At 45.7% G+C, this 115,343-nt stretch carries 108 protein-coding genes, 1 other RNA gene, 2 pseudogenes and 1 riboswitch (1 of these 112 running past the window's edge); of the genes and pseudogenes, 9 read left to right on the top strand and 102 right to left on the bottom strand.

What is annotated here, in order from left to right; genetic code table 11:
• Window positions 1-177: 177 nt before the first annotated feature.
• The 3 genes from HMPREF9429_RS05625 to HMPREF9429_RS05620 all read right to left on the bottom strand — a co-directional run bounded on the left by HMPREF9429_RS05625 (window position 178) and on the right by HMPREF9429_RS05620 (window position 2,236).
• Window positions 178-1,218: a hypothetical protein gene (locus HMPREF9429_RS05625; RefSeq protein ID WP_006942305.1), complete on the bottom strand. Its 1,041-nt coding sequence runs from the start codon at window positions 1,216-1,218 to the stop codon at window positions 178-180.
• Window positions 1,178-1,306, bottom strand: coding sequence for a hypothetical protein (locus HMPREF9429_RS09385; protein ID WP_269479170.1), 129 nt, complete (start codon window positions 1,304-1,306; stop codon window positions 1,178-1,180). Before HMPREF9429_RS09385 ends, HMPREF9429_RS05625 begins: the two co-directional genes overlap by 41 nt.
• 150 nt (window positions 1,307-1,456) lie before the next feature.
• Window positions 1,457-2,236 carry a hypothetical protein gene (locus tag HMPREF9429_RS05620; protein WP_006942304.1) on the bottom strand — a complete coding sequence of 260 codons (780 nt, stop codon included), beginning with the start codon at window positions 2,234-2,236 and terminating at the stop codon, window positions 1,457-1,459.
• Window positions 2,237-2,420: 184 nt separating this feature from the next.
• Between HMPREF9429_RS05620 and HMPREF9429_RS05615 the strand changes: the two genes are divergently transcribed.
• A complete protein-coding gene (locus HMPREF9429_RS05615; RefSeq protein WP_040774299.1) occupies window positions 2,421-3,146 on the top strand; it encodes a BUD32 family EKC/KEOPS complex subunit in 726 nt (241 codons plus the stop codon).
• Window positions 3,147-3,193: 47 nt separating this feature from the next.
• Here the strand turns inward: HMPREF9429_RS05615 and HMPREF9429_RS05610 are convergent, their stop codons facing one another.
• The 20 genes from HMPREF9429_RS05610 to tig form a co-directional block, all read right to left on the bottom strand.
• Entirely contained in the window at window positions 3,194-4,198 is a 1,005-nt protein-coding gene (locus HMPREF9429_RS05610; RefSeq protein WP_006942302.1) for a nucleoid-associated protein, read from the bottom strand.
• A complete protein-coding gene (locus HMPREF9429_RS05605) occupies window positions 4,195-4,836 on the bottom strand; it encodes a precorrin-8X methylmutase (RefSeq protein ID WP_006942301.1) in 642 nt (213 codons plus the stop codon). The genes HMPREF9429_RS05610 and HMPREF9429_RS05605 overlap by 4 nt, the downstream gene beginning before the upstream one ends.
• On the bottom strand, window positions 4,836-6,212 hold the full coding sequence (locus tag HMPREF9429_RS05600) for a cobyrinate a,c-diamide synthase (protein WP_006942300.1): 1,377 nt from the start codon (window positions 6,210-6,212) through the stop codon (window positions 4,836-4,838). Before HMPREF9429_RS05600 ends, HMPREF9429_RS05605 begins: the two co-directional genes overlap by 1 nt.
• Window positions 6,193-7,425, bottom strand: coding sequence for a bifunctional cobalt-precorrin-7 (C(5))-methyltransferase/cobalt-precorrin-6B (C(15))-methyltransferase (locus tag HMPREF9429_RS05595; protein WP_006942299.1), 1,233 nt, complete (start codon window positions 7,423-7,425; stop codon window positions 6,193-6,195). The genes HMPREF9429_RS05600 and HMPREF9429_RS05595 overlap by 20 nt, the downstream gene beginning before the upstream one ends.
• A gap of 1 nt (window position 7,426) precedes the next feature.
• Window positions 7,427-8,182 carry a precorrin-6A reductase gene (cobK, locus tag HMPREF9429_RS05590; RefSeq protein ID WP_006942298.1) on the bottom strand — a complete coding sequence of 252 codons (756 nt, stop codon included), beginning with the start codon at window positions 8,180-8,182 and terminating at the stop codon, window positions 7,427-7,429.
• The gene (gene cobJ, locus HMPREF9429_RS05585; RefSeq protein ID WP_006942297.1) at window positions 8,179-8,910 is read right to left on the bottom strand and encodes a precorrin-3B C(17)-methyltransferase; all 732 of its coding nucleotides are present in this window, start codon (window positions 8,908-8,910) and stop codon (window positions 8,179-8,181) included. Before cobJ ends, cobK begins: the two co-directional genes overlap by 4 nt.
• 9 nt (window positions 8,911-8,919) lie before the next feature.
• Window positions 8,920-9,963 carry a cobalt-precorrin 5A hydrolase gene (locus HMPREF9429_RS05580; protein ID WP_006942296.1) on the bottom strand — a complete coding sequence of 348 codons (1,044 nt, stop codon included), beginning with the start codon at window positions 9,961-9,963 and terminating at the stop codon, window positions 8,920-8,922.
• Window positions 9,964-9,973: 10 nt separating this feature from the next.
• Window positions 9,974-10,732: a precorrin-4 C(11)-methyltransferase gene (gene cobM, locus HMPREF9429_RS05575; protein WP_006942295.1), complete on the bottom strand. Its 759-nt coding sequence runs from the start codon at window positions 10,730-10,732 to the stop codon at window positions 9,974-9,976.
• Complete coding sequence (gene cobI, locus HMPREF9429_RS05570; RefSeq protein WP_006942294.1) at window positions 10,729-11,442, bottom strand: precorrin-2 C(20)-methyltransferase; 714 nt, start codon at window positions 11,440-11,442, stop codon at window positions 10,729-10,731. The genes cobM and cobI overlap by 4 nt, the downstream gene beginning before the upstream one ends.
• Window positions 11,442-12,581 carry a cobalt-precorrin-5B (C(1))-methyltransferase CbiD gene (cbiD, locus tag HMPREF9429_RS05565; protein WP_006942293.1) on the bottom strand — a complete coding sequence of 380 codons (1,140 nt, stop codon included), beginning with the start codon at window positions 12,579-12,581 and terminating at the stop codon, window positions 11,442-11,444. The genes cobI and cbiD overlap by 1 nt, the downstream gene beginning before the upstream one ends.
• A gap of 57 nt (window positions 12,582-12,638) precedes the next feature.
• Window positions 12,639-13,640, bottom strand: a complete 1,002-nt coding sequence (locus HMPREF9429_RS05560; RefSeq protein ID WP_006942292.1) for a sirohydrochlorin cobaltochelatase — start codon at window positions 13,638-13,640, stop codon at window positions 12,639-12,641.
• Between the two features lie 19 nt (window positions 13,641-13,659).
• Window positions 13,660-14,445 (bottom strand): ABC transporter ATP-binding protein, encoded by a 786-nt coding sequence (locus tag HMPREF9429_RS05555; RefSeq protein ID WP_006942291.1) that lies wholly within the window; start codon window positions 14,443-14,445, stop codon window positions 13,660-13,662.
• A complete protein-coding gene (locus HMPREF9429_RS05550; protein ID WP_006942290.1) occupies window positions 14,445-15,431 on the bottom strand; it encodes a FecCD family ABC transporter permease in 987 nt (328 codons plus the stop codon). The genes HMPREF9429_RS05555 and HMPREF9429_RS05550 overlap by 1 nt, the downstream gene beginning before the upstream one ends.
• Entirely contained in the window at window positions 15,431-16,381 is a 951-nt protein-coding gene (locus HMPREF9429_RS05545; RefSeq protein WP_040773929.1) for an ABC transporter substrate-binding protein, read from the bottom strand. The genes HMPREF9429_RS05550 and HMPREF9429_RS05545 overlap by 1 nt, the downstream gene beginning before the upstream one ends.
• 9 nt (window positions 16,382-16,390) lie before the next feature.
• Window positions 16,391-18,280, bottom strand: a complete 1,890-nt coding sequence (locus HMPREF9429_RS05540) for a TonB-dependent receptor plug domain-containing protein (RefSeq protein ID WP_232216650.1) — start codon at window positions 18,278-18,280, stop codon at window positions 16,391-16,393.
• Between the two features lie 94 nt (window positions 18,281-18,374).
• A riboswitch (cobalamin riboswitch) is annotated at window positions 18,375-18,552 on the bottom strand.
• Between the two features lie 23 nt (window positions 18,553-18,575).
• Window positions 18,576-19,232, bottom strand: a complete 657-nt coding sequence (gene yihA, locus HMPREF9429_RS05535; RefSeq protein WP_006942287.1) for a ribosome biogenesis GTP-binding protein YihA/YsxC — start codon at window positions 19,230-19,232, stop codon at window positions 18,576-18,578.
• The gene (gene lon / locus HMPREF9429_RS05530; protein ID WP_006942286.1) at window positions 19,232-21,544 is read right to left on the bottom strand and encodes an endopeptidase La; all 2,313 of its coding nucleotides are present in this window, start codon (window positions 21,542-21,544) and stop codon (window positions 19,232-19,234) included. Before lon ends, yihA begins: the two co-directional genes overlap by 1 nt.
• Window positions 21,545-21,620: 76 nt before the next feature.
• Entirely contained in the window at window positions 21,621-22,874 is a 1,254-nt protein-coding gene (clpX, locus tag HMPREF9429_RS05525; RefSeq protein WP_006942285.1) for an ATP-dependent Clp protease ATP-binding subunit ClpX, read from the bottom strand.
• A gap of 23 nt (window positions 22,875-22,897) precedes the next feature.
• Window positions 22,898-23,506, bottom strand: coding sequence for an ATP-dependent Clp endopeptidase proteolytic subunit ClpP (clpP, locus tag HMPREF9429_RS05520; protein ID WP_006942283.1), 609 nt, complete (start codon window positions 23,504-23,506; stop codon window positions 22,898-22,900).
• 20 nt (window positions 23,507-23,526) lie between these two features.
• Complete coding sequence (gene tig, locus HMPREF9429_RS05515; RefSeq protein WP_083801177.1) at window positions 23,527-24,978, bottom strand: trigger factor; 1,452 nt, start codon at window positions 24,976-24,978, stop codon at window positions 23,527-23,529.
• 201 nt (window positions 24,979-25,179) lie between these two features.
• Between tig and HMPREF9429_RS05510 the strand changes: the two genes are divergently transcribed.
• Entirely contained in the window at window positions 25,180-26,697 is a 1,518-nt protein-coding gene (locus HMPREF9429_RS05510; RefSeq protein ID WP_006942280.1) for a dihydrolipoyl dehydrogenase family protein, read from the top strand.
• A 106-nt stretch (window positions 26,698-26,803) separates the two neighbouring features.
• On the opposite strand, the gene HMPREF9429_RS05505 is transcribed toward HMPREF9429_RS05510, so the two are convergent.
• The 52 genes from HMPREF9429_RS05505 to serC all read right to left on the bottom strand — a co-directional run bounded on the left by HMPREF9429_RS05505 (window position 26,804) and on the right by serC (window position 79,212).
• Window positions 26,804-27,007, bottom strand: a complete 204-nt coding sequence (locus HMPREF9429_RS05505) for a hypothetical protein (RefSeq protein ID WP_006942278.1) — start codon at window positions 27,005-27,007, stop codon at window positions 26,804-26,806.
• Window positions 27,008-27,224: 217 nt separating this feature from the next.
• The gene (locus HMPREF9429_RS05500) at window positions 27,225-27,857 is read right to left on the bottom strand and encodes a DUF2939 domain-containing protein (RefSeq protein WP_006942276.1); all 633 of its coding nucleotides are present in this window, start codon (window positions 27,855-27,857) and stop codon (window positions 27,225-27,227) included.
• A gap of 82 nt (window positions 27,858-27,939) precedes the next feature.
• Window positions 27,940-28,428, bottom strand: coding sequence for a cupin domain-containing protein (locus HMPREF9429_RS05495; protein WP_006942275.1), 489 nt, complete (start codon window positions 28,426-28,428; stop codon window positions 27,940-27,942).
• A 73-nt stretch (window positions 28,429-28,501) separates the two neighbouring features.
• Window positions 28,502-29,344: a TraX family protein gene (locus HMPREF9429_RS05490; RefSeq protein ID WP_040773926.1), complete on the bottom strand. Its 843-nt coding sequence runs from the start codon at window positions 29,342-29,344 to the stop codon at window positions 28,502-28,504.
• Between the two features lie 163 nt (window positions 29,345-29,507).
• Complete coding sequence (locus HMPREF9429_RS05485; RefSeq protein WP_006942273.1) at window positions 29,508-30,062, bottom strand: flavin reductase family protein; 555 nt, start codon at window positions 30,060-30,062, stop codon at window positions 29,508-29,510.
• A 10-nt stretch (window positions 30,063-30,072) separates the two neighbouring features.
• Window positions 30,073-30,600 carry a nitroreductase gene (locus HMPREF9429_RS05480; protein ID WP_040773923.1) on the bottom strand — a complete coding sequence of 176 codons (528 nt, stop codon included), beginning with the start codon at window positions 30,598-30,600 and terminating at the stop codon, window positions 30,073-30,075.
• A 109-nt stretch (window positions 30,601-30,709) separates the two neighbouring features.
• On the bottom strand, window positions 30,710-31,843 hold the full coding sequence (locus tag HMPREF9429_RS05475; protein WP_006942271.1) for a hypothetical protein: 1,134 nt from the start codon (window positions 31,841-31,843) through the stop codon (window positions 30,710-30,712).
• Between the two features lie 193 nt (window positions 31,844-32,036).
• Window positions 32,037-32,831, bottom strand: coding sequence for a protein-ADP-ribose hydrolase (locus tag HMPREF9429_RS05470; protein WP_006942270.1), 795 nt, complete (start codon window positions 32,829-32,831; stop codon window positions 32,037-32,039).
• A 30-nt stretch (window positions 32,832-32,861) separates the two neighbouring features.
• Window positions 32,862-33,782, bottom strand: coding sequence for a hypothetical protein (locus tag HMPREF9429_RS05465; protein WP_198005685.1), 921 nt, complete (start codon window positions 33,780-33,782; stop codon window positions 32,862-32,864).
• 694 nt (window positions 33,783-34,476) lie between these two features.
• Entirely contained in the window at window positions 34,477-35,124 is a 648-nt protein-coding gene (locus HMPREF9429_RS05460) for a DNA alkylation repair protein (RefSeq protein WP_006942268.1), read from the bottom strand.
• Between the two features lie 644 nt (window positions 35,125-35,768).
• On the bottom strand, window positions 35,769-35,873 hold the full coding sequence (locus HMPREF9429_RS09355) for a thioredoxin family protein (RefSeq protein ID WP_407080989.1): 105 nt from the start codon (window positions 35,871-35,873) through the stop codon (window positions 35,769-35,771).
• Between the two features lie 169 nt (window positions 35,874-36,042).
• Window positions 36,043-36,441: an arsenate reductase ArsC gene (locus HMPREF9429_RS05455; RefSeq protein ID WP_006942266.1), complete on the bottom strand. Its 399-nt coding sequence runs from the start codon at window positions 36,439-36,441 to the stop codon at window positions 36,043-36,045.
• Window positions 36,442-36,454: 13 nt separating this feature from the next.
• Window positions 36,455-36,661, bottom strand: coding sequence for a permease (locus HMPREF9429_RS09050; RefSeq protein WP_232216649.1), 207 nt, complete (start codon window positions 36,659-36,661; stop codon window positions 36,455-36,457).
• Window positions 36,604-37,755 carry a hypothetical protein gene (locus HMPREF9429_RS05450; RefSeq protein ID WP_006942264.1) on the bottom strand — a complete coding sequence of 384 codons (1,152 nt, stop codon included), beginning with the start codon at window positions 37,753-37,755 and terminating at the stop codon, window positions 36,604-36,606. Before HMPREF9429_RS05450 ends, HMPREF9429_RS09050 begins: the two co-directional genes overlap by 58 nt.
• The gene (locus HMPREF9429_RS05445) at window positions 37,752-38,135 is read right to left on the bottom strand and encodes a DUF7768 domain-containing protein (RefSeq protein ID WP_006942263.1); all 384 of its coding nucleotides are present in this window, start codon (window positions 38,133-38,135) and stop codon (window positions 37,752-37,754) included. Before HMPREF9429_RS05445 ends, HMPREF9429_RS05450 begins: the two co-directional genes overlap by 4 nt.
• A gap of 2 nt (window positions 38,136-38,137) precedes the next feature.
• Window positions 38,138-38,908, bottom strand: a complete 771-nt coding sequence (locus HMPREF9429_RS05440) for a phage antirepressor (RefSeq protein WP_006942262.1) — start codon at window positions 38,906-38,908, stop codon at window positions 38,138-38,140.
• Between the two features lie 68 nt (window positions 38,909-38,976).
• The gene (locus tag HMPREF9429_RS05435; protein ID WP_006942261.1) at window positions 38,977-39,510 is read right to left on the bottom strand and encodes a hypothetical protein; all 534 of its coding nucleotides are present in this window, start codon (window positions 39,508-39,510) and stop codon (window positions 38,977-38,979) included.
• Window positions 39,511-39,788: 278 nt separating this feature from the next.
• Window positions 39,789-39,929 carry a hypothetical protein gene (locus tag HMPREF9429_RS09290; protein WP_198005684.1) on the bottom strand — a complete coding sequence of 47 codons (141 nt, stop codon included), beginning with the start codon at window positions 39,927-39,929 and terminating at the stop codon, window positions 39,789-39,791.
• Window positions 39,930-40,197: 268 nt separating this feature from the next.
• Window positions 40,198-40,998 (bottom strand): hypothetical protein, encoded by an 801-nt coding sequence (locus HMPREF9429_RS08895; RefSeq protein WP_006942259.1) that lies wholly within the window; start codon window positions 40,996-40,998, stop codon window positions 40,198-40,200.
• Window positions 40,995-43,436 carry a S8 family peptidase gene (locus HMPREF9429_RS05420; RefSeq protein ID WP_006942258.1) on the bottom strand — a complete coding sequence of 814 codons (2,442 nt, stop codon included), beginning with the start codon at window positions 43,434-43,436 and terminating at the stop codon, window positions 40,995-40,997. Before HMPREF9429_RS05420 ends, HMPREF9429_RS08895 begins: the two co-directional genes overlap by 4 nt.
• Window positions 43,436-44,533 (bottom strand): AAA family ATPase, encoded by a 1,098-nt coding sequence (locus tag HMPREF9429_RS05415; RefSeq protein ID WP_006942257.1) that lies wholly within the window; start codon window positions 44,531-44,533, stop codon window positions 43,436-43,438. The genes HMPREF9429_RS05420 and HMPREF9429_RS05415 overlap by 1 nt, the downstream gene beginning before the upstream one ends.
• A gap of 178 nt (window positions 44,534-44,711) precedes the next feature.
• On the bottom strand, window positions 44,712-45,164 hold the full coding sequence (locus HMPREF9429_RS05410) for a very short patch repair endonuclease (RefSeq protein ID WP_006942256.1): 453 nt from the start codon (window positions 45,162-45,164) through the stop codon (window positions 44,712-44,714).
• Window positions 45,164-46,012: a type II restriction endonuclease gene (locus HMPREF9429_RS05405; RefSeq protein WP_006942255.1), complete on the bottom strand. Its 849-nt coding sequence runs from the start codon at window positions 46,010-46,012 to the stop codon at window positions 45,164-45,166. The genes HMPREF9429_RS05410 and HMPREF9429_RS05405 overlap by 1 nt, the downstream gene beginning before the upstream one ends.
• Window positions 46,013-46,099: 87 nt before the next feature.
• A complete protein-coding gene (locus tag HMPREF9429_RS09285) occupies window positions 46,100-46,342 on the bottom strand; it encodes an EcoRII N-terminal effector-binding domain-containing protein (protein WP_006942254.1) in 243 nt (80 codons plus the stop codon).
• Window positions 46,339-47,541: a DNA (cytosine-5-)-methyltransferase gene (gene dcm / locus HMPREF9429_RS05400; protein WP_006942253.1), complete on the bottom strand. Its 1,203-nt coding sequence runs from the start codon at window positions 47,539-47,541 to the stop codon at window positions 46,339-46,341. Before dcm ends, HMPREF9429_RS09285 begins: the two co-directional genes overlap by 4 nt.
• A 316-nt stretch (window positions 47,542-47,857) precedes the next feature.
• Window positions 47,858-49,240: a 23S rRNA (uracil(1939)-C(5))-methyltransferase RlmD gene (gene rlmD / locus HMPREF9429_RS05395; protein WP_006942252.1), complete on the bottom strand. Its 1,383-nt coding sequence runs from the start codon at window positions 49,238-49,240 to the stop codon at window positions 47,858-47,860.
• 12 nt (window positions 49,241-49,252) lie between these two features.
• Window positions 49,253-50,560, bottom strand: coding sequence for a thymidine phosphorylase (locus HMPREF9429_RS05390; RefSeq protein WP_006942250.1), 1,308 nt, complete (start codon window positions 50,558-50,560; stop codon window positions 49,253-49,255).
• Window positions 50,561-50,581: 21 nt separating this feature from the next.
• Complete coding sequence (locus tag HMPREF9429_RS05385) at window positions 50,582-51,763, bottom strand: phosphopentomutase (protein WP_006942248.1); 1,182 nt, start codon at window positions 51,761-51,763, stop codon at window positions 50,582-50,584.
• 17 nt (window positions 51,764-51,780) lie between these two features.
• The gene (locus HMPREF9429_RS05380) at window positions 51,781-52,326 is read right to left on the bottom strand and encodes an NUDIX hydrolase (protein WP_006942247.1); all 546 of its coding nucleotides are present in this window, start codon (window positions 52,324-52,326) and stop codon (window positions 51,781-51,783) included.
• 72 nt (window positions 52,327-52,398) lie between these two features.
• Window positions 52,399-52,845, bottom strand: a complete 447-nt coding sequence (gene dut, locus HMPREF9429_RS05375; protein ID WP_083801176.1) for a dUTP diphosphatase — start codon at window positions 52,843-52,845, stop codon at window positions 52,399-52,401.
• Window positions 52,846-52,847: 2 nt separating this feature from the next.
• On the bottom strand, window positions 52,848-55,001 hold the full coding sequence (locus HMPREF9429_RS05370) for a polyribonucleotide nucleotidyltransferase (protein ID WP_006942245.1): 2,154 nt from the start codon (window positions 54,999-55,001) through the stop codon (window positions 52,848-52,850).
• A gap of 72 nt (window positions 55,002-55,073) precedes the next feature.
• The gene (gene rpsO, locus HMPREF9429_RS05365; protein WP_006942244.1) at window positions 55,074-55,340 is read right to left on the bottom strand and encodes a 30S ribosomal protein S15; all 267 of its coding nucleotides are present in this window, start codon (window positions 55,338-55,340) and stop codon (window positions 55,074-55,076) included.
• A 149-nt stretch (window positions 55,341-55,489) separates the two neighbouring features.
• On the bottom strand, window positions 55,490-57,916 hold the full coding sequence (gene pheT / locus HMPREF9429_RS05360; protein ID WP_006942243.1) for a phenylalanine--tRNA ligase subunit beta: 2,427 nt from the start codon (window positions 57,914-57,916) through the stop codon (window positions 55,490-55,492).
• 12 nt (window positions 57,917-57,928) lie between these two features.
• Entirely contained in the window at window positions 57,929-58,954 is a 1,026-nt protein-coding gene (pheS, locus tag HMPREF9429_RS05355) for a phenylalanine--tRNA ligase subunit alpha (RefSeq protein ID WP_006942242.1), read from the bottom strand.
• A gap of 257 nt (window positions 58,955-59,211) precedes the next feature.
• On the bottom strand, window positions 59,212-60,351 hold the full coding sequence (locus HMPREF9429_RS05350) for an acyl-CoA dehydrogenase family protein (protein ID WP_006942241.1): 1,140 nt from the start codon (window positions 60,349-60,351) through the stop codon (window positions 59,212-59,214).
• A 26-nt stretch (window positions 60,352-60,377) separates the two neighbouring features.
• On the bottom strand, window positions 60,378-60,818 hold the full coding sequence (locus tag HMPREF9429_RS05345; protein WP_006942240.1) for a PaaI family thioesterase: 441 nt from the start codon (window positions 60,816-60,818) through the stop codon (window positions 60,378-60,380).
• A complete protein-coding gene (locus HMPREF9429_RS05340) occupies window positions 60,818-61,234 on the bottom strand; it encodes a PaaI family thioesterase (RefSeq protein ID WP_006942239.1) in 417 nt (138 codons plus the stop codon). The genes HMPREF9429_RS05345 and HMPREF9429_RS05340 overlap by 1 nt, the downstream gene beginning before the upstream one ends.
• Before the next feature lie 161 nt (window positions 61,235-61,395).
• Window positions 61,396-61,914: a cysteine hydrolase family protein gene (locus HMPREF9429_RS05335; RefSeq protein ID WP_040773911.1), complete on the bottom strand. Its 519-nt coding sequence runs from the start codon at window positions 61,912-61,914 to the stop codon at window positions 61,396-61,398.
• 401 nt (window positions 61,915-62,315) lie between these two features.
• On the bottom strand, window positions 62,316-63,851 hold the full coding sequence (rny, locus tag HMPREF9429_RS05330) for a ribonuclease Y (RefSeq protein WP_006942237.1): 1,536 nt from the start codon (window positions 63,849-63,851) through the stop codon (window positions 62,316-62,318).
• A gap of 152 nt (window positions 63,852-64,003) precedes the next feature.
• Window positions 64,004-64,438 carry a regulatory protein RecX gene (locus HMPREF9429_RS05325; protein WP_006942236.1) on the bottom strand — a complete coding sequence of 145 codons (435 nt, stop codon included), beginning with the start codon at window positions 64,436-64,438 and terminating at the stop codon, window positions 64,004-64,006.
• 5 nt (window positions 64,439-64,443) lie between these two features.
• Window positions 64,444-65,487, bottom strand: a complete 1,044-nt coding sequence (recA, locus tag HMPREF9429_RS05320) for a recombinase RecA (RefSeq protein ID WP_006942235.1) — start codon at window positions 65,485-65,487, stop codon at window positions 64,444-64,446.
• Between the two features lie 11 nt (window positions 65,488-65,498).
• Window positions 65,499-66,749 carry a competence/damage-inducible protein A gene (locus HMPREF9429_RS05315; protein WP_006942234.1) on the bottom strand — a complete coding sequence of 417 codons (1,251 nt, stop codon included), beginning with the start codon at window positions 66,747-66,749 and terminating at the stop codon, window positions 65,499-65,501.
• A 16-nt stretch (window positions 66,750-66,765) separates the two neighbouring features.
• Window positions 66,766-68,097 carry a 30S ribosomal protein S12 methylthiotransferase RimO gene (gene rimO / locus HMPREF9429_RS05310; RefSeq protein ID WP_006942233.1) on the bottom strand — a complete coding sequence of 444 codons (1,332 nt, stop codon included), beginning with the start codon at window positions 68,095-68,097 and terminating at the stop codon, window positions 66,766-66,768.
• The gene (locus HMPREF9429_RS05305; RefSeq protein WP_006942232.1) at window positions 68,097-69,149 is read right to left on the bottom strand and encodes an ABC transporter substrate-binding protein; all 1,053 of its coding nucleotides are present in this window, start codon (window positions 69,147-69,149) and stop codon (window positions 68,097-68,099) included. The genes rimO and HMPREF9429_RS05305 overlap by 1 nt, the downstream gene beginning before the upstream one ends.
• Before the next feature lie 4 nt (window positions 69,150-69,153).
• Entirely contained in the window at window positions 69,154-71,124 is a 1,971-nt protein-coding gene (locus tag HMPREF9429_RS05300; RefSeq protein WP_006942231.1) for a YgiQ family radical SAM protein, read from the bottom strand.
• Window positions 71,125-71,133: 9 nt separating this feature from the next.
• On the bottom strand, window positions 71,134-71,514 hold the full coding sequence (locus tag HMPREF9429_RS05295) for a helix-turn-helix domain-containing protein (protein WP_040773908.1): 381 nt from the start codon (window positions 71,512-71,514) through the stop codon (window positions 71,134-71,136).
• Window positions 71,515-71,544: 30 nt separating this feature from the next.
• The gene (locus tag HMPREF9429_RS05290; protein WP_006942229.1) at window positions 71,545-74,025 is read right to left on the bottom strand and encodes an FtsK/SpoIIIE family DNA translocase; all 2,481 of its coding nucleotides are present in this window, start codon (window positions 74,023-74,025) and stop codon (window positions 71,545-71,547) included.
• A gap of 257 nt (window positions 74,026-74,282) precedes the next feature.
• Window positions 74,283-74,459, bottom strand: a non-coding RNA gene (gene ssrS, locus HMPREF9429_RS09045) — 6S RNA.
• A gap of 97 nt (window positions 74,460-74,556) precedes the next feature.
• Complete coding sequence (serS, locus tag HMPREF9429_RS05285) at window positions 74,557-75,834, bottom strand: serine--tRNA ligase (RefSeq protein ID WP_006942227.1); 1,278 nt, start codon at window positions 75,832-75,834, stop codon at window positions 74,557-74,559.
• 22 nt (window positions 75,835-75,856) lie between these two features.
• Window positions 75,857-76,501 carry a histidine phosphatase family protein gene (locus HMPREF9429_RS05280; RefSeq protein ID WP_006942226.1) on the bottom strand — a complete coding sequence of 215 codons (645 nt, stop codon included), beginning with the start codon at window positions 76,499-76,501 and terminating at the stop codon, window positions 75,857-75,859.
• On the bottom strand, window positions 76,502-78,106 hold the full coding sequence (gene serA, locus HMPREF9429_RS05275) for a phosphoglycerate dehydrogenase (RefSeq protein ID WP_040774273.1): 1,605 nt from the start codon (window positions 78,104-78,106) through the stop codon (window positions 76,502-76,504).
• A gap of 26 nt (window positions 78,107-78,132) precedes the next feature.
• The gene (gene serC, locus HMPREF9429_RS05270) at window positions 78,133-79,212 is read right to left on the bottom strand and encodes a 3-phosphoserine/phosphohydroxythreonine transaminase (RefSeq protein ID WP_006942224.1); all 1,080 of its coding nucleotides are present in this window, start codon (window positions 79,210-79,212) and stop codon (window positions 78,133-78,135) included.
• Between the two features lie 466 nt (window positions 79,213-79,678).
• Between serC and HMPREF9429_RS05265 the strand changes: the two genes are divergently transcribed.
• Window positions 79,679-80,284, top strand: coding sequence for a superoxide dismutase (locus HMPREF9429_RS05265; RefSeq protein WP_006942223.1), 606 nt, complete (start codon window positions 79,679-79,681; stop codon window positions 80,282-80,284).
• A 60-nt stretch (window positions 80,285-80,344) separates the two neighbouring features.
• Here the strand turns inward: HMPREF9429_RS05265 and HMPREF9429_RS05260 are convergent, their stop codons facing one another.
• From HMPREF9429_RS05260 to HMPREF9429_RS05205, 12 genes are all read right to left on the bottom strand, one after another.
• Window positions 80,345-80,977, bottom strand: coding sequence for a site-2 protease family protein (locus tag HMPREF9429_RS05260; RefSeq protein WP_040773900.1), 633 nt, complete (start codon window positions 80,975-80,977; stop codon window positions 80,345-80,347).
• A gap of 99 nt (window positions 80,978-81,076) precedes the next feature.
• Entirely contained in the window at window positions 81,077-81,934 is an 858-nt protein-coding gene (locus HMPREF9429_RS05255) for a MurR/RpiR family transcriptional regulator (protein WP_006942221.1), read from the bottom strand.
• A 26-nt stretch (window positions 81,935-81,960) separates the two neighbouring features.
• Entirely contained in the window at window positions 81,961-83,280 is a 1,320-nt protein-coding gene (locus HMPREF9429_RS05250; protein WP_040773897.1) for a gluconate:H+ symporter, read from the bottom strand.
• Between the two features lie 56 nt (window positions 83,281-83,336).
• Complete coding sequence (gene gndA / locus HMPREF9429_RS05245; protein ID WP_006942219.1) at window positions 83,337-84,743, bottom strand: decarboxylating NADP(+)-dependent phosphogluconate dehydrogenase; 1,407 nt, start codon at window positions 84,741-84,743, stop codon at window positions 83,337-83,339.
• Window positions 84,744-84,762: 19 nt separating this feature from the next.
• Complete coding sequence (locus HMPREF9429_RS05240) at window positions 84,763-86,316, bottom strand: gluconokinase (RefSeq protein ID WP_006942218.1); 1,554 nt, start codon at window positions 86,314-86,316, stop codon at window positions 84,763-84,765.
• A 306-nt stretch (window positions 86,317-86,622) separates the two neighbouring features.
• Complete coding sequence (locus HMPREF9429_RS05235; RefSeq protein ID WP_006942217.1) at window positions 86,623-87,537, bottom strand: dihydroorotate dehydrogenase; 915 nt, start codon at window positions 87,535-87,537, stop codon at window positions 86,623-86,625.
• On the bottom strand, window positions 87,537-88,295 hold the full coding sequence (locus tag HMPREF9429_RS05230) for a dihydroorotate dehydrogenase electron transfer subunit (protein WP_006942215.1): 759 nt from the start codon (window positions 88,293-88,295) through the stop codon (window positions 87,537-87,539). Before HMPREF9429_RS05230 ends, HMPREF9429_RS05235 begins: the two co-directional genes overlap by 1 nt.
• A gap of 12 nt (window positions 88,296-88,307) precedes the next feature.
• Window positions 88,308-88,796: a low molecular weight protein-tyrosine-phosphatase gene (locus tag HMPREF9429_RS05225; RefSeq protein ID WP_050777770.1), complete on the bottom strand. Its 489-nt coding sequence runs from the start codon at window positions 88,794-88,796 to the stop codon at window positions 88,308-88,310.
• 172 nt (window positions 88,797-88,968) lie between these two features.
• Window positions 88,969-89,397: a hypothetical protein gene (locus HMPREF9429_RS05220; protein ID WP_006942211.1), complete on the bottom strand. Its 429-nt coding sequence runs from the start codon at window positions 89,395-89,397 to the stop codon at window positions 88,969-88,971.
• A complete protein-coding gene (locus HMPREF9429_RS05215; RefSeq protein WP_006942210.1) occupies window positions 89,394-89,840 on the bottom strand; it encodes a hypothetical protein in 447 nt (148 codons plus the stop codon). Before HMPREF9429_RS05215 ends, HMPREF9429_RS05220 begins: the two co-directional genes overlap by 4 nt.
• Window positions 89,841-89,847: 7 nt before the next feature.
• Entirely contained in the window at window positions 89,848-90,204 is a 357-nt protein-coding gene (locus tag HMPREF9429_RS05210) for a hypothetical protein (protein WP_006942209.1), read from the bottom strand.
• Window positions 90,205-91,011: 807 nt separating this feature from the next.
• A complete protein-coding gene (locus HMPREF9429_RS05205; RefSeq protein ID WP_006942208.1) occupies window positions 91,012-92,832 on the bottom strand; it encodes a PrpR N-terminal domain-containing protein in 1,821 nt (606 codons plus the stop codon).
• 300 nt (window positions 92,833-93,132) lie between these two features.
• Between HMPREF9429_RS05205 and HMPREF9429_RS05200 the strand changes: the two genes are divergently transcribed.
• The 3 genes from HMPREF9429_RS05200 to HMPREF9429_RS05190 are packed head-to-tail and all read left to right on the top strand — an operon-like array spanning window position 93,133 to window position 96,542.
• On the top strand, window positions 93,133-94,326 hold the full coding sequence (locus tag HMPREF9429_RS05200; RefSeq protein ID WP_006942207.1) for a CaiB/BaiF CoA transferase family protein: 1,194 nt from the start codon (window positions 93,133-93,135) through the stop codon (window positions 94,324-94,326).
• Between the two features lie 11 nt (window positions 94,327-94,337).
• Window positions 94,338-95,243, top strand: coding sequence for a hydroxymethylglutaryl-CoA lyase (locus HMPREF9429_RS05195; RefSeq protein ID WP_006942205.1), 906 nt, complete (start codon window positions 94,338-94,340; stop codon window positions 95,241-95,243).
• Window positions 95,244-95,267: 24 nt separating this feature from the next.
• Window positions 95,268-96,542: an SLC13 family permease gene (locus HMPREF9429_RS05190; RefSeq protein WP_006942203.1), complete on the top strand. Its 1,275-nt coding sequence runs from the start codon at window positions 95,268-95,270 to the stop codon at window positions 96,540-96,542.
• Window positions 96,543-97,235: 693 nt separating this feature from the next.
• On the opposite strand, the gene HMPREF9429_RS09350 is transcribed toward HMPREF9429_RS05190, so the two are convergent.
• A complete protein-coding gene (locus HMPREF9429_RS09350) occupies window positions 97,236-97,532 on the bottom strand; it encodes an integrase core domain-containing protein (protein WP_006942201.1) in 297 nt (98 codons plus the stop codon).
• A 613-nt stretch (window positions 97,533-98,145) separates the two neighbouring features.
• Here HMPREF9429_RS09350 and HMPREF9429_RS05180 point away from each other — a divergent pair.
• Window positions 98,146-99,122, top strand: a pseudogene (locus HMPREF9429_RS05180) (relaxase/mobilization nuclease domain-containing protein); the annotation flags it as partial.
• A gap of 29 nt (window positions 99,123-99,151) precedes the next feature.
• Here the strand turns inward: HMPREF9429_RS05180 and HMPREF9429_RS05175 are convergent.
• Window positions 99,152-101,485, bottom strand: a complete 2,334-nt coding sequence (locus HMPREF9429_RS05175; protein ID WP_006942195.1) for a S8 family peptidase — start codon at window positions 101,483-101,485, stop codon at window positions 99,152-99,154.
• Window positions 101,486-101,487: 2 nt separating this feature from the next.
• Entirely contained in the window at window positions 101,488-102,585 is a 1,098-nt protein-coding gene (locus HMPREF9429_RS05170) for an AAA family ATPase (protein ID WP_006942194.1), read from the bottom strand.
• 315 nt (window positions 102,586-102,900) lie between these two features.
• Here HMPREF9429_RS05170 and HMPREF9429_RS09430 point away from each other — a divergent pair.
• A pseudogene (locus tag HMPREF9429_RS09430) lies at window positions 102,901-104,122 on the top strand (ISL3 family transposase).
• Window positions 104,123-104,218: 96 nt separating this feature from the next.
• On the opposite strand, the gene queF reads toward HMPREF9429_RS09430, so the two are convergent.
• The 7 genes from queF to pgeF form a co-directional block, all read right to left on the bottom strand.
• A complete protein-coding gene (gene queF, locus HMPREF9429_RS05165; protein WP_006942189.1) occupies window positions 104,219-104,692 on the bottom strand; it encodes a preQ(1) synthase in 474 nt (157 codons plus the stop codon).
• 1 nt (window position 104,693) lies between these two features.
• Entirely contained in the window at window positions 104,694-105,383 is a 690-nt protein-coding gene (queC, locus tag HMPREF9429_RS05160; protein WP_006942188.1) for a 7-cyano-7-deazaguanine synthase QueC, read from the bottom strand.
• An 11-nt stretch (window positions 105,384-105,394) separates the two neighbouring features.
• Complete coding sequence (gene folE / locus HMPREF9429_RS05155) at window positions 105,395-105,961, bottom strand: GTP cyclohydrolase I (protein WP_198005692.1); 567 nt, start codon at window positions 105,959-105,961, stop codon at window positions 105,395-105,397.
• 3 nt (window positions 105,962-105,964) lie between these two features.
• Window positions 105,965-106,618, bottom strand: coding sequence for a putative 7-carboxy-7-deazaguanine synthase QueE (queE, locus tag HMPREF9429_RS05150; RefSeq protein ID WP_006942185.1), 654 nt, complete (start codon window positions 106,616-106,618; stop codon window positions 105,965-105,967).
• A 2-nt stretch (window positions 106,619-106,620) separates the two neighbouring features.
• Window positions 106,621-107,040, bottom strand: a complete 420-nt coding sequence (locus HMPREF9429_RS05145) for a 6-pyruvoyl trahydropterin synthase family protein (protein WP_006942183.1) — start codon at window positions 107,038-107,040, stop codon at window positions 106,621-106,623.
• A gap of 224 nt (window positions 107,041-107,264) precedes the next feature.
• On the bottom strand, window positions 107,265-109,193 hold the full coding sequence (locus HMPREF9429_RS05140) for a heavy metal translocating P-type ATPase (protein WP_006942179.1): 1,929 nt from the start codon (window positions 109,191-109,193) through the stop codon (window positions 107,265-107,267).
• Between the two features lie 387 nt (window positions 109,194-109,580).
• Window positions 109,581-110,447: a peptidoglycan editing factor PgeF gene (gene pgeF, locus HMPREF9429_RS05130; RefSeq protein WP_006942177.1), complete on the bottom strand. Its 867-nt coding sequence runs from the start codon at window positions 110,445-110,447 to the stop codon at window positions 109,581-109,583.
• A 91-nt stretch (window positions 110,448-110,538) separates the two neighbouring features.
• On the opposite strand from pgeF, the gene HMPREF9429_RS05125 reads away from it, so the two are divergent.
• Window positions 110,539-110,934, top strand: a complete 396-nt coding sequence (locus HMPREF9429_RS05125) for a thioesterase family protein (protein ID WP_040773888.1) — start codon at window positions 110,539-110,541, stop codon at window positions 110,932-110,934.
• A 39-nt stretch (window positions 110,935-110,973) separates the two neighbouring features.
• Here the strand turns inward: HMPREF9429_RS05125 and fumC are convergent, their stop codons facing one another.
• From fumC to purM, 5 genes are all read right to left on the bottom strand, one after another.
• A complete protein-coding gene (gene fumC, locus HMPREF9429_RS05120; protein ID WP_006942175.1) occupies window positions 110,974-112,359 on the bottom strand; it encodes a class II fumarate hydratase in 1,386 nt (461 codons plus the stop codon).
• A gap of 66 nt (window positions 112,360-112,425) precedes the next feature.
• Complete coding sequence (purD, locus tag HMPREF9429_RS05115) at window positions 112,426-113,703, bottom strand: phosphoribosylamine--glycine ligase (RefSeq protein ID WP_006942173.1); 1,278 nt, start codon at window positions 113,701-113,703, stop codon at window positions 112,426-112,428.
• Window positions 113,703-114,308 (bottom strand): hypothetical protein, encoded by a 606-nt coding sequence (locus tag HMPREF9429_RS05110; RefSeq protein WP_050777769.1) that lies wholly within the window; start codon window positions 114,306-114,308, stop codon window positions 113,703-113,705. The genes purD and HMPREF9429_RS05110 overlap by 1 nt, the downstream gene beginning before the upstream one ends.
• Before the next feature lie 14 nt (window positions 114,309-114,322).
• Window positions 114,323-114,934: a phosphoribosylglycinamide formyltransferase gene (gene purN, locus HMPREF9429_RS05105; RefSeq protein ID WP_006942170.1), complete on the bottom strand. Its 612-nt coding sequence runs from the start codon at window positions 114,932-114,934 to the stop codon at window positions 114,323-114,325.
• A protein-coding gene (gene purM / locus HMPREF9429_RS05100; RefSeq protein WP_040773885.1) for a phosphoribosylformylglycinamidine cyclo-ligase crosses the window boundary here: on the bottom strand, window positions 114,927-115,343 show its final stretch. The gene runs 657 nt beyond the window's last position; only the last 417 of its 1,074 coding nucleotides appear in the window; the start codon falls outside the window, past its right edge; it ends in the stop codon at window positions 114,927-114,929. The genes purN and purM overlap by 8 nt, the downstream gene beginning before the upstream one ends.

Genomic DNA, 115,343 nt, shown 5'->3' with positions numbered 1-115,343 from the left:
AATGTATTCGTCTGTTGATAGGTTCCATCTGAGGAAACAAGAACGCGTACGCTAAACTTAAAATCATTTTTTGAGAAATAAGAGTCTTACGTTAAAATCTGCCTAATTTCTTTTTCTTCATCGCAGATTCCTTATCCAGAACAGATACCCTCTTGCGGTATATACACTATTGTTCCCTCAATTATCCATGTATTGATGAAATTCTGCTTCAATTAACTTTAGATTCAGAGGAGCGCAATACCCCGTTAGTGAGGCATCATGGCTAGGAAATAATTGTTTGACTTCGTCAGGTATATCATAAAATTTATGTTGAACAGCATCATATAAATACGGAGAATAATACCAATAGTCGACATGGTCAATTATCGAATAAGCTGCCAACGCCGGATCGAATAGGGGAACTTCACCACTTGTGTGAGAAAATAGAATAATAGCAATATGGCCCATATTTCCAACAACGTTCAAGCTCCCATAGCTAGGAGTTCTAAGTTTGGTTTGCGTTTCATCTTTTAACGATACCATTTTCGCCATATCTTTCCTCTCGATAATAACCGATTCTCCTTCAATTCCCCATCCACGAACTCTTTCCTTAGAGGATAACGGTAACATCTTTTTATCACCATAATCTTCATCCAAAACAAGGAAATCACCCTGTCTAAAAAATAACCTTCCATCCCTCGTAATCAATGGAGTTTCATAACTTTCCAATTGTATTTTTTCTATTTTCAAATTCGCTTTACTTAGTTTATACAGAAAACGCCCAGACAAAACATAATAGGATCTCTCAGTAATATAAATTTTAGGATAAGCACCTTCTTCTATTCGTTGATTGCTTAATGTTTCCAATATAATCCGCCGCTGGCTATTACCTTCGGTAATCACTTTAAAAATTAATTCACTGGGAGATTGCGTATTGATATAAGCAACAAGAATTTTATCATCATCAATTTTACAATCACAAGCCTGATGATTGATTATTTCCGGAAATACAAGCTTGTTTCTATCCAACGTGACATGATAATACCTTTCCTGAGGATAAACAAAAGTACAAGAATCACCTGAATTAATCTCAAGAACAGTAAGTGGTCCCCACTCTACTCCTTCCTTGCCACGGCTGAATAAAAGCCACCCAGTAAAAAGGCCTGCCAGTATAAAGATAAAAACCATTACTTTAAATTTAATTTTCCTCTGGATCGTAAATTGCTGAAACCAAACCACTTGCAACCCCCCATTGCTGCAATTTCCAATTAACTATATAGGCATTCACTTTTTTAATAATCTCTTGTTGTATCTTCATTTGTCCCACAGCACCTTCTCCCCTACGAATCTATGATGCTCATACAGCCTTTATTCTAATATGGACCCCACCCCTTGTAAATGCTGCAGTTCATCCGGTTAAAAAGACACAAAAGGCAGCCCCTCTCGGAGCTGCCTTTTCATTGCATTATCTACACTCTTATAAAGCTTTTTGAGGAACATACTGCGGTTCCTGTACATGATGATTATAAATGGATAAGGTAAGGGAGTCGGGGTAATGCGTAAAGTCTAGGAATTCACCGTCTGCAATATAGTAAACGCCGCCCTTTTGCGGAACTGCGCCGGTAGGATAAAGGCGTGCAAATTCTTCAGGACTTGTCTTGCAATCAAAGCCCGTCCGATCTAAACGACGATCGCCAGTTGCCTTAAAGGTAATCGATACGACACGGCCTGCTTCAAAGTCCATTTGTAATCCCAAGCTGTCGTAGTACCACGTTTCAACCTCAGACGTCCAGTTGGAACGAATAGGCTTGCCGTAAACAGCTTCAACCTGTGCCTTCGTTTCGCCGAGGTAAATACCCCCTACCGATTCATAGTGTGCCGCATAGTTATACGGCGACAAGTTCCACACATTATCGATAACGAGCTGTTCATGCATCCCCATGCCGCTGTGCTTAATAACAATATCACGAACCCGTTCCGGTTCCTGAATCTTAAAGTTACCGACGGTTTCTCTATCCGTGCGAGCAACAGAGCCGCTCAAAATGGGGCATCCGTTAATATTACCGCCTTCAAGTGACATAATGAATTGGCCGTCGGCTGCATACCAATTCTTATTCCACTGGTTAACCATAGCCTGTGCCGTTGCTACGTCTACAGGTTGTGCCGCAACATCCCGGGCTTGAGCAAATTGCCCCGGAAGTGTAGCCAGGGAAACGGCAAGTGCAGCAAATAACAGACCTTTTTTCGTAGTTTTCATAAAGTGCCTCCAATTAATAACTAAATAACATGAGTTTCTATAATTCTATACTATGGCTATAAATTCGTCAAATACGGCTCTGCAACTTATGAAGTCCTGTAACGATATTCTCCTGTTCATTGACAGAAAAAACAGTCCTGTCTATACTGAATTTATACTGATTTACGTCAAAGAAAGGTACATTATGTTGGATAAAAAGCTGAAATCAGCCGCCTTACTGGCTATTGAAAAAAATGCTCAACGTCGCGTCATTCCCTTTATATATAACGATATAAATTACTATATTAAGCGCCGCATGAGCAACGGACGTAACACCTTTGCCAAGAGCAGTCCCGATACGGCTTTCTACAGAGAAGCTTATAAAATGCTTTCTGTAAATGAAGCGGTTCCCTTGGCCCCTCCCGTTGTCTTATTATGCGATGACTTTATCGTTACCGAGGACACGGGAACCCCTTTACAAGTAGTAGCTAAAAGACTCTCGGTTGAAGAAAGTAAGAATATTTTCTTTAACGCCGGACACGCCTTGGCGACCCTTCACTCTCACGGATTTTGGCACGGTCGCCCGGCAATCCGCGACATTACATGGCATGGACAAGAACAAAAAATCACCTTCCTGGACTGGGAAAATAAGGTGCCTTTTTTAAAAACCGACCCGCAAACCATCGACTTATTTCTCTTTCTTCAAAGTTGCTTCCGTGAAGAATGGCCGACAAACGAATTAATTGACAGTGCCGTTTCAGGCTATTTATCATTGCCTTCAGAAAAGGAACGCTTCGCCGACGTACGCGCTTTTATTCAAGACCACAGCCGCATCTTTGCAGTTTGCCGTGTTCTTTCCGTTTTTCACTGGATTGATGTTCTCTCTGTAGATATGACGGCATCATATGTGATGAACCTGTCCAATAAATAAGGCTAGCACTTAAAGGCCATGACCTTACAGGTCATGGCCTCTTTGTTTTACTTATTAATAATTTTACCGATTCCCTTTAATTCAATAGACAAGGTTCCGTCAGGCCTTGTGAAAAATTGTATAAAATCGGGATTTTCCATATAGGCGGACGGAAAGGTAATTTCAATACCCGTATCCGTCTTTATTTTATGTACCGTGCCCGTCCGTTCTGCGAAACGAGATTCCACTTTCACTTCTTTCGGTATGTCTTTGGCCTGTCTCAGTTTCTCCGTAAAGGTACCCTGCAAAGAGGGCTCGCCTGCAAAGGCGGCTTCACCGAAGGCTTGAGGAGCAAAGTTGCTGCCTGTTTCAGCCGTTTGTGCCAAATACTGTTTCCCTTTGGCCAGTGCCTCGACAGGGTTCTTACCGTATTCTTCGGCTACTTTGGTCAGTAACTTTTCGGTCTTTTTCACTGTTTCCTTCCCGGATAATACAGTCGTACATTGTAAAATCAACTCAGGCAAAGCATACACGTCTTCGCCGTTAATACTTCGTTTCTTATCGACAAAGCGAAGCGTAAAGTCGCTTAAGTCTATAAATACATAGGCCTCCGCCTTTTGCATCAGTCCCGGTAAAACGGCCTGATATTCAATAATCTGACTATACACCCCATCCTCATCCGTCATAATCCGGTGTGTATAAGCCGTGCGGTTTTCCAAAAAGAAAAGGGCAATGCCTTCTCTTTGCGCCTCATCCTTAAAAGAAACGACCAAAAGATCTGTCGTATCTGCCTCAGCCTGAAGTTTCAAACTCTCGAAAACCGCTTTAGCCAAACCGTCGGCCAACTCCTGAAAGGATAAGTCTTGAGATGCATAAGCTTCCAACTGTCGTTTAACTGCCGACGTTTCATAAAATATACCCGTTCGCCCGGCCGGATCGTGTAACGACTTTTCGACACGCTTAGACACATAATCATCGACAGTCTCAATAGATAAATCTAACTCTTTTTGAGAAAGAAGGCACATGCTTGTGCCGAAATCCAAAACATGAAGTATCGCCTTTTGAATCATCATTTCGTATCTTCGCCTCGTATAACCTTATATAAAAGAGCGTTGAAAATAGCAGCCGCCACATTACTGCCGCCCTTACGGCCTGCGGCAACTATATAAGGAACCTTGCAGGTCATGATTCGTTCCTTGGCTTGAATAACGTTGACAAACCCGACAGGCACACCGATAACCAAGTCCGGTGCTATCTTACCCTCATCAATTAAATCAGCCAAGCGAAACAGTGCAGTAGGTGCATTTCCTACGGCCACAATAAGCGGGCCTTTTATATCGCAAGCCTTATCCATACTGGCTGTAGCCCGCGTCGTTCCATTCGCCTTAGCTTTTTCAGCCACCTCTTCGTCTGCCATGTAACATATCTTTGCGCCGCCCGTCTTCTTCAAAGCCCCTGTATTAATACCGGTGCGGGCCATATTGGTATCCGTCAGGATGGTACACCCGTGACGAATGGCATTCAGTGCCGACTCGACGGCATTATCACTGAATCGAAGCTTATGAGCGTATTCAAAATCCGCACTGGTATGAATAACCCGTTTAATAATATCCTTCTTATCCGGATCCAGACGCACTTCTCCCAACTCTTCCTCAATAATTTGCATACTTCTCTTTTCAATATCTTGCGGTAATACATGTTCTATATCCATTATTTCTCCTTCTTGCGAAAATTGACGCAAGCTCTTACAAATCGTTCGGCGGCCTTTGTTTCTCCGCTAAAGTGAAAATGCGGATAGCCGGCAAAAATACTCCCTTTAGCAAAAACCGCCTCTCCCGCCGCACGTCTTCCCCTCTTCGTAATAGTAAAGGCTGACCCTGAGTCGGTACTTTGCGAGTAATGAAATTCATGAGCCCTCATCGTCTCTGCAGCGGAATATAACAGATTATCTTCATGAGCCGTCATTTCGGCATAACCGAATCCGACCAATCGATTCGTCATGGAAATTCTGCCCGGCACGACATGAACCATGGGTAATACTGTTCCTTCATGCCGGAAACTTTCGGCCAAGTACATATAGCCGCCACATTCTCCTACACAGGGGAGACCCGCCTGAACGGCTTTTTGAATACTGAAACGCATAGACTCATTATTACTTAATGTTTCGGCATAAAGCTCCGGATACCCGCCCCCTATATAGAGACCGTCACAAGGCGGCAACTGTTTATCATGCAGAGGACTGAATTCAACAATCTTTGCACCGTAACGAACCAATTCATTCAAACCGTCTTCATAATAAAAACAGAAGGCCTCATCCCTGGCAACGGCTATGGTTGCCTGACCGACCGCTTTTATATCTTTGGGTATATAAGATACCGGAGGAGCTTCCTCTGCCAGAGCCGCTAAGCCGTCTAAGTCTATATATTCCAGAGCCGCTTCTGCCAAAATCCCTGCTTTATGCTGTAAATCATCTATCTCATCCGCCGTTACAAGTCCTAAGTGGCGACTTTTCAAGGCCCCGTCCGGTAAATCCGGAAAACACCCGTACGCCTTGAGGCCCGATTCTTTTTCCCATAACTCCTTATAAAAGAGGTAGACTCCGGGCTTTATATGATTGACAATAAAGCCGACAACATGACTGTCCCTGCGAAACTCGGCAAGCCCTTTCAGTACGGCTGCTGTCGAAAGAGCCGATCCTCTTCCGTTAACGACAAGAACAACCGGTGTTTCCAATCGACATGCCGTGTCATAAGCACTGAAATCGCTTGAAAGTCCCAGTCCGTCATAAAATCCCATAGCCCCTTCAAGAACGCAAATATCCGCCTTTTCTCCATGTCGAGAAAGGATTTCCTTACATACATCTTCTCCCTTGCCGTGACCGCCGCACAAAAAAAGATCCAGATTATGAGCTTCTACTCCCGTTACGGCACGATGAAACATGGGGTCTATATAGTCGGGTCCGACTTTAAAAGCCTGTACACCGAGTCCTTTACGCTTAAAACCCCCTGTTACGGCCATGACGACTGTCGTCTTACCGCTACCGCTGGACGGAGCGGCCAATAAAATTCTACTTACTCTGACCTTCATACTCCGCCTCCTTGCGATAGGCCGTCATAACATAAACGGGATTATGCCCTTCCATTAAGGTATACGGACCGACCCGCCTACCCTCGGAAGCAAATAATTGTGTTGTTTCCAATTCATAATCCGTATGTTCTTTATAATAAGCCGTCACGGCTCCCGCCGTTTCCAAGGTAATGGCCGTAATAACAATCCGACAGTAAGCATTCTTTTTATATAATATATCTAAAATTTCTTTCAAATTTCCCTTTGTTCCGCCAATAAAAACTCGATCGGGGCATGGCATATTTACGATTTTTTCCAAGGCATTGCCGCGAATAATTTCCAGATTACATGCGTTAAACCGCTCCTTATTAGCTTCTGCCAACGTAGCGGCCTCTTCATTTATTTCAAAGCCGTACACCTTACCGTACGGCACTTGAAAGGCCAATTCTACGGAACAAGACCCTGTCCCGGCACCTATGTCGTAAACGATGTGATCGGCTTCGGGGCGAAGCTTCGATATAGCCAAGGCACGTACTTCCTGCTTCGTCATCGGCGCCTTGCCTCTCAAAAACAGTGAATCATCCCAACCGTGAACAGGAGTGACTATCGGCTGAGCCCCTTCGTTTTCAACGACCATGACGGCTAAAGGATCGAATACCTCTTTGGCGCCTTCAGATGCCGTTAAGGTACAAATCCGTTCCTCTTCATATGAAAGGCGTTCTCCTACCGTTACCTTAACCTGCCCCAAGCCGTTGCGACAAAGCTCTTCACATAAGTCCCGAACGGACCCGCCTTTTCCGCCGGTAAGGCAAAAGACCTTTTTATGTGTCATAACGGCACCGGTAAGGTTTCCGTCTCTGCCGTGACGGCTCATGAGATACATATCATCCCAACTCGTAGACGTGCGTGCCGCAAAATAGACGAGACTGCTGATACCGGGATGACGAACGATTCGGCAACCCGGTATATCTGTAAGTAACTTGGCCAAGCTATAAAAACCCACATCTCCCGACACGAGAACGGCAAGACAATCTTTCTTTTCATCTGCTTCCAGCACAATTTGCCGAATCTCATCAACCTTATATGTTTGTATGCACCGTTTCCCCTCAGTCATTTCAGACAACAGTCGTGTATCACCTACAACGATTGTCGCCTCATTCAAGGCTTTTTCGGCACTTTTGGTCAACAGCTCCGAAGACCCCGGACCTGTCCCGATAATATGGACTGTCAGCATCTCATGCCTCCGTCTGACTCTTTACAAAATCCCGTATTTCTTCATACGAACTTCCCGCATCTTCAGGTCGTTCAATAACGATCAGCTTAGCTCTTGCGGCTCGGGCGGCTTCCAGCTTCTGTGAAAATCCGCCGACGGAACCGGAATTCTTCGTTACGACCCAAGAGGATTGAAACTCTTTAAACATAGCCGTATTCAAGTCTACGGAAAAAGGCCCCTGCATAGCAATAATGCGAGACGGTATATACCCGTTGTCCAAGGCCTTATCAAGTGATTCTCGAACAGGCAAAATACGCGCTACAAGCCGCTGTTCATAATTACGTATAGTCGCAAACTTATGTAAATCCTTACTACCCGTCGTAAGAAAAATTACACCTTCTTTTTCATCAAGCCATGCCGCCGCCTCTTCAACAGATGAAAATCGCAGGCAATCTTCTTCATCCGTCGGCGGTCTTAACAGCCGCTTATAAACGACACCTTTTTTTTCGCAAACGCGACGCATCGTCTCTGTCACCATGGCCGCATAGGGATGCGTCGCATCGATGGCCAAGTCCGGTTTAAATTGATCTATAAATTCCGCCATACCCCTGTCATTAAGACGCTTGTCAAGGACGCTCACATTGGGCTTATCAATAATTAACGAGGCTCCGTATTCCGTAGCCACCGTAACGGCTAATTCTACATTTTCATCGGCCAGATCTTCTGCCAACAGGCGGCCTTCCGTCGTACCTGCGGCAATCCATATCCGCAAACTCATAAGCGGTAACCGCGCGGCGTTACCATCTTATCTTTAATAATCCTTGTACGACTGTTACCGATAATGACGGTCGTAAACATATCGACTTGAGCATCCGTTGCTTCGGCCAATGTCATAATACGCACCGACTCTTCACTTCTACCGATATTGCGCACAATGCCGACAGGCGTTTTATCCTCTCTGTAATTTCGGATAATCTGACAAGCCTGCTTCAAATAATCGGGCCGCCCCTTGCTGGCCGGATTATATAAACAAATGACAAAATCCGTCTCCGCCGCCGCCTCGACGCGTTTCATAATCTTTTCCAACGGTGTCAATAAATCACTCAAAGAAATAAGGCATGAATCGGCAACAAGAGGAGCCCCCAATAAGGCACCGCCCGATCCGGCTGCCGTAATGCCCGGGACAACCTCAATATCCACATCGTCATACGCTTCGGCCACTTCATACATAATGCCTGCCATACCGTAAATACCCGCATCGCCGCTCGAAACCATGGCTACGGTTTTTCCTTGCCGTGCCGTTTCCACAGCAGCCTTACAACGCTCCGTTTCCTTTCTCATACCGGTAACGATAAATTCTTTATCCGCAAAATCGGCTTTAATCAAATCGATATAAGTTGTATAGCCTGCAATAACATCACATTCATGCAAGGCGGCTACGGCCCTGTAAGTCATGTCCTGCTTACCGCCGGGACCGAGACCGATAACATAAATTTTTCCCTTCATCACTGTCTCCTATTTCCATGAAATCTCTTTCTTTTCTACAAACACGGCTACAGTCATTCCGTCACGATGTTGCTTACGAACAAGGGGTACGCTTTCTTTCGCTGCGGCCGCAGCTGCTCGTTCACACACATTATCCGTCCCGACTTGGGAACGAACGAAATCGGAAGTCGTAAAAATTCCCGGTACCTTCATTAATTCTCCGGGCGAATAGGTGCGCAAAGGCACGCCGAACCGTTCGGCACATTCAATCAATCCCTTTTCATCAGCCTTAACATCGACGGTATTAACATCCGCTACACTTAGTGGAGATAATTTCGACATTTCCAGCACCTCACGTATGTACCCTTCGAGATCTTCAACGCTTTTACCGCGTCGACAGCCGACGCCGACATGTAAAAACGGCGGATAAACACATACGGTCTTCGCAAACGGATGCGTATCCGTTCTTACAGTAACGGCCATGCCCGCTTCCTCATGTATTCCTTCTGTAAGTCCCGGCGGCAAACTGCCCGTTAAAGGAAAGTCACTGACAACACCGGCGCTTCCTCTTGCGAGCAAAGAAGCGGCAAAATCTTTAGCTGCCTTTAAAGACGATAAAAAGAACCCCTTGCGTGCCGCCCATTCGTCAACAGCGAATAAGCCGTTAACGTCTGTTGCCGTCGTTATAACCGGCACGGCCCCCAAGTGACGAGCCAACATACGGGCAATCTCGTTGGCACCGCCAATGTGTCCCGACAAAAGAGGAATGACAAAAGTTCCTTTTTCATCCGCCACGAGAACCGGTGAGTCCGAATCCTTTCGTTTGACTAACGGAGCCACGAGACGCACGGCAATACCGGCCGCACCGACTACAATCAACACGTTTTTCTGAGAAAAAGCCTCGGCTGCAAGAACCGAAAAGCCGTGAGGTGAAGTTTCAAAAAGCTTATTCTTTTCAACCTGACGAACCGTCGTAAAAACACGTGATTCCACGCCTTCTTGCAAAAGTGCCTCATTGATTTTCAGAGCCGTCTCACCGCCATGCTTTGTAAAGAAAAATATATATGCCTTCATGAGATGCCCTTTATTCCTTATTGCCCTTTCTGAATCCGTGAGTAAATTCGGGATCGTATAATTTACTCCGTTCATAGGCCGATGACAAGAAAGGTCCCACCAGAATAAGTGCCGTATTCTTTAAATGATGTGCATGAACCGTTTCCGCCAAGGTTCCTACAGTACAACGATATACTCTTTCTTCGGGCCACGAGGCCTTATATACGACAGCCGCCGGCGTTTGCGCCGTATAGCCGCCTTCAACCAATTGAATTGCCAATTTTTCAACAAGCCCCGTGCTGAGAAAGACAACCATCGTCGTTCCGTGCTGTGCATAATCGACAATGGTCTGTTTATCGGGTACGGGCGTCCGTCCGGCTGTTCTCGTAATGATTACCGATTGGCTAATACCCGGCAAGGTGTACTCAGCCCGTAACGCTGCAGCGGCTGCAGAAAAAGAGCTGACCCCCGGCGTGTAATCATAGTCAATCCCCTTTTTATCTAAGGCATCCATCTGTTCTCTTATGGCGCCGTACAAGCACGGATCTCCCGTATGCAGGCGAACCGTCACAAACCCTTTTGCCTCTGATTCCTCCATGGCTTTTAATACTTCTTCCAAGGTCATGGAAGCACTGTCTTTGACAATGCAGCTTTCTTTAGCATTCGTTAAAAGTTCTTTATTGACCAAGGACCCGGCATAAATAATAAGATCCGCTTCCTCTAAAAGTTTTTTACCCCTTACAGTAATTAAATCGGGGGCTCCCGGGCCGGCTCCGACAAAATGTATCATATCAATTCTTCTTTCTTAACGAGAATAACTGAAAAATAACTATGAGGAACGGTTCCTTCAAGTGAAGAGAAGATTTTCTCTTCCTTCGTACCGCATTGTTGTACCATAGATGCCATTGAAATTAGCCCCTTTTTTTCTAAAAGAGGTCTTATTTTGTCATTGGCTGATGACGGCTTCATGATAATCGTATTTCCCGGCACATCGAGAAGGTCTGCCAAATCATTGCGATTCGCAGGCACCACCAGAAGAGGTTCATCTTTCTCACATAAACTCGTCCCCAAGGCCGCTGCCGCCGCGCAAAAACTGGTGACACCCGGAACGATTTGTGTATCATACCCGGCGAGGGCGACTCGTCTTTCCACATAAGAACATGATGCATATACAGTAGGACAACCGAGTGTAAATAGAGCCGCATCTTCTCCCTTATCCAAATACGCCTCTATAATTTCCGCATTCTTTCTATGAGCCTCTTCTAAAATTTCTTCACTTCGAGTCATGGGAAAGGCCAATTTAACAATCGTCTTGGATGCCTGCAAGTCTTCATCCGCATAATCCGCGGCAGCTTGCAAAATCCGACCGGCTGTCTCCTTATCCGGCCCGCTTTGAGGAATAAACCATACGGAACATTCTTTCATGAGCCGCAAAGCTTTCACAGTAACCAGTTCGGGATCTCCCGGCCCCAAGCCGATGCAATACAATCTTCCTTTCATTATTTTCCTCCTCCGTGAAACCGGATTAGTTCAGTTGCGCCTTGCGTCATCCCCATAATTCCGCGCTTATTGGAAAATAAGACGGCTTCCGTTTTCAAAGCTCCGTGTACGCGTGCCTGCATATAATAAGCAACCTTCTCCGTCGCCTTTTGCAAGACCGGCTCCAAAACGCCCGCCTCTTCCAGTATGTCAAGAGCCATATCCGTCGTCAGACTTTCATAAACGGCCTTACCCGTCTCTACACAAGCACCGGCAAACATGGCTTCCATAGCCAGGAACGTAGTTCTGCCGTCACCGTATCGGGAATGGGTATTCATAATTCCCTGGGCCAGTTTTAGCATCTTACCGACATGACCGATTAAAAGTACGTCCTTAAACTGCAAGTACGCCGCATAATCGAGCATTTCACCGACATAATTACTGCATGTAACTCTGTCTTGCGTATTCATTTGCCATTCCGAAGCGGCAAAATCGACGCCGTAATTACCGAAAAAGGCCAGTAAGTGCTCATCTCCCGCGGCTCGACGAGAATTCATTTCTACGTGAATCGTATCGATTAAAGCCTGCTCGCTCATAGGATCGACGATACCCGATGTTCCCAGGACCGATAATCCCCCTACAATACCCAGTCTGGGATTAAAGGTCTTACGTGCCAGTTCTTCGCCTCCGGGAATGGATATAGTGACTTCCAGTCCGCCCTTATACTTAAAATCGTCCATCACCTTGCGCACCGCTTCCGTAATCATACGCCGCGGCGTCGGATTGATAGCGGCCTCGCCGACAGGTGACGACATTCCCTCTTTAGTCACCGTGCCGACACCCTTACCGCCCTTAAGAATAATATCGTCTCCGTACGCATAGGTCACGGTGGCAAAAATAAGGAGGCCGTCGGTTATATCCGGATCATCTCCCGCATCCTTTCGAACGGCGCAAGTCGCTGTGTTTTCAAAAAAAACGGCATCCTCTGTTTCCAAGTCCAACGTAACGCCCTTAGGCGTTTCAACACGTACCGTATCCACATTTCGGTGTGAAAACAGCATCATAGCCGCCGCACTCGCCGCTGCCGTCGCACACGTACCCGTAGTGTAACCGCAACGCAATTTTTTGCCGTCTTTTACAGCATAGTATTCCCGGTCCATAACCTCGGCCTCTCCTTCTAAATGAGATACATTACCGAATTATTGTACCACGTTCAATTATTCTTTTTCCAGTGCATCCCAAGCTTCATTAGCCCGTTCTACGAACATCTTTCGAACCGCCTGATTTTCTCCTAAGCCGTGAATATACGTCTGTACCTTAAAGCCTTCTTTTTCCAAAATACTCTTATGTGAATCAGGTTCAGCTCCTGCCATATCGTTGTTGGCATGGTCGCCGGCAACCATCATCATAGGCATAATGGTAACTTCTTTAATTCCCTTGGCCTTCAATTGCGGAATAACCGTATCCAAATGGGGCCAACCTTCTACAGAATAAATGTACACATTTTTAAGTCCTGCCGAATCGATACGATTTTGTACAACGGAATAGTATGCATTAGCCGGGTGGGGAGTACCGTGGGCCATGACGAGAACCGCCGTATGATTATCTGTCTTCGGCAACTGCGTTTTCAAAGCCTCGACGAATTCAGCCACGTCGTCACGCTGATCTTCCTGACCCATCCAGTACATAATAGGCGTGCCTACAGTCATCTTCTTGAAATCATTTTTATACAAGTCGTAAATAGCCGTATCATATGCATATTCCATACCGGGAATAACATCGAGAGACGTAATGGCTACACGCGTATAGCCTTCTTTTTTGAGTTGATCCAATGCTTTTTCGGGAGTGGGAATCATCTTTCCTTCTTTTTCGGCAATACGATCCACAATAATATGAGATGTAAACGCCAAGACCGTCTTTACATCGGGATGGGCAGCCTGAATATCGGAAACCGTCTTTTCAATCGTCTTGACACGACTGTCTTTGTACGTCGTGCCGAAGCTGAGCACGAGAATAGCATCCTTGTTTTTTTCTTTAGCCAATTCCGGTGTTTCATGCTTTCTCACACCGATTTCGGCAGCCTGCTTCAAAGCGGGCGTCGCATCCTTTACTTCCGGATTCAACGTATATCCGGCCTGTGCGGGAAGGCCCGTAAAAGTTCCTAAAGCAAGACTCGCCAAAGATACTGCACAGAGTCGTTTCAACATACTTTTTTTCATTGCTACCACCTCATAAAATTTATTTATTTCCTGACGGCATGAGCACCGTCTCGCCATTGGACGAAACGAACTCGTTCACGTTCAGGTCAAACACCTGTTCCACCAACTGACGCGTAATTACTTCGTCAGTCTTCCCGTACGCTTGTATGCGGCCGTCTTTCATCGCTACCGTATAGTCGGCATAAAGGGCTGCCTGATTGATATCATGCAAAACAATGACGATGGTCATTTGTCGCTCTTTCTTTAACTTCACCAGTAAATCCATAATTTCCAACTGGTGGCGTATATCCAAATAGGTCCCCGGTTCATCTAAGAGCAACAGTTGCGGCTCTTGCGCCAAGGCCATAGCCATACGTACTCGCTGTCTTTCGCCTCCCGATAAGGTATGTACCTGTCGCTGCGAGAATTCACTCGTCCGTGTAATCTCCATCGCATTCTTTACAGCAGCCTTACCGTTACGGTCATCACTGCGTAGAAAACTTTTATGAGCAAACCGTCCCGCTTCTACCAGTTCCTGAACCGTAATACGATGGGGAAACTCGTCCTGTTGTGTCAAAATAGCCATCTTACGAGCTAATTCCTTACGCTTGTACGTCCGAATACTTCGCCCGCTTAAGGTAATCTCCCCGGCTGACGGTTGTCGCAGACGACACATGCAACCCAAAAGGGTACTTTTACCGCATCCGTTCGGCCCGATAACGGCAGTAACGGCATGTCTTTCAATATGTAGATTCAACCCGTGCAGCACTGTCTTACCGCCGGCTTCACACGATAAATCGCTAACCGTAAGAATGGAATCGGCCATTATACATCCCTCCTTAACAGGAAGAGAAAAAACGGAGCTCCCCAAAATGCCATGATGACCCCTACAGGAAGCTCCATAGGTGCTAACAGCAACCGTGCCAAGGTATCGCTTAGGGTGACCAACATAGCTCCCAATAAAGCTGAAGCGGGCATAATATACCTATAATCCGTACCGATAATAAGACGTGCCACGTGAGGCACAATAAGACCTACAAACCCCAATAAGCCGGCTACACTCACGGCACTGGCAGCCAAAACAGCGGCTATGGCCGTAAAAACGACACGTGTCAACTCCGTATTAAGCCCTAACCCTTTAGCCGTATCGTCACCCAATTGAAGAATATTCAAATAATAGGCTCCTCCTACGGCCGTCAAAAAGCCGGCCAGCGAATAGGGCCAAATGAGGGATACATCAACCCAACTCTTCGCCGATAGCCCGCCGACCATCCACATCAAGGCCCCGTGTACCCGGTCACTGTAAAAAATCAAAAGGCCGGAAATGCAGGCCCCTAACAGAGCTGATACGGCTACGCCGGCGAGGATCAGTCGTACGGGACGAATCCCGTTTTTCCATGCCAAGACATACACCAGTCCGGCGGCCGCCATGGCACCGCAAAAAGCGGCCGGTACAATGAACGAGGTATAGGCCGGAAAAACCAGCATAACTGCAATTCCCGCCAGCCCGGCCCCGGACGAAACACCGATAATATGCGGATCCGCCAGGGGATTCTTCATAACAGCCTGCAAAACGGCTCCCGACAGGGCCAGATTAATGCCTACAAACATGCCCGTAACGGTACGAGGTAACCGAATATTGCGAATAATCTGATCCGTCGTCGATTGTCCGTCTCCGTAAAGAGCCTGAATGACGGCCTGCAAATCAATCTGCGCCGCTCCCTGAGACACGGATAAAACGGCAAAAAAGGCAAGAAAAGCGGCCATAAAGAGTAAAAGAGACAATCGTTTTATACCTTTTTCAGCACCCATCAATGTAATTCTCCGTATACGGCCCGACCCATATATTCCACGCTTTCCGGATAATTTAGACCCGGATTTAATAAGAAGAGATTTTCAGGAAGTACATAGACACGACCGTTTTTAACGGCTTCCAAAACGGACCATGCCGGACTGTTTTGAAATTCGGTCTTCATCTTCTTCTCCACTTTTTCTTTCTTTCCCATAGTCGTAATGAAGATGATATCCGGATTGTCCTGAGCCAGTTTTTCCATAGAGTACGGCACCTGGGCATCACTTGATGTAACTTGTCCGTCAGCCGCTACATTATCAAGCCCCAGAATGTCGGCACAGCTTCCGGCAATGGAGTTCTTCATTTCTACGGATACTTGACTGGGCGTAGCGTGAATAATAGCGATCTTCTTATGATTTCCCGGGAATTTATGACGAATATCCTCAATTTTTTTATCCATATCCGCAATATGTTGTTCAGCTATTTCCTTTTTATCAAAAATCTGCCCGAATATAGTCATATTCCGCTTTACATCATCATACGTTTTAGAGGTGAGAACCACAACCTTGATTCCGTTTTGTTCAAACAAGGGAACCAACGCCTCGTGTTGCGACTTGCTGGCAATAATCAGGTCCGGCTTTAAGGCAATAACCGCCTCGGCACTGACATTAAAAACAGGCCCTACTTCCGGGACGGACTGATAGCTATCGGGAACCTTTGCGTCGTCCGACTTAATCGTCGGTCTACCTGCCAGTTCACCGCCTACATCGGCGGCAAAATTCATAAGAGATGATGACAACACTACGACTCGCTGCGGCTTCTTATCAAGAGTTACCGTTTTTCCCGTATCATCCGTAATAACGGCATAAGCCTGACCGGCGTTTTGTGACGTATCACTTTTATCCGAACCGCACCCGCAAGCAACAAGTGCGAAGACGGCCATACACAAACACAAAAGTTTCTTTACCATAAAAACTCCTTAAAACGAATACTTCATACCGAATAAATAGCTGCGACCGCTGTCCGGATAACCGTGATATAAATCATAACCGTCATCGGTCAAATTATGAACGACGCCGTACAGGGTAAGTCGCTTATTGGCACTGTAGCTGGCATTGAGATCCCACGTTGCATACGTTTTCTTGACATAATACCGATCTTCTCGGCCCGTTCCGGCTGACAGTTGCAAATTTACCTTCCATTTACCCTCATGATATTGCAATGAAGCTCGATACCCGTTGGGTTGACTATTGGACGGATCTCTTCGCATACCGCGACCTTCATCGATTTTAATCTTCGTATACGTATATGCCAACTCCCAATCCCAAGCCGCACCTATTTTATGCTGTAACGACAAATCGATTCCTCGTTTATCTTCCTTATTGAGATTGCGAACTTCATAAGGAGTGATGCTACGATCCCAACGAATGGCATCATTCAAATAACTGTGAAAAAGACTGAAGCGCAACAACGTATTTTTAGTCATCGCCCAATCCAATCCCACAGTCTGAGAATATCCGCTTTCAGGCTTCAGATCCGGATTGCCGCGTGACCGAGCCCCGTTATAATACATATCATTCAAACGAGGGGCCGTATAAACCCGGCTCCACGAACCGTATATATTTAAATTGTCGCCGGCACGATATTCTACAGCCAGTCGCGGCGTCTTGTGAAAACCGAAATGACTGTTTTTGTCCAACCGCAAGCCCGGTGTAAACGACCATTTTTTATAAACGATCATATCTTCGCCGTATACGGCCCTGTTCGACTTCTTTTTATTCTTATAATTAGCTCCGTCATTGGAACCCGAATCCAAGGTCCATTCCGTCCCTAAGGTAAAGAAATGATACTTCGTCATCCACGAGCGTTCAGCCTGAATCCCCTGCGTTCTTGTATGGAAACGGTTGGTCCACCACGTTTTCGAATAGTCGTTAAAATACCGAATATGTCCGGGCGTACTCGTATTTTCTCTGAAGTTCCACGTAAAGCTCACATTATTGCTAAGCCTTTCCAGGGGTTTATACTGCTTGACCGAAAATTTTCGGTGAGCGATGCCGTACGGAGAATCAAAGCTGACCGCATGCCCTCGTGAATCTTTATGCGAAATATCCAAGGTCATAGATTGCGACTTGTTCAGCTTTCTATCCATACGGAAGGTCAAAGACTTGGCCCGATTATCACCTGCCGCTTTATCCGATCGAGCACTTTCGGGAAACTTATAATAATCCTTTTTATCAAGGCTTCCCGACATGAACCAACTCGTATCTCCCTTTGATCCTTCCTGTAGAAGACTGTAATATTCCTTTCCCCATGAGCCGAAAGCCGTATCGAAAACCGTCCGATTTTTCTTACCTTTTTTTGTAATAATATTAATCGTCCCGCCTACGGAGCCGGCACCGTAACGGACCGACCCGGCTCCTTTGACAACTTCAACGGCACTGATATTATCGACCCCCGGCAAGGTCGACAAGTCAACCATCCCCCGACCGTACGACGAACCTTGTGCATTGGCCAGACTCTGTCCATCTACGAGAATATTGACTCTGTCGTCACCGTTAATCCTCACGAAAGAAGTGGCCCCGGGAACCATACTGTTTAACGTGACCCCGTTCACTTGCCGTAACACATCTTCAACCGTCTTATAATTGTTGGCACTGATTTGTTTTTCCGTCACAACCGTTTTTTGTGCTTCCGGCAATTCCGCTCCGCCGTAAGCTCCCGTGTTTCGATAGGCCGTTACAATAATCGGTCGCGTAGTTACGCGAATCGTCGTATCCTTATCATCATCTCCGGCAGCACCGTATACGATACTTCCCAAAGACAGAACCGCACAGCAAAGACAGGCCGATACTCGTCGTTTTTCCGACAAATCGATTCCTCCAAATACAAAAAAGGCCGCAAGATATCACCTTGCAGCCTCTGCTGTTTTGCATAAATCTCCTACCCATCGCTCGCAGGTCATACCGGTGACTCTTCGTCAGGCAGTTCTTCTGGCTCGGCATCATCGGTCGATTGCGCCTTCCCGCATTTCCATGCAGTGACATCTTGCAATCTCCCTCTTCCTTACAGCGGCGGGACCGCGCCGGTATTGCACCGGACTTCTCTGTTAGGTCGTTAGACACCTGACTGTACCTTATTCTTTTTTAGATTACGTTATGAATATATCATACCGTATGCTCATAGTCAACGAAGCGCCCACGGACTACGTCATAGAATCTTTCTATGAGTCGATTCTTACCTTGCCCCTTTAAAGACGAGTAAGCAAGAGCTGCATATTCCGTAGGAAATAAACGATTAATCTCGTTTAAATTTTTTTGCTTTTCCGATTGATTCAGCTTATCCGACTTAGTGCAGACAATCTGTAAGGGAATGTCATTGTTACGAAGCCATGCATAGGCTTCTCCGTCCAAATACAGCCCGGGATGACGCAAATCCACTAAGAGGCATAACAGAACCAATCTTTTTGACGACTGAATATAGTCACCGATAAAACGACTCCACAAATCCCGATTCTTACCGCCCGTCTTGGCAAAGCCGTAACCGGGTAAGTCGACAAGGTATACGGGGTGTCGTGTCGACTCGCCATCAACGCGTTCACGAAGTTCTCCCGTAAAGAAGTTTATAGTCCGTGTCTTCCCCGGTGCTCCGCTGACCTTAGCCAAGCCGCGCTGATTGCATAAGGAATTGATGAGACTGGATTTCCCTACATTGGAACGGCCTAAAAAGGCAATTTCCGGCCGTTCCTCGCAAGGATATTGCTTGGCTTCAACGGCAGATGTTAAATACTTGGGATTAATCAAAGCTATATCTCTGCGTTCCATTATTTCACCAACGCCTGTTCCAGTACTTGATCCATGTGGTTTACGAAAACGAATTTCACATCGTCTTTGACAGTCTGCGGTACATCGGACATATCTCTTTTATTGGCTTCAGGTAGCAGAATTTTTTTGATTCCTGCCCGGTGTGCAGCAATGACCTTTTCCTTAATGCCGCCTACGGGAAGAACATTGCCGCGCAACGTAATTTCTCCCGTCATAGCTACATCATGGCGCACAGGTTGTCCCGTCAGTGCCGACGCAATGGCCGTAGCCATGGTAATGCCTGCCGAAGGTCCGTCTTTGGGAATAGCGCCTTCAGGCAAATGAATGTGTATGTCCGTCTTCTGATTGAAGTCGACGGGAAGATCCAACGATTCGGCACGACGGCGCACATAGGTAACAGCGGCCGTAGCCGATTCCTTCATGACATCACCCAACCGGCCTGTCAAAATAAGGGAGCCCTTTCCGGGAACGGTAGCCACTTCCGTTTCCAAGACCTCTCCTCCCACTTGCGTCCATGCCAAACCCGTGACCAAGCCGACAGCGTTCTTCTGCTTTCTTTCAGGAGTCAGGAACTTGACAGGTCCCAAGAAATCGGGTAAGCGCTTAACGGTAACAGATAAGTCGGCATGTTCTTCCAGCAAAACGGCTTTGGCCAATTTGCGGCAAACGGCTCCGATAGTCTTTTCCAAGGTTCTTACACCGGATTCTCTCGTATAATCGCGAATAATACGCCGTAATACGCTGTCAGAGAACTTAATCCCTTTTCCTTTTAACCCCGTTTCTTTCAATTGCTTGGGTACTAAATACTTCTTGGCAATTTGTACCTTTTCATCTTCCGTATAACTGGAAAAGTCGATAATTTCCATACGATCCAACAAGGGGCGGGGAATATTTCCCGCCACATTGGCCGTCATGATCCAGAAAACCTTCGACAAGTCATAAGGCAAATCGATGAAATGATCCGTAAACGTATCATTTTGTTCCGGGTCCAATACTTCCAGTAAAGCTGCCGACGGATCACCGCGCAAATCCGATGCCAGCTTATCCACTTCATCAAGAAGAAAAACCGGATTTTTCGTACCCGCCTGCTTCATACCCGTTATAATTCGGCCGGGCAAAGCCCCGATATAAGTTCGACGATGACCGCGAATTTCCGCTTCATCCTTTACGCCGCCCAAGGAAACACGCACATACTTACGACCCATAGCCGAGGCGATAGAGCGGGCAATACTTGTTTTACCCGTGCCGGGCGGACCTACAAGGCATAAGATAGGACCCTTAGCCGAGTCGGTTAACTGCCGTACGGCCAAATATTCAATAATCCGTTCCTTCACCTTTTCCAACCCGTAGTGATCATGTTCCAATACGGTCTGCGCATTTTTCAGATCCCGATTATCTTCCGATTCTTTCGTCCACGGCAAGGCCAGGACCCAATCTATATACGTACGGACAATAGCCGACTCAGCCATCATGGGCGGCATCTGATCAAGGCGATCCGTTTCCTTTAGCAACGCCTTTTCCACATACTCGGGCAAGGCCGCCTTCTTAATCGTCTCGCGTAACTCATTAACTTCCGCGTCTTTATCTACCTTATCACCCAATTCACCGTGAATGACGCGAATTTTTTCGCGCAAATAATATTCCCGCTGTTGTTTATCGATTTGGGTACGAACTTCCTTGGAGATTTCCGCTTCCAAGCGGGCAATATCCGTTTCAATATCGAGAAGTCCCGTTACACGTCTAAGTCTTTCACTTACATTGGACGTTTCCAAGAGTTGCTGTTGAACTTGAAGTTGCACAGGCAGTTTGGAAACTATAAAGTCGGCCAAGACACCCGGACCGTCAACGGACTGCAGGCGTTCCGTAATTTCTTCACCGTCTTTAACGCGTTTCAGCCATTCTTCAAAGCGCTTGTACATGACGCGCCGCAACGCTTCCTCCTCCATAGGATCGCCCATGAATTCGGGAATTTCTTCAACAGCTACTTCCAGGTATGCGGCCCGTTCCGAAAAGCCGTTAATGACGGCACGATACAATCCGTCTACAAGAATACGAATACCGCCGCCGGGCATGCGAAGCATCTGCTGAATTTTGACCAAAGTACCGATGTGATAAATGCCGTCTATGCCGGGATTTTCTTCACTTTCGTCTATTTGTGTGGCCACCATCAGAAGACGATTGGTATCCATGGCCTTTTCAACGGCTTCCATAGAACGTTCCCGACCGATATCAATATGACTCACCAATTTAGGAAATACGACAATCCCTCGAAGCGTGACGAGGGGTACGGATATTATATTGCTTTCTTCCATTTGTTTCACCTTCTTTTCCGCAAGAGCTCGTTAGAAAAAGAGAACTCATTTCCTTGGCAGAAAATGAGTTCTGTAACTACGAATCCGATGATCTCAATTTTAGCTGAGGAGCCTTGCCGTCAACAACACTTTCTTTAGTGACAATACACTCTTCCACATCCTTACGCGAAGGTGCATCAAACATGACATCCAGCATAATCCGTTCAATAATGGAGCGAAGACCACGAGCACCCGTCTTACGACGCAGCGCTTCTTCGGCAATGGCTTTTAGAGCATCATCCGTAAACGTAAGTTTTACGTCATCCATGCCGAGCATCTTCTGATACTGCTTAACAAGAGCATTTTTAGGCTCCGTCAAAATATGTATCATCGCTTCTTCATCTAAGGGATTTAACGTAACCAGCACGGGAAGTCGACCGATCAATTCGGGAATGAGACCGAACTTCTGCAAGTCCGTAGGAATGATTTCTTTCAACAGTTCTTCTACCGATTCTTCATTTTTCTTATGAATATCGGCGCCGAAGCCCATGTTTTTCTCCGTACGGCGACTGCGAATAGTCTTATCGATGCCGTCAAAGGCACCGCCGCAAATAAAGAGAATATTCGTTGTATCGATTTGCAACATTTCCTGATGAGGATGCTTACGACCTCCTTGGGGAGGTACATTGGCTTCCGTACCTTCGAGGATTTTCAACAAAGCCTGTTGAACGCCTTCTCCGGAAACATCACGTGTAATCGACGGATTTTCAGACTTTCTGGCAATCTTATCGATTTCATCGATATAGATAATGCCTCTTTCAGCCTTGGCAATATCAAAGTCCGCCGCCTGAATCAATTTGAGCAGGCAGTTTTCCACATCTTCCCCTACATAGCCGGCTTCAGTCAGACTCGTCGCATCGGCAATAGCAAAGGGAACGTCCAGAAACTTGGCCAACGTTTGTGCCAACAAGGTCTTACCGCTACCCGTAGGACCGACCATGACAATGTTTGATTTCTGTAACTCCACATCGTCCTTGTCCTTGTTGCTGTTGGACTGCAAGCGTTTGTAATGATTGTATACGGCTACAGACAAAGTTTTCTTAGCCGCTTCCTGACCGATAACATAATCGTCCAGGTTTTTCTTGATTTCATGAGGGGTAGGCAATTCCTTCATTTCAAAGGCCGGTGCTTCTTCCTCTTCTTCCAGTTCGTCGTCCAGAATCGTCTGTGCTACATTAATACATTCGTCGCAAATATAGACTCCCGGACCGGCGATCAGTTTCTTTACGTCGTCTTGCGTACGTCCGCAAAAACTGCAACGCGGTTCATCTTTATGAGTGTCTTTCGGCAACTTTCCTTACCCCCTTCCGGATTTTAGCCTTTTACGGCCGCATCACCCGGTCTGATAAGGATTTCATCGACAAGGCCGTATGCTTTGGCTTCTTCGGCAGTCATGAAGTTATCCCGTTCCGTATCCTTTTCGATAACGTCCACAGGCTGACCTGTATGAGTTGCCAAAATGCCGTTTAATTCTTTGCGCATACGCAGGATTTCGCGAGCGTGGATTTCAATATCCGACGCCTGACCCTGAACTCCGCCCAAGGGTTGATGAATCATGACCTGCGAATGAGGTAATGCAAAACGTTTTCCCTTCGTTCCCGCCGTCAGAAGAACGGAAGCCATGGAAGCTGCCGAACCTACGCAAATAGTGGAAACATCGGGCTTAATATAACGCATGGTATCATAAATAGCCATACCGGCGGTTACGACACCGCCGGGGCTGTTAATGTATAAATGAATGTCCTTATCGGGATTATCGGCTTCCAAAAACAGAAGCTGAGCAATCACACTGTTGGCGACCGTATCGTCAATAGCTCCCGTTAAAAAGATAATGCGATCCTTTAATAAACGCGAATAAATATCGTAACTGCGTTCACCTTGAGACGACTGTTCTACGACAATCGGTACATATTGCATTTTCATCGTAAGGCTCCTCTCGGTTCTTACGCTTCCGGTGCATCTTCTTTCTTCTTAGTAGTCCGTTTAGTCGTTTTTTTATCCGGCTTTGCTTCTGCCTCTTCATCTTTGGCAGCGGCTTTCGTAGCCGTCTTCTTGGCCGGTTTCTTTTCGGCTTTTTCTTCTTCAGCCTTTTCCTCCTTAGCGTTCGTATCTACGGCATTGGAAAGGATGAAGCCGGCAGCCTTCTTGCGGCCCACGGACTGTACGAGCATCGGAATGCGTCGTTCTTTCATAATAATCTTATAGACTTCCTGCGGATCGGCACCGAAGTTGCGAGCCATCGTAATGATTTCCGCCTGAAGATCCAATTCTTTGACTTCAATATGTTCAGCATTGGCAATGGCTTCGAGAACGAGGTCCATCTTGACGTTTTCCTTGGCCGCATCCAGATACTGAGCACGGAAATCTTTTTCATCCTGCTTCGTATATTCCAAATAGTCGTGAAGGTGCATGTTCTGAGCCTGTAATTTCAGTTCGAACTCTTCAACCATCTGATCGACTTTCTGTTCGACCATCACTTCGGGAATATCGACGGATGCATTGTCAATAGCTTTCTTCAAAACTTCGTTGTTAAAGGCTTCCGTAGCTTTAAACTTAGCACTCTTTTCAAGGCGTCCGCGAACGTCGGCCTTCAATTCGTCAACAGTCTTGAATTTGCCTACAAGTTCCGCAAAATCGGCATCGACGGGCGGCAATTCGCTGCGTTTAATATCCTGAACGGTTACGGCAAACACGGCTTCCTTACCTGCCAGATCCTTCTGGAAGTAATCTTCCGGGAAAGGAACTTTTACATCCTTGCTGTCACCGGCTTTCAAACCGATGAGCTGTTCTTCAAAGCCGGGAATAAAGCTGCCCGAACCGATTTGCAAAGGATATGCCTTACCTTCACCGCCTTCAAAGGCAACGCCGTCAATGGTTCCTTTAAAGTCGATAACGGCATAGTCACCGTCTTCAACCTTGGCACCTTCCGGAGCGGGAGCCATTTTTGCATGTGTTTTCTGCAAGTTTACCAATTCTTTGGCAACGTCTTCATCCGTTACTTCAACGGCTTCCTTAGCAGCCTTAATGCCTTTATATTCACCCAATTTAACTTCCGGTTTCTTCGTGAGCGTAGCTTCAAAGACGAAGTCTTTGCCCTTTTCATCGCAAATGCGGTTAATATCCGGATCCGTTACGGGCGTAATTCCTTGTTCCTGAAGAGCATCGTTGTACGCCTTCGATGCAACAACTTCAAAAATTTCTTCTTTTACGGCATCTTTACCTAAGAAGCTTTCCAACACCATGCGCGGTGCCTTCCCTTTACGGAAGCCGGGAATATTGACACGGTTTGCAAGATTCTTTACAGCCGCAGCAGCACCCTTGGCAGCATCTTCAGCAGATACTTCGATATGCAAGGTTACTTTATGTTGGTCTACTTCATTAACGGTTACTTTCATTCTGAACAGTTCCTCCTCATGGTTCTTATGCCTATATTGATTTATCGAAATCATTTTAATACGTTTATCATCATATCACAGATTATAAGGGTTGACAAGAAACGGCACGCCGGACTTTAACCTTTTGTCCTTGCAAAAATCGCCACTTCGGCTATAATGATTATAAACTGTACTTCATTTGTATAGAAAGGATGTTTCATCATGCACAAACACTATGATTTAGTTGTTATAGGCACGGGCGCTGCCAACATCGTTGTGGATGCCGCAGTTCGTCAGGGCCTTCATATAGCCATTGTAGAAAAGGGGAAGTTCGGGGGCACCTGCCTCAACCGCGGCTGTATTCCCACCAAAATTCTGGTAACGGCCGCCAACTACGTCCGTGAAATAAAGGAAGCGGAACGCCTAGGCGTCGTATCCGGTCCGGCCTCTATTAATTGGCAAACCGTTTCCGACCGCCTTTGGGGCTTTTTAAATCCCGCCTCTCAAGGAACCAGAGACTACTACGCGTCTATGGAAAATATCGATATTTACGAAGGTACGGCTTCTTTTACAGATAAAAAAGACCTGCACATCAATCTGAATGACGGTTCGCAAGCTGATATTTCGGGTGATAAAATCATCCTCGGTACGGGGGCAAAAACAAATATTCCTGTCCTTCCGGGCTTGGAAGAAGCCGGGTATGTTACCTCGGAAAGTCTCTTCGGCAATAAATATCCGCAAAAGCCGTATAAGAGTTTAATCATTGTCGGCGGCGGCCCCATCGGTTGTGAGTTCGGCCATGTTTTCAATGCGGCGGGCACAAAGGTCACTATTGTTCAACATAACGTTCGCCTCTTACCTAAGGATGACGAAGATGTCTCGGCCTTCTTACTCACACAATTTAAAAATTACGGTATAGACGTAGAATTAAATAAAGACACGGTCTCCGTCGAACTAAAAGACGGACTCAAAGTTCTCCGTTTTAAAGACCGCTCGACAGGTGAAGAAGGCAGCGTTGCCGCTGAAGAAATCCTTATCGCTCCGGGCGTTAAACCGACGACAGATCTTTTGCACTTGGAAAATACGGATGTTACGCTTGACAAACGAGGGTACATTGAAACGAATGAATTTCTTGAAACAGCGGCCGAAGGAATTTGGGCTCTCGGCGATATTAACGGCTTAGCTCCCTTCCGCCACAAAGCCAACTACGAAGCGGAAATCATTTCCCACAACCTCTTTGAAAATCACGAACCGAAGGATTGGCGTTGGGCCAGATACGATCTCGTCCCGGCAGTAACCTACACCTATCCTGAAGCGGCACAAGTAGGCCTTACGGAAGCAAATGCAAAAAAAGCGGGATACGACGTGGATATTGCCGTCAACCATTACTCGACGGCAGCCAAAGGCTATGCCCTCGGCTTTGAGCAAGGAAATCCCGACGACGGTTTCGTAAAACTCGTTATCGACAAAAAAACGAAACACCTCTTGGGTGCTCACATTATCGGACATGAAGCCTCTATTCTCATCCAACCCTTCATTAACCTTATGAATGCCGGCCCCCAACCTTTTGTCATTCGTCACGAAGAAATCGCCTCACCGACAGTCAAAAAACTGCGTGAAAGCGGCCTGACCCGCGATCTCGTACCTCAGTCCGTTTACACCATCGGCGAAACCATGACGCCCCATCCGTCCTTACAGGAAATCACCATGTGGACGAGATACTACTACGAACATAAATAAGATCAATACATAAGCGGCTATAGCAAAAATGCTATAGCCGCTTTAATGTTACCCGTACTCCGGGCCGTATCGCTACGATTGACCCGTAATAAGGACTGTGTCTCTTTTATCCCTTGTATTTCTCAATATTTTCCTTTATATAAGATATTATTTCCTGAAAGTCCAGATCTTCCGGCTTGGAGCCGTATAGTTTTTGCTTCAATTCCTGCAGTTCGTTAATAGTCGCTTCATCCGCATTAGCCCCATGCGCATACCCTAAAGCCTGAAACACGCCTTCCAACAAAACATCTTTTTGCATCAATGTAGCCATTACGGCACCTCTTTCTGTGTATATAGTACAGTGTGTATGATGCGAATTATATCATATGTCGTTATGCAGGTCTCCATATCTCACCCTATTTTTAAAAATCTGTAACCGTTTCCTGCAAAACTATGTTTTCTATTACCTGTAACATGTGCATTCGACCGACAAGATTCCTTTGCCGCAAAAAAGGAGCTCCCTTTCGAGAGCTCCTCCCGGAACCTGTCTATTTTCCCGACTGTTCCTGACTGTTTTGACTATCGTTTTGCTTTTCTACAAGTTTAAGGAAGTCTTTGAAGTTGTTGACCTTAACAGCCTTCCAATTGCCGGCCTTCTTTTCCATAGCGATCTCGAAGGTAAAGTCCTGGTTGAGGCTCTCTGACGTAAAGGTGACAGGCACGACAGCACTGTCGCCGTTTTCTTTTACAGACCCTATGTCCTTAAATGTCAAATCATCAATGCCCGATTCCTGTCTTACCTTTTCGGCAGCCGCTTTATCCTGTGCCGAAGGCAAGTCGCCTTCCAACTTTTTCCCTACACTGCTGTAAATTTCACTGCTTACGATCGGTACGATTTGTCCCTTCATGCCTTGGAACATAGCCGATGCCAACCCGTTCATAGGATTATCTTTAATCTCCGGCGACTCCATAGCTACGGCCACAAAATCATCATAACCGCTACCGACAATAGATTCTACATCCACATACTTTTTGAAGGTTGCGACATCATGCTTTGTATACGCTTCACGAGCCTGGTTCAAAGCATACCCCGGCGTCTTGGTAAAGTACATAAAATACCACGCTGCAACCAAGACGAGAACAAGGATGACCCCGCCGAAAATCAGTTTTTTCTTATTCATACGTTTCTCCTTATATGATAAAAATAATTACGTAGTGTAATTTATTATATCATCTCCCCTCCCGCTTTATCCATACTCTGTTTTATTTCTTATCCTGTTGATGATTAGCCGCATATGTATCGTTTTGAGCGATAATATCGAGGAATACCAAAGGCTTTTTCTTTTCATTGCGCAACGCATGTTTTTGTCCCGGACGGGCAATGGTAATATCGCCGGACCGAACAACATACTCCTTACCGTTGCTGTCCGTAAAGATACCTTCACCGTCCAAGATAATATACGCATCTTCATTAACGCCATGCATATGAAGCCCTACTGACTCTCCCTTGTTCAAGGTCATACGACCGATTTCCTTAATAGCTTGTTCTTGTGTGGCCGATGTGCGGGCAAAGGCAAACTTGCCGTGCAAAGTACCGTTACCGCCGGCTACGTGTTCTTTGTCGAGCGTAAAAAGACTGTCTTTCGCATACACTTGCGGTAATGTCGATAAATCCGTGTTATCCGCTGCAAAAGCTGCCGTTCCTACGGAAAGTGCGGCCGTTAAAACAGCTGCCATCCATACTTTTTTCATGAAAACTCCCCCTCATTAATAAAATGTATAGGCAGGCCGATACTTCGGCCGTGCACACAATATGAATACATCTTTACATGACGATAAATCGGTCAACCAGCCATGAAAGAATGTACAAAGCAATGACGGCTACAGGGTAAAAACCGTAGAAGAAGGATTTTCTTCCCCTGCCTTTTTCTCCGTTATAGAGCCACACGGGGATAGCTGCCAAGGCAATACACCATTCACCGCCTCCATAAATATATTGAAACCACAAGCCGTACAAAATGACGATAACCGCTTGAACGACCCTTTTTTCATGAAATACGTATAATAAAAGCCCCAGGAGAATATAGAGAACGCCGTGAGAAATGACAAAAAAATTGGGAATACATAGTGCCAGGAAGGTCAATGCCTGAAGTACTACGTGATTTATATCCGTATCGGCCAATATTCCTACAACGGCAAGGGGCATAATAGCCGCTACGGGAAGGAGGAAAACAAAGAGGGCATCCCGTATCTTGCTTCTTTCTTTTAAGGCCAATCCCTCATTCAGTCTATCCCAGCCGACCATGTACAGTACAGAGATAAACAGTGTACCGAAGGCGTTTCCCATAAGTGACAATTCATAACGATTGGGAAAGAGTTCCTGAACGGCAAAAGTCGCCGCCGTCATAAGAATGCTGCACGACAAAAGTCGCTTCAAATAAGCCTGCCGGCTACGAGTATGCACATACCCTTCCGTCGCGGCAAACAAAAACAAGGGCAATGCCGGCCTGCCTACGGCAATAAACCATTCAGGTACATCGACCATAGGTGCAAACAGCGTATGAAACAGTAAGCACACCGTAAGAGCCGCAGCCACGTATTTTATTTGTGTTATGTTTAACGTCGGTATTCGCCTTTTACGGCGAATAGACGGTAAGACACCCTTCATTCCCGCCTTGCTCCTTAATGACATAATGTATACGGCTTTCATTCTAACATAAAACCGAGCCTTAGCATACAAAAACACCCCCACCCGGGAAAAAGAATGGTCGTTCATTTATATTTCCCATATATCTTGGAGTGAGGGTGTTTATTCGTAATATATAAACTTTTTATTTATACTTCAAGCCGATTTTAAAGGCCGGAGCTACGACGGGACCGATAGTCCGATACGTACGCGTGGCAATGTCGAAAACAAGGGGTTCCAACTTTTCATAGTCCACTACACCGTTTGTCAAAATCGCTTCATCCGCCTGGGCCGACACGACAGTCCCTATGAGGATTCCCGTTTCGGCATCATAGCTTTTACACGTACATTCCAAGGTATAGGGAAATTCTTCTATAATCGGTGCATTTACATGGTCACTCTTATGGACATGACAACCGACCTTGTCGATTTTATTAACCTTATGCCCCGTTTCAATTCCGAAATAATCGACAATTTCAACCGTCTTTTTCGTCCCGAAGGCAACCGTGAAGGCCCCGGTTTTCACTACATTTTCCGTCGTCTTGTGAGGTGCCAAAAAGAGAGTAATCTCACCGTAATCCGACTGAGAACCCCAAGCCGCATTCATAGCATTGGGAACGCCGTTCTCATCGTACGTACCGATAATAAATACCCCTTCAGGCATAATCGGGGCCTGCTTGCCCGTAAGTTCCGTCTCCACAACAGACCTCCTATTCTACGCGATACACACGACTGTCCTTGCGCGGAGCCGCTTCCGCTACGGGTCCGTCCGCATATCCCAGAGCACAGTGACCGATACCTTCCCATTCTCCGTCTATACCCAAATCAAGCAACAGTTGTTTGTATTCAGACATTTCAAACTCTTCCTTGGCCCGATGAATCCAAATACTGCCAAGCCCTACGGCCTGAGCGGCATTCATTAAATTACCCATAACCAGACTGCCGTCATACACATGAGTCGGCCAATCTTTTTTACCTAAGACGATTAAAATGACGGGAGCCCCATAAAAAGGATCGAAATCATCTTGCCAACCACCGATTTTCACATTATCCTTGCGTAACCGTTCACGCACATCCATATTCGTCACGGCAATAACAATAGCCGCCTGCTGCCCCTTTCCGCTAGGTGCATAAAGACCCGCTTCAATAACTTCATCAACCAAGTCCTTCGGCGGCATATCCCCTTTAAACTTACGCACACTGCGTCGTTCTTTTAATACCTTTATTACATCATTCATGACCCTCATCCTTTCTCACGACAAAACTTCAATAACCATTTCGCTTTCAACTGTTATTATACTACAAACGCACTCACCCTCATAAAAAGCAAGTGCGTTAAATTCATACTTAATTCGATTCTTCATACTTTCTGATAATATGCTTCGTCTTTTCTACGGGATAAGGCACCTCATCGGCCGAATAATAGTCGATGCGTTCAATGCGCACAACCCGTTCGTCATTGCTCGGACCTACAGGAACGACGACCAAATCGCCCTCTCTGTAAATGTCTTCATCGGCAATATAGCTGTACGTATAACTGCTGCGTGAAAAAGCGACTTGACAATAAATAAAGTCCGTAGCCAAGCGCTTCGCCTTAGCATATGTATGGCGATCAAAGAGCTCTCCTATTCCGTAGGCGGAAATAAAAGAATAGATTTTGTTCATCAAATCGGGCCACATGGCGGGCAGGCTGCGCTTATCATACGAACCGGCAATCACCTGCATATCCCGTCTCTTCGTCATGAGCGTTACCGTATAGAGACGACGATCCAAAGGATTATCTATGGCATCCGACGGGTTTCCCTCAATCTTATCGAATCCGTTCGCATCGAGACTCTTCAGCAACCGACGCACGCCGTCTTCGACGTAATAACTGTTCGTCACGCGGCAACCGTCTGCAATTTTACGGGAAATTTCTACGGTCTGTGTCTCATAATCCACCGTCAAGACTTCATTATACGTCCACTTTAGCGGCTCAACATCAATATCCGTAACACAGACGGTCGTCGTCCGCTCATATTCTATCTTCAAATACGTAATACAATCACGGTTCCCGTCAAAAACCCATAAATTGGAAATTCCCGTTTTTTCACGAACACAATCGGATAAACTTTTGTCATCACTGAACAAATCCGTTCCCAATCGTCCGATATAACGTAATTCACTGCCGTCCGTATCGGTCAATTTTACATCGTAAATACCCCCATTGATATCCAAAGGATATTCCGCTTCGGGAAATTCGCACTCTTCAAAAGAAGAAAACAGAGATTCCGCATCGTCACCGAGCATCGTAAAGGTTCGGTCTTCTAAAAATACCTTATTATTACCCACGTACCCGCACCGCTGTATATGCGCCGTTCCGTCCAAGCTTATTGTCAATTGCTGACGAAATTCACACCCGTCACCCCAAGCCTCTCCGTAAGGAAGACTCGTATCTATTTCTATTTTCCGGAGCATGCCGTCTTCAAAGTTTCCTTCCATGCCGTCACCTGCTTTACCTCTTAGTCTGAGAAATACGGGATTTCATCTCGCCTTTAAATATATCAAATTTAAGTCTGACTGAACACCGTTTCATGTAGTTATACGCAAGAAATGGCGAAGCATGCTACTGAAACCTACAACACTTCGCCACTTTCTCTAAGTCATCGATATCCATACTTTTATATAGCAATCTTTACCGCATGAGGGTTTCATAATATTTTTTATCTTCATCCTTAAACACATTAAAAATAATGCGTTCCATAGCATTCCCATGCGTTTCCTGCCAACCTCTGACGGTATTCACGGCAATCTCTGCCGCCTCCTCATTAGGGAAATGAAACACGCCTGTAGAAATACAGCAAAAAGCAAGACTTGTAAGACCTTCACGCATACATAAATCCAAAGTATTCGTATAGCAATCGGCTAAAGCCTTCTCGTCTTTTTCCGTAAGAGCCCCCGTAACAATCGGTCCGACAATATGTACGACCTTCTTTGCCGGAAGATTGTATCCCTCCGTCAGCATGGGAATCGATGTCGGCTGTACATAGTTTCTCCCGAATTTTTCCTTCATTAGCCTCATTTGTCGATCACATTCTGCCCGCATTTGAACCCCTGCATAAGTTTGAATGCAGTTGTCAATACAATTATGGCCCGGCACAAAACAACCGAGCATAGCTGAATTAGCCGCATTGACAATCGCATCGACAGCAAGTAGCGTTATATCACCTTGCCAAACAGACAAACCGTCGCGAATAACAGGAATGTCCTGGAGTCCTATAATCCCCTTCTCCTCAGACCGCTCACGCAAATACGCATCTTGGACAGCCAATACTTCAGCACTCATGGGGCCGGGCATACGAACATTCATAAGACCTCGCAACAATTGCCGTTTTCCGTCTCTATCTGCCGGTACACAGAGCTTTTCATATTCCTTGGCCTCAGCCTTAAAAGCTTCTATTAAAAAATTCAACCGTTCATCCTGCGTCATAACTGTCGCCTCACTTCACTAATGAACAGCCTACTCCCAAATCGTATGTTGTGTATATACTTCAAAACGACGCTCCCTATGATCATCGACAAAGTTCACGTCTATGGTATATCGATTCCACAGTCCGTACGGATGAGTTTGCATTTTAAGGGAAAAGTATTTGTTTCCCTTGTTTTCCTCATAGCTGACAGGGGAAAGGGAAAAAATATCCCTCATATCTTTTTTCTTCAACTCGTCGAGAGATAGGCTCGCAATATATCTGTCGTCTATTTTTACTCGATTAAACATCGCATCTCTTGATGATATACCGAAGCGTGTAACAATACAGTCTTTAACACGCCCCTCATCTTCACGAGCCGGCGTCAAGTTCACATATCCGCACGAATTCCCGTCTTTAACAAGCCCTACTGTCTCGCCATAGTAAAAGTGGTCATTTCTCTTGTTTTTAATAATATCGTTTTCTGTCTTTCCTGAGAAGGAAAATCCTTCATCAAGCAAATCTTGTGCCGTAGTTTGTCCGACTGCAAGATTATATCCGTCTACCTGAACGACCGGAGCCTTCTCGGGAAGTCCCGTTATACTCAATACTAAGGAGCAGACAAAAGCGGACATAAAAATCATGCCCTTCACGGCATTGGCAGCCGCCGACAAACTGAGATTATATGCCCACCTTCCCTTAGAGGGAAGCACCATATCTAAGATGATAGACCCCAAGCCTATGACCATTCTCAGGCCGACGACAATGGCAAACTCCGCATATGTCCAGAACAGAACCCTATCATTCGTAAAATACTTGTCGGAGAAAATAAAATATACGAAAACACTCGCAACCAATATCCCGACGATATAGATATTGACTTCATTTAACGCCGCCCTGTCCGTAGCGTCTTCATATACATCACTTCCCCGTCCTTTTATGGCATGCCCTACTTTATACATCCACTTAGGCACGTCACGACCCTCTCGAACGGCTACGACAAGGCGAATATACAAAAACACGGTAAAAAATAAAGTAAGGCCGGCTATTATAAAAAATCCCAGACTCGAAAGAAAAAAGTTTATAATACTCACCTCAACTTTAACTATTTACCCTGTTATTCAAGACATAACAAAGTCGACTATCGCTTCCTTACCGGCAAGGCGACTGCCTCAGTCGTAGAAAGCATCCATTCCTCTATCGCCTACGGATCTGACTCGTGGGCTTTCCTGACATGGGCGGTTTCATTGTCACTTCAGTCACTTCATTCCCTCACCAACAAGACAACCGCCTCAGTCGTAGACGGCTGCCAATCATGCTTCGCCTTCGGCTTGCATTCTTGGGCCGTCCTGACATGGGAATCGTAGACAACTACCACTCACTTTTCACCTTCAGTTCAAGTTCGTGGGTTGTCTTGATATGGTTAGTTTCATTGCCGCTTCAGTCACTTCGTTCCCTCACCGGCAAGACAACTGACTCAAGTCCCGGTTGCTCTTGCGGTCGCTATCGCTTCCTTACCAGCAAGGCGACTGCCTCAATATGTATCAAGACTTCCCTGATGATAACCCTACATCAAGAACTTAGTCTTAACACTCGTTGCAGGATGGAAAATGGCAAAGGGAATGTCGTATAATGGTGCAGGTCACAGATCGGCGCAAACTAAATCTGTTATCGTTTAAGCGACTTTAAATACTCTTTTTGTTTAGGTGTAATGCGGTTACTTTCACGGGCTTTCTGTATTGCCTTATTGTGAATCCGTCTATCTAACCGATGATCTTCAATGTATTTTATAGTCGTATCCCATTGCTTTGCCAGTGCGGTTGCAAAAAACCACGCAGTCACCATTTGGACATAATACTCTTCACTATGAACAGAAGCGGGTATTTCCAGATACTCAGACCTAAAATCATCATCAAGAAAGTAAGACATTAACATCTCAATTCCAAAGCGGCAAGTATATGTCTTTTCCGATCCTGACCATTCTTTGATTTTTTCCAAAAGCGCCGTTTTATTCTTATTGAAAATTTTAGGAGACATGATATCGCAAACAGCCCAATTATCTACGTAGGGCAAAAAATTATCGATCGCTGCAATACATGCATCATAATCCTTCATTTCAGAAAGAAGCAGTCCGTGGAGCATATTTTCATCATAGTATTTATGCGGCAGATCTCTCAGAAATTTAGATACTTTCGATTCCTTAGCAAGCTTTTTAGCAAGTTTCCTGACCTCCGGAACTCTAACCCCTATAAACAGCTCTCTCGGAATCCCCGGAGTCAGTTTCGCCTGAAAATCTCCATATGAGATATCCTGCAAAGCAAATAACTCTTCTTTGATATTTATTTATTCCACTCTCCAATCAATTCAAATTTATCTATATACAATTATCTTACCTCACAAAATACTTGATTTCCACAGGATTTTGCCTTTTTGTCGGTCTATTTCCCGCGAATTTTTCCTTATTGTTTTTTAAGAGAAACTTCGTTTAATCTACCAGCATTACATGATCTAATAGCTTTGCTGATGATTGTTGAGCTTCCCTTAAAGCATAGACTTAAATATTCTTTTTTTCTCCACTAATATATGCCGCACTTGTGGATCTATACTAAAAAAGCAGACACAGACAGTAACTATTTACTACAATTAAATAGACAGTAAAATGTTTCATTCAGATCATGGAATCCAATACAAAGCCTTCTCTTTCAGGCAGTTATTGGATTCCTTAAATATGGTGCAGTCTTTCTCAAAGAAAGGCTATCCCTATGATAATGCCTGTTGTGAATGTTCCTTCAAATATCTCAAGAAAAAAGAAATTAACTGTAGAACATATAACTCTTTAAATGAACTGCAAATGTTTGTATTTGAATATATTGAAGATTTTACAATTTAAAAAGACAAAATATTTCACTTGATATGTTACCACTCAACGAATGAATTAGGATCATCAGAAAGTAGTAGATTTATAGTAGTTTCTCTACATCCTTTGCCTTCAGCACTTTTCCTGCAGAGACAATTTTGTCATCAATCATAAGGGCGGGCATGCTCATCACCCCATATTCCATAATTTTTCCATATCGGTTATGTACTTAACCTCAGCATGAACTTCCTTGTTTGCTACCGCCTCTTTTACTGACCTCAAAAGTGCCTAGCAACTTTTACAGCCACCACCTAAAACCTTAATATTCATATTTCTTATCCTCCTTTAGCGAAAAATATTTTAACTGTATACGTAAATTATTGTATCAGATATTGTGAAAGCTCTACAATTTTCGTGTGTATTTCTAGAATTGTCTCGATAAAAGCTTCATCACCGGCTCCCGTTGGATCATCCAACCCCCAATCAAATCTCTCAGCGCAAGGAAGAAATGGACAATTAACATTGCAGCCCATCGTGATAACTACATCTACGGGCGGGATATCTGACAGAAGCTTGCTGTACTGCATTTTTTCCATATCAATGCCATATATTTGCTTCATCAAGCGTACTGCATCCTGATTGATCTGAGGTTTTGTTTCTGTTCCGGCAGAATAGCTCTCAAATACATCGGACGCAAGATGTCTGCCTAATGCTTCGGCTATCTGGCTGCGACACGAGTTATGAACACAAGTAAATGCTACTTTCGATTTATGCATTTAATTTTCCTCCTTAAACCAGTAAGTACGCAATGGCATTGAAGCCATATCCGACAATGATGATACCCACTGTACAGATGACTATAAACGTTCCAAGCAGCTTTGGTTTAATCACCTTTTTCAGCATTATGAGAGAAGGAAGGCTGAGTGTGGTAACTGCCATCATAAAGCTGAGAATCGTACCAAGCAATGCCCCTTTTGCCAAAAGGGCTTCGGCCACTGGTATTGTTCCAAAAAAAACCGCCCCTTCGAGGTACAGCGGAGCTTTTTCTTCCAGTCGTCAACATCGGAAAAGTCCTCTTCCGCCTCTGACAACTTCTCGTTTGCGGCAGCCACCTTTACTTCGTCCTGCTGCATAGCAAACTCGCACATTTCCTTAAAAGATTCCTTATCATCAAAATCGCCGAACTTATGGATGCGGACGATATCAAAGGCGTTACAGAGCTTCAGATAGGCGGGATCCTTGGCGTGGTGGGAATACACAAATTTATCCTCGATGATTTCCACCCCCGCCATACTGGATGACGTTATAAGATGCCAGCGGTTCTCATTATCCGTCGGTTCATAGACATCGGAAAGGAAATCCTCCAGCGCTCGGGAGATTGGAAAATAGACTCTATTGAATAGGCCGACCGTTCCATCTTTTGCGAGTGGCTCCTTCACCTTTTCCTTTGTCACCTGATTTGCCTTGCTCTCACGAGACGATGTCGGAAGCCTTGTGGGATCCGTCCACTCCAGGTGAGCGGATAAAATATCATCAGGATTCAGCCAGTCCTTCTCCGTTTCCTTAAACACGAATACGCCGTTTTGCGGAGAGGACGGCCAGTACATCAGCTGATTAGGCTGATAGGAACATTCATCGAAGAAATCGATACCGAGCATCTCAGCAAGATACCTTGATACGGCGACAAACTCTTCCGTTGTCACATCCCTTGTCAGCGGAAACACAAGACGCACCCTCGGATTCTCCGGGGTGCTGGAATGTGTCGTATACAGGCAGGAAGCATAGGGCGCGCTTTTTTCATAATCAGCAAGAAACGTTTTATCGATCCGGTCTCCGTCAAGCGCAATCATGGAACGAAGCTCCACGGTATCCACCTTGCGGCGGCCGCCTCTCAGCACGCCGCCCACAAAGCCTCCGTGGTCTTTTGCGATATCACGCTGCGCCCTGCTCATCTTGGCGTATTCCTCCGCCGACTCCGTTGTGCGAATGGTCACCTTAAGCCGCGCTTTCAAGTCATCATAGCTTATGGTTTTGTTCACCCATTTTTTCGCCTGACGGTTATTCCCATAGGCGATGGCAAGATCCCTCATTTTTCCTCCACCTCCTGGAATTTACTGTTGAAATACCTGACCTTCTGTCTGCGTTTCTTCGCTTTCTCAATTTCAATTCTCATTCCCCGGGTAATTTCGTTTCCAAATACCCAGACCTCCTGGCATTTACCCATCAGGACAATGTCCATGAAAATGGCGATTCTCCTGTCCTCTTCGTCAGTGTCATCCATAAAAGGAAACAGCAGATGCGCCGTCAGCGGAATATTCCCTTTGTCATAGGCATACTTCGCGAAAGCGGCCGCTCTTTTCGTATTCTCTTCCACAGCACCGGAATAAGGCGCGCAAATATATACCAATGGGCGGAAGGCGGGTTTTTCTCCCGCCCTTGCCGTGTTGTTAAAAATTATCTTGCCTTCCATGCTTATGCCTCCTGTTCAATCAGCGGCAGGATTCCTTCATTTTTCAAAAGATCATAAAGGAAAAGTCTGCCTTTCTGCGTCCAGTAGGTATGCATCACGCTTTTCTCCGCATCAATGGCGAACGTCTTGGACTGGGTGTATCCCAGATCCGCGTAGTGCTGATATAAAAGCCAGGTTTTACGGAACTTATACTGGATGCCGAGGTCATGAAGCAGTTCGTTGAATCTTCTTCCGCTCATGCCGTAATCCTTGGCAATCTGCGTAACCGGAACCGTGTTCCTGTTTTGCAAAATCAGGTCATAGTAGCTTGCCTTCGGTTTAAGTTCCGCAATCTGCTGATTCTGAATGGCCGTAGTAAGTTCCAGTTCTTTTCTGCGCTCTCTCTCTTCCTTTAACTGAGTAAGCGCGGCAATGGCGAGATCCGGATTTTCTAAAATCTCATCAATCGCATACATGCCGTGTCTGCGAATCGCCGGAAGAACCTCAGACGTCACCCATCTTTTGAACTTCCTCGCCTTTGGAAGCTGACTGCGAAGGATAAGGCTATAAAGACCGGATTCGTTAATAATGTACATTTCACGATTCTGACCTGAGTCGGTGAAACACCGAGTCAGCTTATCCTCTTCGTCCACATGCCTTTTAAGGGCATCGGATGTGTCTCGGTATCCGAGAATCTCCGCCACATCCTTGCCAACAAGAAAAGGCTCACCATCAATAACGGTTATGCGTACGGAGCCAAACTCCGCATTGTTAAAAACCTGTAATTCATTCATGAGAATTACCTCCTTAATTTTTTTACGGAGGATGTCATTGCCTCCTAAGTGGTAGCCTTGGGAGACGATTAAATCTGACGGTTTTTATAATTTTCTCTAAGTTTTTTCTTTGCCCGCTTCAGTTTCTGCGTGATGTTGTTTTCATCCGCTCCTATGCGAGCGGCGTAGTTGCGAATTGATTCATCATTTAAATAAACTGCTATAAAGGCATCGGCCCATTCCGGCTTTTTGACCAGAATCTTACGCACCCACCGGCATACGGCTTCATAATCTTCTTTCTTTTCGTGTTCTATTTCGTATTTGCGGAAAATGCGGTCATCCGCGACTTCGTCCATTAATGGTTCGGATGAATTGATCTCATCCTCGATGCCGTCTTTTCCGGGCTGCGCCTTGCTGTAGCCGCGATGGCGGTCAAACTTGTGCCAGTTGTTGTATTCAGGCCTATTGAACTGCTCATCAAAAGCTTCCTGGATACGGCGTTCCTTTTCTTCCTGCTCGGTTTCCTCATCCTCAAAACCGAGGCTTACCCACATTTCCTGTGCTGCTTTCTCGTCAAGATTGATTGTCTGAACGCTCTCGTCATAACGTACCTTCAATTTCATCTTTGCATTCCTTTCCGTCCGAGGGCGGTACGGAAGGATGCAAAAAGAGCCTGCGGTTGAAGATGACCACAGGCTCCGTCAGCCGAAAATGGGCGCACGAAACTACGGTGGGAGCATCTTCGTTCCAAACACAGCTTTTATTGCTGTGCATTGAACTCTTATGCATCCCTCCGCCCTTATAGCGCTATTCGGACTAAGAGATTTAATTTGGAAATTTCCCCCGAAGGGGACGGGCGGGCTGATTATCTAATCTGTCACCGCCCATAAATTAAGTGACCTTATTTTTTCTTTCCAGGTCTGGTCTGTGCTAACGCACTTCCGGCTACCGACTTTGAGTCTTTGCCATAGCGTCCATCCTTCAAAATCTTGCTTGCCTTAGAAGCAACAGGTCTTGAAGTCTGCTTACTGTTTCGTGCCATCTCATTCACCTCCATTGCTGTTTCTATTAACAAGATATATGAACAGCTTTTGATTCAACAGACATTTAAAATGTCACTTCACGCCCTCAAAACGCCTGTAAAATGTAGGTTTTCTAAAAATGTCATAATTGCTTATGCCGCCTGTTTCCACATAATACTTGGCTTTCTCAAGGGACATTAATAATGTCCTAAAAAGCAAAAAAAATAGGCCAGGGACTTTTTATCCCTGGCCTTTGCCAATTCTTTATATCGTTTTCGCTTATATATACTAAGCCATTTTTTCACGCAACTTAAACTCCTGCAATTTCTGAGAACGCAAATATACATTGCACTCTTCGATTGTCCCTTTATATAAGACCGTGTATAAATATCTGTACGCACCATCCTGCCTTGTAGCTTTTGGAACTATACCCGCTTTCCTTAACAAGTCTTCTGTCAGCCACGGGTGAAGATGTAGTCCAATGCAAAGAGCCGTTACCGTTTTAAGTGTCTTTTCTTTTTCTTCTTTCTGACGATACTGCTTTATTGTGCTAAGACTTACCCACGACTCCTGTGATAACAATTCCTCCGTATAACCTTTTCTTTCCATATGGCTTTTTAGTGAACCCGAGAAACTCCCTGGAAGATTCATAATGATTTTATTAAGCCTGTCAATTTCTTTATTGATCAGTGTTGATTCCTTGTTTTGTTCTACTTCGGTTTGTGCACCAACAACTGGAAAAGCCTTTTCCAAAAAGCTTGCTGATTGAATTAGAATGTCAAGCGTGCTGCTTATAGTTACAGAAAGCGGTTGGCTCTCAAACTCATTTATATAATGAATCCCTACGCAACAATTAGAAATGTGTCTTCTTGCATGTGCCGTCAGATGATTTGTTTTGGGAGTAATAAACTCTTTCAGATTTACTACAAGATGGCGGTCTATCAAACGGATGACATCAAGATCCATAAGCACAGCAAGCCGAGGCTCTGAATAATAAAGATTCAGAACCTCAGACTCGGTAAGTTCGTAATTGACTTTATCACATTCCGAGTTTGTTACGCGATATACTTCCCGCTGCTTGGATATCACCCTATGCTGTCCTCCTCAATGTGAACATGTTCTCTGACTTCATTCTTGAGACGTACATTCGAATAAACGAAACCTCTCTGCTGTAATTGCTGTGTAACCTCATTATAAACAGGAGCCTTTCCTTCTGGATCTCGGATAGTCAGAAGGATACAAAATTCCTGCTCAAGCACTTCTCCGGTATCTCTTGCCTCTCGCTCAACCGCATCTCTGAAAAGGCCCTCAACCTTCATGTACCATTTCCTGCTGCCATCCAGATAATTTCTGCGGTTAGCTTCCGTCATCTCATCCAGATTAACTGCATATTTCTTTACGGGATAGTACTTCTGTCCAAGTTTCAGAAGGGTGCGTTCTCTACCGAAAACCTCTCCTTCCAACACATCAAAAACTTTGCTACTGTAAAGGCTGTCTTGAATAATATTTTTTGCATCCTTAGCACCATAAGGATTTCTAACGGTTCGCTTAGTTGTATCTCTCTCCTGTATATCTTCCATTGTTCCGAAGGCAACGTTGATATTCGACTGGCAATATTCTGCAGCCTCAGATGATCTCAAAATTGGTGCGCTTACCATTGTAACGGTTATCTGTCCATGATATCTGCCATCAGATCCAATCAGGCTATCAGCAAATGGAAAATCGAGAACATCAATAAACATTCCCTTTTGTAGAGTGTCCCTCAGAACAAGCGTTATCTCATTTTCCGAATTATAAAGTATATCTCCCGTCCCCTTGGGCATACCGAAACCCATGTATTTCTTCTTATCGTCCATTGTCATCTTATCTCCGGCAGGATATACGGAATTATGGATCATAAGGGCTTTTATTAGCAGTGGATCAAAATCGCCATCCAAAAGGAAATCTAATTCCGCAGCAATTCGTGCTACCCAAGGCGTGGAAAAACTGGTGCCTGGCGCATTTGTTGGAATACCGGAAGCATCGAATGCCTTAACTCCAGTTGTTGTCATTCTGCCATCAGGGAGCTTACCTGCGTTACCACCATAAGCAACAAGGTCTGGCTTTATGATATATGAGGGTCCAGGGCCTTTTCTGCTGAACGGAGAAGGCATATCAATTTCTGCAAAATCGTATTTACCTTTCGCATTTGCAATAGACCCAACAATGATAGACCGCACTGAGTCCGCCATTTTGGCAACCCTCTCAGTGCCTCCATTCATAAAAGCCGTACTGTTTCCGACCGATTTAATGATCAGCACATGGTTTTCATCTTCTATGTTGTCCAGTGCCATACCGTATTCTGAGAAAGAATTGGTATCGCATTCTTCGGTCGTTCCTGCAGACATCGTCCAAATCTTTATATCCGGGTGACGCTCGATTGCGTCACGGACATTGTCTATCAAATCTTCAGGATACACATTCTCTTTCTTTAGATTAGGAGCGATTACAGCCTCAAGCATCATCACCCCATCTGTAGAAGAATAATCCGTATTATTTAACTCATCGCTATATTCCAGAATAGAAGCAACTATTGAACCGTGGCTTTTGTCCTGCAGACTCGCTTCGTAATATTCTTCAGACTGACTAAGAAGCCAGGGGGAAAGATATCCGTTTTTCTGAATGCCGCTGTCAAGGACACCAACAACAGGATATTTTTTCCCTTCAACAGGACGTTTTACCGCAGGAACGGACATAGCATCAAATGAATCCAGATCCGCACGAATTGGTATCGCCTCTTCAATAGATTGGACACCCTCAAAATTACGAACGGTCTCCATTTCTTCCAGACAATCAAGACTAACCCTATATAGTCTCATGTCAGATGAATACCGTGTTTCTCTGTCGATTGTAATTCCATGTGCAGCACATTGATTCTTAAACAACGTCTGGGCTAACTGATTCCTGTGAGCATCCTGATAATTAATCAGTACCACACGATAGGCTTTGTTTTCCGGATTATAATCACCACTCCACGCTTCAAAAGGCTCGATATCAGCAATCGAAGAAATGATCTTTGCAGAGCCTTTCGTATCCTGCAAGGCCCTGTTGATATTTGAAATCAGTTCGTCTGTTGCTACAATGGATAGTAGCCTTCTTGTTTCTTTTGGTTCTTCCTTCTTGGGCTCCATACGGGATGAATCAACAGCTGCGGTTTCGGATTTCAGCTTTCTATCAGGCTCAATACCTATAACGTTGGCGTTGCTGTCACTATTGAGAAGATCAACGATAGCTTTTCTATGAGTCTTTGCGAGAGCTTCCTCGGTTACGGCTGTGGTCATAACCATTGGAAGTGCATGTTCCTCATTTTTATGTATCTCGAAATTGGCGGCAACCTTTGATAGACCGATTGTAAGATGCTGAGAGTGAGCAGCGAGTTCCCCATCTTTCAAGACCCACTTGGGAGGCTTATTATTACCACCGGCTTCTGTAAGTTGCTCGTCAATTTTTCTCTTCTCAAAAAATTTGATTGGCAATAGCTTATCCATTATTTATTCACTCCCTTCCCCAGAAAATTTCTAACTTGTCTTTCGGATATGGAGTAATATCTTGCGATCTGCTTTTGTGCAACACCGTTGTCATATAAAAACTTAACCGCTTCCTCCTGATTATAATTCCCGTGCCTCTTAAAAAGAAAAACTTCAACCAGATAATCAGCACATTCAATCTCTGTTTTATCTTTAAGAACAGCTTTTTTTAATACATTTTGAACAATATCTTTTATATCTGAATACGCCAGATTTTCCATGGAGTCCGTAATAGTTCTCCATTGTGGTTCATTGATGCCACTTTCATCGGCGACCTTAGGGAACTGATCTATAAATTTACGTATCTCTACATTTCCAGGTTTAGGAAGTTCAATAACAGCCTGAAATCTTCTCCAAACAGCGGAATCTAACATTTGAGCGTGATTTGTAGCAGCAATCAAAATACTATCCTGCGAAAAGTCGTCAATATTTTGAAGCAGGCTATTAACAACTCTCTTTAGTTCACCAAGTTCATGAGCATCATCCCTTGCCTTTGCAATAGCATCAAATTCATCAAGAAATAAAATGCAGGGTTGTTTTTTCGCAAAATCAAAAATACGGTGTATGTTCTTCGCAGTATTTCCTAAAAGAGAAGATATTAGAGTATCGAATCTCGCAGTAACGAGCGGCAATTTTAGTTCCGCGGCAAGATACTTTGCCGCACTCGTTTTTCCACATCCCGGAGGACCATATAGCAATAGAGTGCTACGAAACTCAAGTCCAAGAGATATCATCTTGCTTTTATTTTGGATTGTATCTCTGAAATCATTTAGCATGTTCTGTGCAGAGTCACTTAAAATTAGATTATCGACACCGGGGGCGTAATCAATATCTGCAATATCAAGTCGGCTTTCCTGATCCACCGGCATGGCTGTCAATGCATCCATAGCAGTATGGCCATTTCCCATCTTTTCCAGTACGGATAAAATTCTGCTGCTCGCACGCTCTTCTCCATCGCCGCTTAACTTTTTTGCAAGAAGACGTGAATAGCTTGCCACTTTCGTTGGATCTTTTCTCAAGCCGGCTTCTATGATTTTGGTAATCTCAGTATAGTACATAGAGGCCTCCTTTCGGCTGAGGTGATAATATCATAATATCGGAGCGTTGTCAATAATATCGGAGCATTTTAACGATTTTCGGAGCGTTATTGCTTTTAATCGTAGCGTTACGATTTTGTGATTCTTCACACAATAAAAGCCGAAACAAAATGTCTCAGCTTTTAATGATAATATCTGTTTATATCTCTTTAAATTTTTCTTCTGATCGTAAAAAATCTTCTATCTGACTCAACACCTCATCAGAGTATTGTTCCTGCCTCATCATCTGTTTTATCGTGCATTCCCAAATGATCAACGTTTTAATTCCAGCAGCTTCAAGTTCGGTTCTGACCGTCTGATCCCTCTCTACATTTTTCTGAAACTTGTCTGTCCAAAATTCAATTCTGCTTTTTGGCATGTATGCATATCTACACCCATTATGCCTGTGCCAGAAACAACCGTGAACAAAGAGTGCCGTATTATATCTTGCAAGCCATGCATCCGGATGTCCCTGCACATTTTTCACATTCTTCCGGTATCGATATCCCTTTGCAAACAGCTTCCTTCGTAGCCAGATTTCCGGTTTTGTGTCTTTACTACGAATTCTCGCCATGTTAAGACTCCGTTCTTCAGGGGATTTGATATCCGCCATCAGATAATACCTTCCATTTCCCTCACATAATTCACAAACCTACCAAGAGTCCATATGCGATCCCGCTTTTCCTTCGGATATGCTGAATGATAAGCTTTTGGAACAACAAGAATTACTTTCTCGGCCTGCATTTCATCCATCTGCGCCGCCGATATACCCTGTTGCATAGTACAAAGATATTTACTCTCATCGCGAAGTCTGTCTGCCTCATTAAGTATTTGTCGCCATCTGTCCTTACAGGTGGTTTTGGCTGCCAGTGTGCAGAGTTTCTCAATTTCAAACGTCATATCATGATATGCTTCCTCTGACGGGAATAGAAAGTCCGGCTTTTTATTTCCCTCTGTAACAGCCTGTGCTGCATATTGTATTCTGTTCTCATCAAAAATTGCAGAGAGATGATGCTCGAGGCTCTTTCCGGCACGGCTTTTTCGCCGGTTCAACACACGGTTTGCCATGATAACAAAATCATCAACCGAGGCAAACCCACCGGCTACAACATCCCCATACCTCGCATGTTCAATAGCCCGGAAGAGTGTATATTCCTGATCCGTCCATCGCAGAAGAATGGAGTCAGGATCTTTTACCGCGAGCATTTGATTCAAATACACCTGATTCTGGATGATTCTTGCTGCCTGTGACATTTCTGCTGATGCAGGAAAGTCCACCTTCAGTGTTTCAATAAACGAATCTATAGCCTGTTTTTCCCGAATTTCAGGGCTTACTCGATTAATCTCTATTGGCCTGTTTGTCTCTGCTGGAGTTAAGCCAAACGCATCAAGGAACTGCTCAATGTCATCATCTGTATTCAGAATATACCCGCGATACTCTTCTTCTGAATCCTTCACCATGACAAAAAGGGCCCCAGTGAACTCTGCTGAAAGCGGCGATTTTCCTCTTCCAAAACCCGTTATTCTCAGTTCGTTTTTACTTTCATACTAGGTAAAAGTACAGTCTGTAACGTAATCTTCCTGCCAGCGAATCCGACCATATTTCTTAAGAATATGATTTTCCCGCATTTCATCATCCGTCCAGAGCATGGCCTTAGCGGATTTTGAAATCAAAATCCCAGACTGATGACCGCCTGTCTCACCACTGTCATTTGCTGAAAGGAACTTGCAGTATGAAGGACCGCCGCTCAGCACAGCACCGATTGCTTTTGTCGTAATTTCGTTATTCATGCCATCACCGCCACTTTTCTTCCATTGGTTTCATCAGTTTCGTAAATGAGTGCAGCCCTCTGATCCTGTTGTTTTTTCTTCTTCTTTTCAGCATCAAGTTCCTTCATTTTATCCACAACAAGCTGTGCGACATTAGCCATCAACGGGACGACAACAGAATTTCCAAACTGTTTATACGCCTGCGTATCAGAAACCGGAATAATAAAATCATCCGGAAATCCCTGGAGTCTTGCACACTCCCGCGGAGTCAGTCTTCTTGGGTTTTTTCCTCTCTGCTCAATCAGGATCTCTGATCCATCCTTATAATAGCGGGCGGATAATGTTCTTGACACACCGTTTGGATCAGCGATGCCGTAACCAAATCCGTTGCCTGCAGCACGGTGTTTTGCCGCATAATTCTGAAGATATGTCCAAAGTTTATCTGTCAGTGTGTATTTGTCGTCTACTTTTGTTTCAAGAATTGCTTTTATTGCAGGCTTTGGATTAACAGGTGCAATGCTAAAGCGGAAGCCAATATCTCTTCCATATCTCTTCCTGTCAAAACCTACAATCAAAATACGTTCCCTGTGCTGTGGAACATAGTTCTGCCCATCAAGTACGGCATGGAATACTTCATAGTCCAATTCTTCAAGGGCTTCGGTAATAACTTTGAATGTTCTGCCCCTGTCATGGCCTTTAAGGTTCTTCACGTTCTCCAGCATAAACGCTTTAGGTCTCTTGGCCTTAAGAATCCGACAAATATCAAAGAAAAGGGTTCCCTGGGTCTTATCCTCAAACCCGGTCGCTCTTCCAAGACTTTGCTTCTTTGATACGCCGGCAATTGAGAAAGGCTGGCAGGGGAAGCCTGCAACAAGAATGTCATGATCAGGTATACTGTTTTCGTCCACTTTAGTAATATCGCCATCCGGCTGTTCTCCGAAGTTTGCAAAATAAGTCTGCTGACTGTACTTGTTCCACTCGTTGGAGTACACGCAATGACCTCCAGCCTGCTCATAAGCAAGTCTCATGCCTCCTATTCCCGCAAAAAGGTCAATAAAAGTAAAATCAGCTTCTGGCTGAACATCCCTCATTTCACGTGTCAGGAACTGCATAAGTGCTGTAGAAACCGCATCCTGCATTGAAATATTAGTATCATCGTTATATTTGGAAATAGCCTCATAGACTGCATCATCCAGTCTGACATGTATCTGTTTCGCCATTTATGTCCACTCCTTTATTATGGGGATTTAATTTGTATTAGTTCTTTCCCAGCATACCAGAAAATTCCCCATTATTCAAGACGATGGATTTAATTTGGTATATTTTATTTCCCCTATATCCGCCCGCAGAAAATCCCCGGATACATGACAACAGTTCTGTAGTCTCAATACGGCAAAAAGCAGTTCTGTAGTTACAACCCTCATGTTTCCAGTAGTCAGAACTGTTGTCAAACGGTCTAAAAAAGGGATTCCGATCACCCGCCCGAATCCGGGCAGTTCTTCGGAATCCCTTGATTTCAAGGCTATTTGTGTGCTATTAGACCTTTACTCTTGACATCAAACAGGCAGTCTCCACATGATGGGTTTGGGGGAACATGTCGACGGGTTGAACTTTTTGTGTTTCGTAGCCTCTCGTTTTCATGTATGCCAGGTCTCTTGCCAAGGTCGCCGGGTTGCACGACACGTAGACGACGCGTTTCGGTCTGACGCTTGCAATGGCGTTCAGAACTTTTTCCTCACAACCCGCTCGGGGGGGATCGATGACAATGACATCGGGTTTTACACCGCTTCTCAACAGTTCGGGAAGTTTATACGCCGCATCGCCGCACATAAAGTGAGCGTTCTTCACTCCGTTGTCCCGTGCGTTTTTTACGGCGTCGCGAATGGCCGGTTCGACGATTTCAATGCCGTAGGCAAACTTGGCTCTTTCGGCTAAAAAGAGGGTAATGGTTCCTGTACCGCAATATACGTCCACTACCGTTTCATTTCCTTTAAGGTCCGCATAGGACAGAGCCGTATCGTAGAGTTTTTGAGCCTGTTCGCTGTTTACCTGAAAGAAGGATTGAGCCGATATTCTGAAACTCAAGTCGCCGATGGAGTCGGAAATAGTCGGACTTCCGTAAATGACCTTCGTCTTGTTTCCCAAGATGACATTCGTATGGCGAGAGTTAATGTTCTGAATGACGCTCGTTAGCCCCGGCACATCTTTGCGCAACATTTGCACAAGTTCTTTCATATGCGGCACCATGGGTACGGCCGTGACGATACAAACCATGATCTCACCCGAATGAACGCCGGTTCTGCCCATAATATGACGGATCATTCCCGTCCCTTTGTCTTCGTCATAGGCGGGAATTTTATATTCCTTCATCCACTGCCGAACGACGGGAATGATTTCGTTATTGCCCCCTTTTTGAATGGGACAGGCATCAATGTCGATAATGCGATGCGACTTTTCGGCAAAGCAGCCGATATGAAGGCTTCTTTTATCGCCCCCCACAGGTAGCTGCATCTTATTGCGATAGGCCCACGGGTCATCGGCTCCCAGCGTCGGCAAGACGGGAACATCTTTTAACTTGCCGATCCGTTCAACCGCATCCTGTACTTGTTGCCGTTTTTCCGCCAATTGTCCTTCGTACGACAGATGCTGTAACTGACAGCCGCCACATTCGGCATAAACACTGCAAGGCGGTTTTACCCTGTGTTCCGACGGCTTTTGCACCTTCTCTAAACGCCCCGTCGCATATTGTTTCTTTACAAAGGTAATCCGTGCCGTCACCGTTTCTCCCGGCAAGGCTCCGTCTACAAAGACCGTAAAGTTTTCCACTCGTCCCACGCCCTCACCGTTTGACCCGAGACGCAAAATATCGATAGTATATGTTTTTCCCTTTTCTACAGGAACTTTAAATTTTTCCGCCATAACTACTCCCGTTTACCCATCTATTATATCGGCAACAACCGATTCTTTTTCAGTAGGCTCTGTTTCTTCTATCTGAAAGGCCACACGTACCCGTTCTTCATATGCAGACGTATCAGCCCCCTCACCCCCGTATAGGGTACATAAGAGGTCGCCTGCTTCCACCTTATCATATACTTCTTTATGCAAGGCGAGGCCTGTATACAAGTTGATAACATCATCCTTGTGAGCCCTACCGGCACCCGTTTCCATGGCGATCTCACCCAAGGCTCTGCCGTCTACATGCACGATAAAGCCGTTCTTTTCAGCTCGTATGTCTCTTGCATTTACTCTTTTTGTCAGAGGACGCACGCCTATAAAGGACGTATCTCCCCCTTGTGCTTCTAAAAACTCCTTAAATTTTTGAAGGCCCGACCCGTCGTTGATGTGTTCTTGTAAAATCGTCCGACCTTCTTCGGCTGTAGCAACGAGTCCCGCCGACTTCAGCATATAGGCACCGACAGTAAGAACCACTTCTTTCAGCCTTTTACCGCCTCTGCCTGAAAGAACGTCGACGGCTTCATCAATTTCCAAGCTGTTGCCGATACTCATGCCTAACGGCGCATTCATAGATGTCAGGACAGCCGTCGTAGGTTTTCCTGACGCCACGCCGATATCCACCATGGCTCGTGCCAATTCAAAGGCCCGTTCCTTCGTTTTCATAAAAGCTCCGCTACCGTATTTTACATCCAGGACAATAGCATCCGCTCCGCCGGCAAGCTTCTTACTCATAACGGAGCTTGCAATAAGCGGTATACTTTCTACCGTCCCCGTTGCATCTCGCAAGGCATACAAAAGCTTATCGGCCGGTGCCAATTCTCCCGACTGTCCGATGACGGCCAAGCCGATACGATTGACTTGATTGAAGAATTCTTCCTTTGATAAGGTAATGCGAAATCCCGGTACGGATTCAAGTTTATCCAAGGTACCGCCCGTAAATCCAAGCCCGCGGCCGCTCATTTTCGCTACCTTCACACCTGCCGCCGCAACAAGAGGTGCCACGATGAGGGTTGTCGTATCGGCAATGCCGCCCGTACTGTGCTTATCTACCGTAACGCCTTCAATGGCCGACAAATCAACGACATCTCCCGAATTGCGCATAGCCTCCGTAAGAGCCGCTGTTTCTCTTTCATTCATACCCTTCAGGTACACAGCCATAAGCCACGCCGCCGCCTGATAATCTACAACTCGGCCTTGCGTATAGTCTTCTATAAATTTTTTAATTCGAGACGTACTCTGCTCCTTGCCGTCCCGTTTTTCTTCTATAAAGTCGACAGGCCACATAGTCCGTCCCTCCTCCGGTTACTATTTCAAGTCATTCAAAAAAGAAGTGCCGAAAGGCAACTTGCCCGCATCAAAGTTATCCATAATCGTTTGACCCAAGTCGGCAAAGGTCTTGCGCGTTCCCAAATCCGTACTTTCCGTAAGGCCCGGACTGTACGCAACGAGAGGAACCTCTTCTCGCGTATGGTCCGTACCCGACATAGTCGGATCGTTGCCGTGATCGGACGTAATCATCAAGAGTTCGTCATCTTGCAACAAGGGTAAGAGTTCTCCTAACATGGCATCGAAGTCTTCCAGGCACTGTGCATATCCTTGAGCATTGCGCCGATGACCGTACATACTGTCGAAGTCGACAAAGTTGGCCATAAGCAAGCCTTCCTTGTCTCGATGCCTTTTCAATTCGCGAATAAGAAAATCCATATCTTCCCGATTATTTGCCGTATGATAACTTTCCGTAAGGTCGATATGAGCATAAATATCACCGATTTTACCGACGCCGATGACTTTATATCCATTTTCTTTTAAATAGGAAAAGACCATTTTCCGCTCCGGCAGACGACTGTAATCTTGACGATCTCCCGTACGCACGAAATTCCCCGGTTCTCCCACAAAGGGACGGGCAATAACACGCCCCACTTCGTACGGCCCTACGCATACTTCCTTACGTGTCACTTCGCAAATACGGTAGAGTTCTTCCAGGGGAATGACATCCGTATGAGCCGCAATCTGAAAGACACTGTCTGCCGATGTATAGACAATGGGCTTTTTCGTCTGTATATGTTCAGGACCGAGGCGAGCAATAATTTCCGTTCCCGACGCCACTTCGTTACCGAGCCATCCATGGCCCGTTTGTTTCGTAAACGCATCCAGTAAGTCTTGCGGGAAGGCGTCGTAAAAGACGGGGAAAGGATTTTCCACGGGATTTCCCATAAATTCCCAGTGGCCGCTCGTCGTATCCTTGCCGTTGGAGATTTCTCTCATACGTCCGTACGAACCGATGATTTTCACGCCTTCAGGATGAATGTGTGTCGCCTTTTCCCAACCGAGGCGGCGCAGATTCGGTATCTTAAGACCACCCGGCACGGCTTCATCAATATGCTTTAACGTATCGGCTCCTTCATCACCGAAGCGTTCGGCATCGGGAGCTCCGCCGGCACCGACACTGTCCGTTACGATGACAATTATTCTTTTAAAACGTTTCATAATGTCCCCCTGCCCGCTTATTTTCCGAGCATGTACTTACGAGCCTTGAAGAAGCAGGCAATGGTCTTCGAGTCGACGATTTCATTATTGTCAATCATCTTTTCCACTTCTTCAGGCGTGTAATATTCAATATTCATAAATTCATCTTCATCCAAATGCTGAGTCCCTTTTTTCAGATTCCGTGCCGCATATAAGTAGAGACATTCATCCGAAAAACCCGGTGACGTATACACATGTCCCAAAGGAATAAGCTCACCCGTAACGCCCGCTTCTTCTTCCAGCTCACGAGCTGCACAATGCAAAGGATTTTCTTCCTTACTGTCTATTTTCCCCGCCGGAATTTCCAAGAGTACCTCATCCGGTGCATACCGATACTGGCGCACGAGAATGATCTTTCCCTCCGGCGTAATCGGCAAAATGGCACAAGCCCCTTTGTGACGTACCACTTCTCGCGTCGAAGTCTGATCTGTATCGTTAATACGTACTGTATCCAAAGTCAGATGCAATACATGTCCTTTAAAAATATCTTGACTGTCTATCATTTTTTCCGTACTGATACTCATGTGTCTCCCCCTTTACAATACAAAAAAGGCACTACACTGTTATTATACAGTAGAGTGCCTCTTTCCGCTAACTTATTTACCTGTACTGCCGATGCCGCCCGTCCGCATTCCCGATGCGGCGTCTTCATCGACCGTTAAGTATTTCATAAAAATCCCCTGACCTATACGATCACCCTTTTCAACCGTATAGGGCGTATCACCCGTGTTGTAGTAGGCAATCATAATATGCCCTTCATTGTCGGGGTTATTATAGTAATCGCTATCCACAATGCCCGTGCTGTTAGCAAGCATGAGTCCTTTTTTAAAGGCCAAGGATGAGCGAATAAAGACGGACAGATATTCGTCATCGCCCATATAGGCCTTAAGACCCGTAGGAACGACGGTTACGGCATGAGGTGCCAAGACCTTCGTTTCTGCCGCTTCCAAATCATAGCCCGCACTTTTAGCCGTCTTCCGGGACGGTATGTGGATACCTTGTCCAGCATAAGCCGAAACGATTTCAAATCCGCGCTGTCTCATCATTATCTCCGATGACCGTCTCTGTGACCGCGATTGCCTCTGTCGCCGCGATCACGACTCTTGAAGTCGCCGTCTTCGCCCGTCAATACGACCTTACGGGACAGGTTAATGCGTCCCTGACTGTCGATTTCCACGCATTTAACGACAATTTCATCGCCTACGTTGACAACGTCTTCTACCTTTTCCACCCGTTCCGTCGCAAGCTGGGAAATATGAACCAAGCCTTCTTTACCGGGCAGAACTTCTACAAAGGCACCGAAGGCCATAAGGCGCGTAACCTTGCCGACATACGTTTCGCCGACTTCTACGTCCTTCGTCAGATTTTCAATCCATTCCTTGGCCTTAGCCCCGCCTTCTCCGTCTACGGAAGCGATGTATACGAGTCCCGTATCGTCAATGTCGATTTTGGCACCCGTTTCTTCCGTAATCTGTTTAATCATCTTGCCGCCCGGCCCGATGATATCACGAATCTTGTCGGGATGTACCTGCATGGTAATAATACGCGGTGCATAGGGAGATAATTCCTTACGCGGTGCGTCGAGGACCGCCAACATCTTATCCATAATATGAAGGCGTCCTTCATGAGCCTGTTTCAAAGCCGTATCAAGGATTTCACGACTGAGGCCTTTGATTTTAATATCCATTTGAATAGCCGTAACGCCCTTTGTCGTGCCGGCTACCTTGAAGTCCATATCACCCAAAGCATCTTCCATGCCTTGAATATCCGTCAAAATCGTGAAGTCGTCATCCTTCGTTACAAGCCCCATAGCTACGCCCGAAACGGGAGCCTTAATGGGAACGCCCGCATCCATAAGCGCCAACGTACTGCCGCAAACGCTGCCCATAGAGCTGGAACCGTTGGATTCGAGAACTTCCGACACGACGCGAATAGCGTACGGGAACTCTTCTTCCGACGGCATCACCTGAGTAAGAGCCCGTTCGGCCAACTTACCGTGACCTATTTCACGACGACCCGGACCGCGGGAAGAACGAGTTTCACCGACGCTAAAGGACGGGAAGTTGTAATGGTGCATGTAACGGCGTTCCGTTTCCGTACCGACACCGTCGATATGCTGAGCTTCCGACAAGGGTGCCAAGGTAGCAAAACTCAGAATCTGTGTTTGTCCGCGCGTAAACAGACCCGTGCCGTGAGTACGCTTGAAGAGTCCTACTTCACATGATACGGGGCGAACTTCGTTAACCTTACGGCCGTCGGGACGAATCTTGTCGACAGCAATCATGTGACGAACGATTTCTTTAATCATCTTCTGTGTAATCGTTGCCACATCGGCCTGATTATCCGGATAAATGTCGGCAAAGTGTTCGTAAATATCCGCTTCAACGGCATTCATCTTTTCTTCACGAGCCATCTTATCGGCATCGAAAATAGCTTCCTTCATCTTGGCTTCGCCATAGGTATGAATAGCTTCCACAATATCTGCAGGCAGTTCTTTTTCAACAAATTCCTGCTTCGGTACGCTGATTTCATCGAGGAAAGACAGCTGGAATTCAACGACCTTGCGAATTTCTTCATGAGCAAACATGATAGCATCGAGAATATCGCTTTCCGGTACTTCTTTAGCGCCGCCTTCAACCATGAGAATAGCGTCTTTTGTGCCAGCTACGACAATATCCATGTCGCTCTTTTCACTCTGTTCCACTGTGGGGTTAATAATAAAGTTGCCGTCTATACGACCGACACGAACGCCTGCAATCGGACCCGCAAAGGGAATGTGAGACATGCATAAGGCGACGGATGCACCGATCATAGCCGCAATTTCCGGAGCGTTATCATGGTCGACTGCAAAGTCATAGGCTACAACATGTACGTCGTGACGATACGTTTTCGGGAACAAGGGCCGAATAGGGCGGTCAATAAGGCGAGCAAACAAGGTCGCCGATTCAGGCGGTTTGCCTTCTCTTTTTATAAAGCCGCCGGGAATCTTGCCAACAGCATACATTTTTTCTTCATAGTCTACAGTTAAGGGGAAGAAATCCGCATCTTCACGTGCTTCTTTCGATCCTGTTGCCGAAACGAAAACGGCCGTATCGCCGTAACGTACCAAAGCGGCACCGCTAGACTGTTTTGCCAATTTACCGACTTCCACGGTAAGAGGTCGACCGGCAAAATCCATTTGGAATATTTTTTCTTCCATTCCCTTTCCTCCTTATATCTACTATCCAAAAAAGAGGCTGATGTGTCTATACATCAGCCTCAGTTCGTGCAATTATTTACGCAGGTTGAGTTTTTCGAGAATAGCACGGTAACGTTCCAAGTCATGTTTTTGCAAGTATGCAAGTAAGTTACGGCGCTGGCCGACAAGTTTCAACAAACCGCGACGGGACGCATGGTCCTTTTTATGACTGCGAAGGTGGTCCGTCAAATAAAGGATACGGCTCGTAAGGAGCGCGATCTGTACTTCCGGAGACCCCGTGTCTTTTTCGTTTGTGCCGAATTTGGCAACAATAGCTTGTTTTTCTTCTACGCTTAACATTGTAATTCCTCCTGTAATATAAAATTCACCAAGCACTGCGTGTTCGTCGGAGTGATCGATACACCCGGTGCCCGTACGACATGGCTTATTATACACTACAAGGCTCTGCCTGTAAAGGCAGAGCCTTGTTGTTATTATGCAAAATAAGGCTAACGAAGTTTTGCCCCGGCTTTTTCTTGTAATTCTTCAAGAATGTCCGTAACGGGTTGTTGAATATCCGCATCGGACAAGGTCCCTTCAGCAGAACGGAAGGTCAAGGCGAAAGCAAGGCTTACAAAACCGCGAGGAACCTGTTCTCCTGAATATACGTCGAAGAGATGTACGCCTTCTAAATACTGACCGCCTTTTTCTCGAATAATATTCAGCAAGTCGGCATGCTTGGCACTGACCGGAACGAGTACGGCCAAGTCACGGGTAAGAGCCGGGAACTTGCCTACCTTGTGATAATCGGGAATGAGGTTGATTAAAGGCAAGAGGTCCTTCAAGTACATTTCAAAGACATATACGGGGCCCGCAACATCGTAGTTGTCGACGCACTGCGGATGAAGTTCGCCGAAACGGCAAAGAACCGTGTCGCCTACAACATATTCAGCCGCCTTACCGGGGTGTAAGGGGGCATAATCGGAGGCCCGCAACTGTGCATGAATGCCCAAGCTTGTCAGAACGGCTTCCATCAAACCTTTTACGTCGTAGAAATCAAATCCTTCCGCTTTATACGGCCAGCTTGCCTGTGTTCGATTCCCGTATAAAAGGCCCGTAATTTCTCTGTTTTCATCAACCAATTCCGTAACGGGAAGACTCTTGGGACGATACGTAGATGCAATTTCATAAATAGCCACGCGGTCATTTTTTACCGCCTGATTGCGTACAAGTACGTCCATCAAAGACGGAAGCAAGGTTGTTCTCATAAGAGGGAATTCTTCCGTAATGGGATTCAATATAGGCACGGCCTGATAATGAGCATCGTCTTCTTTAAAGAGGAGTTTTTTCAGCGAATCGGCACTCATAAAGCTGAACGTTACCGTTTCATTCAAACCGCTGCGACTCAAGACGGACGAAATATGTTCCCGAACGGCATGTTCAAATCCTTCCTGGCCTTCCGAAATATTACTGAGAGGACGGGTGGATTGAATGTTCTCATATCCGTAAATACGAGCTACTTCTTCTGCAATATCGGGCATTTCCGTGCAGTCGATACGCCATGTCGGTACAACAGCCGTCAATACCTTGTCGTGTTTTTCCGTCGTAAAGCCCAAGGTTGCCAAGATGGAAATCATATTTTCTTCCGAAATATCCGTACCGAGGAAGTCATTGACTCGCTGTGCTGTAAAGTCGATGCGGCGAACTTCCTGAGGACGTACATATTCATCAATAACGCCGGCCGCTACTTCGCAAGCCCCCATTTGTTGCAACAACTGAGCCGCCCGGTTAAGGGAGTGTACACACCCTTCCGAATCGAGGCCTCGTTCAAAACGAGCCGACGCTTCGGAACGAAGCCCTAAAGCACGGCCGGTCTTACGAATGGAAGAACCCTTAAAAGATGCACATTCCAAGACAACCGTTGTCGTTTCTTCCGTTACTTCCGAATCAAAGCCGCCCATAACACCGGCAACACAGCTTGCCTTTTCAGCGTCGGCAATGACCAGCATATTTTCCGTCAGTTGCCGTTCAACCTGATCCAAGGTCGTAATCTTTTCGCCCTTCTTTGCTCTTCTGGCAATGAGTTCATGTCCGGCCAACTTATCGTAATCGTATGCATGTAAGGGAATGCCGAATTCAATCATGACATAATTCGTTACGTCGACGACATTGTTAATAGGACGAACGCCGGCTTTACGCAACCGTTGCTGCATCCAAAACGGCGACTTGCCCACCTTGACGTTATAAAACATGCGGGCCGCATAGCGAGCACACAGTTCCGAATCGTCAATGGTTACCTTCAATTTCCCGTCAATCTTTTCACTGCCTTCTTGTACTTCTACTTGCGGCAACTTGGCTTCCTGTCGGGACAACACGGCAAATTCACGGCTTAAGCCCACCATGCTGAAGCAATCGGCCCGGTTCGGTGTCAATTCGTATTCATATACGACATCACGCAACCCCGTCTGAGCTACGGCATCAACGCCCACAGGTGTATCTTCCGGTAAAATCCAGATCCCCGACCGTTCTTCCGGTAAGAGAAGACTGTCGTCCAATCCCAATTCATGAGCCGAACAAAGCATACCTTCCGACGTTTCACCGCGGAGCTTCGACTTTTTAATTTTCACACCGCCGGGTAAATGAGCTCCGTGTACGGCAACAGGCACGATTTGTCCTTCCCGTACATTCGTAGCGCCCGTAACGATGGTCAGTTCCTTATCTCCCATATTAAGAGTGCAAATAACGAGCTTATCCGCATTGGGATGCGGCACGATTTTTGTAATCTTACCTGTAATGACATTTTGTATATCTTCGCCCCAATATTCCACCTGTTCTACAGGAATGCCGGCAATGGTCAAAACATCGGCAAATTCTTGAGGTGTGCGGCTTTTATCTATAGTTACATAATCTTGCATCCATTCGAATGAACTTTTCATCTTCCGTACCTCCTAAAACTGATTCAAGAAACGCATATCGTTTTCGTAGAACAGGCGCAAGTCGTCGATTCCGTACTTTAACATGGCAATACGTTCTACACCCATCCCGAAAGCAAAGCCGTTGACTTTGTCGGGATCGTAACCGTTCAGGCGCAATACGTTCGGGTGAACCATCCCGCAACCGAGGATTTCAAGCCACCCCGTGTGAGAGCATACGCGGCATCCTTCACCGCCGCACATAACACAGGAAATATCCACTTCCGCACTGGGTTCTGTAAAGGGGAAGAAGCTGGCACGGAAACGCACCTTCGTCTGCGGTCCGAATATTTCACGCAAAAAGTCTTCCAACATGCCTTTCAAGTCGGAGAAACGAATATGTTCATCTACAATAAGCCCTTCCATTTGATGGAATACGGGCGAGTGAGTAGCATCATAGTCCCAACGATATACCTTACCGGGGACGATAACCTTAACCGGTTCGTTCGGTTCGTGAGCCTGTAAAGTACGTGCCTGCATGGGCGATGTATGAGTACGCAGGAGGATTTTATCTGTTATGTACATGGAGTCTTGCATATCCCGTGCCGGATGGTCATCAGGGAAATTGAGACATTGGAAGTTATAGTAATCGTCTTCAATTTCGGGACCTTCCACAATAGAAAAGCCCATGTGCAGGAAGGCCTGTTCCATTTCACGGCGAATTTTATGGAGAGGATGTTCATGACCTGTAATCGGTTGTCTGCCCGGCAAAGTGATATCAATGCGTTCCGACTCGATTTTAGCTGCCAATACGGCGGCTTTCAATTCTTCCGTCTTGGTATTCAAGTAACCTTCAATTACTTCGCGTGCCGAATTGACAGCCTGGCCGACTTTCGGACGTTCTTCTGCCGACAAATCTTTCAAGCTCTTCATAAGAGACGTAAGTTCGCCCTTTTTACCTAAATACTTGACACGAATATCCTGTACATCCTGTAAGGCACTGCTTTTTTTCAACTGTTCGTTGACGGCCGCCTTAATCTCTTCGATTCTGTCTGTAATCATCGTATACCTCCTGCATAATAAAAAACGGACCTTCACCCCAAAGGGGCGAAGGTCTCGCGGTACCACCCTAATTATGACTTTGCTCTCCTATAACGGGAAGACCCGCCCGGCCTACTACAATTTCAACCGGAAGCTCCGAAGGGAATCATAAAACCGGACGCACGACACTCTCAATCGGTGATGTCGTTTCCTGTACACGTCTTATTGTTATATGCTGTCTTCGTCATAGCTACTTATGTGTTAATGCATTTATTGTATCAATAGAGCGTCTTATTTGCAATAACCAATCTTTGGATCTGGTTTGTGCCTTCGTAGATCTGCATAATTTTAGCGTCACGCATATACTTTTCTACGGGATATTCTTTAATATATCCGTAGCCGCCCATAACCTGTACGGCATCCGTCGTAACCTGCATGGCTACATCCGAAGCATTGCACTTGGCAATAGCCGCTTCACGGCTGAAATCCATGCCCTGATCCTTCATCCAGCAAGCGCGTTGAACTAAAAGGCGAGCACCTTCAACCTTCATCGCCATATCGGCAATCATAGCCTGGACCATTTGGAAAGAAGCGATAGGCTTGTCGAATTGTACACGTACCTTAGCATATTCCGTGCAAGCGCGGAAAGCCGCTTCGGCAATACCGACCGATACGGCACCTACAAAGGGACGAGCCGCATCAAGCGTATTCATGGCAATACGGAAGCCCTGACCTTCACGGCCGAGGCGATCTTCCATGGGTACGAAGCAATCCTGGAAAATAAGTTCCGTCGTGTTGGACGCACGAATACCCATCTTATTTTCGGCCTTGCCTACCGAAAAGCCCGGTGTGCCCTTCTTGACTATAAAGGCTGTCAAGCCGCGAACACCGCCGCCCTTACGCGTATTGGCGAAGACGACGAAAACTTCGGCCAAAGCGCCGTTAGTAATGAAGCACTTCGTGCCGTTTAAGATATAGCCCTTGCCATCTTCCGTTTTCGTAGCCTGGGTCGATACGGAGCCCGCATCGGAACCCGTTCCCGGCTCGGTCAAAGCAAAAGCCGCCAAGTGGTCGTCATTAATAATATCGAAATAACGCTTTTTCTGATCATCGTTCCCGGCAATGATAACGGGGTACGAGGCCAAAGCATTGGCTGCAACCGTCGTAGCTACGCCGGCGCACCCTTTACCGAGTTCTTCATAAATAGCGGCAATGGTAACGGCATCCAAGCCGGCACCGCCGAATTCTTCGGGAATAGCTACGCCCAAAAGGCCCTGTGCTGCCAATTTTTCCAACAAACCTTCATGAAGCTTTTCCGTTTCGTCCATTTCCAAAGCATACGGTTTGATTTCTTTTTCTACCAAATCACGTACGACTTTGATAATATCCAGTTGTTCGTCGTTGTAAGCAAAATCCATGTCGTTACCCAACCTTCCGTCAATGACTACTGTTTTTCAGGTTTTTCAAGAATATAAAAAGAAGCTCGGCTCTTAACTACAAGTCGGCCTTCATCATCGTGAATAACCGCTTCCGTCAACAGCGTATCTTCCCCTATATTCACAACCGTACCCATACCGTGTAACAATTCACCTACACGAGCATGTCGTACGTAATTCATGTTAATTTCCAGCGTTGTTATGCGGTAGCCGCAAGTTCGGCTGGAAAATCCCATGAGTGTATCGCAAAAGGCCGTCATCAGTCCGGCTGATGCCGTACCGTCGGCCGTGCAAAACCGTTCTTCTACGGGAAAATCAATTCTTACTTCTCCCCTGTCGAAGTCTATAACGCGACACGGCAACGTTTGAAAATAAGGCGTACTTTTATAAATCCGTGCCAACGTTTCTTGCAATTCCTTCTTTTCTTCAGGCGTAAAGCGTTCGTTCATTATCGTTCGCCTCCGTCCGCTTTGACAGTAAACGTAGCCTTGGCATAGGCCAATCGCCGTTTTTCATTATCGAAAAACTCGCAAACCGCTACGGCCGTCGTCCGACCTTCATGAATGAAAAAGGTTTTGACAACAATATCCGTATCGGCCTTACCCGGCCGAATATGGTTTACAGCCAAATCGAGAAGGCGAGGCTTTAACCCGTGCAACAGACACATCTTCTCCGTTACGGATGCGGCCATGCCGTAAAAAACGCCGCCGTACAAGGTCCCGTTCGGATTATCCCATGCTGTTCCCACATTGTGAAAGACCAGAGTAAGCCCGTCCTGACTTATCTCTGATATGTCGAAACCCATGAGCTGATCAAAAGGGCTATTTGCCAAATCATCATATACCCTTTGTTCCGAAGCGGTCATCTATACGTCGCACCTTCCTGAAAATAATGTACATACATTCTATATTTTACTATAGCCCTCATAGTTCGTCAAACAAAACGGCTTACCTATCCTATTTGCAGATAAATAAAAAAGCAACGGAGTCTGTCCGTTACTTTTTAGATATATCACTTTTCAGCTAATTATTTTTCATCCATAAAAGACAAGACCTCTTCTAAAGGCAATACCCGTCCGAAAACACGGTCCCAGATTTTTTCATGATGAATCCGGATATTCGCCGCCGGCATATTCTTCGTATCAAAGGTCGTCGTCCCCCCTTGAGGTACCGTAATCTTATAATTCTTTTCAAAGGCTACGCGAATAGTCGTGTCCACACAATATTCAACTTGCATGCCCACAAGGATCAGATTGTCTATCCCCTTGTCTTTCAAATAGGTATCAAAATCCGTATCCTTAAATGACGACGGATAAGTCTTTTCAATAATCTTTTCGCCTTCCTTAGGAGCTACAGCTTCATGAATCTGCCAATCTTTTGTTCCCGGAACCAAACTGTCGCTTTTATGACGAACATAAATGACTTCAATACCCTTTTTCCGAGCCTGTTCAATCAAAATGCCGACTCGCTGCAAAAAGCGAGTGCTTTCATAGGGCTTCATACGGATCAACATATTTTGAATATCGATGACTACTAAAGCTTTCATTATACCTTCCTTTTTTCTTCCGTGAAAACGCTGTATTATAACCGATATTATCACTGCATATTGAAAAAGCCATCCAAAGATGGCTTTTCAATAGACTTCAAACGAAGTCCAACACGCCTGACCTGGTTTTTACCCCCACACTCGCCTGCTGGAACTTTCGCTCATAGACTTTTGTCCCCCACTACCGGTTCTCTCGCTTTTCGCGGCAGGTCTTACTTCTAGGCCGCACTATGATCGGACCCGCTTCGAGCCCTTACGTGGATCGCTTCGCCTGCGACTGGCATCGACTTTCAACCACAGCACGTGTTATGGCATTATATCATACCCGATGAACTTTACGCCATAGGTATACGGACACAAAACAGCCCTTCGCACCGTATGGTACAAAGGGCTGTAACTTTCTATTTTGCATAATCGACCATGCGCGTTTCTCTGATAATGACGACCTTAATCTGTCCGGGATATTCCAATTCCGCTTCGATTCGTTTCGCCACGTCATGGCAGAGAATAACACAATCGTCTTCGTTCAGCTTTTCAGGCTTAACCATTACGCGAATTTCACGTCCTGCCTGAATAGCGAAACACTCTTCAACGCCTTCGAAGGATTTGGCGATTTCTTCCAACTTGGACAATCGCTTCAAGTAGTTTTCCAAGGTTTCTCGACGTGCTCCCGGTCGAGCCGCCGACACGGCATCGGCTGCCGCTACCAAAACCGCTTCAACAGATGTGGCTTCTTCATCGCCGTGATGAGAAGCGATACAATTGATAACCGCCTTCGATTCGCCGTATTTCTTCGCTACGTCGACACCGATAGATACGTGCGTACCCTCCAAATCATGATCCAAGGCCTTACCGATATCATGAATCAAGCCGCCGCGACGCGCCAAGTTGACATCGACACCCAATTCGGCCGCCATAATGCCGGCCAACTGAGCCACTTCAATGGAGTGACGCAATACGTTTTGACCGTAACTCGTACGATACCGCAAACGCCCGAGGGTTTTGATAACTTCCGGATGAAGGCCGTGAACACCCGCTTCATACGTAGCCTGTTCCCCGGCTTCACGAATCTTCTGACTCACTTCTTTACGAGCTTTTTCAACCATTTCTTCAATTCGTGCCGGATGAATACGCCCGTCGACAATCAGTTTTTCCAAAGCAAGTCGGGCTACTTCCCGACGAATGGGGTCGAAACAGGACAAAATAACAGCTTCCGGCGTATCGTCGATAATCAAATCAACGCCCGTCAGTGTTTCGATGGCTCGGATATTACGGCCTTCACGACCGATAATACGCCCCTTCATTTCATCATTAGGCAAGGATACGACGGACACCGTCGTTTCCGCCACGTGATCGGCTGCACATCTTTGAATAGCCAAGGAAATAATTTCCAACGACTTCTGTTCCGCTTCTTCTTTGGCTTCGTCTTCAAGAGACTTAATAAGCTGAGCCGTTTCATGCTTGATTTCCGTCTTTACGTTGGCCAAAAGCAACTCTTTCGCATCGTCGTAAGAAAGTTCGGAAATTCGTTCCAACTCTGCCAGTTGCTGTTCATGTAACCGGTCAATCTTTTCACGAACCTTCGTAATTTCTCCTTCTTTACGAAGAAGAGCTTCTTCCTTCTTTTCCATCGTATCGAACTTCTTGTCCAAATGCTCTTCCTTCTGATTGAGGCGACGCATTTGGTGCTGCAGTTCACTGTGTCGTTCTTTATAATCACGTTCCGCTTCACTGCGTAAGCGTTGCGCTTCTTCTTTGCCTTCAAGAATCGTTTCTTTGCGCTGCGCTTCCGCGTCTTTTTTCGCTGCACTGATAATTCGAGCCGCTTCCGTTTCAGCACTGCCCAATTTACCTTCAGCGATTTTCAGACGATAGAAATAACCGGCCCCGAGACCGGCCACACCGCAAATTACAGCTGCCACAATAATTTCCGTCATACTCTGGTTCACCTCCTTTTCATTAAAAAAAGCCGAACTTGCGTCCGGCTTTTTTAGTATGAGTCTTTTCTCAATTCATCATTTTTCAAAAAACCATGATTACATATTATTTCCAGCATACATATACCGGTTATAATTATTGTAAATTTTTTTCAGTCGTCTGTCAAGCTGACAAAGTCCTCTAACGCCGCTCGTACAGCCTTTCCCGAAAACCCTCGGTTTTGCAGATAACGAATAATTTTCTGCTCATTGTCACAACGGTTTTTAAATTTTTTGGCAACTAAAGCCAAGGCCACAGGCACCTCATCGTAGGCTTTAGTCTCTTCGGGAACGGGTAAAAATCGCAGACGCAATTTATTACAAATATAAGCATGCCCGTATTGTGCTTTTTGAGCATAATAGCGGTATACGCTTTCAGCCAAGCGATGATCATCAAGAAACCGTTCACTTTTAAGCTTTTCCGTCACTTCATCAATGATGTCATCCGTCACTTCGCGGCGTCTTAACTTGCGACGTAACTCTTCTTCACTCAAAAAACGTACGTTTAAGAACCGTAGGGCCGCTCCGTAGGCTTCCTTATACTCCATAGTTCTTATTCGTCATCCGAAGCATGAGGCACGTCGGTCAACACTTCATCAAACTTTTCCGGTTCGGCTACGAGGGTATCGCGAATGATCTGTTCGATTTCAGCAGCCACATCGGCATGTTCTTTTAAGTAATTCTTAACATTTTCCTTACCCTGCCCGAGACGTTCTCCCTTATAGGAATACCACGTGCCGCTCTTTTCCAAAATTTCCATGGACGAACCCAGGTCAAGGAGAGTCCCTTCTTTAGATATCCCCGTGCCGTACATAATATCGACTTCACAATTGCGGAAAGGCGGAGCCACCTTGTTTTTAACCACTTTAATGCGAGCTCGGTTACCAATTACATCCGTACCGGACTTAATAGCTTCTCCCTTGCGGATTTCCATGCGTACGGAAGCGTAAAATTTCAATGCACGGCCGCCCGTCGTCGTTTCCGGATTGCCGAACATGATACCTACTTTTTCGCGTAACTGGTTAATGAATATAACGATGGCCTTAGACTTGGAAATGATACCCGTCAACTTACGCAAAGCCTGACTCATAAGACGAGCCTGCAGCCCTACATGAGAATCGCCCATTTCGCCCTCGATTTCCGCCTTCGGTACGAGGGCTGCTACAGAATCGACGACAATGATATCGATAGCACCGCTGCGCACGAGTTCTTCCGTAATTTCCAGCGCCTGTTCTCCGTTATCGGGCTGAGAAATGAGAAGATCCGCCGTATCGACACCCAAATGACGGGCATACACGGGGTCCAACGCATGTTCCGCATCGATAAAAGCGGCAATACCGCCGGCCTTTTGTGCCGAAGCAATGGCATGCAAAGCCAAGGTGGTTTTACCCGACGATTCGGGACCGTAAATTTCGATAACACGACCGCGCGGATACCCGCCGACGCCGACTGCCAGGTCAACAGCCAAAGACCCGGACGAAATGACCTCCAGATTCATTTTTTCAGCCAAATCGCCAAGGCGCATAATCGCACCCTTACCGAAATCTTTTTCAATTTTTTTCATGGCATTTTCCAATGCCGCTTGTTTCGCTTCCATGTAGAACCTCCTTACAACCGTTCCCTCATATATTGCAACAAATGGTAAACCGCCTTCGTAGCGGCTCTTTCTTTTACTTCTTTGCGATCGCCCGGAAAGACGCTCTTATAAACGACCGTCCCCTTCGGCCCGGCTACGCCGAAATAGACAAGCCCCACCGGCTGTTCATCCGTACCGCCGTCGGGACCGGCGATACCCGTCGTACTGACAGCTACATCACTGCCGTATAAAGCGCGACTTCCTTCAGCCATGGCCGCCGCCGTTTCTTCACTGACAGCCGTATAGGTTTGCAGTGTTTTTTCAGGAACACCCAACAACTTCGCCTTGATTTCATCCTGATACGTTCCTGCGGAACCCAGAAAATAAGCGGAACTCCCGGCAATATCCGTAATGTACGAACCGACCAGACCGCCCGTACAGGATTCTGCGGCACTGACGGTCAACCCTTTTTTACGGGCCGTTCGTCCCAAAGCCGCCGCAATCGGTTCGTCATCGTACGTAATAATAACATCTCCCAACCGTTCAGCCAACTTTTCTTTCATCGGTTCGACAAGGTTTTGAGCGGCTTCTTTTGTCTCTCCCTTAGCCGTAATACGTATTTCCACATAACCGATGCGGGCATACATGGCCAAAGTCGGCTCCGACTGGTTCTTGACAAGATCCATAATCGTTTCTTCAATGCGTGCTTCACCCATATCGTAAATTCTCATATACGACGAGTAAATGTAGCCTTGTGACCCGAAACGTTCATATAGCCACGGCTTGACGCTATGATCAAAAACCCACTTCATTTCCGACGGCGGTCCCGGCAAGTGAATGAGAACCTTGCCGCTCTTGTACAAGGCCGTTCCCGGTGCCGTCCCCGCCTCGTTGGTCAAGACATCCGCACCTTTTGGGATCATGGCTTGGCGGCGCTGGTTTTCCGTCAAATCCCGCTCAGGATGACGAAGTTTAATCCACGCAACGACACCTTCCATTACGTCTTCACGAAACTCAAGAGGCGCATCCATCACTTCGGCACCGATGATTTTCGTCATATCGCCCTGTGTCGGTCCGAGACCGCCTGTCGTTATAACCATATCGGCACGACCCAAAGCCGTTTCCAGAACCTGCTTCATACGCTGAGGATTGTCGCCTACCGTCGTATGGTAAATAACGGAATACCCCATCGTATTAAGCTGTTGTGATAAATATTGAACATCTACATTGCTTATTTCACCGAGCAAGAGTTCCGACCCGGTCGTTACCAATTCAACCAGCACAGCTTACACCTCGATATTAAATGCGTTCGGCAATGACATCATAGGCAAACCCTTGAACAACGCGTACGGGAATGATGTCTCCTTCTTTTAGTCCTTTTGCGTCTTCTACATACGTCAAGCCGTCTACTTCGGGAGCCTGAATATCCAGACGACCGACAGCCTGCAAATGACCGCTTTCGTCCGTCAATTCCTCAACGATAAAAGGATGGATGGAGCCTTCCAGGTCGCGATTTCGTTCTTCCGACACCTTGGCTTGAATAGCCATAAGCCTATGATATCGTTCTTCCTTCACCTCTTCGGGAATCTGGTCGGCCATAGCCGCTGCGGGAGTCCCTTCTTCCTGTGAATAGGTGAAAACACCGACGGCATCGAACTTCGTCCGTTCCACAAAGTCGCACAGTTCCTGAAACTCTTCTTCCGTTTCTCCCGGAAATCCGACAATAAACGTAGATCTCAATGTCAGCTTGCGACCGTGAGCCGTAAGCTTATCTATCAGTTTTAAAATATCGGCCTGACTGTCCCGTCGATTCATGCGTTTCAACACGCTCTGTGAAATGTGTTGTAACGGTAAATCGACGTAAGGACAGATTTTTTCTTCCTTAACAATAAGTTCCGTCAATTCATCCGTAAAGAAATGGGGGTATAAATAGAAGAGACGAATCCATTCAATCCCTTCTATCTTAACTAATTCACGCAACAAGTCGGGCAAGAGGGATTTTCCCGCCAAATCGAATCCGTAACTCGTCGTATCCTGTGCAATAAGGTTGATTTCCTTCACCCCGCCGGCGGCGAGTTGCCGCACTTCCGCCGTTACGGATTCGACAGTTCGACTGTACAAGGGTCCGCGTACGTGCGGAATGATACAGAAGGTACAGCCGTTATTACAGCCTTCCCCGATTTTGACATAGGCACTGTACGTGGGCGTCGTCAAAACACGACTCGTATTCTGGTCGTACAAATGACTTACATCGTCCATAAAGCAAGCCCGTTTACCCGTCTTACCCGCCGTAACGGCTTCCCAAATTCGGTCCCACGAACCGGTGCCCAAGAGGGCATCTACTTCGGGCAACTCTTTCAACAACTCTTCCTGATACTGCTGACTGAGACACCCTGTGACAATGAGAATCTTGCACCTGCCTTCAGTCTTATATCGGCCTGCCTCGATAATGGCGTCAATAGACTCTTGCTTAGCTTTTTCAATAAACGTACATGTATTGACGATAATAATGTCGGCCTGCGCCGGATCGTCGGTCATGCCCATATGTTTATCCTTCAAAATCCCCAGCATGACTTCCGTATCTATTAAATTCTTCGAGCAGCCCAAGCTGACAAAGGCAATCTTCTCCATTACGTATCCTTTCCGAAGCGGACCGTTCTGATCCACCAATCTTGCAATTCTTTTCGTTGTTCGTCATTGTAATGCTTCGTCGTCATAAACAAAACGGGGTCTTTTCCCTTCGAATCCTGACGTTGCGGCAAGGTCGAAGAAGCAAAGTTATAGTACAAGCGGTTTTTGCTCAATATATCGACAGCTTCGTTGGACAAAAGCCAATCCGTAAAGACGGCGGCCAACTCCTCGTCTTCGCACCAACGCGTAACAGCTGTTCCCGTCAACCAGTACGATGTCCCGTCCTGAGGATACACATCGAATACGGGAGCGCCGTCAAAACGATATTGCCGTTCCGTCAGAGCATCGATAATGCCGACCTGAACTTCTCCGGATGCGACGCGATGCATGACGGGAGCCATGGTTTTAGAATAAGTACCGATGCGTTCCTGTAGGCTGCGAAAATACAGTGCCGACCGCTCGCTGCCGTGTACTTCTACGAACTCGCAAAGAAAGTCGCCGCCAATATCCGTAGCCGCCAAATCGGGAAAACTGATACTGATAGTCGAATCTGTCAATAAGTCGCTCCACGTATTGATATTATTGCCGCCCATGGCATAATAATCACGATTAACTACAAACAATAAAGGGTCGTACCACAATCCGGTCCAAGCATTTTCATCGTCCTTCAAATAAAGAGGTACCGTTTCCGTCGCCTCCGATGAATAGGGAATAAAACATCCCTGAATCTGACCTTGGCGAAGTGTATCTTCCGATGCAATGACCACGTCCGGCGTCATGCGTCCCTGCACGGGCTTTTGCAAGGCCCGTTGCAAGCCGTCTTCCGACATGGACACCATTTGTACCCGCAAATGCTTGGACTTGTAAAAGGCTTCGGCCAAATCTCTGTTCACGGCAGTAGGCATATCCGAATATACGACAAGATGCCGCTCTTTAGCATACATTTCCTGAGTAGCCAACTGCTGTTGCTGTTCTTGCTGTATATATACGCCTACTGCCAAAAACAGTCCTATGAACACAATCATGCCTATGAACGTGAAATATCGCTTCATCTGATTATCTCCTTGCAGTCTTCCGATTTTGTGAGAACCGGCCGCCTTGCCGCCTTGTTCCCTTGACGGAATTCATCCTTCCCGACTGTCTGCCTTCGCTTTTGTGTATGTCCTGCCCTTGAGAGGTGCGGGACTTGCGAGCGCCCTTATAATCCCGTCTTTCTTTCGCCTCCGCCTTGCGGCGCGGTGCAATAAGACATTTAGGTCCGAAGCCGATGAGATCTCTTCTTCCGGCAAGGCACAACGCTTTGTGAACCGTATCATAATTAGCCGGGTTCTTATACTGCATAAGTGCCCGTTGCATAGCCTTTTCTTCCTGTCGCCGTGCCACGTAAACCTTCTCACCTGTCAAGGGATTCATTCCCGTATAATACATAGCCGTCGACAAGCTTCCCGGTGTAGGAATAAAATCCTGTACCTGTTCGGGCTGCATATGCATATCTCGTAAAAATTCGGCTAACGTAACGGCATCTTGTAAGGTACAACCGGGATGACTGGACATGAAATACGGTACGAGATATTGCTTTTTACCCAACTCCCGATTGACATCGTCAAAAACGTCTTTAAACTTATAAAACGTGTCGATACCGGCCTTACCCATCATATCCGTCACGTGCTTAGCCGCATGCTCCGGTGCCACCTTTAGCTGACCGCTTACGTGAAACTCGCATAATTCTTTAATAAACTCACGATTATTCGGGTCTTCCAACAAATAATCATAACGCAAACCCGAACGGACAAATACCTTTTTGACCTTCTTAACCTTGCGAATTTTACGCAACAAAGATAAATAATCGGCATGAGACGGGTCCAGTCGCATACACGTTTCACTGCCGATACAATGCTTATTGCGACAAGCTCCGGCCGTCAATTGTTTGCGACAGGCTACGTGTCTGAAGTTAGCCGTCGGCCCGCCTACGTCATGAATATATCCTTTAAAACCTTCCAGCGTCGTCATGTGCTCCGCTTCGCGAATGAGGGATTCATGACTTCGGTGTTGAATGATTCGTCCCTGATGGCTGGCGATGGCACAAAAATGGCAATGACCGAAGCAGCCGCGTTGGCTCGTCAGACTGAACTGAACCTCCTGCAGGGCCGGCACGCCGCCGTCTTCATCGTAATCGGGATGCCAACGACGCGTAAACGGCAATTCGTAAACAGCATCCATTTCCGCCGTAGTCAATGGCTCTGCCGGCGGAGTCTGCACGACAAACCGATTTTCAGACGGTTGAATAATCGTCTTTCCGTAAAAAGGGTCTTGCTCTTCATATTGAATTTTAAAAGCTTCGGCAAATTTATGCTTATCCGCTTTAACCTCTTCATAAGAAGGGCAAAAAACGGAATCCTTAATATTCGGCGTCTTACCGGTCACATAGCAAATGCCGCGAATATTGTACATTTCCGCCGTCGTTTTTCCTTCCGCCAGCGCGTCTGCTATTTGAGCTACCGAATGTTCACCCATACCGTAGCTCAGAATATCGGCCTTACTGTCTAAGAGCATGGAATGACGCACCTTATCGGACCAATAATCGTAATGAGCAAAGCGTCTGAGACTCGCTTCAATCCCTCCGATAATGATGGGTACGTCTTTATAGGCTTCACGCATGCGGTTGGCGTATACAATCGTCGCCCGTTCGGGACGCCGACCGGCCTTCCCGCCCGGCGAATAACTGTCCGTATTGCGAATTTTCTTGGCAGCCGTTTTTTCACTGAGCATAGAATCGAGGTTTCCCGCCGTAATCAGAATACCCAGCCGCGGCTTGCCGAGAACCTTAAACGCCTCGACATCGTGCCAATCCGGTTGAGAAATAAGGCCTACACGATAACCGCGGGCTTCCAGCATGCGTCCTATCAGAGCCGCTGCAAAGCCGGGGTGATCCACATAGGCATCCCCGTTGACATATACGAAGTCAAGCTGATCCCAGCCGCGTTCTTCCATATCTTTACGACTTGTTACCAAAAATTCCGTACTCATCGTCTACCTCTAAACAATCAACCATACTATGAGGAGAATAAACAAAATTACTCCTACAATAATCGTAATCTCCGGCCAACTTACAGTCTTGCGACGACGCCTACGCCGTCCTTTTCCGCTTTCCACGGCGGTAGGAGCCGCTTTTTGCAAAAGAACCGGTTCACTCGGTCCGTCGTATTGAGCCACGAGTTCTTCCCCGTCCATGCCCAAATAGGAGGCATAGGCACGGATAAAGCCCTTGACATATACCTCTCCGGGAATGACGGCGAAGTTTTCCTCTTCCAGGGCGGATAAATACTTCGTTTTAATATAGACGGCCTTGGATACTTCCGTCAACGTACGACCTTGAGTTTCCCTCTCGGTCCGCAATATATTACCGATTGAAGACAACTTATTTATCCTCCGTTATTTCCTCGGCGCCTATGAATGCGAAAAATACTTTTCCTGCACCTCTTCAGGCGTCATCAATATATCTCTGGCCTTACTGCCGTTGGACGGCCCGACAATATGCATGGCTTCCATCGTATCAATCATGCGTGCCGCCCGTGAAAAACCTATGCGGAAACGGCGCTGCAACAAGGATACGGAAGCTTGCTGAGTTTCCATAACCATCATAATGGCCTTGTCCATAAGCTCGTCTTCAAAGAAGTCGTCTTTACCGCCGTCGTGAGCTGCCTCCTGCTGAGCCGCTTCAACCGCTTCATTATACTGAGGACGGCGTTGCTCTTTAATATATTCCACCAACTCGTCGATTTCTCCGTCCGATACGAAGGCACCCTGTACGCGCACGGGTTTGGAAGCGCCCATGGGATAAAAAAGCATATCTCCTTTACCGATGAGTTTTTCCGCTCCGGCCATATCCAAAATGGTACGCGAATCGATTTGACTCGATACGGCAAAGGCAATACGACTGGGTACATTGGCCTTAATAAGGCCGGTAATGACATCCACGGACGGTCGCTGCGTAGCTAACACCAGATGCATACCGCAGGCACGAGCCTTCTGTGCCAAACGGCAAATAGAATCTTCCACGTCACCGGCGGCAGCCATCATGAGATCCGCCAATTCGTCGATAATAATGACTACATACGGCATGGCTTCTTCCGGATTGAGTTCATTATATCGCTTAATATCGCGCGTCTTCGTCAAGGCAAAGCGCTTATATCGATCATCCATTTCCTTTACGGCCCAACGCAAAACATTGGCAGCCTTTTTCGGATCCGTAACAACCGGTGTCATCAAATGAGGAATCCCGTTATAGTTGGACAATTCGACAACTTTCGGGTCGACGAGAATCAACTTTACGTCTTCCGGCCGTTGCTTAAAGAGAATACTGGAAATAAGGGTATTAATGCACACACTCTTACCCGACCCGGTAGACCCGGCGACGAGCATATGAGGCATCTTCGTCAAGTCGGCCACAATAGGCGTACCGGCAATATCCTTACCTAAGGCTACGGGCACGCCGCCTACGGAGTTTTGAAAAACATCCGTATCGAGGACATCGCGCAGGCACACAGGCGTAACCTTTTTATTGGGAACCTCAATGCCCACGGCGGCCTTACCGGGAATGGGCGCTTCTATACGAATATCCGTCGCTGCCAGCTTCAAGGCCAGATCATCGGCCAAATGTACGATTTTACTTACCTTTACACCCGCCGCCGGTTCCAATTCGTAACGCGTAACGGCCGGACCCCTGCTGGCCGTCAACATCTTGGCGTCAATATTGAAACTCTTCAACGTATCTTGCAAAATCTGTGCATTTTGACGTACTTCATCACTAAGACCTTCTTCAGGCGGATTGCCGCGGTGCAAAATAGACACGGACGGCAAGCGATACGTCTTTTCACCTACAGCCGTCGGTACGGCCGTCTGTCCCTTGGCGCCCACTTCAACCGTCCCGGCCGTCAGTTCCGACTCCATAGGTTTTATATCCGCTACGGGCGGCAATGACGGATCTCGAGAAGGCACGGAAGTATACGCACCGGGTGCGTCCGTCGTAACAATTTTATGCTCTACGATGCCGTTGCCGGGTGCCTTGGGCATGACTTCCTCTTCTTCAGGTGCGGGTACGTCTTCATCGTCCGGCACGGGTACGTCTCCTTGCGACTCCTCTTCATCACAAGGTGTTCCGTATTCATCCTCGAAGGAGTCATTATCTTCGGCACCGACTTGGTCCGTACGTTCCGACCCGACGTATGACGAAGGACTTACGGACGGCGTTTCTATGCCCGCCCCGTTATCTTCAGCCGACCCTTCGTCAGTCACGACTGATGCCGCCCCTGCGACACCATCACCTAAAGCGTCTTTTTCCCGTTCAACGTCAAAAATTTTCCGTTCCTTGTGACGTTGCCACGATTCCTGCACGGAATGAGATGCTGTTTGAATACCGGCTACCGCTTTTTCGGAAACATGCGATACTCCTTCAGCCGTCATCTCCTGAGCAAAAGCGACGGGTTTGGAAAGAGAAACTTTCTTCCAAATCATAACCGTACCGATGAGGACGACGATGAGGGCCAAAACGGCTCCGAAACCGCCGAACCAACTGCGCAAAAAAGCTGTCGGTACGGCTCCGAAAAGTCCGCCGCCGGCACGCAGTGCCAAAGGAACGAATTCTTCACCGGGATTGGTAAAGATAACATGCCACAGGCTGAGCAATAACTCGAAAACGGCAGCTCCCATGAGCCAGTTTCGCGTAAAAGGCAGGGCCTTTCTTTTCACTATGTACTGCAATCCGGCCGCTACGAGCATCAAGGCTACAAGCATCCGCCCCGTACCGAAAGCATATGCAAAAATATCATCCAATGACAGACCGATATTGCCCGTATCGACACCGGCCGTACCGGCTGCTACGAGAGCGCCGATAACAACCAGGACCAGCCCCCATAACTCATACTTCATCCACGACATGGTGCCGCTTTTTTTACGGCCCGTTCCCGTTTTGCCTGTCGTCCGCTTAGTCTTGCTCCTTGTCGTTCCCTTTGTTTTACTTCCCGTAGTTCCTGTAGTACTTCGCCTTTTTCGTTCGGCCAACGTTCTTCACCTTCCATTGCACATACACATTTCATCAAAACCGTTCATTTGTTTGGTCTCAAATCCATATAGAAAGCCGCCAAGCTAACTTAGCGGCCGAATAATCAATGATTATAATTCAAAAAAAGAGCCCCACCATGCCGTCTTAGCCGAGTTTTGAGCCTGCCTGAGCAGGTGGGTGTCCTCCTATAACGCTTAACAGTCCCGTGTAGGCATTGTTTTGCCGCCATAGAGCCCGGACTCCCGATGTAAAAGTGTTGGTTCAAAACATCGAGAACTTTTTACGCACACAGTAGGGTTTCTCTTGGTTACAGTATATCAAAACGCACAAAAAAATCAAGGTCATAAGGCCGTTTCTAAAGGATTCGACCGTTATGACCTTGAAACTCTGTAAATGACTTATTCAGCCGGTTTAATGACGTCACACTTCATATACGGCCGCAATACTTCCGGCACGATAACGGAGCCGTCAGCTTGCTGATAGTTTTCCAAAATAGCCGCTACCGTACGTCCTACTGCCAAGCCGGACCCGTTCAACGTATGTACGTATTCCGGCTTCGATTTGGCATCGCGACGGAAGCGGATATTGGCACGACGTGCCTGGAAGTCTTCCGTATTGGAGCACGAAGAGATTTCTCTGTACTTACCTTGAGCCGGGAACCACACTTCCACGTCGAAAGTCTTGGCTGCCGAGAAGCCGATATCACCCGTGCACAGGCAAACGACGTGATAAGGAAGTTTCAGAGCCTGCAAAATAGCTTCGGCGTTGTTCGTCAACTTGTCCAATTCATCATAACTCGTTTCAGGAGCTACGTATTTAACCATTTCCACCTTATGGAACTGGTGCTGGCGAATAAGACCGCGCGTATCGCGACCGGCCGAACCCGCTTCGGCACGGAAGCAGGGAGTCATGGCCGTCAAATATACGGGCAACTTATTACCGTCAATAATTTCGCCGCGATAGTAGTTGGTTAGCGGCACTTCCGCCGTAGGAATCATGAACATTTCCTGTCCTTCAATGCGGAACATATCTTCATAGAATTTCGGCAACTGACCGGTTCCCAACATGGAATCACGGTTGACGATATACGGAGGAATGACTTCCGTATATCCGTCCACTTCCGTGTGCATATCGAGCATGAAGTTGTATACGGCCCGTTCCAAACGAGCACCGGCACCGAGGTAGAAATAAAAACGCGACCCTGCTACCTTACCGGCTCTTTCCGCATCAAGGATACCCAAATGTTCGCCGATTTCCCAATGATTCTTCGCTTCAAAGTCAAAGGTCGTCACGTCGCCCCACTTACGAACTTCCGGGTTGTCGCTGTCATCATTGCCTACGGGAACGGACGGGTGGCACATGTTGGGAATCATGAGCTGAACGGCCAACATCTGTTCTTCCGTTTCCTTAACCTTACCGTCTAAAACGGCGATTTCGTCGCCTAATTCTTTCATAGCCGCAATCTTTTCGTCCGCATTTTCCTTATTTCTCTTTAAGACGCTGATTTCTTTCGTTACGTCGTTGCGACGATTTTTCATGGCTTCAACCTGGCCCAAAAGTTCACGACGGCGAGCGTCGGCTTCCAACAGGGCATCCAAATCGACTTGTGCATGACGATTTTTCAAATTCTGTCTTACTTCTTCTGTATGTTCGCGAATAAATTTAATGTCTAACATAATACCGCTCCTTTTTATACGATTACAACCCTTTTTGTTCGATTCCGCTGAACAAATATCCCAAATGAGTAGTTGAATTCAATAACACCAGCCGCCAACGGCCGTCCTGTTCTTCCAGAACATTAATACATGTATTATCCTGTTTTATTTGCCAAAAAGCTGCTTGCGATAAACCCAAAAGATCACAGATAACCGCCTTGTTCACCGCATCGTGAGCTGCTACGAGAACAGTTTTTCCCGCATACTTTTGCGCATAGTCGTCAAAGGCCGCACGCACTCTCACTCTCACGTCTTCCAGAGATTCTCCGCCTTCTCCGGGCATTTGTACCGTATGGGGCTGCGTGTGCCAGGCGGCAAACTCGTCGGGATACTCGGCCTCGATGTCCCCAGCCAGCCTGCCTTCCCATAAGCCGTGATTGATTTCCGTCAGACGTTCATCTTTGGCTACGGTGTTACCGTGCAACTCGGCACAAAAAGAAGCGGTCATAAAGGAGCGTTTCAACGGACTGGACACGAATACGTCAATAGGCACGTCCTTCAGTCCCTGTGCCAACAGACGCCCCTGTTCCAAGCCTCTTTCACTTAACTCCGTATCTTCCTGTCCCTGATAACGACCTTCTATATTCCATTTTGTTTCGCCGTGACGGACCAGAATAATTCGTACCATTTACGCCTCCTGTTGGTTCGGTTCGCAATGAATGAGTTTCATATCCAAAATACCGTTAATGGAGCGGAGTTTTACCATTACGTCGTTAGGAATATCGTCCTCTACGGCAACGGCCATAATATTCGTTCCCTTTTGTGTCATATTGCCGACCTGCATGCCCGTAATATTGATCTTTGCTTCCCCTAAAACGGTAGCGATTTGACCGATCATATTGGGCTGGTCGATATGAGGTGCCAACAACAGATAGTTTTCCGGCTTGAAGTCGACGCGATATTCATCAATCTGAACAATTTTGGCTTCCGTCTGATTAAAGAGGCTGCCTACGACCTTGTGTTCACCCTTGGCCGTCACAATGCGAACCGTAACGGCATCGACGAAGTTTCCGTGATCGCTTGTCTTTACTTCTTTTACGGAAATATGTCTCTGCTTAGCGAGATCCGGAGCGTTTACGAAGTTGACCGCATCCTGCAAGATGGGGTTTAAAGCACCTTTTAAAACAGCCGTCGTCAACAGGGCCGTTTCCGTTTCAGCCAACTTGCCCGAATATTCGACCGTAATTTCTTTCATAGGAGCTTCCGCCAAATAGACACCCATGATGCCCATTCGTTCCATTAAGTCAAAATAGGGACGAATGGTCGAGTACACGCCGGGAGCAATGGGTGCCATATTTACCGCTGTCGGCACCGGTTCGCCTTTAAGTCCGGCCATAATGCTGCGTGCCACATCGAGGGATACGCCTTCCTGGGCTTCTATTGTCGAAGCACCCAAATGCGGAGTAATGACCACATTATCCATACCCTTGAAGGGATTAATATCCGACGTCAAGGGTTCTTCCGGGAATACGTCTACCGCCGCACCGGCTACCTTACCGCTCTTTAAGGCTTCTGCCAGAGCGTTAATGTCTAAAACGGCACCGCGCGATACGTTAATAACCCGAACGCCGTCTTTCATTTTGGCAATTTCTTCTGCTCCGATCATGCCGCGTGTTTCCTTCGTAAGAGGTGTATGCAACGTAATGTAATCCGATTCGCGTAAAAGCGTATCCAAGTCGACGAGTTCACAGTTAAGCTGCTTGCCCCGTTCTTCAGGAATGTACGGGTCATAACCGATGGTCCGCATTTCCATAGCCTGCATCCGTTTGGCAATGCGCGATCCGATACGACCGACACCGATAATCCCCATCGTCTTATCTTTCAACTGAATACCCGTAAATTTTTCCCGATTCCACTCGCCGCTCATTAACGAATCATGGGCCTGAGGAATATGTCTCGTAACGGCCAAAATCATGGCACACGTGTGTTCCGTCGCCGCAATCGTATTGGACGTAGGGGCATTAACGACAATGATACCGCGGGCCGTTGCAGCCTTTAAGTCGATACTGTCAATACCGACGCCGGCACGACCGACGATTTTAAGTTTCTTCGCCTTTTCAATAACTTTTGCCGTAACATGTGTCATAGAACGGGTAATTAACCCATCATACTCTCCGATGCGTTCGGCCAATTGTTCTTCGTCCAAATTGGTTTCCACATCAACCGTATATCCGTTTTGTCTAAGCAGTTCGACGCCCTTTTCCGACACGTCGTCGCTGACTAAAATCTTCATGACTTCATCCATCTGTCTTACCTCCCTTAGTGTACCTTGCGGAAACGGTGCATAAAATCAGCCAACCGTTCGCAAGCTTCCTTTGTTACCGCATTATAGGTAGAGGCCCGACAGCCGCCTATAGAGCGATGTCCCTTAAGGCCTATGAGCTTTTCTTCAGCCGCTCGGGAAACAAATTCTTTTTCAAGTTCAGGTGTAACCAAATTAAACGTAATATTCATTAAACTGCGCGAGTCTTTTGCCGCATGAGGTCGATAAAATCCGTCGCTTGCGTCAATGGCATCATAAACGAAGGCCGCCTTTTCCTTATTAATCCGCTCCGTTTCTTTAAGTCCGCCCCGTTCATCCAACCAGTGTAAAACCTTATTGACGAAGTAAATACAAAATACGGGCGGCGTATTATACGTCGAATCGTGATCAAAGAACGTCTTATATTGAAGCATAATCGGCAAATCCTGCCGTGCCGTTTCCAAGTACGAATGCTTGGCAATACCGATAACCGCTCCGGCAGGGCCCACATTCTTTTGAATGCCCGCATAGATGAAATCAAAATTCTTCACATCTACAGGGCGGGAAAGAAAATCGCTGGACATATCGCAAATCAGGGGCAAGTCAATGTGAGGAAACGCTTGCCACTGCGTACCGTGAATCGTATTATTCGATGTCAGATATACGTAATCCGTGTCCGGCAACAGGTCAAACTCTTCAGGCCCGGGAATTCTTCGGAAGCCTTCGCCTTCACTGGTAGCTACGTCATATACGTCACCGTAAAAAGCGGCTCCTTCTTTAGCCTTTTTCGACCATACGCCCGTATTAATATAACCGCCGCGATGTTTTAAAAAATTGGCTCCGTGCATTAAAAACTGCATACTGCCGCCGCCTTGCATAAACGTAATACCGTATTCGTCGGGAATATTCAAAAGCTTATGCAACAAGGCTATCGTTTCGTCCTGCATCTTCTGATAGGCATCACTGCGATGACTGATTTCCACAATGCTCATGCCCGTATGGTTAAAATCCAGAAACTCTTGTTGTATTTCTTCCAGAACCGGTAACGGCATGGCCGACGGACCGGCATTAAAGTTATAAACTCTGTTTCCCATCATGTCCTCCTATGTGCGAATCTTTCCTGCCTACAGTGTAATAACACCGTAGGCATTGTTCTCCGAAGACTTATGAGAAAAAACAAAAAACTCCCGTCCCTCATAGGGACGAGAGTATATTCCCGCGTTGCCACCCAGCTTGCCTTTCGGCCATCTTCGGTCGCTGTATCGGGCGAACCCGTCAAATTCATCATCTGCCGCTCCGGAGCGGAACGCCTCGTAACCTTGCCGACTTGCACCGACCGTCGGCTCTCTGAGAAGGTATCCGATTTGCTTCTCCCTCTTTGCGTTTCATTTATTACTTGTTTTAAAGTATACGAACTTTCCGGAACCGTGTCAAGAAAATACATAATAGACCGCTTTGTATCCGTCAATCGGGGACTAACACATTTGTAATCTATACCTTTTCAGTCTTTCTTTGTATACTGTACCTATCTTATTCATCTTTTTTAAGTTACGGAGGTATCTCATGGCCTATACATTACCCGACTTACCCTATGCTTACAATGCTCTTGAGCCGTACATTGACGAAGAAACGATGCACTATCACCACGATAAACACCATCAAACCTACGTCAACAATCTGAACGGCGCTGTTGAAAAGCATCCGGAACTCTTCAGCAAATCGGCGGAAGAACTCATTACGGACTTAGCGGCTATTCCCGAAGATATTCGCGGTGCCGTCAGAAACAACGGCGGTGGCCATGCCAACCACAGCCTCTTTTGGCAAATCATGGGGCCTGACGGCGGCCACCTGAACGGCCCCGTACAAGAGGCCGTCATAAAGACCTTCGGCGGCGAAGAAGACTTTAAAAAACTTTTCGCACAGGCGGCAGCTACCCGTTTCGGTTCCGGTTGGGCCTGGCTCGTCGTCCATAAAAAAGAACTGGAAATCATGTCTACAGCCAACCAGGACTCTCCCTTGAGCGAAGGTAAAACACCGATTCTCGCTCTCGACGTCTGGGAACACGCTTACTACTTGAAGTACAAAAATGCCCGTGTCGACTACATTTCCGCTTTTTGGAATGTCGTCAATTGGGACGTAGTGAACGAATTATACAAAAAAGCTCTGTAAACCGACTGTTTATAGAGAAAGGGTCGTATCCGAAGATACGACCCTTCTTTTTATCCCGCGTTACATAAGGCCCAAAGCCGAAAGAATGACTCCGTAACCATGCATAATCAAACGTTGTACGGGCAACAAAATATACCCGAAAGCACCGCTCATAAAGAGAAATACGAAAATGAGGAACGAATAACGTTCATATCCTGCCAACTTATATTCCCATTCAGTCGGTAAAAAGGCCGTAATAACACGCGACCCGTCTAAGGGCGGAATGGGGATCAAATTAAAAATTCCGAAGTTCACATTGTAAATAACAATGAGTTGAAAAACGATAATGAGGCCTTGTGAAACAGGTAATCCCAATCGCAAAACAAGGGCCGTCAAAAATAAAAAGACGAAGGCCGTCACGAAATTGGCCGCAGGGCCGGCCAACGCCGTCAAGACCTCTCCTTGGCGACGGTTGCGGAAATTGTCCGAATTAATCATAACCGGCTTAGCCCAACCGAAGCGTGCTACAAAAAGCATAATGAGCCCGATAGGGTCAATATGTGCAATCGGGTTTAAGGTCAGACGTCCCGTATACTTCGGCGTGTCGTCACCCATGGCAACAGCCATGCGGGCATGCGAATATTCGTGTATAGCCAGGGCGATAATGAGGCCGGGAATGCCGGCGACAAGGCCCAACAAATCAAAATCAAACATACTGTCCTCCATATAAGTAATCCGTCTTCCCGAAAAAGAAGACAATAACAGTATATCATACTTACCAGGCAACAAGCGATACAACAAAAAAAGACTTCCCTAAGGAAGTCTTTTTTTACTGATTTCATGACGCATACGCGTCATATTGGATTCAAATAAAGCGGGATCGGCCATAGCAATGCGCGTATATAAGACATCACCGATAGCCATGTGAATCAGTCTGGACGCACCGGCTTCGGTCGAGTAATTTACTTCTCTACCCATGCCGTGCAGACAGATATCGGCCAATTTCGCCAAAGGCGAATGAATATGGCTCGTAATGACGATAATCGTCGCACCCCGTTCCTTCGCCGTTTCGACAGAGTGGATCAAATCCTTGGATAAACCGCTGTGTGAGACAGCCAGAACGGCATCGTTCTCATCTAACAGAGCTGCCGACGTAACCTGCATATGAGAGTCCGCATAATCCTGAATAGACAGCCCCAACCGCAAGTACCGTGTCGTCAAATCGCGACAGACCGTAGCCGAGTTTCCGAAACCGTATACGGCAATACGCCGGGCTTGCCGCAAGACGGCGGCAGCCCGATCGATTGCCTCATAATCAAGAAGTTGCAGCGTATCCAAAAGCCCGTCCGCAATATTTTGAAAAATCTTGGACGTAACGGCATTGCACGTATCTTCCGCCTTAATGTCATGATAGTTTTTCAACTCATTCATGGACAGATAGGCAGTCAAGGCCTGCTTCAGTTCTTGCAAACCCTTATACCCCAGTTTCTTGCAAAAACGGGATACCGTGATTTCCGAACTGTCCGTTTCCGCCGCAATATGGGGGATGGTCAGCTTCATAAGCCGTTCCGGATCAGCGGCAATGTATTCCGCTATACGCCGCTCCGACTTCGTCATCCCCTCATAGGTGCCGCGAAGAAAGGGTATTTTTTCTACGTCATCGTAAGACACGTCCGAATACCTCTCTTTATCATAAATTACGCTACGACGGTGTTCAATACCAATACGCCGATAAGGCCCATAATGGCAATGATGGTTTCCAATGCGCACCAGGTCCGTACCGTTTCTTTAACGGTCAGGCCGAAGAATTCTTTGAAGAGCCAGAACCCCGGGTCATTAGGCGGGCTGAAAATGAGCGAACCGGCACCGGTCGCCAAAACCATCAATTCCGGATTGGCGCCTGTTGCCGCGCAGATAGGAGCTGCAATGCCGCCGGCCGTCAAAGCCGCAACCGTTGCGGAGCCGCAAGCCGTACGAATAACGGCAGCCACAAGCCAAGCTAATACTAAAGGCGACAGGCTGGCATCGGCAACAAGAGTTCCGATATACGTACCTACACCGCTGTCGATGAGGATCTGTTTGAGAGCACCGCCGGCACCGACGATGAGAAGAATCATGGCGATAGCAAGGATAGCATCCTTAACGGTATTCATGATTTCGTCCATCTTCTTGCCGCGCGCCAAGCCGAAGGTATAAACAGCAATGGCTACGGAAATGGTCAGTGCCATATCCGGTTGACCGAGGAATTCAAGAGCTACCGCTACAGGCGAAGACTGGTCCAAAGCGAGTTTGGCAATAGCCGAAGCCGCCATGAGTACAACCGGTACGAGAGCCGTAAATACGGATACGCCGAAACCGGGCATTTCATGGTCTTCAAAAATCTTGGGGTTGTATAAGCCCTTGGGTATTTCCGGGTTAATCCCTTTGGTAAAGTTATAGAATACGGGACCTGCCACAATAGCCGTAGGAATAGCTATAATAGCACCGTATACAAGAGTTACGCCGATATCGGCATTATAAATAATGGCAATAGCCGTAGGGCCCGGATGAGGCGGTAAGAACCCGTGCGTTACGGACAAGGCCGCAGCCATGGGAATGCCGACTTCCAAGAGGGGAATCTTCGCTTCCGCCGCAATGGTAAATACGAGGGGAATCAACAATACGAAACCGATTTCGTAAAACAGGGCGATACCGACGATAAAGCCCGTCAAGCAAACGGCCCACTTAACATTTTTACGACCGAAGACGTTGATAAGAGTCGTCGCAATACGTTGAGCACCGCCGCTTTCGGCCATCAATTTACCCAAGATGGCACCGAAGCAAACAACAATGGCCAAGCCGCCCAAGGTTCCGCCCAACCCTTTTTCAATGGTCGGAATGAGCTTGGCAACGGGCAATCCTTCGGCTATGCCGACAAAGCCCGCAACGAGTAAGAGTGCGAGAAAGCTGTTGAGCTTTACGCGAACAATGAGGAAAAACAGGACAAGTATGCCGATGGCAAGAATCACTAAAGGCACTTTGTACACCTCCCGAAATAAAATAATAATATCGTGACCGCTAAACGGTTAACACCTTAATAATGCTGTTTCCAGTCGTGGTGGAAACTGCCTTCTTTATCAATACGTTTGAACGTATGTGCGCCGAAATAATCGCGCAACCCTTGGATCAGGTTGGCGCCGACGGACGGACTTCTCAACAAATCGATATATTCCAAACCGTTCACAAAGGCCGGCACAGGAATACCGCTCAAAACGGCTAAGGAAATAATCTTACGCAGACTGCCGAGACCGCTGTTAACGCGTGACAGGAAGAATTCATCAAAGACCAGATTTTCCATAGACGGATTTTTTTCATAGGCTTCCGTAATCTTATTGAGGAATACGGCCTGAATAATGCAGCCGGCTCTGAAAATAGAGGCAATAGCCCCGTAGTTGAGATCCCAGCCGTATTCTTCCGATGCCTTGCGATACAAGGAGAACCCTTGAGCATAGGCCATAATCTTCGCCGTATACAAGGCTGTGCGCAAATCTTCGGCAAATTTCTCTTTGTCGACAGCGGCGACGGAAGGTGCTGCAATGACCTCTTGAGCCGCTTTACGTCCCGTATCGTTGGAAGATCCGCGCGTATTGCAAGCCGCCGTAATCATGGAAATATTGACGCCCAACTTCAAGGCTTCCAGACTCGTCCAGCGCCCCGTACCCTTTTGGCCTGCCGCATCAACGATTTTATCGATAATATCGCCGTCCGCCAGGTCGTCTTCTTCCGCAAAAATATCAGCGGCAATACCGATGAGGAAACTCTTCAGTTCCCCCTGATTCCATCGATGGAAGGTTTCGGAAATTTCCCGATTCGTAAACTTGCCTACGTATTTCATGAGCAGGTACGCTTCGGCAATTAACTGCATATCCGCATATTCAATGCCGTTATGTACCATTTTTACAAAATGACCGGCCCCGTCTTCACCGATATAAGTGCAGCACGGTTTTCCGTCATCGGCTTTCGCCGCAATAGCTTCGTACACATCCTTTATTTCCGCATAACTTTCCTTATGGCCGCCGGGCATAATAGCCGGACCGCGACGAGCGCCTGTTTCACCGCCCGAAATACCCATACCGTAAAAATGGATGCCCTTAGCCTTGCAAGCATCGTAACGACGGCGCGTATCTTCAAAGAAAGAGTTGCCGCCGTCAATGACGATATCCCCTTCTTCCAACAGCCCGTCCAGAGATGCCAGCATGCTGTCTACAGGTGCACCTGCCATAATCATGAGCATGATTTTACGCGGACGTTTCAAAGACTGTACAAACTCTTTCAAATCATAATAAGGCGTAATTTTTTCATGCGGCCGTTCGGCAACAAACTTTTCCGTCAAATCGGGCGTGTAATTGTATACAGCCACGTCAAACCCGTGGTCGGCCATGTTTAAAGCCAAATTACTGCCCATGACGGCCATGCCGACAACGCCGATATCCTTTGCCATATAGGTGTCTCCCCCTGACTTATAATTTTTTCTGGTATGCCGTAATCGCTGTGAACTGCGGCAATAAATTATCATAAAGTTGTTCAAAAATACTGTACAGCTCTTTATACGTTTCCGCGTTTCCGGCCTGAGGCGTATAAACCTTCTTGGCATGAACGAGTTCCGCCGTATCGGCAATACTCTTCAACTTACCGCTGGAAATAAAGCCCAGTACGGCTGCCCCGAAGGCTGCCCCTTCGCTGTTGTCCGGCAAGGTAATAGGCTCATTCAGTACATCCGACAGAATCTGCAGCCACAGCTGAGATTTCGTAAAGCTGCCGCTGACGCGAATATCTTCGACAGGACCGAACTCTTTGAGAGCTACCATAACGCTGTTTAAGCAATAGCAAATCCCTTCCATAACGGCACGAATCATATGAGATCGGCTATGGTTCAACGAGAAACCGAAGAACATACCGCGTAATTCGGAATTCCAGTACGGAGCCCGTTCACCCGTAAAGTGAGGCAAACAAATAAGCCCGTCCGCGCCGGCTTCTACGTGTTCAGCCTTCATGGTCATCAAATCGTACGGATCGATATCGAGAGATTCAAGAGTATTACCGCCGTAATGGCAAATCTTGTCGCGACCCCAACGTAAAATCATACCGCCGTTATTGATGGCTCCGCCGGCTACCCATACATCGTCAACGAGGTTGTAGCACCATGTACGCATCTTCGGATCCGTCTTCGGCTCCTTCGTAAGCATGCGCAAGGCGCCGCTCGTTCCGATGGTGCAACTCAACTGTCCCGGGTTGACGGCACCGATACCGACGTTGACGAGAACGCCGTCCGTAGCACCGATAACGACGGGAAGGCCTTTCGGCAAACCGAGTTTTGCCGCCGCTACATCACTCAAAGCGTGGCTGTATGTCGTCGATACGACAGGCGGCATATATTCCTTGGAGATACCCGCATATGCAAGAATTTCATCATCCCATGACAAGGTTCTTTCATTGTACATACCGCTTGTTGAAGCCGTAGATTTATCAATAACCCACTCGCCCGTCAAATTATAGAAGATGTAGTCCTTCAGTGAACCTATATACTTCATTTGTCCGAACAAGTCGGGCTGATACGTTTTCAACCAAATAATCTTGGCTAACGGATAGGAGGCATGAATGGGGCAGCCGGTCCGTTCGTAAAACTTGCGGCATAAGTCCGGGTCCTTCTTCATGTCCCGTACAATACCGGCACTGCGGCTATCCGCCCAAGTCTGCATGTCCATCAACGGTTCTTTATTTTCATCAAGACCGGCAAAGCTGTGCATAACCGTACTCAACGCAATACCGGATAATTCCTTATTTTTATAACGAAGCTGAGCCGCCGTCTTTTTCACCACTTCTTCAACGGCTTCGTATATTTGCAAAGCACTTTCTTCCGCCCAATCCGGATGGGGAGTCAAAAGAGGATAAAACGCTTCGGAAGAAGAAACGCTGACCCCTTCGGCCGTATAAGCAATAGCCCGGACGCCTGTCGTACCGACATCGACACCGATCCATACTTCCTGATTCTGCGAATCCATGGTCATACCCATTAGTTCGTACCGCCTTTCGTGCAATCAACTGTAAGACTACTTCTCATAAACCAATTATAGCCTTCCGCTCTTTTAAAATGCAATATATTTTTCATTTTCTAAATATCATTTTGATATATTTTTATCATTTTACCCCTGTTAGGTATGACCAAATGTAATGTATTCATTTATATTCTCTTCTTTTAGTAATTCTTATTTTTAAAATGACATACAAAAAGAGCATATTGTCAAGCTTTCACCCGGCAATACGCTCTTTGCTTTTTATTGATTGGCATGCTTAGTTCCTTATGAACCTACATTTTTATATCAATTCTTTAAAGTGCCTACAATATCCTGAATATTGCGGACCCCTTCTTTTTCGCACCAGTTCTGCATGCCGACAGCCATCTTTTCGATGGCACGGGGATCAACGAAGTTATAAGCGCCTACGGAAACAATTCTGGCACCGACGAGCATGAATTCAACAGCATCCTTCCAGCTACTGATCCCGCCCAAACCGAGGACGGGAATAGATACGGCTTTAGCCGTCTGCCACACCATGCGCAAAGCTACGGGCTTTACGGCAGGACCCGACAACCCGCCCGTAATATTGCCCAGTAAAGGACGACGGGCATCGATGTCAACGGCCATACCCGTCAACGTATTGATAAGAGACACCGCATCGGCTCCGGCTGCCTCAACGGCCTTCGCCATAACCGTAATATCCGTTACATTCGGCGACAGCTTTACAATAACCGGCTTTTTCGTATGCTTGCGGACACTTTCCGTTACGGCAGCAGCCGCCTTCGGATCCGTTCCGAAGACAATGCCCCCTTCTTTAACATTGGGACAGGAAATATTGACTTCCACCGCATCGATTCCGGCTACGTCAAGGCGAGCCGCCAACTCACCATAGTCTTCCGTAGACCCGGCCGACATATTGACAATAAACCGAGTCTTCAAGCGGCGAGCCTGCGGCAAAATATCCCTCAGGAACACATCCACCCCCGGATTTTCCAAGCCGATACAATTGAGCATACCGCCGGGCGTTTCGGCAATACGCACGCCTTCATTTCCCGCTCTGGGAATCGGGGTAATACCCTTGGAAATGACAGCTCCCACCGCTTCCATAGAAAGAAAATCTTCATATTCCGAGCCGAAACCGAAGGTCCCCGATGCACCGGTAAGTGGCGTATTCATCTGAAAGCCGAGAAACTCGCTTCCCAATCTGTCGAAATTCATCAGAATACCTCCTTACTGTCAAATACGGGGCCGTCGGAGCAGACCTTATAGCGCTTTTTGTCCTTCTTACTCTCAAACGTACAGCCCAGACAGACACCGATACCGCAAGCCATGCGTTTTTCCATAGATACTTCGCAAGAAATACCCGCTTCTTCAGCCTTTTCGGCAATGGTCTTCATCATCACCGTCGGGCCGCAGACGGCAATGCGATCAATTTTATTTTCCGAGAAAATCTGCGGTAACGCCGCTACGGCAAACCCCTGAATCCCTGCTGAACCGTCATCGGTCGTCACATATACTTTTTCCGCCTTATCCTTAAAAAACTCTCTCCAAAACGTTTCTTCCTTTGTCTTACCGCCGACGAGGACAACCGGTTTTTCATCAAGTCGGCCGGCCAGATAGATCAAAGGAGCCAAGCCTACACCGCCGCCGACGAGAAGAACTTTGCCCGCAGCCGTTGAAAAGGTCCCCTCACCGAGAGGTCCTTCGACAGATACCTTGTCGCCTGCACGCAAGGTTGTCATGGCTGCCGTTCCCGTTCCGACAAGACGGTAAATAATCGTCACTTCTCCCGTTTCCCCGCAGGCTTCCACAATACCGAAGGGACGTCGCAGAAAAGCCGTCTCCACAGATACGTTGACGAACTGTCCCGGAAGAGCCGACCGGGCAATCTGCGGCGACTCAAAGGTCAACTTGTAAATAGCTTCCGTAATGGCCTCGTTGCTTATGACACGGGCCTCTTCCAAATACTTTTTCACCCTAAGTCCCCCTTAGTTTTTCACAGCCTTGTCAGCCAAATCGGGATTGGCTTCCATAAGGCAGTGTAATAACTCGTTGCATCCCGCTTCCACATCTCGGTAGGTCTGTTGAAAATCTCGCGTATACCACGGGTCGGCAATGTCTCTGTCTTCACCGGCAAAGGTCAGGAGCGTGTACACCTTTTCGGCATCGTGAAGCCCCGTAATCCGTTCAACACCGCGTATATTCTCTTCATCAAAGACAATAATATAGTCATACGTATTATAATCATCCTTCGTCATCTTCACGGCTCGACGGGGCGTAAAGGGAATCCCCTTTTCCGTCAATACATCCTTCGTAGCGTAATACGTATCATTACCCGCTTCGTCATTCGTCGTCGCCGCTGAGGCCACTTCTATCTCACCGGAAAGACCGGCACGACGAACGATTTCTTTCATATAAAATTCTGCCATAGTAGAACGGCAAATATTCCCGTGACATACAAATAAAATCTTAATCACTGGCCCTGACTCCTCCGTCATTCACATGTACTGATACATCTTGTTTATTGTAACAGAAATGCGCTGACCTTTCATTAATAAACCTTGTAAGAAATAAGATTTCCAACAACTTCGCAGCCTTGCAGACCGCTACAAAAAAAGAGATTCGCCGTCCTATGAGCGAACCTCTTTTTTACGATATATCTCCGTACACTTTAATACCGTATTTTCTCGTATCGGCCCGTAAACTTTCCATTAAACGGCAATTTCTTGCACTCTCTCCGACGATAAGCGTAATTGTTCGCCCCTTTTTACGTTCCAAATACACCATATATCGATTGCCCAATCCGTAGCGCCCCCGAACATGATATACCTGAATGGAGCGAATATCTTTTAAAGGAATCGTCCTCGGACCGAACTGAATAGCCCCGTGAATATAAAAATTTCCCTCGGCAATACGATAAGCCTCAAAAAAGCTCCCGCCACTACGAAATGATGCCGTAAGTCGACGAATGACGATAACAAGAACGACACAGCACAGAAATATAAAAGCATTCCGAAAAAGAGGGAATCTTCCTATAGAATCAAAGCCTACCCAAAAATAATGAATATATTCCGTCATCTGCCTTTCCCTTTCATTTCCCGTCTTAAAATATATTCCGTCACGGCAAAAACAATGACTAAGAGCGGGCCTCCTTCAATGACGACAATAGGCAAAGCCTGAATGAGGATATAGTAGAAGACACTTCGCTCATAAGGCCCGTACATATTCCAATGTTTCGCATTGATCAAATCCCCGACAAAGGCCAAACGTTCTTCATACCAACACAAGAAGGGCCCCGGATGGGAATCGGAAATCATCGACACCGTCCCTAGCACAAATACAAGGAAGTAGACAAAAGCGATAACCGCGACCCGCTTCCATACACGTCGAAATACGTGCAGACAAAATCGGTCCCTGTCTTCAGCCGACAGGCGGTCCCAAGTCACATCCTTACGACACTCTTTGTTAAACCGATATACAACATACTTATATAAAAAATGCTTACGTATATCTATCTTCATAAGAAACCTAGCCTACACTACTCATAACCTTGCCGATAAAGTAAATAAAATAGATAAAACCGCCGGAAATGACAAGATAGACAAAAGACCCTAAGGTGACGGCGAGCTCCTTATGATGCCCTGCCCAGCCCTTACGACTATACCAAACGATAACGGCTATTTTCAAAATAATACTCAAAGCCATAATATAAGGCAGCCCCGTGAAGGCATAGGCAATCAAATACCCGCCCACAGCAGATACTACGGATTCACCCTCATCACCCAATCGCAATCCGATTCCGACGAAAAAACTGCAAAACAAAGACAAGTCTAAAAGTACGGATACAAGCAATAACTTACGCCCTAATCCTTTTAAAAAATCCATACCTACCTCCGCATCTGCATATCATAATGGTAATATACCATACTTCCCGTCCCTTCACTATACAGGCGACACGAAGACGAAAAAAAGCCGACGTACATACGTCGGCAAGAGCCCGTCAATCTGAATATCCAATGCGGGCAACCGGTGCCAGTGCCGCCTCGTTGGATATTCAACCCGACACATCCGGTGAAACAAGTATATCAGAATATAAAAAAACGCTCAAACCCGATATAAATAATGAACATGTACTACACACATTCAAAATAATATCAAGAATGAGCTAAAAGCCCGACAGTCGGAGCGTCCCCCGCAGGCAACCGGTACCAGTGTCGCTTCGTCTGACGCTAGACCCGACACATCCGGTGACCTAAGTGTATCAAACACAAGGACGAACGTCAATGAAGGAAAACAAAAAACCGGCGTACATACATACACCGGTAAGAATTAAAATTAGTGAGTCCGTCCGAGTATCCGCGACCCACGTCCCGAGACGGTGTTGCAACGCCGGATACTCAGCCCAACACCACGGGCAAGGTCAGTATAACCACTCTCATAAGAATCCGTCAAGAGAAAATCATGTTTTCGTTCCAAAATAAAAAGATGCTACTGCCGGGGCGCGATGCTCGTAAGAACCCCTGCCATACGTCCGAATGCGGCGGCAGAAATACACCTTTTCACTGCAAGTGTAGCAGATCGGATGGGAACTTGGCAAGGGGAAATCAGATATTACACATACAAGTTGTATATCAAAGTTTTATCCGACTTTTAGGGTATGATCTGTGCTTGCAGCGGTCTATTTAATGTCTATTATTTCTTCATAATTCGCCATACAGTTGTCCTGCTGACCGCTAACAAGTCGGCAATTTTTTCATTAGTATATCCTAATAAGTCTTTAACTTTTTCAATTCGTTTCCTCAACTGCTCATTATTTTCCGCCTTAGCTCCGTCCGAATAGGGATACATACTTCTAATTGCCTCTATAATATTTTTTTCGCCGATTGATTTGATTAGACACTCATACCTCCACTCAGCCGTTCTATAACTGGATTGTTCAAGCATTTTTACATATTTTATAGAAACAGTCCTTAGTTCAGTAACATTACCGGGCCAAGTATATGTAACTAAAAGTCTTTCCATCTTCTCAGTTACGGATTGGATTTTCTTAGATTTGGTTAAACTAATAAGATACTTCATAAATAAAGGTACTATATCTTCAATTCGCTGCCGTAAAACAGGTATTTGTAATTGATTTATGGATAGGGCTTGTCTTAAATCCGGACGAATCTTCTGTTCTTCCTCAGGGAGAGCTACCGTATAAAAAACGATATCAAAAATATCCGGTAATGCCATTCCCGGTAAAAATATCTGTTTATGATAGATTGCATTACTCAAAATTGCTTGTACTCGTAATGAGGCCATTTCTATGTTTTTTAATATAACGCTTCCCCCATTTGCATCCACAAGCAATCCATCAATCCTACATCCCTTTTCTATATACCCGTAAAATATTTTATTAGCATTGTCGTCATCAACAAGAGCTAAGTCTATGGTTATACAAGTTTTGTCGGCTCTGTGAGATGCATTATGCAAACACATTGCTACTTCTTCTCTGGCTGTTCCAATTTCTCCTAAAATCATGGTATGCTCTTCTACCGGAATTATACTGTGACAACTATCCACCAGCCCTTTCATACTATCAGAATATGCCGTAATATTTTTCAATTTATACACCGGAAAAGGATTCTTTATGCTTTTCCCTTTTCTCCTTAAGTTATGCGGATTAGGATGGAATGACATAATAACACCGCTATTTTTCCCATAAACGACAATCTTCTCCATAACGCACCGCATCATAGTGTTAGCAATCAAATGATAACTGTCGTTTGAACAAGCTTCATTTTCCATAAGCTTTTTATACGGCAAGTTAGGGAAGAGTTCTTCGACGCTCATAGCCTGAAGATCCTGAGCGGACGCTTGTATATATTTTTCCATAGTCTTATTCATAAATTCAATTTTTCCGTCTTTATCGGTTATAACAATCCCTAATTGAGCCGTGTATAAAACAGATTTAAAAATTCGCTTGTTTCGCTTTGTTTCAAATAATTGGATTGCCAAGTCTCTGGCCCTTAAACAGGCGTCTCTAATAGTTTCCTCACCGGCATACAGCCTCACATAAGGTTTATTCAATGTAATTGCAAGATCTATTGTCGCTGCCGCTCCTATAACCACTTCGCAATCAGTCTTTTCAATAGACTCTTTCAAATCCGAAACATCGTCAAATACTATAGGACATACCATAGTCTCTGACAATTGCTCATACATGGACAAACGAGGGACAATCGTAGCATCTTTATGATATACAACACCGATTTTGGAATATCCCAGTTGTTTTGCATGTTGTATAGCAACCATATAATCTATATCTCTAACACGAAACTCTATCAGCGGCAAGGAGTAGTTTCGCTTAAAGCGTGCCGCACTACCGCCTCCTGTAACAAAAACCTGTGTACCCTCCTTTAATGCCGTGTGAACAACTTCATCCTGATTTAATAAATCCGCTTCATACAAATCATAATCCGTGTCGGTGTGATCCAGTTCACTGATTACCGTCTTTGCTAATTCCCACATATAAGAAAAACACAATATACAAACCTTATACTTATCTTTTCGGACAGATCCCTTCATAACTTTACAACACACATCCCTTCATACCTATTCATTTTTCTCATATATTGAAATTAAGTCGCCATCTTACATCACGTGTTATATGCTTTTTAGTTTCATTCATTTTATATTGCTTATTTATGAAACATTTTTTGTTCATTTTCGCCTTTTTTAACACAATTATACATTACTTGTTCTCTATTTTAACATAATAACCATCAAGAATGTTCTTATTACTTTAATTAAAAGACAGGATGTGACGAAATGAAAAAAGCATTGGAAGACATTATTGTATTAGACCTCACACGTGTACTTGCCGGGCCTTACTGCACGATGATGTTAGCAGACTATGGTGCAAATGTAATAAAAATCGAGGTCCCCAACAAGGGCGATGATACTCGTGCATTCGGACCCTTTAAAAACGGTGAAAGTCTTTACTATGCTAATGTAAATCGAGGCAAAAAAGGCATTACGTTAAACTTGAAATCCGAAAAAGGAAAACAACTCTTCCTCGATTTAGTCAAAAAAGCCGATGTAGTTGTAGAAAATTTCCGTCCCGGAGTTATGGATAAACTCGGAATTGGTTATGACACTTTAAAAGAAGTAAATGATCAAATTATTTATGCCGCAGTTTCCGGCTTCGGTTGCTATGGTCCTAAATCCGATCGCCCCGGATATGATATCATTGCCCAGGCTACCGGCGGACTCATGAGTATTACCGGAGATCCCGGCGGACACGGTATTCGTGTCGGCAACGCTATGGGCGACGTTCTGGGCGGCATGAACTTAACTATCGGCATACTGATGGCACTCCATGCAAGAACACTCATACATAAAGGCCAACGAGTAGACGTATCTTTAGTTGACTCCGTAGTTTCCAGTTTGGAAACAGGGACACAACGTTTCTTTGCATCGGGAAAGCAGCCTGAATTAATGGGAAACCGTTATGCCGCCGCATACCCGTATGATTCATTCCAAGCCAGCGACGGTTTATTTGTTATCGGTTGCGGTAATGATAAGTTATTCTCTCTATTTTGCAACAAGGTAATTAATATGCCTGAGTTGTTGTCTGACCCCAGATTTGAAACAAATTTGAAACGCTGTGAAAACCATCAGGAATTAAAACCCATTATAGAAGAATGGAGCCGCCATCTTACAATCGACGAAGCCGTTACACTTCTAAATGACGCCGGAGTTCCTGCCGCACCTATTAACGGCTTAAAACGTGTGACGGAAGATGAACATATTGCCGAAGCCCGAGAAATGTTTGTATCTTTGCCTCACCCGGTTATCGGGGATATGAAAGTCAACGGCAACCCGGTTAAATTAATGGATACCAAAGTGCAAATCTCCAGACCCGCACCGGCATTAGGACAAGATACCGAAGATGTATTATCCGCTCTCCTGGGTCTTAATGATGCCGAAATTGAAGAATTGAAAACAAATAATTATATTTAGGAGGATCTGTAATGGATATTAAATCTGTAAATTTTGTTGAAGTTGGTCCCAGAGACGGTTTTCAGAATGTAAAAGAATATATTCCTCTCGAAAAAAAACTTCACATCATAGATATGCTGATTCAATCGGGAGTTAAATCTATGGAGCTCACCTCTTTTGTGCACCCCAAGGCTATTCCCCAAATGAAAGACTCGCACGATGTAGTCATTAAAACGCTCGAAAAGCACGGTTCTTCCGACGTTGATTTTTTTGCACTCGTCCCTAATTTATTTGGAGCAAAAGCAGCTGCAGAATGCGGTTTAACCAAAATTGATACGGTTATTTCGGTAAGCGAATCTCATAATAAAGCAAATATAAATCGTACTGTTTCCGAGTCCTTAGAAGGATTAACCGCTATCCGCCAAGAGCTGCCTGACATGGAAATAATTCTTTCTCTAGCAACTTCATTCACCTGTCCTTTTGAAGGCATTACGCCTATAGATAATGTACTGTCTATCATCCGTAAAGGCGTTGACTTAGGAATTCATCAATTCTGTTTAGCCGACACAATAGGCCAAGCCGATCCTTTAATGGTACGAAATACCGCTAAAGCCGTACTCAAAGAATTTCCTAATGAACATTTCGAATTGCATATTCATGATACCCGAGGAATGGGGCTTGCCAGTACATTAGCCGGAATTGAAGCCGGAATTAATTCAGTTCAGGCTGCGGTCGGTGGTCTCGGTGGTTGCCCGTTTGCTCCCGGAGCCTCCGGCAATGTAGCTTCCGAGGACTTGATATTCATGTTAAACGCTATGAACATTCACACCGGCATCGACTTCCAAAAGATGCTTGATACGGCACTATATGAAACGACAGTTATATCCGGTAACTACAGCGGTCACCAGATACACATCAACACCCCCTGCTCCCACTAGGTTAGTCATAACGGAGGTATAATTATGGAAACGATTATGGAGATGGATTTACTTGCATTAGTATTGTTCATTGTTACTATAGTTCTTGCTTTTATACGAAAAGTAAATATAGGTATTTTGGCAATTGCTGTCGGCGCGATCGCAGTCCGTATATTCGGTTTAACAGACAAACAATTAATCAGCGGCATAAGCAGCTCTATGTTTTGTACCTTAGTCGGCATAACTTTCTTATTTGCCGTAGTAAAGTCCACGGGAGCCTTGGACTTATTGGCTGAAAAAATAATTTCAGCTACGGGGAAAAAAGTTTGGCTTCTTCCGATCGCAATCTACATAGCCGGATTTATTGTTGCTGGTGTAGGCCCCGGTGCAATTCCCGCTTTAGCAATCATCCCGGCTATAGCCGTTACAACAGCTTTAAAAGTAGGTTACAATCCGATTATGTTAGCCCTCATAGGTGAATTCGGATTGATAGCGGGCCGAATGACCAGCGTTACACCCGAAGCCGCTGTTATCACTAGTGCAGCAGCTACTTCAGGTATTGATAATGTAATGCCCGCTATACTGGCTTGTCAGACAATCATTACCCTTGTCATCTCTATCCTTGTATTCATTTATTTCAAAGGATATAAATTGACAACGACCAATGCAACGGTAACAAAACCCGGTCCCTTTACTGCTAAACAGCTGATTGCTTTAAGCGGTATATTATTGATGTTAGTATTAATGATTGTATTCAAAGTCAACATCGGTTTAGCAGCCTTTATATCCAGTGCCCTTTTAGTCCTATTCGGCATCGCTCCCGATGGAGAATGCTTAAAAGCCCTTCCTTGGGGAACAATTATTATGGTATTAGGTGTCGGCGTCTTATTAACCATCGTAGATAAGGTTGGCGGAATAAAGTTACTGAGCGCCGCAATTTCTTCCATTATGACCAGTAATACGGCAATTCCTCTTATGGGCGTGTCGGCAGGTTTACTCAGTCTGGTAAGTTCTGCATTGGCAGTCGTATATCCTACCATGATGCCCATGTGTACCGATATAGCTGCACAAGTCGGTGGAGTTGAACCGCTTGCCTTAATGGCAGCCGTCGGAGCCGGAGGCTCGTTAGCAGGAATTTCTCCCATGTCAACAGGCGGAGCTCTAATCTTAGCCGCAATGGGGACCAACGTAGAAAACTTTACCTCTACCCAACAAGCTAAAGTATTCGTTCAGTTACTTATGGCGGCGGCAGCTTCCCTCGTTGTCATTATAGTCGTATCAGCGTTACTGTTTGACCCCATTGTTTCATTATTTATATAAACTTCTTCTCTTTCTCAAACATTGAGGAGTAAGTAAACAAATGGTATTACTCGGCACCGAACACAGTTGTGTTCGGTGCCTCTTTTGCCATACCCATTTTGGAGTTCAATAATATTGAAGTCGGCACCTACTCAGCACTGACCTCAATATTTATTATAAAATAAAAAATGCCCAAACCCGATATAACTAATGAACATGTGTTGCACACATTCAAAATAATATCAAGAATGAGCTTAGTACCCGACAGTCGGAGCGTCCCCCGCAGGCAACCGGTACCAGTGTCGCTTCGTCTGACGCTAGACCCGACACATCCGGTGACCTAAGTGTATCAAAATATAAGGACGCACGTCAATGAAGGGAAAACAAAAAAACCGGCGTATACACATACACCGGTAAGAATTAAATTTAGCCCGTCCGACGGAGTACCCCCGACAGGCGTCCCGAGACGGTGTTGAAACGCCGGATACTCAGCCCAACACCACGGGCAAGATCAGTATAACCACTCTCATAAGAATACGTCAAGAGGAAGTCATGTTTTCGTTCCAAAATAATGTAGTGTATCAAGACATTTGTGACAAGGGCTCATGCAGAATGAGCTAAGAAGAATTCTGTCACCAGTTCATTGGGTGATTTAAATCCAAGTATCCGTTGTACGATGTTGTTATAGCGGCTAATATACCGTTTATGAGCTTTTCAAAGGGCTTCTATCGTTCTAAAGCTACGATTATAAAAGTGCTCTCTGTCTCGTCTGTAGCTACGCTCAACCTTGCCGTTTTGCCACGGCGAGAACGGTCGAATCGTTTTATGTTCTATCTTTAGCCATTGCGCTACCACATCAAACTGACAGATTCGTTCACTGATTCCCATATTCGTAAACTCCCTGCCATTATCTGTTTGTACAGTGCTTATCTTAAATCCTATCTTGGATTCCAACGTCAACAAGAACTCACTCGTATGAGTAACTCTTTTTTCATCAACAATAGCCGCCACTCGTTTCCTTGAATATTCATCAATGGCTGTAACCTGATAGTACTGCGTCCCATTCGGGTTTTCCTCGATACATTCCCGGGGAACATATTTTATACCTTCTCACCCGGATACGATACTACGTCCGGCTTCCATTTACTTTTGGGGAAATTCTTGACCTTTTTTACCGTGAACTGATGCTTACGTATTTGCCTACACATGGATCCATATGAACGAGTATATCCCCGTTTACACGACTCTACGTATACTTGAGCCAACCCCTCGTGACGATATCGCGTATTCATCTGACGAACTATAGCTAATTCGGCTGTCGTGTGTTGGTTGGGCTGTGTATGCGGTCTTCGGCTTAAAGGTCTCAACGAATCTAGGGTTCCATCGTATCTTTTTAACCACCGTTGTGCCTATTATCTGCTCGTATGATAACACCGAGCTGCCTCTGCATTGTTTCCATGCTTAATGGCAAATTCACATATCCGTTTACGAAGTCTCAGTTCTTCGGTTATAATAGGTCTCATAAGAAGGGTCTCCTGTTATCTTGTTGGTTTGGTCACTTGCATTATAACAGAGTTCCTTCTTATTTTTTATTTCTTTGTCACATATGTCCTGTTCTCTTACAGTAACAGGAAAGTGCTATCAGTCCAACAAAAGAGGCTATCATCAAATCAGGTGTCAAAGCGATAAGCAATACAAAGAAACCAACCTATCTGTGATTGATGAGTTCTACAAGAGCTACAAGAGAAAGTACAAAACAAATGGTAAGCCATGGTATGAAAATGAACAATCTAAGAAAGGTACTTCTTGGAAAAGCAGGCTTCAATTTGACATTGTTCGTCTAATAAAACAGTCTAAGGATTGGGAAGAATTTCTAAAGAAAATGGCAGAGCTTGATTATGAAATAAAGTATAGAAAACATATAGCCTTTAAGCCAAAGATACGCAGAGATTTACAAGGGCTAAGACGATTGGTGAGGACTATATGGAGGAAAGATTAAGAGAACGTATTACAGAAAATCAAACTATCAAACCTCCATCTGTCAAAAAACGAATCAGAAATGTCATCAATATGAATACCAATATAAAGGTAAAGGAAAGTAAATGCTACGAATATTGGATACCCAAACATAACCTCCATACAATGGCTGAGTCTGCTATTTATATCAGAGAACATGGCATTAAATCAGTTAATCAGCTTGACGAGTATATTCAAAAAGCAGCGGATGAAAGTCAAAATATCCAAAAGAAAATTAAGGCTATTGATAAGGAAATGCAGATGTATTCTACTACTATGAAGAAAGTTCATACCGTTAAAAAATACAGGGCACATGCTACAAGGAATATAAGTCTAATCCATCTGACAATGCATTTTTGAAGAGTACAAAGCTCAGATTCCCCTATATAAAAATGTTCTTTCAGAGCTTAAAAAATCCTATTCCAAGCTCCCAAATTCAAAAGATATTTTAGCTGAGCTTGATAAATTACAAAAAAAAAGAATACCCTCATGCAAGAGTATTCTTCCTCAAAATCTACTATGGACAAGCTTTACAAGATACGAGAAAATTATGGAATTTATATGGGTAAGGAGATTGAGAGATAATTAATTTCTTACCCATTTTTAATGTTCTTTTATAACTTAATATTGATATTTTCTGATATTTTGATATTATTGTGCCAAAAATTATATTCATCGAGTTTTTGTGTAATACCATTATAAACATTACAAGTATTAGTTGGATCTTTAATTGTGATGATTAAACAAAATTCTTGACTTAATTCCCTATTCTCGATAACTGCCCTATCTTCAATACTACTTCTATAAGTGTTATCTATTGTTAAATACCATTTTTTATCGGCAGTTGTATATTTCAATTTGTTCCCGTCTGTTAACTCAGATGTATCCACTGCATATTTTTTTACTGGATAATATTTGTCTCCATACTGAATTAACATTCTTTCTTTTAACGCAAACTCTTTCGATGATTCTCTCATTTTGACCTTGCTATATAATGAACCCACCAATATATTTTGAGCCCCATTCCTTCCAATCGGATTTAATATACAATTCTTACTTGTATCTCTAGGTACCTTTTCATCATAAGAACCAAACTTCACATCTATATTCGATTGACAATATTCGAACCCTTGAGTTGGATCTAAAATAGGATCATATACAAGTGTTACAATAGCCTGAAAATTAAAGAACCCATCCTTTACCAAGCATTCTGGCATAGGAAAGTCTTTAATATCTATAAATCTCCCTTTTGGCAGAACATCTCGCAGTATTAAAGTTGTCTCATTTGGAGTATTATATAATATGTTATGAACGGTATTAGGTAATCCAAAACCAAGATATTTAGTTCTTTCAAATTCTGATATTTCAGTATTATTAGGATAATTAGCTGAATGAATTATTAAGCTTTTCAATAACAACGGGTCAAATTCTTCATCCATTTCATTTAATAATCCCGCAGCTAAAGCCGCTACTCTAGGGGTGGAAAAGCTAGTGCCTGCTTGTTCTGCAATCTCTCCATTTTTAGAAAATGATTTTACTCCCCCTTGAATAATCTCTCCTTGTGAATTAACTCCAGCATTACCGCCTAAATGAACAATATCAGGCTTTATTATATATGCAGGACCTGGACCTCTTCTCGAAAATGGCGATAAGTTATATGGCTCAGATATCCAACCATACTCTTTTTTATCTGCAATAGATCCAACCACCAATGATCTAACGGAATCAGCTCCTTCTTGTAATTTGCCAACAGCACCTCCTCTAGAAAAATTATCACAATTTCCAGCTGATTTACATATTAGGACATTATATTCGTCTTGAATATCATCCAATGCAATAGCAAAATCGCTAAATTTTTGTTCAGATATTTCTCGAACAATACTTATTGATAAATTCCATATTTTTATTTCTTTATGGTTATTTTTTATAACCTCTCTAATGTTTTCTATTAATTCATCTTCTTCTATGCTTTCCTTTTGAGTATCTGGAAAAATCGCAGCGTCAAAGACTCTTATATTTTTAGCCCCAACAACTTCTTCTCCTTGAAACTCATCCCCATATGTAATAACACCCGCAACAAATGTTCCATGACTTGCCGATATTAATTCATTTGGATATGGGGAATTTCTATTTCCATAAATCCATGACTTTAATGGGGCTATCCCACATATTCCATTATCTAAAACACCGACAATCTCACTTTTTTTATCAGCATCATATTCTTTTACTTTAACTTCATCTTTTTTATTCAAAATATCTAAATTAATTGATACATATGGCATAGGAACAAATTCTTCTGCTAAGTCAAATAATGTGCTATTTACAAGCTTATCCACTTGCAAATTTGATATATTGCATAGTTTATATATTATCAGTGATTTCGTATAATTTGTTTTTACGAATTCTACATGTTCATTTCTCAAGAGCATCTCAAATTTTGCTTTATGACTCGTGTTAACAGAAAACTCATTGAAGTTAAAAAGTTTTACCTTATAGTTAGAGACGCCTTCCGTTTTATATGCAGTAGGCTTATATTTAATGATATTGTCAATACCCGAAATACCATATGCATTATTTTTAACATCGGTTATTTTTTCTTCAATTTTAGCTCCATCTTTTTGAGAATCTACACGAACAATTAAAGTATTTTCATCTGAAACTCCAATAACATTATTCTTATTAGTAAAAAATATATTCTCAATTTTCTTTCTATGGCTTTTAGCATGAGCATCTTTATTTAATTTTGCTTCAATTATAACTGGTATGTTTCTGTCTTCCCAATCTTCTTCTAACGCATCAAAAATCATTCGAGACAATTCAGCAGATTTTTCATTTAACTCACTACCACTTAGAACAAATTTAGGAAGTTCTTTTTTACCTCCACCTTCTACTCTTTGTTTATCTTCTTCACGTTTAGAAAAAAATTTAATTGGCAATTTCTCTTTCATTATTATTCACCCCTTAACTTTTTAGAAACCATCTGTATTCTTCTCAGTGGAAATCCACAACTTTGCAATTCTCTATGAGTCATTCTTCCTTGAATTAAAAATTCAAGGAACTCCATGTCACTAGTTATTGAATGATTTTTGAACAAAAATGCCTCCCTTAAAATATCAAATAATGTAATCTTATTTTTTTCATTTATTACGGAACTTCTCATAGAATTATTCATTATAGTGTTAATATCAGAATGACTTAATCCTATTAGCAAACTTGATATATTCTCAATTTTCTTATCTGAAATATCAAATTTAAATTTTGATGTATCGATACATGTATGAATCAAACTATTAATTTCAAGTTCTGTTGGTTTACTAACACTTAAAACTCTATTAAATCTTCGCCAAATAGCGGGATCAAGTAATTCATGATGATTTGTAGCTGCAATTATAATACTATCTTTGCTAAAAACATCTATATTTTGAATAAGGCTATTTACAACTCTTTTTAATTCTCCCGTCTCATTTTTATCATCTCTTATTTTAGCGATTACATCAAATTCATCTAAAAGCAAGATACATTCTTGCCTTGAAGCAAAATCAAATATTTTCCTAATATTTTTTGCTGTATTCCCCAACAAAGATGAAATCATTCCATCTAACCTTGCTGTTATTAATGGAAGTCCAGTCTCCATAGATATATATTGTGCCATTGAGGTTTTACCACATCCCGGCGGACCATAGAGAAGCAATGTACAAGGTTCATCTATTCCAGCTTTTAATAATTTATCTCTATTTTCATAGCCTTTTATAAACTCCTTGATTTTGTTGTCAATTTCATTATTCAAAATTAATTTGTTTCTATCAATAATTGGATAGCAAATATCCACCATGTCCATTCTGCTTTCACCATCAACAGGCCTAGACGATAATGCATCTAAGGACAGTATTCCTCCTCTTTTTTTTGATAATAAATTATTTATTTTTCGTGATAATGCTAAGTCACCATCATTTTCTAAATTTTGGGCCAATATTTTAGAATAATTAAAGACCTTTTCCTTGTCTCCGGATAACGCACCTTCAATTATTTTGGAAATTTCAGTATACATTCCATACACCCCCTATTTTATTCATTATACATCAAGCCGAATTGTTTTTTCAATATTTTGTTATCAAGTCTATTTTTTTTGTTATTATTTTTTAATTATTGTTATTATAGTTATGTCCACCCGTTAAACAAGTGGTTTTCTCTGACCCTATAAGGGTCTTTCTCTAGTGGATACCCCCTCTATTATTACAGGTTCTATAATAAATGTTTGGGTCAACACCAAATAAGTGCTGACTTCAACATTATTTTTTTGCAAAACAAAAGCATATGAGGTTCGCATGCTTTACAATAAAAGTGTCCAAGCCCTAAAGAAAGGATGCGATCTCATATGCCTACTATTGATTATATACAACCCTTCTTCAATATTAAAGGGGAATGTATTACCCATTCCTACCAGAAAGATAATTCCTTAGTCTATGAAGTGATACTTCCTGTTACGGAGCATACCTGTCCTTATTGCGGGCATACTACGAAATACATAAAAGACTATCGAGTCCGTACGATAAATTTGGGGAGTATTCATGGTTTACATATTTGTGCTAAATACAAACAACGTAGATATTCTTGCCCTCAATGTACCCATTCATTTTCAGAAAAAAATCCCTTTATTCAGAGGTATAAGCAATTAGGGATGACGACTATTTCCGAAATATTTCGTCTGTTACATGGAGGGCTGAACTACACAACCATAGTCCGTGCTTGCCACGTTTCCGTTACTACCGTCATTCGGTATTGTTCCCTTATTTCTATTTCACGACCCAAAGAATTACCGACCGTCTTGGGCATAGATGAGTTTAGAGGCAATGCAGCCGGGCAGAAATACCGGGTAATCTTAACCGACCCGGATAGCCATCATGTTATTGATATTTTATCAAAGAAGTATACGAATGCGCTGTGTCGGTATTTCGCAGCCTATAGCCGGAAAACAAGACAGACGGTTCGCTTTATTGTGGTGGATATCTCTCCCAATTTAGTCTTGTTATGGAACCCCTGTTTCCCCATGCCCATATTGTGTGACCGATACCCTGTTTGCCGTTGTTGGAAAACACGAACAAAAGAAGCTGGTACGCTATTCAGCCACGCTAAAGAGCAACAAAAGAAGCCTTATGAAGCGCCCCGGCCGCCTAATGGATGCCGCTCTTATTAAGTTAGAAGAGATTTTACGGATTTCCGATAAGTTAAGAAAAGCATACCAATTAAAACAATAATTTCTTCATATCTTGAAAAGACAGAGTAAGGAACGAATTACGTACCACTTAGAATGGTGGTTACAGAGTGTAAAGACATCTCAGTTACTGGAATTTAGGAACTTTTCCACATCCTTTATTTCATGAAAAGGCCAGATAACCAATGCGTTCTTACTACCTTTTTCAAAAGGCTATACGAAGGAATGTAATAACAAGGTCAAAGTATTGAAACGAATAAGCTACGGCCTTAGACACTTTGAGCACTTCCGAACTCGTATCCTATTGTTAAGCAAAAAGAATGGCATCGAACACGAGGGTATTCGATGCCAAAGAAACTTGTTGATCAGTTAGACCCCAACATTTGCAAAAGAGCCTCAAAAAAGCTCTCGCCACTAGGCGAGAGCTTTTCACATATTAACATTATTGACCCACTACATCCCCAAGCATCTACCGATTATCCACCTTTTCGGGATACATGTCGTGTTCGGCCAGGCGTTTAAAGGCCACGTCTTCCCACTTAGTTCCTTTTTTTCCGTAGTTGCAGTACGGATCGATGGAGAGGCCGCCGCGAGGCAGGAATTTTCCCCATACTTCAATGTATTTGGGATCCATAAGTGTTATCAGGTCTTCCATGATGATGTTGACGCAGTCTTCGTGGAAGGCACCGTGGTTTCTGAAGGAGAAGAGGTAGAGTTTAAGGCTTTTGCTTTCCACCATTTTTATATCCGGTACGTAGGAAATGGTGACGGTCGCAAAGTCTGGTTGTCCCGTTATGGGGCAAAGGCTCGTAAATTCAGGGCAGTTAAATTTAACGAAGTAATCGTGGTCTTGGTGCTTGTTTTCAAAGACTTCCAAGATTTTCGGGTTGTATTCGTTGGCATAGGTCACGTTCTGATTGCCTAAGAGTGTCAATTTTTCCATCTTATTTTCCTTTCAGTAAGGGATCGATCGTGCCGTTGGCAGAAAAGGCCGCTTCTCTGTCTCTACAGGTACCGCAGAGGCCGCAGGGCTTGTCTCCCCCTTCATAGCACGACCAGGTCAGCTCGTACGGTACATGAAGGCGCAGGCCTTCAGCCACAATGTCCGCTTTATTCATGTGAATGAACGGAGCTTCCAGAGTAATCCCACCGCCCGTACCCTCGTAAACAGCCGTTTTCATGGCGTCGAAGAAGGCCGGCGAGCAATCGGGATAGGCCGCTCCCGCCGCATCATCCGCATGGGCGCCGTAGACGACGCGTTCGCAATCGAGGCTGAGAGCCACGCCGGCGGCGGCGGAAAGGAAGATGCCGTTTCTGAAGGGTACATAAGTACTTACGGGCGACTGCCCCTTTGTTTCTTCAATTTGTTCGGCATAGCTCGTTTGCGGCACGGCCTTATCCGAATTTTCCATCAAGCTGTTGTGACTGTATGAAAATAAGGGGCTCACATCAAAGGAGATTCGCCGTACGCCGTAATAGTTCGCAATTTTTTCAGCACAATTCAGTTCTTTTTTATGTTTTTGTCCGTAGAGTACGGAAAGGGCTATGACATTTTCAGCTCCGTACGTGTCTACGGCCTGTGCCAGAGCTGTCGTCGAGTCGATACCGCCGCTCAGTAATACTGCTGTTTTCATATAATCGTCCTTTATTGTAAATAAACTTGAAGGGTTGCATCCGTCTTAAAACGTCCCCTTAGTTCCACCGTCTTTGTCCGCGTACTACGGTTCTTAATGCCGCGCGTCGTCACGCAGGCGTGGGATGCCGTCAAAATAACGGCCACGTCGTCACTTCCCGTCGCCTTGGCCATAATATCCGCAATGTCTCTGCCGATTCGTTCCTGGAGCTGAAGCCTTTTTCCTACGGCATCACAAATTCTGGCAATCTTGGACAGGCCGATGACTCGCCCTTTGGGGATATAGGCTACTGTCGCCTTCATATCGTACATAAGTGCCATGTGGTGCTCACAAAAAGAAAACATATCGATATCCTTCATGACGACGACACGGTCCTTATCTTCAGTCTGCTCTTCGTCTTCAAAGGTCTTGGCCAGGCGGACCGCAATATCGTCATTCGACTCACCGATACTTGCGAAGACTTCTTCATACATGTCCGCCACACGCTTGGGCGTTTCCTTCAGCCCTTCTCTTTCCGGGTCTTCTCCCAAGGCGACGAGGATGCCGCGAATATGTTCTTCTATGGCTTTTTTGTCTATCATTTATACTCCTCTTTTCTCAGGGTCCCAAATAAACTTATGGAGCTGAAGCTGCAGCCTCCACCCGTTGAGTCGCCTCTGTTTCATAAAGTCTACCATCTGCGCCGGGTCGATGGAGCCGAAGACGGGGCTGATATATACGGCGCAATGATTGACAAGATCGTAGCGTGTTGCGATTTCTTCCGCTTTTTGTAAGTCTTCTGTACTTGAAACGACGAACTTTACCGTATCCTTCTCGGTAAGAATGGCGAAGTTTCCCGTCATCATAGCTTTTTCACAACCGCTGCCCGGCAACTTATAGTCCATCGTAAAGGACGGTCGTCGCTTTTGGCAAAACGGAAGAAGGGATACGGCCCCGTTTGTTTCGATTTCTACGTGAAAGCCATGCTTAGACAAGAGATCTATCAGTTCATCTATCCCCTCTTGTAAGAGCGGTTCTCCGCCCGTAAGGGTAATGTCCGTCACTCCTTCACGACAGGCATAGTCGACAATTTCCTGCGGCGATTCTTCCTCGTAAGGACAGTCCGCTTCATTGGCCCAAGCCGTATCGCAATAGGTACAGCTCAGATTACAGCCTTGAAAGCGAATGAAGAGAGCCAATTCGCCGGCACGTTGTCCTTCGCCGTTAATGCTCACAAATTTTTCGACAACTCGCATGATTATTCCTCGTATGCCGCCTTATTGGTCGGCGTTTCATATACTTCTACGCGACAAAGTTCAGGGCAATCGTTCTTTAAAAGATCGTAAAAATACTTGGACAGATTTTCCGCCGTCGGACGAAAAGATACTTCACGCAAGAGAAAATTTTCTTCTTCAAGGCATGCCAAGGTTGTATCCTTCAACGATCCCTTTTCATAAATTAAGGCGTGGTCGAAAAAGTCGCAGGCTTCTTTCAAGGATTTTTTCAAGTTTCCGAAGTCCGTCAGCATGCCCTTTTCCTGACGTGTTTCTTTCAAGGCTTCCGCCTTGGCGTGAGCCCGTACGAGCCAGCGGTGTCCGTGCAGGTTATGACACTTGCCTTCATAGTTTTTTAAAAAATGAGCGCCGTCAAAGGTCGCTTCACTGCTTATATAATACATAGTTACCTCATAAAAAAGCCCTGCTCTGAGCAGGGCTTCTGGTCAACGTAAAAACGCAAACAAAAACAGCCCTGGTTTTGTTTAAGGACAGGATGGTGCAAACGAACTGTCCGCATAGAGTATGCCGTTTCATTGTATGTCTTGAAGCCCCGTTTGTCAACGGCATAAGGCATATAAGAAAACAACGGCCGCCCCGTATGAGGCAAACCGCTGTTTGTATTTTCTTATGCCTGTACTTTTCTCATCAAAAGAGTACGCATGGAATTTAATACGGCTAAGACCATAACGCCTACGTCGGCAAAGATGGCAAACCACATATTGGCAATACCGACGGCTCCCAAGATAAGGAAGAGGACCTTAATGCCGATGGCTATACAAATATTTTCCTTAACAATGGCCATGCACTTGTGAGCAATTTTAACGGCCACGGAAATCTTTAAGGGGTCGTCATCCATGAGGACTACGTCCGCCGCCTCTACAGCCGCGTCGGAACCCATGGCACCCATGGCGATACCTACGTCGGCACGGGCCAGGACGGGTGCGTCGTTCAAACCGTCTCCGACAAAGGCCAGAAAGCCGCCGGCGGCATTCGTTTCTTGCAACAACGCTTCAGCTCGTGCCACCTTATCGGCAGGCAAGAGATTACCGTATACGGCATCAAGTTCTAACGACTTGCCGACCTTGTCGCCCGTCGTCTGGCTGTCGCCCGTCAGCATAACCAGTTTCTTCACACCTTCATTACGTAATGCCTTCACAGCCTCTTTCGAGTGCGGTTTCAAGGCGTCGGAAACGGCTACGTGACCGGCGTATACTCCGTCTACGGCTACATGAATAATCGTGCCGTCACACCGGCAGTCGGGAACGACGGCCCCTACGGATTCCATAAAGAGGCTGTTACCGACACAGACAATTTTCCCGTTGACTGATGCACGAATTCCCTTGCCGGGAACTTCTTCCCCTCCTTCCACCTTACAGCCGTCACCGTCAGCCTTATAGGCACGACGCACTGATTCGGCAATGGGGTGAGTCGAAATGGCTTCAACGTGGGCCGCCAAATGAAGGAGCTCTTCTTCGGGCGACTTCCCTTCACGCATCGCTTCGGCAAAAAATTCTTTAGCCGGATGAACGGCCGTAACACCGAAGATGCCGCGCGTCAACGTACCGGTCTTATCGAAAACAACCGTCTTTACATCCGCCAGTCGTTCTACGTAATTTGAACCCTTAATGAGAATACCCGCCCTGCCGGCACTGCCGATGGAGGCAAAGAAGGACAAAGGCACACTGATAACCAGCGCACAGGGGCAACTGATAACAAGAAAGGTCAAGGCACGGTATATCCAGATATGCCAATTACCTTCCCCCGTCGTAAGGAGTCCGAACAAGGGCGGTAATAGTGCCAAGGCCGCTGCCAGACCGACAACCGTCGGTGTATAAACACGGGCAAATCGGGTAATAAACTGTTCGGATCGGGATTTTTTGGAACTTGCTTCTTCAATAAGTTCCATGATTTTAGCAGCCGTCGAATCTTCAAAAGCCTTAGCCGTTTGAATACGCAAGACACCGTTAATATTGATGCAGCCGCTTAAAACCGTATCGCCGGGCTTTACTTCACGAGGCATACTTTCCCCCGTAAGGGCTGCCGTATCGAGATTACTGTTACCCGAAAGGATAACTCCGTCAATAGGAATTTTTTCGCCGGCCTTGACGATAATAGTCGTACCGACTTCCACTTCATCCGGATCTACTTGTACCAAGGAGCCGTCCACTTGTTCCACATTGGCGTATTCGGCGTTAATATCCATGAGACTTGCAATATTGCGGCGACTCTTATTGACGGCATATCTCTGGAACCATTCACCCACTTGGTAAAAGAGCATAACCGCAACGGCTTCCGTATAACCTTCGCCGTCATAAAAAGCAATGGCCCAGGCCCCTAAGGTCGCCACAACTATAAGTACGCATTCATCAAGGCCGTTGCCGTGTCTAAGCCCTTCCCAAGCTTCCAGTAAAATGTCATAGCCTACAACCAGATAAGCTACGGCGTACAAAGCAATATGAGCCGCTTTCGGCACGTCGAGAAAGGAGGTACCGATCACAATGACAGCGGCAACGGAGATGCGAATTAAATCCTTCTTCTGTCTGGCACTTAGCATACATGTCCCCCCGATGTAAATTCTTACAAGAAAATTTCGCCGTCAGACGTTGCTTTTTTACAGTTATGTTGTCTGCTTCCATCACGGCTTGCGGATCGGCACCGTCTTCAAATTCCACCTTCATCTTTAAAAGCATGAAATTGACATTGGCTTCCTTGACACCTTCCGTCTTATTGGCCGCCATTTCCATTTTGGCTGCACAGTTCGGGCAGTCGACTTCAATTTTATAAGACTTCTTCATTTTTAAATCCCCCTCATTTTTATGTATGAATATCTATTCATTTGTATTTCTACTGTATTTTATTAAATTTTGCTTTGGTTGTCAAGAGTTTTTTACACAAAAAGTACGGCCATAATCACAGATTGTTATGACCGTATTTCCAAGAGTTAATGTAATTCCATAACCGCCATATGTCGTCCCGTCTTGCCCTTTTCCTTTCTATACGAAAAAAAGAGGTCCGTATGGGTATGAGTACATATGTCGGCACATTCGATATGATCCTTTTGAAGGCCTGCACGCAACAAAAGTCGTCTGTTGGCCTCCCACATGTTAAATAAATACTTGCCTTCTTTCGTCGGCTTATAAAGGTCTAGAACCTCCGTTTTTCCGAAAAGGTTTGTAAAGGCCTGTATAACATCGTCTCCCACTTCAAAGCGATCAGGACCCATGGCCGGGCCGATAGCCGCCAAAATGTCTTTAGCTTCGGATCCGAAGGCTTCTTTCATTTTTTCTACCGTAAGGCCCGCAATATTACCGGCCGTCCCTCGCCAACCGCCGTGAGCCAAGCCGATAGCCTTGCGAACAGGGTCAAAAAACAACAAAGGCGTGCAGTCTGCAAAATTCATGGTCAACGCCACGCCGGGTTCATTCGTAATCAAACCGTCGCAACCGGGCAGTGCGTCTTCCTTGCCTTCTACGCCGCGACCGCAGTCTTTTTTAGTAACCTGCTCAATATGCACGCCGTGTACCTGATTGCACCCCACCAGGTCTTTTATCGATATACCCAAGGCGTTAAAATACCGTCGTCTGTTTTCCTTAACGGCCTCTTTATCATCGCCCGTAGAAAAACTCATGTTCAAACTTTTAAAATCCCCCGTACTGACACCGCCGAGCCGTGTCGATACGGCTGCCGTCAAGCCCTTATAAGGGGTAAATAGCCGGAAGGATACAAAAGATACTCCCTCTTTTTCTATAATATCGCTCATGTCGTCACCGCCTGTTACATATTCCGTATGCATTACCGTCTGTTTCATTATACCAAATCTCTATTTTTTCTCGAAAGGTTTTTATTTATTCTCCTCTGTGCTATAGTAAAAATATCTTATACGACTTAGGAGGCTTATGATGGACTTTACATTAAAAGAACAATCTTCTGCCGAACTTACGGAAAGGGTTACTGAAAAAAATACGGCCATTGCCTATGCCAGCGGTACAGCTCCCGTGTACGCCACACCGGCACTTGTAGGCCTGATGGAACACGCAGCCGTAAAGGCTGTCGACTCGCAATTACCCGAAGGTTTTGCCACTGTCGGTATTTCTATGAATATTAAGCACACATCCGCTACCCCCGTAGGCATGGACGTAACGGCCAAGGCCGTCCTTACGGAACAGGATCGCCGTAAACTGACCTTTAAGATTACGGCCTGCGATGCGGCCGGCCCCGTCGGTGAAGGCATTCATGAGCGCTTTATTATCGAAGCGGCTCCCTTCACGGAAAAGGCTAACAGCAAATTGAAATAGCAAAAAAGGAGACTTCTCACGAAGTCTCCTTTTTTATGTCTATTCCAAGCCGGCCAGTTTACGCACGTCCATGCGTGCATCATATTCTTCAGCTGTAATAAGGCCGCTCTCTACCGCCGCTTCCTTCAAGGTCAAACCTTGGGAGGCGGCTGTTTTGGCAATGCTGCAGGCCTTATCATACCCTACGAGAGGTACAAGGCCCGTAACTAAGATTAAGGATCGATGCAGGTTTTCTTCAATTCGTTCCCTGTTCGGTTCAAGCCCTGCTATGCAGTGCTTACCGAACGAATCCATAACATCCGTCAAAAGGCGAATCGATTGAATCATGTTGTAGGCCATAACGGGCATGAACACGTTGAGTTCGAAGTTTCCCTGACTGGCTGCAAAACCGACCGTCGCATCATTTCCCATAACTTGTGCCGCTACCATGGTCACCGCTTCAGCCTGAGTGGGATTGACCTTAGACGGCATAATAGAACTGCCAGGTTCGTTAGCGGGAATAATGAGTTCGCCAATGCCGCAACGCGGTCCCGATGCCAACCAACGTACATCGTTGGCAATCTTCATCAAATCACAGGCCAAGGCTTTCAACATACCGTGAGCTACAACTAGTTCATCCTTACTTGTCAGGGAGTGAAACTTATTTTTTGCCGTTCTGAATACCTTACCCGTCAGACGACTCAATTCTTCGGCAAAGAGAGGCCCGAATTCATTCGGGCAATTGATGCCCGTACCCACAGCCGTTCCACCGGCAGCCAAATCACGCAAGAACTCGCATCCTTGCACGAGCATCTCCCGATTTCGTTCAATCATGCGGGCCCAACCGCTGATTTCCTGCCCTAACGTCAAGGGCGTAGCATCCTGTAAATGCGTTCTGCCGATTTTTACAATGTCTTTATATTCTTCCGCCTTCTTTTCCAGCAGAGACTGTAAGCGATCCATAGCGGGAAAAAGGCGGTCTTCAATTAAGCACAACGTCGCCGCATGCATGGCCGTCGGAAAGACGTCGTTCGAGCTCTGCGACCGATTTACATGGTCATTAGGATGAACGGTTATACTTTCTCCCCCAGCGACAGCTATTTGGACAGCCTTTTTAGCAATCACTTCATTCATATTCATATTAAATTGCGTACCGCTACCGGTCATCCACACGGCCAGGGGAAAGTTTCCTTCCAAATGACCCGCCAGGATTTCATCGCAAGCCGCTTCAATGGCACGAGTCCGCACATCATCCAAGTTACCCAGCTTATTATTCGTTTCGGCTGCCGCTTTTTTCAAATAAGCAAAGACCGTGACCAGCTCTTGGGGAATTTTTTCCGTGCCGATTTGGAAGTTTTCCAGACTTCTCTGCGTCTGTGCTCCCCAAAGTTTGTCAGCAGGAACCTGTATTTCTCCTAATGAATCTTTTTCCGTCCTGTAATTCATGACATATCGCCCTCTCGTAATAAAAGCGGACTGCCTGCATATACAAGAAGTCCGCTTTATATATTTTTAAGACAAGTGTTTCAAGCCTTTTTGACCGATATCGCGACGAACTTGTTGGCCGTCAAAATGAATCCGTTCTACCTGAGCATAGGCCTTACTGATGGCATCCTGAAGAGAGTCGCCCAAAGCCGTTACACCCAAAACGCGGCCGCCGGCAGTGACGAATTTTCCGTCCTCTTTCTTAGTGCCTGAATGAAATACATAGACACTACCATCCTTTTCTACGTCATCCAATCCGTCAATGACATCCCCCTTGTGTGATGATTCGGGATAGCCGGCCGAAGCCATAATGACGCAACACGCCGCTCCCTTATGCCAATGTACGTCTTTGGGATTCAATCGACCGGTAGCACAGTCATACATGATTTGCGCCAAGTCACCGTCCAATAAGGGCAAGACGACCTGCGTTTCCGGATCTCCGAAACGGCAGTTAAATTCAACCACCTTCGGTCCCTTATCCGTCAGCATGAGTCCTGCATATAAGCACCCCTTATAAGGAATGCCTTCCTTAGCCAAGCCGTCAACGACAGGACGTAAAATCTTTTCTTCTACCACTTGACGCCATCGGTCCGTAAGAACGGGAGCGGGAGCATAAGCACCCATACCACCCGTATTGGGCCCCTTGTCGCCGTCAAAAATCCGCTTGTGGTCTTGAGCCGCCACCATGGGAACGATGGTTTTACCATCTACGAAAGCAAGTAGGCTTGCTTCTTCACCGACCATACACTCTTCTACGACGATTTGTCCGCCCGATTCGCCGAAAATGCGATCTTTCATCATGGCGTCTACGGCATCCGTCGCATCCTTTACCGTCTGTGCCACGACTACACCCTTACCGGCTGCCAGACCGTCGGCTTTGATAACAATAGGAGCACCCTGTTTTTCGATATACGCCTTGGCCGCTTCTTTGTCCGTAAAGATTTCGTAAGCCGCCGTAGGTACGCCGTATTTTTTCATTAAGTTCTTGGCAAAGCCCTTCGATCCTTCAAGGCGAGCTGCCGCCTTAACGGGGCCGAAAACGGCAATGCCTTTGGCTTCAGCCGCATCTGCCAGCCCTTGTGTCAAAGGTACTTCGGGACCGACGACGAGTAAATCGATGCCTTCTTTTACGGCAAAGTCCGTAATACCGGTCAAATCCGTTACAGATAGGGGGACGCACCGGGCCAAGTCGGACATGGCTTCACTTCCCGGAAAGGCATAAAGGCTTTCTACGGACGGGCTTTCGTGTAATTTACGCACCAGGGCGTGTTCACGACCGCCGCCGCCGACTACTGCCACCTTCATTACGCCTTATCCCCCTTTCTTACTTCTTCCGTCAAATATGCGGCAATGGCCGCATCGTATTCAGCCGTATGAGTAAAGGCCAAGCGAGCTAAATTCAAGCGATAGGCATCGCTTAATTCGCCGTCTTTTTTCAAAAGTTCCGTAATCTCGCCGTACATATCAGGATTGGTTACGATGGCGACAAATTTATTATTCTTTGCGGCGGCGCGTACCATGCAGGGACCGCCGATATCGATATTTTCAATGGCATCTGCCAAGGTTACGTCCGGTTTGGCAATCGTTTCTCTAAAAGGATATAAGTTTACGACTACCAAATCGATGGGGGTAATGCCGTGGTCTTTCATGGCCTGTACATGGCTTTCATGATCACGCATGGCTAAAATAGCCCCGTGAATTTTCGGGTGCAAGGTCTTTACACGGCCGTCCATCATTTCGGGAAAGCCCGTCACATCCTGTACAGCCGTAACGGGAACGCCTGCATCGCGCAAAGCCTTCATCGTACCGCCTGTAGAAATAATGTCTACACCCATAGCGGCCAATTCTTTACCGAACTCTACAATGCCTCTTTTATCGGATACACTCAATAAGGCTCTTTTTATTTTCACGACTGCCACTCCTCTTATTCCTTAATACGTACGCGATTACCTGAAATTTCCAACTTGTCATCACAAAACAGGGCGACGGCTCGCACGTACGACGGGTGTTCCTTTGTCAGAATACGTGCCGCCAGGGTATCGGCCGTGTCGTCGTCTTTTACAGGAACCGTTTCCTGAATGATAATGGGGCCCGCATCCATGTCGGGGACGACGAAATGCACCGTACAACCGGCAACCTTGACGCCTGCTTCCCACGCCTGTCGCTGTCCGTGTAAGCCCTTAAAGGACGGAAGCAAGGCGGGATGAATGTTAATAATTTTATATTCATAAGGAGCGATAAAGTCTCCGCTCAAAATTCGCATAAATCCGGCAAGACAAATAAGGTCCGCTTGATACGGAGCGATTTCTTCCGATATATAGTGCTCAAACTCGCCTTGGCTCGCAAAGGACTTTCTGTCCGCTATGATAACGGGCAATCCCCACGAACGCGCCTTTTCAATGAACGGTGCCTGAGGGTTGTCGCAAACGGCCGCTACAAAACGACCGTTGATTTCACCCTTTTCCATGGCGTCATGCAGAGCTTCTGCATTGGAACCTCTGCCGGAAGCGAAAACGATGATTCGCTTCTCAGTCATTGAAAACGCCTCCCTTTAAGACGACACGGTCACCGTCGGTCTTGACAGTCTTACCGATAACATAGGCCTGTTCATGACGATCTTCCAGATTCTTCATAACCGCCGGTGCGTCGTCCTTGTCGACAATCATAATCATGCCGATACCCATGTTGAAAGTTCTGTACATTTCCGGCCAGTCTACGTTACCCCACTTCTGCAATAAACCGAAGACGGGCAGCTGCGGCCATGTCGTAACATCTACTTCCACCCCGATGCCTTTAGGCAGAACACGAGGAATATTTTCGTAGAAACCGCCGCCTGTAATATGTACCATGCCTTTTACATCAAATTCCCGAATAACGGGCAAACACGGACGCGGATAAAGGCGTGTCGGTGTCAGAAGGCATTCGCCGATGGACATACCCAATTC

The sequence above is a fragment of the Megasphaera micronuciformis F0359 genome (assembly GCF_000165735.1).
Lineage (GTDB): Bacteria > Bacillota > Negativicutes > Veillonellales > Megasphaeraceae > Megasphaera > Megasphaera micronuciformis.
The sequence above is the reverse complement of the archived record's forward strand: the minus strand, read 5'-3'. Positions and strand labels throughout refer to the sequence as shown.

What these genes read in the sequence shown, in the direction of transcription:
- HMPREF9429_RS05620 (WP_006942304.1), bottom strand. Translation starts at nt 2,236, where the DNA reads ATGAAAACTACGAAAAAAGGTCTGTTATTTGCTGCACTTGCCGTTTCC.
- HMPREF9429_RS05615 (WP_040774299.1), top strand. Translation starts at nt 2,421, where the DNA reads ATGTTGGATAAAAAGCTGAAATCAGCCGCCTTACTGGCTATTGAAAAA.
- HMPREF9429_RS05610 (WP_006942302.1), bottom strand. Translation starts at nt 4,198, where the DNA reads ATGATGATTCAAAAGGCGATACTTCATGTTTTGGATTTCGGCACAAGC.
- HMPREF9429_RS05605 (WP_006942301.1), bottom strand. Translation starts at nt 4,836, where the DNA reads ATGGATATAGAACATGTATTACCGCAAGATATTGAAAAGAGAAGTATG.
- HMPREF9429_RS05600 (WP_006942300.1), bottom strand. Translation starts at nt 6,212, where the DNA reads ATGAAGGTCAGAGTAAGTAGAATTTTATTGGCCGCTCCGTCCAGCGGT.
- HMPREF9429_RS05595 (WP_006942299.1), bottom strand. Translation starts at nt 7,425, where the DNA reads ATGCTGACAGTCCATATTATCGGGACAGGTCCGGGGTCTTCGGAGCTG.
- cobK (WP_006942298.1), bottom strand. Translation starts at nt 8,182, where the DNA reads ATGAGTTTGCGGATATGGATTGCCGCAGGTACGACGGAAGGCCGCCTG.
- cobJ (WP_006942297.1), bottom strand. Translation starts at nt 8,910, where the DNA reads ATGAAGGGAAAAATTTATGTTATCGGTCTCGGTCCCGGCGGTAAGCAG.
- HMPREF9429_RS05580 (WP_006942296.1), bottom strand. Translation starts at nt 9,963, where the DNA reads ATGAAGGCATATATATTTTTCTTTACAAAGCATGGCGGTGAGACGGCT.
- cobM (WP_006942295.1), bottom strand. Translation starts at nt 10,732, where the DNA reads ATGATACATTTTGTCGGAGCCGGCCCGGGAGCCCCCGATTTAATTACT.
- cobI (WP_006942294.1), bottom strand. Translation starts at nt 11,442, where the DNA reads ATGAAAGGAAGATTGTATTGCATCGGCTTGGGGCCGGGAGATCCCGAA.
- cbiD (WP_006942293.1), bottom strand. Translation starts at nt 12,581, where the DNA reads ATGGACCGGGAATACTATGCTGTAAAAGACGGCAAAAAATTGCGTTGC.
- HMPREF9429_RS05560 (WP_006942292.1), bottom strand. Translation starts at nt 13,640, where the DNA reads ATGAAAAAAAGTATGTTGAAACGACTCTGTGCAGTATCTTTGGCGAGT.
- HMPREF9429_RS05555 (WP_006942291.1), bottom strand. Translation starts at nt 14,445, where the DNA reads ATGGCCGATTCCATTCTTACGGTTAGCGATTTATCGTGTGAAGCCGGC.
- HMPREF9429_RS05550 (WP_006942290.1), bottom strand. Translation starts at nt 15,431, where the DNA reads ATGGGTGCTGAAAAAGGTATAAAACGATTGTCTCTTTTACTCTTTATG.
- HMPREF9429_RS05545 (WP_040773929.1), bottom strand. Translation starts at nt 16,381, where the DNA reads ATGGTAAAGAAACTTTTGTGTTTGTGTATGGCCGTCTTCGCACTTGTT.
- yihA (WP_006942287.1), bottom strand. Translation starts at nt 19,232, where the DNA reads ATGGAACGCAGAGATATAGCTTTGATTAATCCCAAGTATTTAACATCT.
- lon (WP_006942286.1), bottom strand. Translation starts at nt 21,544, where the DNA reads ATGGAAGAAAGCAATATAATATCCGTACCCCTCGTCACGCTTCGAGGG.
- clpP (WP_006942283.1), bottom strand. Translation starts at nt 23,506, where the DNA reads ATGAAAATGCAATATGTACCGATTGTCGTAGAACAGTCGTCTCAAGGT.
- tig (WP_083801177.1), bottom strand. Translation starts at nt 24,978, where the DNA reads ATGAAAGTAACCGTTAATGAAGTAGACCAACATAAAGTAACCTTGCAT.
- HMPREF9429_RS05510 (WP_006942280.1), top strand. Translation starts at nt 25,180, where the DNA reads ATGCACAAACACTATGATTTAGTTGTTATAGGCACGGGCGCTGCCAAC.
- HMPREF9429_RS05505 (WP_006942278.1), bottom strand. Translation starts at nt 27,007, where the DNA reads ATGGCTACATTGATGCAAAAAGATGTTTTGTTGGAAGGCGTGTTTCAG.
- HMPREF9429_RS05500 (WP_006942276.1), bottom strand. Translation starts at nt 27,857, where the DNA reads ATGAATAAGAAAAAACTGATTTTCGGCGGGGTCATCCTTGTTCTCGTC.
- HMPREF9429_RS05495 (WP_006942275.1), bottom strand. Translation starts at nt 28,428, where the DNA reads ATGAAAAAAGTATGGATGGCAGCTGTTTTAACGGCCGCACTTTCCGTA.
- HMPREF9429_RS05490 (WP_040773926.1), bottom strand. Translation starts at nt 29,344, where the DNA reads ATGAAGGGTGTCTTACCGTCTATTCGCCGTAAAAGGCGAATACCGACG.
- HMPREF9429_RS05480 (WP_040773923.1), bottom strand. Translation starts at nt 30,600, where the DNA reads ATGAATGATGTAATAAAGGTATTAAAAGAACGACGCAGTGTGCGTAAG.
- HMPREF9429_RS05475 (WP_006942271.1), bottom strand. Translation starts at nt 31,843, where the DNA reads ATGGAAGGAAACTTTGAAGACGGCATGCTCCGGAAAATAGAAATAGAT.
- HMPREF9429_RS05470 (WP_006942270.1), bottom strand. Translation starts at nt 32,831, where the DNA reads ATGACGCAGGATGAACGGTTGAATTTTTTAATAGAAGCTTTTAAGGCT.
- HMPREF9429_RS05455 (WP_006942266.1), bottom strand. Translation starts at nt 36,441, where the DNA reads ATGCATAAATCGAAAGTAGCATTTACTTGTGTTCATAACTCGTGTCGC.
- HMPREF9429_RS05450 (WP_006942264.1), bottom strand. Translation starts at nt 37,755, where the DNA reads ATGAGGGATCTTGCCATCGCCTATGGGAATAACCGTCAGGCGAAAAAA.
- HMPREF9429_RS05445 (WP_006942263.1), bottom strand. Translation starts at nt 38,135, where the DNA reads ATGGAAGGCAAGATAATTTTTAACAACACGGCAAGGGCGGGAGAAAAA.
- HMPREF9429_RS05440 (WP_006942262.1), bottom strand. Translation starts at nt 38,908, where the DNA reads ATGAATGAATTACAGGTTTTTAACAATGCGGAGTTTGGCTCCGTACGC.
- HMPREF9429_RS05435 (WP_006942261.1), bottom strand. Translation starts at nt 39,510, where the DNA reads ATGAAATTGAAGGTACGTTATGACGAGAGCGTTCAGACAATCAATCTT.
- HMPREF9429_RS09290 (WP_198005684.1), bottom strand. Translation starts at nt 39,929, where the DNA reads ATGGCACGAAACAGTAAGCAGACTTCAAGACCTGTTGCTTCTAAGGCA.
- HMPREF9429_RS05420 (WP_006942258.1), bottom strand. Translation starts at nt 43,436, where the DNA reads ATGGATAAGCTATTGCCAATCAAATTTTTTGAGAAGAGAAAAATTGAC.
- HMPREF9429_RS05415 (WP_006942257.1), bottom strand. Translation starts at nt 44,533, where the DNA reads ATGTACTATACTGAGATTACCAAAATCATAGAAGCCGGCTTGAGAAAA.
- HMPREF9429_RS05410 (WP_006942256.1), bottom strand. Translation starts at nt 45,164, where the DNA reads ATGGCGGATATCAAATCCCCTGAAGAACGGAGTCTTAACATGGCGAGA.
- HMPREF9429_RS05405 (WP_006942255.1), bottom strand. Translation starts at nt 46,012, where the DNA reads ATGGTGAAGGATTCAGAAGAAGAGTATCGCGGGTATATTCTGAATACA.
- HMPREF9429_RS09285 (WP_006942254.1), bottom strand. Translation starts at nt 46,342, where the DNA reads ATGAATAACGAAATTACGACAAAAGCAATCGGTGCTGTGCTGAGCGGC.
- dcm (WP_006942253.1), bottom strand. Translation starts at nt 47,541, where the DNA reads ATGGCGAAACAGATACATGTCAGACTGGATGATGCAGTCTATGAGGCT.
- rlmD (WP_006942252.1), bottom strand. Translation starts at nt 49,240, where the DNA reads ATGGCGGAAAAATTTAAAGTTCCTGTAGAAAAGGGAAAAACATATACT.
- HMPREF9429_RS05390 (WP_006942250.1), bottom strand. Translation starts at nt 50,560, where the DNA reads ATGTGGCCTGTCGACTTTATAGAAGAAAAACGGGACGGCAAGGAGCAG.
- HMPREF9429_RS05385 (WP_006942248.1), bottom strand. Translation starts at nt 51,763, where the DNA reads ATGAAACGTTTTAAAAGAATAATTGTCATCGTAACGGACAGTGTCGGT.
- HMPREF9429_RS05380 (WP_006942247.1), bottom strand. Translation starts at nt 52,326, where the DNA reads ATGAGTATCAGTACGGAAAAAATGATAGACAGTCAAGATATTTTTAAA.
- dut (WP_083801176.1), bottom strand. Translation starts at nt 52,845, where the DNA reads ATGAGACAGCGCGGATTTGAAATCGTTTCGGCTTATGCTGGACAAGGT.
- HMPREF9429_RS05370 (WP_006942245.1), bottom strand. Translation starts at nt 55,001, where the DNA reads ATGGAAGAAAAAATATTCCAAATGGATTTTGCCGGTCGACCTCTTACC.
- rpsO (WP_006942244.1), bottom strand. Translation starts at nt 55,340, where the DNA reads ATGTTAAGCGTAGAAGAAAAACAAGCTATTGTTGCCAAATTCGGCACA.
- pheT (WP_006942243.1), bottom strand. Translation starts at nt 57,916, where the DNA reads ATGAAAAGTTCATTCGAATGGATGCAAGATTATGTAACTATAGATAAA.
- pheS (WP_006942242.1), bottom strand. Translation starts at nt 58,954, where the DNA reads ATGATTACAGACAGAATCGAAGAGATTAAGGCGGCCGTCAACGAACAG.
- HMPREF9429_RS05350 (WP_006942241.1), bottom strand. Translation starts at nt 60,351, where the DNA reads ATGGATTTTGCTTACAACGACGAACAACTGGATATTATCAAAGTCGTA.
- HMPREF9429_RS05345 (WP_006942240.1), bottom strand. Translation starts at nt 60,818, where the DNA reads ATGAACGAACGCTTTACGCCTGAAGAAAAGAAGGAATTGCAAGAAACG.
- HMPREF9429_RS05340 (WP_006942239.1), bottom strand. Translation starts at nt 61,234, where the DNA reads ATGACCGCTTCGGAACAAAGGGTATATGATGATTTGGCAAATAGCCCT.
- HMPREF9429_RS05335 (WP_040773911.1), bottom strand. Translation starts at nt 61,914, where the DNA reads ATGAAAGCTTTAGTAGTCATCGATATTCAAAATATGTTGATCCGTATG.
- rny (WP_006942237.1), bottom strand. Translation starts at nt 63,851, where the DNA reads ATGACGGAAATTATTGTGGCAGCTGTAATTTGCGGTGTGGCCGGTCTC.
- HMPREF9429_RS05325 (WP_006942236.1), bottom strand. Translation starts at nt 64,438, where the DNA reads ATGGAGTATAAGGAAGCCTACGGAGCGGCCCTACGGTTCTTAAACGTA.
- recA (WP_006942235.1), bottom strand. Translation starts at nt 65,487, where the DNA reads ATGGAAGCGAAACAAGCGGCATTGGAAAATGCCATGAAAAAAATTGAA.
- rimO (WP_006942233.1), bottom strand. Translation starts at nt 68,097, where the DNA reads ATGGAGAAGATTGCCTTTGTCAGCTTGGGCTGCTCGAAGAATTTAATA.
- HMPREF9429_RS05305 (WP_006942232.1), bottom strand. Translation starts at nt 69,149, where the DNA reads ATGAAGCGATATTTCACGTTCATAGGCATGATTGTGTTCATAGGACTG.
- HMPREF9429_RS05300 (WP_006942231.1), bottom strand. Translation starts at nt 71,124, where the DNA reads ATGAGTACGGAATTTTTGGTAACAAGTCGTAAAGATATGGAAGAACGC.
- HMPREF9429_RS05290 (WP_006942229.1), bottom strand. Translation starts at nt 74,025, where the DNA reads ATGAAGTATGAGTTATGGGGGCTGGTCCTGGTTGTTATCGGCGCTCTC.
- serS (WP_006942227.1), bottom strand. Translation starts at nt 75,834, where the DNA reads ATGTTAGACATTAAATTTATTCGCGAACATACAGAAGAAGTAAGACAG.
- HMPREF9429_RS05280 (WP_006942226.1), bottom strand. Translation starts at nt 76,501, where the DNA reads ATGGTACGAATTATTCTGGTCCGTCACGGCGAAACAAAATGGAATATA.
- serA (WP_040774273.1), bottom strand. Translation starts at nt 78,106, where the DNA reads ATGAAGATTTTAGTCAGCGACGACGTGTCGGAAAAGGGCGTCGAACTG.
- serC (WP_006942224.1), bottom strand. Translation starts at nt 79,212, where the DNA reads ATGATGGGAAACAGAGTTTATAACTTTAATGCCGGTCCGTCGGCCATG.
- HMPREF9429_RS05265 (WP_006942223.1), top strand. Translation starts at nt 79,679, where the DNA reads ATGGCCTATACATTACCCGACTTACCCTATGCTTACAATGCTCTTGAG.
- HMPREF9429_RS05260 (WP_040773900.1), bottom strand. Translation starts at nt 80,977, where the DNA reads ATGTTTGATTTTGATTTGTTGGGCCTTGTCGCCGGCATTCCCGGCCTC.
- gndA (WP_006942219.1), bottom strand. Translation starts at nt 84,743, where the DNA reads ATGGCAAAGGATATCGGCGTTGTCGGCATGGCCGTCATGGGCAGTAAT.
- HMPREF9429_RS05240 (WP_006942218.1), bottom strand. Translation starts at nt 86,316, where the DNA reads ATGGGTATGACCATGGATTCGCAGAATCAGGAAGTATGGATCGGTGTC.
- HMPREF9429_RS05235 (WP_006942217.1), bottom strand. Translation starts at nt 87,537, where the DNA reads ATGAATTTCGACAGATTGGGAAGCGAGTTTCTCGGCTTTCAGATGAAT.
- HMPREF9429_RS05220 (WP_006942211.1), bottom strand. Translation starts at nt 89,397, where the DNA reads ATGACGGAATATATTCATTATTTTTGGGTAGGCTTTGATTCTATAGGA.
- HMPREF9429_RS05215 (WP_006942210.1), bottom strand. Translation starts at nt 89,840, where the DNA reads ATGAAGATAGATATACGTAAGCATTTTTTATATAAGTATGTTGTATAT.
- HMPREF9429_RS05210 (WP_006942209.1), bottom strand. Translation starts at nt 90,204, where the DNA reads ATGGATTTTTTAAAAGGATTAGGGCGTAAGTTATTGCTTGTATCCGTA.
- HMPREF9429_RS05205 (WP_006942208.1), bottom strand. Translation starts at nt 92,832, where the DNA reads ATGTGGGAATTAGCAAAGACGGTAATCAGTGAACTGGATCACACCGAC.
- HMPREF9429_RS05200 (WP_006942207.1), top strand. Translation starts at nt 93,133, where the DNA reads ATGAAAAAAGCATTGGAAGACATTATTGTATTAGACCTCACACGTGTA.
- HMPREF9429_RS05195 (WP_006942205.1), top strand. Translation starts at nt 94,338, where the DNA reads ATGGATATTAAATCTGTAAATTTTGTTGAAGTTGGTCCCAGAGACGGT.
- HMPREF9429_RS05190 (WP_006942203.1), top strand. Translation starts at nt 95,268, where the DNA reads ATGGAAACGATTATGGAGATGGATTTACTTGCATTAGTATTGTTCATT.
- HMPREF9429_RS05175 (WP_006942195.1), bottom strand. Translation starts at nt 101,485, where the DNA reads ATGAAAGAGAAATTGCCAATTAAATTTTTTTCTAAACGTGAAGAAGAT.
- HMPREF9429_RS05170 (WP_006942194.1), bottom strand. Translation starts at nt 102,585, where the DNA reads ATGTATACTGAAATTTCCAAAATAATTGAAGGTGCGTTATCCGGAGAC.
- queF (WP_006942189.1), bottom strand. Translation starts at nt 104,692, where the DNA reads ATGGAAAAATTGACACTCTTAGGCAATCAGAACGTGACCTATGCCAAC.
- queC (WP_006942188.1), bottom strand. Translation starts at nt 105,383, where the DNA reads ATGAAAACAGCAGTATTACTGAGCGGCGGTATCGACTCGACGACAGCT.
- queE (WP_006942185.1), bottom strand. Translation starts at nt 106,618, where the DNA reads ATGCGAGTTGTCGAAAAATTTGTGAGCATTAACGGCGAAGGACAACGT.
- HMPREF9429_RS05145 (WP_006942183.1), bottom strand. Translation starts at nt 107,040, where the DNA reads ATGTATTATATAAGCAGTGAAGCGACCTTTGACGGCGCTCATTTTTTA.
- HMPREF9429_RS05140 (WP_006942179.1), bottom strand. Translation starts at nt 109,193, where the DNA reads ATGCTAAGTGCCAGACAGAAGAAGGATTTAATTCGCATCTCCGTTGCC.
- pgeF (WP_006942177.1), bottom strand. Translation starts at nt 110,447, where the DNA reads ATGAAACAGACGGTAATGCATACGGAATATGTAACAGGCGGTGACGAC.
- HMPREF9429_RS05125 (WP_040773888.1), top strand. Translation starts at nt 110,539, where the DNA reads ATGGACTTTACATTAAAAGAACAATCTTCTGCCGAACTTACGGAAAGG.
- fumC (WP_006942175.1), bottom strand. Translation starts at nt 112,359, where the DNA reads ATGAATTACAGGACGGAAAAAGATTCATTAGGAGAAATACAGGTTCCT.
- purD (WP_006942173.1), bottom strand. Translation starts at nt 113,703, where the DNA reads ATGAAGGTGGCAGTAGTCGGCGGCGGCGGTCGTGAACACGCCCTGGTG.
- purN (WP_006942170.1), bottom strand. Translation starts at nt 114,934, where the DNA reads ATGACTGAGAAGCGAATCATCGTTTTCGCTTCCGGCAGAGGTTCCAAT.